Annotated in this window: 101 protein-coding genes and 6 pseudogenes; 58 read left to right on the top strand and 49 right to left on the bottom strand. The window is 71.5% G+C overall.

Features of this window, described 5'->3' with window-relative positions:
- Nucleotides 1-48: 48 nt before the first annotated feature.
- On the bottom strand, nt 49-639 hold the full coding sequence (locus ACWD5D_RS32675; RefSeq protein ID WP_451376402.1) for a TetR/AcrR family transcriptional regulator: 591 nt from the start codon (nt 637-639) through the stop codon (nt 49-51).
- Between the two features lie 90 nt (nt 640-729).
- Here ACWD5D_RS32675 and ACWD5D_RS32670 point away from each other — a divergent pair, with 90 nt between their 5' ends.
- Nucleotides 730-1,575 carry an SDR family oxidoreductase gene (locus ACWD5D_RS32670; RefSeq protein ID WP_451376395.1) on the top strand — a complete coding sequence of 282 codons (846 nt, stop codon included), beginning with the start codon at nt 730-732 and terminating at the stop codon, nt 1,573-1,575.
- 255 nt (nt 1,576-1,830) lie between these two features.
- A complete protein-coding gene (locus tag ACWD5D_RS32665) occupies nt 1,831-2,721 on the top strand; it encodes a 3-hydroxyacyl-CoA dehydrogenase NAD-binding domain-containing protein (RefSeq protein WP_451376394.1) in 891 nt (296 codons plus the stop codon).
- A 33-nt stretch (nt 2,722-2,754) separates the two neighbouring features.
- Here the strand turns inward: ACWD5D_RS32665 and ACWD5D_RS32660 are convergent, their stop codons facing one another.
- The 3 genes and pseudogenes from ACWD5D_RS32660 to ACWD5D_RS32650 all read right to left on the bottom strand — a co-directional run.
- A complete protein-coding gene (locus ACWD5D_RS32660; RefSeq protein WP_451376393.1) occupies nt 2,755-3,198 on the bottom strand; it encodes a VOC family protein in 444 nt (147 codons plus the stop codon).
- 289 nt (nt 3,199-3,487) lie between these two features.
- Nucleotides 3,488-3,706, bottom strand: coding sequence for a hypothetical protein (locus ACWD5D_RS32655; RefSeq protein WP_451376392.1), 219 nt, complete (start codon nt 3,704-3,706; stop codon nt 3,488-3,490).
- Nucleotides 3,707-3,849: 143 nt separating this feature from the next.
- Nucleotides 3,850-4,005: pseudogene (locus ACWD5D_RS32650) on the bottom strand (M55 family metallopeptidase); the annotation flags it as partial.
- A 230-nt stretch (nt 4,006-4,235) separates the two neighbouring features.
- Here ACWD5D_RS32650 and ACWD5D_RS32645 point away from each other — a divergent pair.
- Complete coding sequence (locus ACWD5D_RS32645; protein ID WP_451376401.1) at nt 4,236-4,658, top strand: ester cyclase; 423 nt, start codon at nt 4,236-4,238, stop codon at nt 4,656-4,658.
- A 23-nt stretch (nt 4,659-4,681) separates the two neighbouring features.
- Here ACWD5D_RS32645 and ACWD5D_RS32640 read toward each other — a convergent pair whose 3' ends face one another.
- Both ACWD5D_RS32640 and ACWD5D_RS32635 read right to left on the bottom strand, forming a co-directional pair.
- Nucleotides 4,682-5,899: an MFS transporter gene (locus ACWD5D_RS32640; RefSeq protein WP_451376391.1), complete on the bottom strand. Its 1,218-nt coding sequence runs from the start codon at nt 5,897-5,899 to the stop codon at nt 4,682-4,684.
- Nucleotides 5,896-6,486: a helix-turn-helix domain-containing protein gene (locus tag ACWD5D_RS32635; RefSeq protein ID WP_451376390.1), complete on the bottom strand. Its 591-nt coding sequence runs from the start codon at nt 6,484-6,486 to the stop codon at nt 5,896-5,898. The genes ACWD5D_RS32640 and ACWD5D_RS32635 overlap by 4 nt, the downstream gene beginning before the upstream one ends.
- On the opposite strand from ACWD5D_RS32635, the gene ACWD5D_RS32630 reads away from it, so the two are divergent.
- Entirely contained in the window at nt 6,485-7,006 is a 522-nt protein-coding gene (locus ACWD5D_RS32630; RefSeq protein ID WP_451376389.1) for an N-acetyltransferase family protein, read from the top strand. The genes ACWD5D_RS32635 and ACWD5D_RS32630 overlap by 2 nt on opposite strands.
- 179 nt (nt 7,007-7,185) lie before the next feature.
- On the opposite strand, the pseudogene ACWD5D_RS32625 reads toward ACWD5D_RS32630, so the two are convergent.
- Nucleotides 7,186-7,395: pseudogene (locus ACWD5D_RS32625) on the bottom strand (IS607 family transposase); the annotation flags it as partial.
- A gap of 205 nt (nt 7,396-7,600) precedes the next feature.
- Between ACWD5D_RS32625 and ACWD5D_RS32620 the strand changes: the two are divergent.
- From ACWD5D_RS32620 to ACWD5D_RS32610, 3 genes are all read left to right on the top strand, one after another.
- Nucleotides 7,601-8,572: an RNA polymerase sigma factor gene (locus ACWD5D_RS32620; protein ID WP_451376388.1), complete on the top strand. Its 972-nt coding sequence runs from the start codon at nt 7,601-7,603 to the stop codon at nt 8,570-8,572.
- A gap of 141 nt (nt 8,573-8,713) precedes the next feature.
- Entirely contained in the window at nt 8,714-9,610 is an 897-nt protein-coding gene (locus ACWD5D_RS32615; protein WP_451376387.1) for an alpha/beta fold hydrolase, read from the top strand.
- A 392-nt stretch (nt 9,611-10,002) separates the two neighbouring features.
- A complete protein-coding gene (locus ACWD5D_RS32610; RefSeq protein WP_451376386.1) occupies nt 10,003-10,710 on the top strand; it encodes an alpha/beta fold hydrolase in 708 nt (235 codons plus the stop codon).
- On the opposite strand, the gene ACWD5D_RS32605 is transcribed toward ACWD5D_RS32610, so the two are convergent.
- The 6 genes from ACWD5D_RS32605 to ACWD5D_RS32580 all read right to left on the bottom strand — a co-directional run bounded on the left by ACWD5D_RS32605 (nt 10,705) and on the right by ACWD5D_RS32580 (nt 16,672).
- Nucleotides 10,705-11,076 carry a hypothetical protein gene (locus ACWD5D_RS32605; protein WP_451376385.1) on the bottom strand — a complete coding sequence of 124 codons (372 nt, stop codon included), beginning with the start codon at nt 11,074-11,076 and terminating at the stop codon, nt 10,705-10,707. The genes ACWD5D_RS32610 and ACWD5D_RS32605 overlap by 6 nt on opposite strands.
- A 315-nt stretch (nt 11,077-11,391) precedes the next feature.
- A complete protein-coding gene (locus ACWD5D_RS32600; RefSeq protein WP_451376384.1) occupies nt 11,392-12,876 on the bottom strand; it encodes a dihydrolipoyl dehydrogenase family protein in 1,485 nt (494 codons plus the stop codon).
- Nucleotides 12,873-13,328, bottom strand: a complete 456-nt coding sequence (locus ACWD5D_RS32595; RefSeq protein WP_451376383.1) for a hypothetical protein — start codon at nt 13,326-13,328, stop codon at nt 12,873-12,875. The genes ACWD5D_RS32600 and ACWD5D_RS32595 overlap by 4 nt, the downstream gene beginning before the upstream one ends.
- Nucleotides 13,329-13,412: 84 nt before the next feature.
- Nucleotides 13,413-14,165, bottom strand: a complete 753-nt coding sequence (locus ACWD5D_RS32590; RefSeq protein ID WP_451376382.1) for an SDR family NAD(P)-dependent oxidoreductase — start codon at nt 14,163-14,165, stop codon at nt 13,413-13,415.
- Between the two features lie 128 nt (nt 14,166-14,293).
- The gene (locus tag ACWD5D_RS32585) at nt 14,294-15,577 is read right to left on the bottom strand and encodes an MFS transporter (protein WP_451376381.1); all 1,284 of its coding nucleotides are present in this window, start codon (nt 15,575-15,577) and stop codon (nt 14,294-14,296) included.
- A gap of 417 nt (nt 15,578-15,994) precedes the next feature.
- Nucleotides 15,995-16,672, bottom strand: a complete 678-nt coding sequence (locus ACWD5D_RS32580; protein WP_451376380.1) for an ArsR/SmtB family transcription factor — start codon at nt 16,670-16,672, stop codon at nt 15,995-15,997.
- Between the two features lie 109 nt (nt 16,673-16,781).
- On the opposite strand from ACWD5D_RS32580, the gene ACWD5D_RS32575 reads away from it, so the two are divergent.
- Entirely contained in the window at nt 16,782-18,152 is a 1,371-nt protein-coding gene (locus ACWD5D_RS32575; RefSeq protein WP_451376379.1) for an MBL fold metallo-hydrolase, read from the top strand.
- Nucleotides 18,149-19,435, top strand: a complete 1,287-nt coding sequence (locus ACWD5D_RS32570; protein ID WP_451376378.1) for an MFS transporter — start codon at nt 18,149-18,151, stop codon at nt 19,433-19,435. The genes ACWD5D_RS32575 and ACWD5D_RS32570 overlap by 4 nt, the downstream gene beginning before the upstream one ends.
- Nucleotides 19,436-19,457: 22 nt before the next feature.
- Here ACWD5D_RS32570 and ACWD5D_RS32565 read toward each other — a convergent pair whose 3' ends face one another.
- Entirely contained in the window at nt 19,458-19,706 is a 249-nt protein-coding gene (locus tag ACWD5D_RS32565; RefSeq protein WP_451376377.1) for a hypothetical protein, read from the bottom strand.
- 215 nt (nt 19,707-19,921) lie between these two features.
- On the opposite strand from ACWD5D_RS32565, the gene ACWD5D_RS32560 reads away from it, so the two are divergent.
- Nucleotides 19,922-20,749 carry a ZIP family metal transporter gene (locus ACWD5D_RS32560; protein WP_451376376.1) on the top strand — a complete coding sequence of 276 codons (828 nt, stop codon included), beginning with the start codon at nt 19,922-19,924 and terminating at the stop codon, nt 20,747-20,749.
- Between the two features lie 84 nt (nt 20,750-20,833).
- On the opposite strand, the gene ACWD5D_RS32555 is transcribed toward ACWD5D_RS32560, so the two are convergent.
- The 5 genes from ACWD5D_RS32555 to ACWD5D_RS32535 form a co-directional block, all read right to left on the bottom strand.
- Nucleotides 20,834-21,703, bottom strand: coding sequence for a LysR family transcriptional regulator (locus tag ACWD5D_RS32555; protein ID WP_451376375.1), 870 nt, complete (start codon nt 21,701-21,703; stop codon nt 20,834-20,836).
- Between the two features lie 147 nt (nt 21,704-21,850).
- The gene (locus tag ACWD5D_RS32550; protein ID WP_451376374.1) at nt 21,851-22,429 is read right to left on the bottom strand and encodes a Dps family protein; all 579 of its coding nucleotides are present in this window, start codon (nt 22,427-22,429) and stop codon (nt 21,851-21,853) included.
- A gap of 171 nt (nt 22,430-22,600) precedes the next feature.
- A complete protein-coding gene (locus ACWD5D_RS32545) occupies nt 22,601-22,987 on the bottom strand; it encodes an SsgA family sporulation/cell division regulator (RefSeq protein WP_451376373.1) in 387 nt (128 codons plus the stop codon).
- A gap of 303 nt (nt 22,988-23,290) precedes the next feature.
- A complete protein-coding gene (locus ACWD5D_RS32540) occupies nt 23,291-24,553 on the bottom strand; it encodes an MFS transporter (protein WP_451376372.1) in 1,263 nt (420 codons plus the stop codon).
- 204 nt (nt 24,554-24,757) lie between these two features.
- Entirely contained in the window at nt 24,758-25,237 is a 480-nt protein-coding gene (locus ACWD5D_RS32535) for a carboxymuconolactone decarboxylase family protein (RefSeq protein ID WP_451376371.1), read from the bottom strand.
- 125 nt (nt 25,238-25,362) lie between these two features.
- On the opposite strand from ACWD5D_RS32535, the gene ACWD5D_RS32530 reads away from it, so the two are divergent.
- A complete protein-coding gene (locus tag ACWD5D_RS32530) occupies nt 25,363-26,352 on the top strand; it encodes a pirin family protein (RefSeq protein WP_451376370.1) in 990 nt (329 codons plus the stop codon).
- Nucleotides 26,353-26,394: 42 nt separating this feature from the next.
- The gene (locus tag ACWD5D_RS32525; RefSeq protein WP_451376369.1) at nt 26,395-26,733 is read left to right on the top strand and encodes a GNAT family N-acetyltransferase; all 339 of its coding nucleotides are present in this window, start codon (nt 26,395-26,397) and stop codon (nt 26,731-26,733) included.
- 118 nt (nt 26,734-26,851) lie between these two features.
- Here the strand turns inward: ACWD5D_RS32525 and ACWD5D_RS32520 are convergent, their stop codons facing one another.
- A complete protein-coding gene (locus ACWD5D_RS32520) occupies nt 26,852-29,620 on the bottom strand; it encodes a helix-turn-helix transcriptional regulator (RefSeq protein WP_451376368.1) in 2,769 nt (922 codons plus the stop codon).
- A 239-nt stretch (nt 29,621-29,859) separates the two neighbouring features.
- Between ACWD5D_RS32520 and ACWD5D_RS32515 the strand changes: the two genes are divergently transcribed.
- From ACWD5D_RS32515 to ACWD5D_RS32490, 6 genes are all read left to right on the top strand, one after another.
- Nucleotides 29,860-32,697 (top strand): LuxR C-terminal-related transcriptional regulator, encoded by a 2,838-nt coding sequence (locus tag ACWD5D_RS32515; RefSeq protein WP_451376367.1) that lies wholly within the window; start codon nt 29,860-29,862, stop codon nt 32,695-32,697.
- Nucleotides 32,698-32,766: 69 nt separating this feature from the next.
- Entirely contained in the window at nt 32,767-33,753 is a 987-nt protein-coding gene (locus ACWD5D_RS32510; RefSeq protein WP_451376366.1) for an alpha/beta hydrolase, read from the top strand.
- Nucleotides 33,754-33,826: 73 nt separating this feature from the next.
- A complete protein-coding gene (locus ACWD5D_RS32505) occupies nt 33,827-34,894 on the top strand; it encodes an AraC-like ligand-binding domain-containing protein (protein ID WP_451376365.1) in 1,068 nt (355 codons plus the stop codon).
- On the top strand, nt 34,876-35,976 hold the full coding sequence (locus ACWD5D_RS32500) for a helix-turn-helix domain-containing protein (RefSeq protein ID WP_451376364.1): 1,101 nt from the start codon (nt 34,876-34,878) through the stop codon (nt 35,974-35,976). Before ACWD5D_RS32505 ends, ACWD5D_RS32500 begins: the two co-directional genes overlap by 19 nt.
- A 310-nt stretch (nt 35,977-36,286) precedes the next feature.
- Nucleotides 36,287-36,736 (top strand): DUF5709 domain-containing protein, encoded by a 450-nt coding sequence (locus ACWD5D_RS32495; RefSeq protein WP_451376400.1) that lies wholly within the window; start codon nt 36,287-36,289, stop codon nt 36,734-36,736.
- Nucleotides 36,737-36,899: 163 nt separating this feature from the next.
- The gene (locus ACWD5D_RS32490; protein WP_451376363.1) at nt 36,900-37,154 is read left to right on the top strand and encodes a hypothetical protein; all 255 of its coding nucleotides are present in this window, start codon (nt 36,900-36,902) and stop codon (nt 37,152-37,154) included.
- A gap of 88 nt (nt 37,155-37,242) precedes the next feature.
- Here ACWD5D_RS32490 and ACWD5D_RS32485 read toward each other — a convergent pair whose 3' ends face one another.
- A complete protein-coding gene (locus tag ACWD5D_RS32485; protein WP_451376362.1) occupies nt 37,243-38,121 on the bottom strand; it encodes an alpha/beta fold hydrolase in 879 nt (292 codons plus the stop codon).
- Nucleotides 38,122-38,336: 215 nt separating this feature from the next.
- On the opposite strand from ACWD5D_RS32485, the gene ACWD5D_RS32480 reads away from it, so the two are divergent.
- From ACWD5D_RS32480 to ACWD5D_RS32455, 6 genes are all read left to right on the top strand, one after another.
- Nucleotides 38,337-41,273: an FAD-binding and (Fe-S)-binding domain-containing protein gene (locus tag ACWD5D_RS32480; protein ID WP_451376361.1), complete on the top strand. Its 2,937-nt coding sequence runs from the start codon at nt 38,337-38,339 to the stop codon at nt 41,271-41,273.
- Nucleotides 41,274-41,322: 49 nt separating this feature from the next.
- Complete coding sequence (locus ACWD5D_RS32475) at nt 41,323-42,165, top strand: fumarylacetoacetate hydrolase family protein (RefSeq protein WP_451376360.1); 843 nt, start codon at nt 41,323-41,325, stop codon at nt 42,163-42,165.
- Between the two features lie 106 nt (nt 42,166-42,271).
- Nucleotides 42,272-43,267, top strand: coding sequence for a hypothetical protein (locus tag ACWD5D_RS32470; RefSeq protein WP_451376359.1), 996 nt, complete (start codon nt 42,272-42,274; stop codon nt 43,265-43,267).
- A complete protein-coding gene (locus tag ACWD5D_RS32465) occupies nt 43,267-43,761 on the top strand; it encodes a MaoC family dehydratase (protein ID WP_451376358.1) in 495 nt (164 codons plus the stop codon). The genes ACWD5D_RS32470 and ACWD5D_RS32465 overlap by 1 nt, the downstream gene beginning before the upstream one ends.
- 189 nt (nt 43,762-43,950) lie before the next feature.
- Nucleotides 43,951-44,673 carry an alpha/beta fold hydrolase gene (locus tag ACWD5D_RS32460; protein ID WP_451376357.1) on the top strand — a complete coding sequence of 241 codons (723 nt, stop codon included), beginning with the start codon at nt 43,951-43,953 and terminating at the stop codon, nt 44,671-44,673.
- A gap of 49 nt (nt 44,674-44,722) precedes the next feature.
- Nucleotides 44,723-45,607, top strand: a complete 885-nt coding sequence (locus ACWD5D_RS32455) for an alpha/beta fold hydrolase (RefSeq protein ID WP_451376356.1) — start codon at nt 44,723-44,725, stop codon at nt 45,605-45,607.
- 25 nt (nt 45,608-45,632) lie between these two features.
- Here ACWD5D_RS32455 and ACWD5D_RS32450 read toward each other — a convergent pair whose 3' ends face one another.
- Nucleotides 45,633-46,484 (bottom strand): NmrA/HSCARG family protein, encoded by an 852-nt coding sequence (locus tag ACWD5D_RS32450; protein ID WP_451376355.1) that lies wholly within the window; start codon nt 46,482-46,484, stop codon nt 45,633-45,635.
- Between the two features lie 223 nt (nt 46,485-46,707).
- On the opposite strand from ACWD5D_RS32450, the gene ACWD5D_RS32445 reads away from it, so the two are divergent.
- Both ACWD5D_RS32445 and ACWD5D_RS32440 read left to right on the top strand, forming a co-directional pair.
- Entirely contained in the window at nt 46,708-47,805 is a 1,098-nt protein-coding gene (locus tag ACWD5D_RS32445) for an LLM class flavin-dependent oxidoreductase (protein WP_451376354.1), read from the top strand.
- Nucleotides 47,802-48,416: an FMN reductase gene (locus ACWD5D_RS32440; RefSeq protein WP_451376353.1), complete on the top strand. Its 615-nt coding sequence runs from the start codon at nt 47,802-47,804 to the stop codon at nt 48,414-48,416. Before ACWD5D_RS32445 ends, ACWD5D_RS32440 begins: the two co-directional genes overlap by 4 nt.
- A gap of 39 nt (nt 48,417-48,455) precedes the next feature.
- Here the strand turns inward: ACWD5D_RS32440 and ACWD5D_RS32435 are convergent, their stop codons facing one another.
- Genes ACWD5D_RS32435 through ACWD5D_RS32420 form a run of 4 tightly spaced genes read right to left on the bottom strand, consistent with a single transcriptional unit; the run spans nt 48,456 to nt 54,478 of the window.
- The gene (locus ACWD5D_RS32435) at nt 48,456-50,123 is read right to left on the bottom strand and encodes an ATP-binding cassette domain-containing protein (RefSeq protein ID WP_451376352.1); all 1,668 of its coding nucleotides are present in this window, start codon (nt 50,121-50,123) and stop codon (nt 48,456-48,458) included.
- Nucleotides 50,120-51,859 carry an ABC transporter ATP-binding protein/permease gene (locus ACWD5D_RS32430; RefSeq protein ID WP_451376351.1) on the bottom strand — a complete coding sequence of 580 codons (1,740 nt, stop codon included), beginning with the start codon at nt 51,857-51,859 and terminating at the stop codon, nt 50,120-50,122. The genes ACWD5D_RS32435 and ACWD5D_RS32430 overlap by 4 nt, the downstream gene beginning before the upstream one ends.
- Nucleotides 51,856-53,118 carry a cytochrome d ubiquinol oxidase subunit II gene (locus ACWD5D_RS32425; protein WP_451376350.1) on the bottom strand — a complete coding sequence of 421 codons (1,263 nt, stop codon included), beginning with the start codon at nt 53,116-53,118 and terminating at the stop codon, nt 51,856-51,858. Before ACWD5D_RS32425 ends, ACWD5D_RS32430 begins: the two co-directional genes overlap by 4 nt.
- On the bottom strand, nt 53,111-54,478 hold the full coding sequence (locus ACWD5D_RS32420; RefSeq protein WP_451376349.1) for a cytochrome ubiquinol oxidase subunit I: 1,368 nt from the start codon (nt 54,476-54,478) through the stop codon (nt 53,111-53,113). The genes ACWD5D_RS32425 and ACWD5D_RS32420 overlap by 8 nt, the downstream gene beginning before the upstream one ends.
- Nucleotides 54,479-54,744: 266 nt before the next feature.
- Here ACWD5D_RS32420 and ACWD5D_RS32415 point away from each other — a divergent pair.
- The 10 genes and pseudogenes from ACWD5D_RS32415 (at nt 54,745) to ACWD5D_RS32370 (ending at nt 67,217) form a co-directional block, all read left to right on the top strand.
- Nucleotides 54,745-57,105: pseudogene (locus tag ACWD5D_RS32415) on the top strand (xanthine dehydrogenase family protein molybdopterin-binding subunit).
- Nucleotides 57,102-58,034, top strand: coding sequence for an FAD binding domain-containing protein (locus ACWD5D_RS32410; RefSeq protein ID WP_451376348.1), 933 nt, complete (start codon nt 57,102-57,104; stop codon nt 58,032-58,034). The pseudogene ACWD5D_RS32415 and the gene ACWD5D_RS32410 overlap by 4 nt, the downstream one beginning before the upstream one ends.
- Entirely contained in the window at nt 58,031-58,513 is a 483-nt protein-coding gene (locus tag ACWD5D_RS32405) for a (2Fe-2S)-binding protein (protein WP_451376347.1), read from the top strand. The genes ACWD5D_RS32410 and ACWD5D_RS32405 overlap by 4 nt, the downstream gene beginning before the upstream one ends.
- Before the next feature lie 52 nt (nt 58,514-58,565).
- Complete coding sequence (locus ACWD5D_RS32400) at nt 58,566-59,558, top strand: amidohydrolase family protein (RefSeq protein WP_451376346.1); 993 nt, start codon at nt 58,566-58,568, stop codon at nt 59,556-59,558.
- Between the two features lie 177 nt (nt 59,559-59,735).
- Complete coding sequence (locus ACWD5D_RS32395; protein ID WP_451376345.1) at nt 59,736-61,478, top strand: pyruvate dehydrogenase; 1,743 nt, start codon at nt 59,736-59,738, stop codon at nt 61,476-61,478.
- A gap of 200 nt (nt 61,479-61,678) precedes the next feature.
- Nucleotides 61,679-62,878, top strand: a complete 1,200-nt coding sequence (locus ACWD5D_RS32390) for an exo-beta-N-acetylmuramidase NamZ family protein (protein ID WP_451376344.1) — start codon at nt 61,679-61,681, stop codon at nt 62,876-62,878.
- A 148-nt stretch (nt 62,879-63,026) separates the two neighbouring features.
- Nucleotides 63,027-64,007: a GNAT family N-acetyltransferase gene (locus ACWD5D_RS32385; RefSeq protein ID WP_451376343.1), complete on the top strand. Its 981-nt coding sequence runs from the start codon at nt 63,027-63,029 to the stop codon at nt 64,005-64,007.
- The gene (locus tag ACWD5D_RS32380; RefSeq protein WP_451376342.1) at nt 64,004-65,389 is read left to right on the top strand and encodes an ABC transporter substrate-binding protein; all 1,386 of its coding nucleotides are present in this window, start codon (nt 64,004-64,006) and stop codon (nt 65,387-65,389) included. Before ACWD5D_RS32385 ends, ACWD5D_RS32380 begins: the two co-directional genes overlap by 4 nt.
- The gene (locus ACWD5D_RS32375) at nt 65,383-66,351 is read left to right on the top strand and encodes a carbohydrate ABC transporter permease (protein WP_451376341.1); all 969 of its coding nucleotides are present in this window, start codon (nt 65,383-65,385) and stop codon (nt 66,349-66,351) included. Before ACWD5D_RS32380 ends, ACWD5D_RS32375 begins: the two co-directional genes overlap by 7 nt.
- Nucleotides 66,348-67,217, top strand: a complete 870-nt coding sequence (locus tag ACWD5D_RS32370; RefSeq protein WP_451376340.1) for a carbohydrate ABC transporter permease — start codon at nt 66,348-66,350, stop codon at nt 67,215-67,217. The genes ACWD5D_RS32375 and ACWD5D_RS32370 overlap by 4 nt, the downstream gene beginning before the upstream one ends.
- On the opposite strand, the gene ACWD5D_RS32365 is transcribed toward ACWD5D_RS32370, so the two are convergent.
- The 5 genes from ACWD5D_RS32365 to ACWD5D_RS32345 form a co-directional block, all read right to left on the bottom strand.
- On the bottom strand, nt 67,210-68,880 hold the full coding sequence (locus ACWD5D_RS32365; RefSeq protein WP_451376339.1) for an MFS transporter: 1,671 nt from the start codon (nt 68,878-68,880) through the stop codon (nt 67,210-67,212). The two genes, ACWD5D_RS32370 and ACWD5D_RS32365, sit on opposite strands and share 8 nt — an antisense overlap.
- Before the next feature lie 234 nt (nt 68,881-69,114).
- Nucleotides 69,115-69,852 (bottom strand): YoaK family protein, encoded by a 738-nt coding sequence (locus ACWD5D_RS32360; RefSeq protein WP_451376338.1) that lies wholly within the window; start codon nt 69,850-69,852, stop codon nt 69,115-69,117.
- Complete coding sequence (locus tag ACWD5D_RS32355) at nt 69,833-70,357, bottom strand: DoxX family protein (protein WP_451376337.1); 525 nt, start codon at nt 70,355-70,357, stop codon at nt 69,833-69,835. The genes ACWD5D_RS32360 and ACWD5D_RS32355 overlap by 20 nt, the downstream gene beginning before the upstream one ends.
- 53 nt (nt 70,358-70,410) lie before the next feature.
- Entirely contained in the window at nt 70,411-71,073 is a 663-nt protein-coding gene (locus ACWD5D_RS32350; RefSeq protein WP_451376399.1) for a hydrolase, read from the bottom strand.
- A 126-nt stretch (nt 71,074-71,199) separates the two neighbouring features.
- Nucleotides 71,200-73,083 (bottom strand): amidohydrolase, encoded by a 1,884-nt coding sequence (locus ACWD5D_RS32345; protein ID WP_451376336.1) that lies wholly within the window; start codon nt 73,081-73,083, stop codon nt 71,200-71,202.
- Nucleotides 73,084-73,515: 432 nt separating this feature from the next.
- On the opposite strand from ACWD5D_RS32345, the gene ACWD5D_RS32340 reads away from it, so the two are divergent.
- The 5 genes and pseudogenes from ACWD5D_RS32340 to ACWD5D_RS32320 all read left to right on the top strand — a co-directional run bounded on the left by ACWD5D_RS32340 (nt 73,516) and on the right by ACWD5D_RS32320 (nt 77,095).
- The gene (locus ACWD5D_RS32340) at nt 73,516-74,487 is read left to right on the top strand and encodes an alpha/beta hydrolase (RefSeq protein WP_451376335.1); all 972 of its coding nucleotides are present in this window, start codon (nt 73,516-73,518) and stop codon (nt 74,485-74,487) included.
- A gap of 126 nt (nt 74,488-74,613) precedes the next feature.
- Nucleotides 74,614-75,357 carry an MBL fold metallo-hydrolase gene (locus tag ACWD5D_RS32335; RefSeq protein WP_451376334.1) on the top strand — a complete coding sequence of 248 codons (744 nt, stop codon included), beginning with the start codon at nt 74,614-74,616 and terminating at the stop codon, nt 75,355-75,357.
- A gap of 61 nt (nt 75,358-75,418) precedes the next feature.
- Nucleotides 75,419-75,781, top strand: a pseudogene (locus tag ACWD5D_RS32330) (hypothetical protein); the annotation flags it as partial.
- Between the two features lie 53 nt (nt 75,782-75,834).
- Complete coding sequence (locus ACWD5D_RS32325) at nt 75,835-76,608, top strand: class I SAM-dependent methyltransferase (RefSeq protein ID WP_451376333.1); 774 nt, start codon at nt 75,835-75,837, stop codon at nt 76,606-76,608.
- Between the two features lie 10 nt (nt 76,609-76,618).
- Nucleotides 76,619-77,095 carry an N-acetyltransferase family protein gene (locus ACWD5D_RS32320; protein WP_451376332.1) on the top strand — a complete coding sequence of 159 codons (477 nt, stop codon included), beginning with the start codon at nt 76,619-76,621 and terminating at the stop codon, nt 77,093-77,095.
- 82 nt (nt 77,096-77,177) lie between these two features.
- Here the strand turns inward: ACWD5D_RS32320 and ACWD5D_RS32315 are convergent, their stop codons facing one another.
- The gene (locus ACWD5D_RS32315; protein WP_451376331.1) at nt 77,178-77,678 is read right to left on the bottom strand and encodes a GNAT family N-acetyltransferase; all 501 of its coding nucleotides are present in this window, start codon (nt 77,676-77,678) and stop codon (nt 77,178-77,180) included.
- Between the two features lie 289 nt (nt 77,679-77,967).
- Here ACWD5D_RS32315 and ACWD5D_RS32310 point away from each other — a divergent pair, with 289 nt between their 5' ends.
- Together ACWD5D_RS32310 and ACWD5D_RS32305 are read left to right on the top strand one after the other, a co-directional pair.
- The gene (locus ACWD5D_RS32310) at nt 77,968-78,150 is read left to right on the top strand and encodes a hypothetical protein (RefSeq protein WP_451376330.1); all 183 of its coding nucleotides are present in this window, start codon (nt 77,968-77,970) and stop codon (nt 78,148-78,150) included.
- Between the two features lie 279 nt (nt 78,151-78,429).
- A complete protein-coding gene (locus ACWD5D_RS32305; protein WP_451376329.1) occupies nt 78,430-78,957 on the top strand; it encodes a hypothetical protein in 528 nt (175 codons plus the stop codon).
- An 87-nt stretch (nt 78,958-79,044) separates the two neighbouring features.
- Here the strand turns inward: ACWD5D_RS32305 and ACWD5D_RS32300 are convergent, their stop codons facing one another.
- The 3 genes from ACWD5D_RS32300 to ACWD5D_RS32290 are packed head-to-tail and all read right to left on the bottom strand — an operon-like array spanning nt 79,045 to nt 80,613.
- Entirely contained in the window at nt 79,045-79,467 is a 423-nt protein-coding gene (locus ACWD5D_RS32300; RefSeq protein WP_451376328.1) for an arsenate reductase ArsC, read from the bottom strand.
- Between the two features lie 31 nt (nt 79,468-79,498).
- Nucleotides 79,499-80,242, bottom strand: coding sequence for an MIP/aquaporin family protein (locus tag ACWD5D_RS32295; RefSeq protein ID WP_451376327.1), 744 nt, complete (start codon nt 80,240-80,242; stop codon nt 79,499-79,501).
- Nucleotides 80,239-80,613, bottom strand: coding sequence for an ArsR/SmtB family transcription factor (locus ACWD5D_RS32290; RefSeq protein ID WP_451376326.1), 375 nt, complete (start codon nt 80,611-80,613; stop codon nt 80,239-80,241). The genes ACWD5D_RS32295 and ACWD5D_RS32290 overlap by 4 nt, the downstream gene beginning before the upstream one ends.
- 164 nt (nt 80,614-80,777) lie before the next feature.
- Between ACWD5D_RS32290 and arsM the strand changes: the two genes are divergently transcribed.
- The gene (gene arsM / locus ACWD5D_RS32285) at nt 80,778-81,602 is read left to right on the top strand and encodes an arsenite methyltransferase (protein WP_451376325.1); all 825 of its coding nucleotides are present in this window, start codon (nt 80,778-80,780) and stop codon (nt 81,600-81,602) included.
- Between the two features lie 99 nt (nt 81,603-81,701).
- Here the strand turns inward: arsM and ACWD5D_RS32280 are convergent, their stop codons facing one another.
- The gene (locus tag ACWD5D_RS32280) at nt 81,702-82,568 is read right to left on the bottom strand and encodes an LLM class flavin-dependent oxidoreductase (RefSeq protein WP_451376324.1); all 867 of its coding nucleotides are present in this window, start codon (nt 82,566-82,568) and stop codon (nt 81,702-81,704) included.
- Between the two features lie 201 nt (nt 82,569-82,769).
- Here ACWD5D_RS32280 and ACWD5D_RS32275 point away from each other — a divergent pair, with 201 nt between their 5' ends.
- Nucleotides 82,770-83,288 (top strand): hypothetical protein, encoded by a 519-nt coding sequence (locus tag ACWD5D_RS32275; protein ID WP_451376323.1) that lies wholly within the window; start codon nt 82,770-82,772, stop codon nt 83,286-83,288.
- A gap of 189 nt (nt 83,289-83,477) precedes the next feature.
- On the opposite strand, the gene cpt is transcribed toward ACWD5D_RS32275, so the two are convergent.
- On the bottom strand, nt 83,478-84,008 hold the full coding sequence (gene cpt, locus ACWD5D_RS32270) for a chloramphenicol phosphotransferase CPT (protein WP_451376398.1): 531 nt from the start codon (nt 84,006-84,008) through the stop codon (nt 83,478-83,480).
- A gap of 154 nt (nt 84,009-84,162) precedes the next feature.
- Here cpt and ACWD5D_RS32265 point away from each other — a divergent pair, with 154 nt between their 5' ends.
- Nucleotides 84,163-84,324, top strand: coding sequence for a hypothetical protein (locus ACWD5D_RS32265; protein WP_451376322.1), 162 nt, complete (start codon nt 84,163-84,165; stop codon nt 84,322-84,324).
- A gap of 46 nt (nt 84,325-84,370) precedes the next feature.
- Here ACWD5D_RS32265 and ACWD5D_RS32260 read toward each other — a convergent pair whose 3' ends face one another.
- Together ACWD5D_RS32260 and ACWD5D_RS32255 are read right to left on the bottom strand one after the other, a co-directional pair.
- The gene (locus ACWD5D_RS32260) at nt 84,371-85,138 is read right to left on the bottom strand and encodes an NPP1 family protein (RefSeq protein WP_451376321.1); all 768 of its coding nucleotides are present in this window, start codon (nt 85,136-85,138) and stop codon (nt 84,371-84,373) included.
- A 26-nt stretch (nt 85,139-85,164) separates the two neighbouring features.
- Nucleotides 85,165-85,325, bottom strand: a pseudogene (locus ACWD5D_RS32255) (glycoside hydrolase family 19 protein); the annotation flags it as partial.
- Between the two features lie 326 nt (nt 85,326-85,651).
- On the opposite strand from ACWD5D_RS32255, the gene ACWD5D_RS32250 reads away from it, so the two are divergent.
- A complete protein-coding gene (locus ACWD5D_RS32250; protein ID WP_451376397.1) occupies nt 85,652-86,680 on the top strand; it encodes a phosphotransferase family protein in 1,029 nt (342 codons plus the stop codon).
- Nucleotides 86,681-86,827: 147 nt separating this feature from the next.
- The gene (locus tag ACWD5D_RS32245; protein ID WP_451376396.1) at nt 86,828-87,265 is read left to right on the top strand and encodes a glutaredoxin domain-containing protein; all 438 of its coding nucleotides are present in this window, start codon (nt 86,828-86,830) and stop codon (nt 87,263-87,265) included.
- A 72-nt stretch (nt 87,266-87,337) separates the two neighbouring features.
- Here the strand turns inward: ACWD5D_RS32245 and ACWD5D_RS32240 are convergent, their stop codons facing one another.
- Nucleotides 87,338-88,303, bottom strand: a complete 966-nt coding sequence (locus ACWD5D_RS32240) for an Lrp/AsnC family transcriptional regulator (protein ID WP_451376320.1) — start codon at nt 88,301-88,303, stop codon at nt 87,338-87,340.
- A gap of 169 nt (nt 88,304-88,472) precedes the next feature.
- On the opposite strand from ACWD5D_RS32240, the gene ACWD5D_RS32235 reads away from it, so the two are divergent.
- A complete protein-coding gene (locus tag ACWD5D_RS32235) occupies nt 88,473-90,122 on the top strand; it encodes an amidohydrolase (RefSeq protein ID WP_451376319.1) in 1,650 nt (549 codons plus the stop codon).
- 413 nt (nt 90,123-90,535) lie between these two features.
- On the opposite strand, the gene ACWD5D_RS32230 is transcribed toward ACWD5D_RS32235, so the two are convergent.
- Nucleotides 90,536-90,763 (bottom strand): hypothetical protein, encoded by a 228-nt coding sequence (locus tag ACWD5D_RS32230; RefSeq protein ID WP_451376318.1) that lies wholly within the window; start codon nt 90,761-90,763, stop codon nt 90,536-90,538.
- On the opposite strand from ACWD5D_RS32230, the gene ACWD5D_RS32225 reads away from it, so the two are divergent.
- Complete coding sequence (locus tag ACWD5D_RS32225; RefSeq protein WP_451376317.1) at nt 90,756-90,899, top strand: hypothetical protein; 144 nt, start codon at nt 90,756-90,758, stop codon at nt 90,897-90,899. The two genes, ACWD5D_RS32230 and ACWD5D_RS32225, sit on opposite strands and share 8 nt — an antisense overlap.
- A 103-nt stretch (nt 90,900-91,002) precedes the next feature.
- Here the strand turns inward: ACWD5D_RS32225 and ACWD5D_RS32220 are convergent, their stop codons facing one another.
- The 6 genes from ACWD5D_RS32220 to ACWD5D_RS32195 all read right to left on the bottom strand — a co-directional run bounded on the left by ACWD5D_RS32220 (nt 91,003) and on the right by ACWD5D_RS32195 (nt 97,013).
- A complete protein-coding gene (locus ACWD5D_RS32220; protein ID WP_451376316.1) occupies nt 91,003-91,800 on the bottom strand; it encodes a bestrophin-like domain in 798 nt (265 codons plus the stop codon).
- Nucleotides 91,801-92,225: 425 nt separating this feature from the next.
- The gene (locus ACWD5D_RS32215) at nt 92,226-92,894 is read right to left on the bottom strand and encodes an adenylate kinase (RefSeq protein WP_451376315.1); all 669 of its coding nucleotides are present in this window, start codon (nt 92,892-92,894) and stop codon (nt 92,226-92,228) included.
- A 238-nt stretch (nt 92,895-93,132) separates the two neighbouring features.
- Nucleotides 93,133-94,809, bottom strand: a complete 1,677-nt coding sequence (locus tag ACWD5D_RS32210; protein ID WP_451376314.1) for a sodium/solute symporter — start codon at nt 94,807-94,809, stop codon at nt 93,133-93,135.
- Complete coding sequence (locus tag ACWD5D_RS32205) at nt 94,806-95,153, bottom strand: hypothetical protein (protein ID WP_451376313.1); 348 nt, start codon at nt 95,151-95,153, stop codon at nt 94,806-94,808. Before ACWD5D_RS32205 ends, ACWD5D_RS32210 begins: the two co-directional genes overlap by 4 nt.
- Nucleotides 95,150-95,926: a LytR/AlgR family response regulator transcription factor gene (locus ACWD5D_RS32200; protein WP_451376312.1), complete on the bottom strand. Its 777-nt coding sequence runs from the start codon at nt 95,924-95,926 to the stop codon at nt 95,150-95,152. The genes ACWD5D_RS32205 and ACWD5D_RS32200 overlap by 4 nt, the downstream gene beginning before the upstream one ends.
- 13 nt (nt 95,927-95,939) lie before the next feature.
- Nucleotides 95,940-97,013 carry a sensor histidine kinase gene (locus tag ACWD5D_RS32195; RefSeq protein WP_451376311.1) on the bottom strand — a complete coding sequence of 358 codons (1,074 nt, stop codon included), beginning with the start codon at nt 97,011-97,013 and terminating at the stop codon, nt 95,940-95,942.
- Between the two features lie 213 nt (nt 97,014-97,226).
- Between ACWD5D_RS32195 and acs the strand changes: the two genes are divergently transcribed.
- From acs to ACWD5D_RS32160, 7 genes are all read left to right on the top strand, one after another.
- Nucleotides 97,227-99,203 carry an acetate--CoA ligase gene (gene acs / locus ACWD5D_RS32190; RefSeq protein WP_451376310.1) on the top strand — a complete coding sequence of 659 codons (1,977 nt, stop codon included), beginning with the start codon at nt 97,227-97,229 and terminating at the stop codon, nt 99,201-99,203.
- Between the two features lie 27 nt (nt 99,204-99,230).
- Nucleotides 99,231-100,433, top strand: coding sequence for a beta-ketothiolase BktB (bktB, locus tag ACWD5D_RS32185; protein WP_451376309.1), 1,203 nt, complete (start codon nt 99,231-99,233; stop codon nt 100,431-100,433).
- Nucleotides 100,433-100,780 carry a hypothetical protein gene (locus tag ACWD5D_RS32180; protein ID WP_451376308.1) on the top strand — a complete coding sequence of 116 codons (348 nt, stop codon included), beginning with the start codon at nt 100,433-100,435 and terminating at the stop codon, nt 100,778-100,780. Before bktB ends, ACWD5D_RS32180 begins: the two co-directional genes overlap by 1 nt.
- The gene (locus ACWD5D_RS32175) at nt 100,777-101,841 is read left to right on the top strand and encodes an alpha/beta fold hydrolase (protein ID WP_451376307.1); all 1,065 of its coding nucleotides are present in this window, start codon (nt 100,777-100,779) and stop codon (nt 101,839-101,841) included. Before ACWD5D_RS32180 ends, ACWD5D_RS32175 begins: the two co-directional genes overlap by 4 nt.
- Complete coding sequence (gene fabG, locus ACWD5D_RS32170) at nt 101,838-102,686, top strand: 3-oxoacyl-ACP reductase FabG (protein ID WP_451376306.1); 849 nt, start codon at nt 101,838-101,840, stop codon at nt 102,684-102,686. Before ACWD5D_RS32175 ends, fabG begins: the two co-directional genes overlap by 4 nt.
- A 71-nt stretch (nt 102,687-102,757) precedes the next feature.
- Complete coding sequence (locus tag ACWD5D_RS32165) at nt 102,758-103,033, top strand: hypothetical protein (RefSeq protein ID WP_451376305.1); 276 nt, start codon at nt 102,758-102,760, stop codon at nt 103,031-103,033.
- A gap of 155 nt (nt 103,034-103,188) precedes the next feature.
- The gene (locus ACWD5D_RS32160; protein ID WP_451376304.1) at nt 103,189-103,761 is read left to right on the top strand and encodes a dihydrofolate reductase family protein; all 573 of its coding nucleotides are present in this window, start codon (nt 103,189-103,191) and stop codon (nt 103,759-103,761) included.
- Nucleotides 103,762-103,808: 47 nt separating this feature from the next.
- Here ACWD5D_RS32160 and ACWD5D_RS32155 read toward each other — a convergent pair whose 3' ends face one another.
- On the bottom strand, nt 103,809-104,285 hold the full coding sequence (locus ACWD5D_RS32155) for a hypothetical protein (RefSeq protein ID WP_451376303.1): 477 nt from the start codon (nt 104,283-104,285) through the stop codon (nt 103,809-103,811).
- Between the two features lie 97 nt (nt 104,286-104,382).
- On the opposite strand from ACWD5D_RS32155, the gene ACWD5D_RS32150 reads away from it, so the two are divergent.
- Nucleotides 104,383-104,919 carry a GlxA family transcriptional regulator gene (locus tag ACWD5D_RS32150; protein ID WP_451376302.1) on the top strand — a complete coding sequence of 179 codons (537 nt, stop codon included), beginning with the start codon at nt 104,383-104,385 and terminating at the stop codon, nt 104,917-104,919.
- Nucleotides 104,920-104,988: 69 nt separating this feature from the next.
- Here the strand turns inward: ACWD5D_RS32150 and ACWD5D_RS32145 are convergent.
- Nucleotides 104,989-105,083 (bottom strand): annotated as a pseudogene (locus tag ACWD5D_RS32145) (transglycosylase SLT domain-containing protein); the annotation flags it as partial.

Genomic DNA, 105,083 nt, shown 5'->3' with positions numbered 1-105,083 from the left:
GCGCCGCTCCCCCCCCCCCCACGGCGGGTGTCCGGTTGGCCGCTGGGGTCACCCGAGCCTGTCGGGAACCGGAAGGGAGTCGAGCCAGCGCAGCAGGCGGGCCCCTTCCCGGCGCATGATGTCCGGGTCGCGCAGGGCGTTGGCCATGAGCGACATGCCCTGGTAGCCGGAGACCAGGGTGAGGGCCAGGTCGTCCGGGTCGGGCAGGCCCAGCTCGCGGAACTGGCCACCGGCCCAGTCCAGCAGCCGCCGTATCACCGCGCCGGCCTCCGCGTCGAGGTTTCCGTCGGCGCGCTTGTCGAGTTCGACGGCGAGGGTGCCGGTGGGGCAGCCGTGCCGCGCGGCGACGTCGCGCTGGTCGACCCACCCCTCGATCAGCGCCCTGAGACGGTCGCGCGGGTCGGTCAATTCGGCCAGTCGGCCGGTGAGTTCGTCCAGGTTCGCGCTGTGCTCGGACAGTGCGGCCCGGACCAGCTCGTCCTTGGTCTTGAAGTAGTAGTAGACGTTCCCGACGGGGACGTCCGCCTCGCGCGCGATGTCTGCGAGGGTGGTGCGCTCGACTCCCTGCTCGTGCAGGACCCGGGCCGCCGCCGCGGTGAGCTTCTGACGCTTCAGCGATGCCCGCGCCCGCCGATTCACTGAGTTGGTCACCCAACTGACTATAGACAGCCCTCGGTGTCCTCATGCTAGATTCTGAGTTAGTCAACTAACTTACTTCAGGGGGATCACGTGATCGTGGTGACGGGTGCGACCGGCAACATCGGGCGGACGTTGGTGGAACTGCTCGCCGAGGCGGGGGAGGAGGTCGTGGCCGTCTCGCGGCGACCCCGGCCCGCACACCCCGCGGCCGGGGTCCGGTGGGCCCAGGCCGATGTGGGTGACGCCAGGAGCCTGCGCCCGGCTCTCGAAGGCGCCCGCGCCTTGTTCCTGCTGCTGGGCGGCGAACTGGGCAGCCGGGGCGAGAGCCCGGAGGTTCTGCTGGACGAGGCGGCAGGGGCCGGGATCGACCGGGTCGTACTGCTCTCCTCCCAAGTCGGCGCCACCCGGCCGGAGGCGCCCTCGCATGCCCGGCTGCGGGAGTTCGAGGCGGCGGTGCGTGCGTCCGGGCCGGACTTCACCATCCTGAGGCCCGGTGGATTCGCCTCCAACGCCTTCGCCTGGGCCGAGACGGTCCGCACCGAGCGCGCGGTCTTCGCGCCGTTCGGTGACGTGGCGCTGCCCGTCGTCGACCCCGCGGACATCGCCGCGGTCGCCGCGAGCGTGCTGCGCGAGGACGGACATGCGGGCCGCGCGTACGAGCTGACCGGCCCCGAACCGATCAGTCCACGGCGCCAGGCCGCGGCCATCTCCGAGGCACTGGGTGAGGAGGTGGCCTTCGTGGAGCTGTCGCGTGAGGATGCGCACGCCCACATGGCGCAGTTCATGCCGGAGGACGTCATCGACGGCACTCTGGACGTCCTCGGCGTCCCGCTGCCGGCCGAGCAGAGAGTCAGCCCCGACGTGGAGACCGTCCTGCACCGCCCGGCAGCCCCCTTCGGCGCATGGGTCGCGCGCAACCTGCCGGCATTCCGGTAGCGCGGTCCTTAATGCCCTCGCGGCGCGCGTCATCGCGGCGCCGTCCGTTCGGGGCCGCGCTCGGCCGGCCGTTGCGCCGACCGAGGGAGCGGCTATGCGGCCCCGCAGAAGCGGAACCGACAGGGGTATAAGGGGCATATCGGTGAGCCTGTCGACTCACCGGCAGGCTCGGCCCCGAGTGTCATGGAATGCGGACCGGAGGCCGAATCCCGCGTACGGCGGGCTCCCGTCCGTGTTCCGTTGGAGGGTTTCCTGGTGGCCGTAGTGACGATCGTCGGTGCCGGAGTGATCGGAGTCTCCTGGGCGCGCCTGTTCGGCGCGGCCGGCTGGGAGGTGCGCGTCAGCGATCCGCGTCCGGACCTGCGGGACATCGTGGACCAGCAGCTCGCCGGCCTCTCCGTGACCTCGACGAGCGACCTGGCCGCTGCCGCCTCCGGCACGGACTTCGTGCAGGAGGCCGGTCCGGAACGCGTGTCCGTCAAGGAGGAGATGTTCGCCGTGCTCGCCGCGCACACACGCGACGACGTGGTGCTCGCGTCCTCCTCGTCCTCCTTGCTGCCGTCCGTCATCGCCAAGGGCAACCCGGCGGCCGACCGGATCGTCATCGGCCACCCGTTCAACCCGCCGGAGTTGATGCCGCTGGTGGAGGTGGTACCCGGGCCGGAGACGTCCGCCCGGACGGTCGACCGGGCGACCGAGGTCTACCGCGAGCTGGGCAAGATGCCGATCCGGCTCAAGAAGGAGATCCCGGGCTTCGTCGGCAACCGGCTCCAGAAGGTCTTCGACGACCAGGCCACCTACCTCGTGCAGCAGGGCGTCATCGACGTGAAGGATCTCGACGACCTGGTGCGGGCGTCGCTCGGCCTGCGATGGGCCACGATCGGGCCGTTCGAGAGCGGCGTCCTCGGCGGCGGCCCAGAGGGCATGCGCCACCTCGTCGAGCATGTCGCCTCACAGATGACCTTCGAGATCGGCACGCCGGATCCGGCCGGCAGGAACGAGGTCCTCGACAAGGTCGAGCAGGCGTACGGCACCGGCGAGGACGCCTACGAGCGTCTGGCCGGCCTCCGGGACGGGCGGACCCGGGCCGTGCTCAAGCCGCTGGGCTGGCCCGAGCCGCCGCAGGTGGGCGGCCGCCGCGACTGAGCGGCGGCATACCGTCCCGTCAACTTCCGCAGGTCACCGACCGGGAAGCCGCTCGGTGACCTCCTGGACCACCCAGCCGTTGCCGTCCGGGTCGCTGAACGAGACGTACGACGCGTAACTGCCCCGCTCGGGATCCGGACCGGACACGCGGGCGTCGGTGCCCGCGTGGTGGAACACTCCGCCCGCGTCGTGGAAGACCTCGCTCACCTCGGCCCCGTTGCGGGCCAGTTCCGCCCGCGCCGCCTCGATGTCCGTCACCACGAGGTGCAGGCCCTCGGCGGAGCCCGGCGCGGCCGCGGAGACACTGTCGCCGAAGATGACCGAGCAGGCGGAACCCGGCGGCGTCAGCTGCACCACGCGAAGGCCGTCGGTACCGCTGAAGTCGGCGTCCAGCCGCCATCCCAGCGCCTTGTAGAAGTCCTTCGACCGGTCCACGTCCGCGACCGGGATCACTACGACTTCGAGTCTCATGTCCACGGTGGAGCCCTCCTGGTGAGGAGTGTGCGCGTACCGCAACGGCGTTGTCGCGCGAACCCCGCCAGGGGGTGGACACAAGGCCACGCGTGTTCGACCAGGTCCCGGACGGCCGTCGCCCGGCAACCGCACGTCGCACAGGAGACGGCTTTCGCGCCGGTGCGGCGGAGACGGCGCGCCGAACGGACCACTCCACGATACGGCGTCGCCGCGTCGGCGCCACTCCGGCCGCCGACGTTCACGAGGACGGGGGGGCGAGGCCCGGCGGGGCGGGCGTACCCCCGTGGTGCTGCTAGGCGCCGATTTCGCGCTCGAGGACGCGGCGGGCCGCTTCCGCCTCCGCTGCCGGCGGGGACAGCTCGTCGAGGGTGTCGAGTTCGTCGTCCGATTCGAGTTCGCGTTCCCAGGCCGCCGCGAGCATCGCCTGCTCCTCACGCGGCTTGGCACCGACGGTCTTCCGGTGCTCCGGGTCCAGGGCTGCCAGGAATCGTGCGACCGCGTCCGTGGACATGCTGTGCTCCTTGTCGCCGGGAGGGATTGCCGCTCATGCCGGGAAGGAGATCATTCTGCACCACAATGGCCAACCAGTCTCGTCCCGGCCGCCGGACACGGCCCGGGGCCACCCTGACGGCCAGGCCACGCCGGTCATGACCCCGTGCCGGCTGCCCTGAGCGCGCCGCGGACGGCCGCGTTGACGTCCTCCGCCATCATCAGCCGTCCACGCTCGTAGTCCCGGCCGGAGGGCTGGACATCGGTGGCGTCGACGAGTCCGGTGATGCCTTCCATGTCCACGCTGACGTAGATCCGCACTTCGCAAAATCCTCGGGGAAACGCCGTGGGCCTGATCGTTCGGCAGACGCCCGCCACGTCTGCCTCGGTTCCGTCTCCGGCCCGGCATCGCCGAGTTCCGGACTCGACCGGCCGCCGGTGAGACCCCGGAATCGGCCATCTGACGTCCACCGATGTCACGGCTCGGTGTGCTGTCTCGTCATCGGTGTGGAATCACCGGCGAGAACAGAGGAGTTGACCACGTGTCGACCATGCGGGAGTCAAGCAACACGGCGACGCTGAGCCGCCTTCACGACGCCGTGAACAGCGGCGACGCGGCGGTCATCGCCAAGACCATCGACGAGATCATGGCACCCGACGTGCTCTTCCACGCGCCGGTTCCGATGGACGCCACGGGGACACAGGCGCTCAAGCAGGTGTGGGATTTGCTCCTGCGCGCGTTCCCCGACGTGCACGTGGCGGTCGAGGACACGATCGCCGAGGGAGACAAGGTCGTCTCCAGGAACACGGTCACGGGTACTCATCTGGGCGAGTACCGGGGCATGGCGCCCACCGGCAGGTCGGTCACCTACAGCGAGATGTTCGTCATGCGCTTCGCGGACGGCCGGGTCGTCGAGATCTGGGGGGTCGTGGACGTCTTCTCGCAGATGCGGCAGCTCGGCATGCTTCCCTGACACCTTTTCGGGCCGGGCGTCGTTCACCTGCGCGGGCCGGGAACGGCGTCGTGGTCGGGGCCGTGGGCCTGCTCGCCGTGCGGCTGCCGGTCGCCGGTGCGCCCGAGGGCGGCGGCGAGGAGCAGTGCGGTGGCGGCGGTGAGGGCGGTGCCCGGCCAGCCGAGGGCGCTCAGCACAGGTGCGGCCAGGGCGGTTCCGGCGGCACCGACCGTGAAGTAGAGCACGAGGTAGACGCTGGTCAGGCTGCCGGAGCGGTGCGGGTCGAGGGCGATGACGCGGCTCGTGTTGGCGGCTTGGGCGGCGAAGCAGCCGGCGTCGAAGAGAGCGAGACCGAGAGCGGTCGTCGGCGGGGTGTTCAGGCCGGTGGCCAGCAGCCCGGTGCCGGCCGCGGCGGCCAGCATGCTGATGGTGATCACGGTTGACGGGGAGTGCCGGTCGGCCAGGCGCCCGGTGAGCGGGAGGACGGCCATACCGAGGAGCCCGGCCAGGCTGTACAGGCCGATGGCGGTCGGACCGAGGGAGAGGGGAGGTTCGGCCAGGGCGAGCGCGAGGGCGACCCACGTGACGTTGAAGGCGAAGTACCACAGCCCACCGGCGGCCACCGCGCGCCGCAGTTGCGGGAACTCGCGCAGTAGCGGGGGGAGGGCGGTGAGGGCGGCACGGTAGCCGCGGTCGGAGTGCGGGCGCTGCCGGGGCAGGAGCGTGACCGCGGCGAGAGCGCCGAGCAGAGCGAGAGCGGCGAAGACGAGGAGCATGCGGCGCCAGCCGAGGAGGTCGGCGAGGGCTCCGCCCGCCAGGCGACTGAGCAGGATGCCTGCCGACATCCCCGCGGCCACGGTGGCGACGCCGGTTCCCCGCCGGCCGGGCGCGGCGTATCGGCCCGCGATGCTGCCGGCCTGGGCGGCGACACTGGCGCCCGCGCCGACGCACAGGTAGGCGGCCAGGAGCACGCCCGCGCCGGGTGCGAGGGCGGCAAGGGTGAGGGCCGCGGTCAGGGCGGCGAGCTGTGCGGCCACCAGACGGTTGGGGGCGAGACGGTCGGCGAGGGGGAGCAGCAGGGCGAAGCCGGTCATGCAGCCGATGAGCGCGGCGCTCGGCACGAGCCCGATCACGGAGAGGGGGACGCCCAGTTCGGCGGCGACCTCGGTGAGCGCGGGTTGGATGGCGTAGTTGTTCGCGATCGCCGTTCCGGCCGTGCAGGCCAGGAGGAACGTGCCACCGCGAGGGAGGTCACGGGTCATGGCTGTGTGCCGCGGCTGAGGACGACGGCGTAACGGCACTCGGTGTCCGTGGTGTTGGCGAAGACGCGCTCGGCGGGCTCGCCGAGCTCGATGGTGTCGCCCGCGTCGAGTTCGTGGACCGTGTCGCCGTCGTGGAAGGTCAGGTGGCCGTCGAGGACCCAGACGATCTGTCGTACGAAGGCGAACGCGGCGGCCGGATAGGGCACGCGGGCGCCTGCGGGCAGGTGGATCTCGGCGACCTCCGCGGGGAAGCGCGGGCCGGTGATCTGGCGGCGCCGGTAGCCGGTGCCGGGGTCCCGCCACTCGGCCGTGTCGGTCCGGCGGCGCACGCCCGCCCGTCCCTCCGGCTCGTCCCGCGTGCCTTCGGCCAGGGCGAGCAAGGAGGCGACGCTGAGCTGGAACGCGGCGGACAGCTTGCCGAGGACGACGGCCGTCGGGCTGCTCTCACCACGCTCGATCCTGCTGATCATGGCCTGCGACACCCCGGAGGCGTCCGCGAGCTGGGCCAGGGTCCACCGGCGGCGTTCCCGTTCGGTGCGGACTCGGGCGGCGATCTGCCCCACCAGAGGATCTACTATGTTGGACATGAATCCAATATACGAGAGAAGGTCCGTGGTCGTGACCGTACGTCGCGCACGGCCGGGCGACACGGAGGCCGTCCGCGCGATCCGCAACCACGCCATCGAGCACTCGACGGCCCTGTGGACGCACACCCCGCAGTCCGCCGCCGAGGGTGCCGCCTGGCTGGCCGCACACCTGGAGCGCGGCTCGGCGTTCGTGGCCGAGGTGGAGGGCGAGGTGGCCGGGTTCGCGGTCTACGGACCGTGGCGGCAGCTGGACGGCTACCGTCACACGGTGGAGAACTCGGTCTACGTCCGCAGCGACCGGCACGGCCTCGGCATCGGCTCCGTACTCCTCGAGGCCCTCATCGCCTCCGCGCGCGAAGCCGGCCACCACGTCATGATCGCCGGCATCGAGGCCGAGAACACCGCGTCGATCCGGCTGCACGAACGGTTCGGGTTCCACGTCGTCGGAACGATCCCCGAGGTCGGCACCAAGTTCGGCCGCTGGCTCGACCTCGCGCTCATGCGACTGCAGCTCGGCTGAGCTGCCGCCGCGGCTGGCGGTCAGGGCTCGGCGGACGGGCGGTCCGCGGATTCGGACGGAGCGAGCACCCCGCCTCGGGCGCGGGGATCACGCGCGGCCTCGGGCAAGGCGATCACGCGACCCCGGCGCCGGACGGCTGAGGGCGCTCACGCATCCGGAGTGATGACCGCGCGGCCCTTGCTCCTGCCCTCGTGCAGGAGCCGGTAGGAAACCCGGGCGTACAGCCCCACGCCCCCGGTGAGTCGCGCAGCCGCGTTCGCCTCCACGTTCACCAGGATCGTGCGCGGGCCCACACGCCGCGCGGGCATGGGCAGGGTCCCCTCACGGAACCACCGCCGCGCCGTCTGCGGATGCACACCCTGGGCCCTGGCCCACTCGGTCAGATTCACGCCCACGACCGTACGAAGGGCTCACTCATGAATGCTGACGATCGCTCATGTATCACTAGAAAGAGTGCAGTCCGCACCCCGTCGGTGCCGTCAACCTCTGTCCGTCGACCCTGTCCTGGCTCGTGATCCGCAGGAACGGAAGAGTGCGGACGCTCCGGGTGGTCTATCCTCAGCCGGCGCGGTGAGCGAGGGCTGCGGGAGGACTGTGACAGTGCATGGGGGAGCGGGCGCGGACACCGAGGACGTCGCGCTCATCGCAGGGGCGCAGGCCGGTGACGTGACCGCTCTGGCGCTCCTGCTCGAGCGGCATCGGGCGGGCATGCGGGCCGTGGCCCTGAGCATGCTGGGCCCCGGCCCGGACGTGGACGACGTCCTGCAGGACGCCTCGCTCGTCGCCCTGACCCGTGTCGGGGACGTGCGGGATCCGGGAGCGGTCGGGCCGTGGCTGCGGATGATCGTGCGCAACAAGTGCCGGACGCTGCTGCGTGACTCCCGGCCCGCCGAGCCCCTGGGCACGCTGTCCCTGCCGGACCCGGACGCCGGCCCGGACGAGGTGCTGGAGCGGCACGCCATGCGGGACTGGGTGTGGGAGGCGGTCGAGTCGCTGTCGCCCACCTTGCGGATGCCGCTCGTGCTCCGCCACTTCACCGAGGGCGTCACCTCGTACGAGCGGATCGCCGAGGTGTGCGGTGTGCCGGTGGGGACGGTCCGCAGCCGGCTGAGCCAGGCGCGGGCCAAGCTCGCCGGCGCCCTGGCCGCCACGGCGGAGCACGCGCACAGCGACGCCCGGGTTCGCACCGCGGCCGGCTGGGACGACGTGCGTGACACGCTCGCCGCCGCCGAGGCGGGGCACTTCGCCAAGGTTCTCGCCGAGCGCTGGTCGCCCGAGGTCGCCCTGATGAGCGGGGCCACGCGGATGGGAGGCAGGGATCTGCTGGCCCGTGCCATGGACGGCGACCTGGCCGCCGGGGTGCGTCAGCGGCCGGTCGAGGTGACCGCCGGGCGGTCGCTGGCCGTGTGGGAGACGGACATCATCAACCCCCCGGACGACCCCAGGCACTGCCCTCCCGCCGTGGCGTGGATCATGAACCTCAGCGGTGGCCGGGTGACGCAGCTGCGTCTCTTCCATCCGGTTCCGCTGAGGGACTCCGTCCTGACGGAGCGTGGGGTCTCCTGACAGGGAGGCCATCTGTGAACATGACGTGACGAGCATGACGTGACGAACATGGTGTGACCCACGTCACGCTGTCGGGGTCGAACTTTCGCTGGGCTCACGCATCTTGCCGGTGTTCGACCACCTTCAAGATCGGGAGCTCCGATGACCCCATCTGTCACCAGCCCGTCGGCCGAGGGCGTCCACACCCTCGAAGTGGACGGCCTCACCATGCGCTACCACGTGCACGGCACCGGACCGGTGTGCGTGGCACATCCCGGCGGGCCCGGGATCGCCTGGGAGTACCTGCGCGCACCGCTGCTCGAGCAGCACCTCACCATGGTCTACCTCGAGCCGGCCGGCACCGGTGGCTCCGACCGGCTGCCCAGCCATCCCCACGGCTACACCAGAGCCCTCTACAGCCGCCACCTGGCCGCGCTGATCGACCACCTCGCCGTACCCCGGGTGCACCTGCTGGGCCACTCGCACGGCGGCTTCGTCGCCCAGTACCACGCACTGCACCGGCCCGGCCGGCTCGCGGGGATCGTGCTCTACGACAGCGCGCCGGTCACCGGGGCCGAACACGGGGCTGAAGCGATGCGCTCGGTGCAGGAGTTCGTAGCACGGCACGCAGACCACCCGGAACTGCCGGCCGTGCTGGCGGCGTTCGCCTCGATCCCGGCCATCGCCGACGACGACGCCATGCTGGCGGCGGCAAGGGGGGTGCTGCCGGCCTACATCGCCGGCTACTGGAGTGAACCGCAGCGGTGGGCACCCCTGCGGGAATCCCTGCGAGCCGCCCACATCTCGGGGTTGGACGAGCACGGCGAACCCGACCTGATCGACGACCGCGAGGCGCTCGGCACGCTGACCGTGCCCGCGCTCGTCGTGGCCGGGCGATACGACGTCGTATGCGGGGTGCGCTGGGCCGAAGAGCTGCACAAGCTGATCCCCGCCTCACGGCTCGTGGTGCTGGAGCACAGCGGACACTTCGGCCACCTCGAAGAGCCCGAACGGTTCGCCGACGAGGTCACCGCGTTCGTGGCCGCGGGGCAGGAGTGAACGCCGGGAGACGGCGGTAATCGCAAAGGCGAGGAATCCGGCGCCTGGGCGTCTTCCCGGGGAACGTGGCCCGGTCCGGCGGTCCACCGTTGCCGCCGGAGGCGCCCGGCGCCGGCAAGACGGCGCTGCCGGCCGCCACCGTGCCCCGGGGCGGCGGACCGCGGCATGCGCGTCGTCGTGACCGCCGGCGTGGAGTTACAGGGCACGGCCGAGTCACAGCGGTCTCGGGCAGTCGCTGGACGCGGCCGTGCGGACCGGCCGCCGGGGTGTCCGGCCCGGGACACGGCTTTCGGCCGCAACTACGTCACATGACGGAAGAAGCCGAATCGACCGCATTCCTAGTCTTCTCGATCGGGGCCGCACACGCGGGCCCGAGGAACAGGGGAGGAATCATGAACGACAGCGCACCGCGGGGGAACGTCGTGCTCGTCCACGGCGGTTTCGTGGACGGCTCCGGCTGGCAGGGCGTCTACGACGCCCTCAGGGCTGACGGCTATGACGTGGCCATTGTGCAGAACTCCACGGTCTCCCTGGAGGACGACGTCGCCACCACCCGGCAGGTGATCGACGGGATGACGGGTCCGGTGACCCTGGTCGGCCACTCCTACGGCGGAGCCGTGATCAGCGAGGCGGGCAACCACGAGAAGGTGACGTCGCTGGTCTACGTCACCGCGTTCGCCCCCGACAAGGGTGAGTCGGTGAACACCCTGATCGCCGACCCGCCGCCGGGAGCCCCGGTACCGCCGATCCTGCCGCCGAACCAGGGCTTCCTGTTTCTGGACCGCGACAAGTTCGCCGACTCCTTCGCCGGCGATCTGCCCCGCGCCCAGGCCGAGTTCATGGCCGACTCCCAGGTGCCCTGGGGCGTGGCCGCCCTCGGCGGGGCGGTCTCGCAGCCTGCCTGGCGCACCAAGCCGGCCTGGTACCTGGTGGCGAGCGACGACCGCATGATCCCGCCGCCCGCCCAGCGCGCCATGGCCGAGCGGATCGGAGCCCAAACCGTCGAAGTGCCCGGCAGCCACGCCATCTACGTGTCGCAGCCCGACACCGTCGCCGACCTCGTCAAGCAGGCTGCCCGCGGAACAGCAGCATCGTCATGACGTCCTCTCGCAGACGCCGGAACCACACCGTCGGTGCCGTCGCGGCGGTGGCCCTGGCCGGCGCCGCCGCCCTCGCCACGCTGACTCCCGCGGCATCGGCGACCGAACGCGGCAGCCGTCGGCGGGGCACACGTCCCGCAGCCGGTCGGGCTTGATGTACAGGTCCGTTCCGGTGGTGCCGTCGGGGTTGGTGAACGGCACCTGGTCCAGGGCGGCCTGGATCTCGCTGCCGGGGTAGCGCTGGACGAGGTCGCCCAGCTTCTCGCCGGTGTCGGGGACGGACGCGGCGACGTGGACGAGGGCCTTGACGTTCGGGTTGCCCGCCGCCGCGTGGGTGATGACCGCTCCTTCACCGATGTGACCCACGGCGCCGCATGGCACACCATCCCCTGGGCCCACGCGCGCGTCGTCGAGGTGCCGGGCGCGTCCCACGTGGTCATGATCAGCCACCCGGACGTCGTCACCGACATGATCGAGGAGGCCGCGGGCGCGACGGACCGACCCGGGACCGGGGTTGCGCGTACGCCCCGCACCGCGCACCCCACCCGGCCGGCCGGGAACGGGCACCCCGTTCCCGGCCGGACCGGATCAACGCCCCGAAGCACCCGCACGGATCGCCGGGGACGCCCCCGCCACGGGCTCCGACTGCCGTGCCTCGTACGGGAGTCCGGGGCCGGGACGTCACGCGGAGGCGGCCCGCGACGTCTCCCGTTCGCGCCGGTAGGCGGAGAGCAGGAACAGCCAGATCTCGCTGACGGTGGGGAAGCAGGCGACCGCGTGCCGCAGCCGCTTGAGCGGGACCTCGCCCGCGACCGCGACGGTGGCCGAGTGCAGCAACTCGCTGACGCCGGGGCCGACGAAGGTCACGCCGAGCAGGACCTCACGGTCGAGGTCGACGACGAGGCGGGCGTGGCCCCGGTAGCCGTCGGCGTACAGGTTGGCGCCCTGGGCGGCGTTGAAGTCCAGGTCGACGGTCGTGACGCGGTGGCCGGCGCCGACCGCCTGCCCGGCGGTCAGGCCCACGGCCGCCGCCTCCGGGTCGGTGAAGAAGACCTGCGGGACGGCGTGCTGGTCGGCGGTGGTGGCATGGTCGCCCCACGGGGCGTCGTCCACCGGCAGGCCGGCGGCGCGTGCGCCGATGGCGTCGCCCGCTGTCCGCGCCTGGTACTTGCCCTGGTGGGTGAGCAGCGCACGGTGGTTCACGTCACCGAGGGCGTACAGCCAGTCGCCGTCCGCGCCCTCGACCAGGCAGGTGGTGTCCACGTCCAGCCAGGAGCCGGGGGTGAGACCGACCGTGTCCAGGCCGATGTCACCGGTGGCGGGCGTACGGCCGGTCGCGAACAGTACCTCGTCGGCCTCCAGTTCACCGCCGTCGTCGAGGGTGAGGGTGACCGGACCCTCGGGATCCGGACGGCGCAGGGCGGTCACCCGCACGCCGATCCGGACGTCCACGCCCGCCTCGGCAAGTCCCTGCGCGACCAGCTCTCCCGCGAAGTCCTCCATACGGGGAAGCAGCCGGCGCCGGGCGAGCAGGGTGACCTGGGCGCCGAGTCCCTGCCAGAGGGTGGCCATCTCGACGCCGACCCCGCCGCCACCGATCACCGCGAGCCGGGCGGGCACGGCGCTGGAGTCGGTGCCGTGCCGGTTCGTCCAGGGACGCGCCTCCTCGACGCCCGGGATGTCGGGCAGCACCGGCAGACTGCCCGTGGCCACGGCCACCGCATGGCGGGCCGTGAGCGTGCGGCGGGAACCGTCCTCGCCGGTGACCGTCACGCGCCGCGGGCCGTCCAGACGGCCGTGACCGCGGAAGAGGTCCGCGCCGATGGACTTCACCCACCGGGCCTGCCCGCTGTCGTCCCAGTCGGCGACGTAGCGGTTGCGCCGGGCGAAGACATCGTCGGTGTCGAGCCGGCCGGTGACGGCCTGCCGGGCACCGTCCACGCGCCGCGCGTCGGCGACCGCGATGACCGGCCGCAGCAACGCCTTGCTGGGCACACAGGCCCAGTAGGAGCATTCGCCGCCGACGAGTTCCCGTTCCACGACGGCGACGGACAGCCCGGCCGCCCGGGCGCGCTCGGCGACGTTCTGGCCCACCGGACCGGCACCCAGCACGATCACGTCGTAGCCGGTGGTTTCCTGGGTTTCGCGCGGTTCGCTCTCGCTCATGTGATTCCTCGCATCACGATCGGTGCTGATCCCGAGCCGTTCTGGGCTGTGCGACGACGGCCGGCGGTCAGCCGTGGTCGCGCGGGGACGATCGGCCATTCGGTGTCGGAGTCGGTGTCGGTGTCGGCGAGGATGCTGAAGTAATCGGTGAGGACGTTCGGCGCCGGATTGCCGACGACCTGGGCGGTCTCGGCGTCGGTGACGCCCGCGGCCCGAGCCGCCTTCAGCCGCGTGTCGTCGATGCTGCCGCGCCCGCTCGCGACGGCGCCGGACAGGGCCGGCGGTGCGGCGGTGTGCGGGTCGGCGGACTCCCCGTCGCGGGCACGCTCCAGTTCCTCGGCGTCGGCCTTGCCGACGTGTGCCCCTATGAAGGTGTGAGCGGACAGGCAGTACTCGCAATTGTTGTACTCGGCGGTGGCGCTCGCCAGTCGTTCCCGGACGGGACGTGACACGACGAGCCTGGCTCGGCAGGCGGGCCGTCCGTGTACGACCGGGCAGCGGGTCAGCCGTCTCACCAGGTCAGCCGTCTCGCCAGGTCAGACGGCGGTACGGCCGCCGTCCACGGGCAGGACGGCACCCTGCACGAAGCTCGCCTCGTCGTCGGCCAGGTACACGATCGCCGCCGCGATCTCCGCGGCGGACGCCGGCCGCCCCGCGGGCGCCCGAGCGGCCAGATTCCGCAGGTCCTCCTCGCTCTGAGCCGTGGTCTCGGTGCGCGTGGGACCGACCTGTACGGCATTGACCCGTACCCCCTGAGGGCCGTACTCGGCCGCCCACGCCTTCGTCAGGAGGTTCAGCGCCGCCTTGCTCGAGCCGTACAGCGCCATGCCCGAGATCCCGAGCGCGGCCGCGATGGTCGTCACGTTGACGATCGCTCCCGCGCCCCGGTCGGCCATGCCCGGAGCCAGCGCGGCCACCAGGTAGAACGGTGCTTTGACGTTGAGCGCGTACACGGTGTCGAAAAGGCCCTCCTCCGTTTCCCGTGTCGGCCCGAAGGGATAGACGCCCGCGTTGTTGACCAGGACGTCGACCCGGCCGCCGCCCAGTTCCAGCGCGTCGTGCGCAAGACGTCGTACCGCTTGGGCGTCGCGCAGGTCGGCGCTCACGAAGTCCGCCTGTCCGCCGCGCTCCCGGATCGCCCCCACGACGGATTCGCCTCGAGCGGCGTCACGGCCGGCCACCAGCACGTGCGCCCCGCGCTCGGCCAGCGCCTGCGCCGTGGCAGCGCCGATGCCACTGGTCGCCCCGGTCACGAGCGCGACCTTTCCCCGCATGGACGCAGACGTCATGGCCGGATCCTTCCGGGAAAAGGGCAAGAGGTACGGCCCGAAGAACCCGACAGGTACGGCCGCCGCCACCTCCACAGCATCATCGGAAGTGGGGCGCCGCAACCGCTCCGGAGGGGGAGGGAGCCGCTTCAGCGGCTGCTCGCGGTCGCGGCGATGGCGGGGAGGATGGCGAGCGCGACGATGCCGCCGGACAGCGCGAGGACGGGGAAACCGGCGGCGGCGACGACGATGCCCGAGGACAGACCGCCCGCGGCGCCGGCGATCGCGATGGCGACGTCGACCATGCCCTGGGTCTTGGCTCGGGTGGCGAGCGGCACGGTGTCGGTGATGATCGCCGTACCGGAGACGAGGCCGAGGTTCCAGCCGAGCCCCAGCAGGGCCAGGGCGAGCGCGAGCAGGGCGACGGAGTCGCCGGGCGCGGTGGCCGCGACGATGCCGGCCACCAGCAGGGTGAGTCCGGACGCGGTGGCGATCTTCATGCGGCCGTAGCGGTCGACGAGCCAACCCGTCAGAGGCGAGGGCAGATACATCGCGCCGATGTGGATGGCGATGACGAGGCCCGAGGCCGCCGTGCCGTGACCGTGGTCGTGCATGTGGACCGGGGTCATCGTCATGACCGCGACCATGACGAGCTGGGTGAGGATCATGACGAGCGCCCCGAGGACCACGCTGCCCCGGCGCCCCTGAGCGGAGCTGCTCGGGGCCGTGTCGGCGACGGTGCCGCTGCCGCCATGCTCGGCGGCGGCGACGCTGCGGGCGACGACCAGCGGGTCGGGCCGCAGCCAGACGGCGAGAACGAGGGCGGCCAGTGCGTAGGCGGCACCTGAGAGCAGGAAGGGCCCGGCCAGTTCGGGGATGCCGAAGGTCTTGGCGATGTCGCCGGTCGGTGCGGCCAGGTTGGGGCCCGCGACGCCGCCCAGGGTGGTGGCGACCAGCACGGTGGACACCGCGCGGGCACGGTGCGCCGGGTGCGCGAGATCGGCTCCGGCGTAGCGGGCCTGCAGGTTGGTGGCGGTACCGGCGCCGTAGACGAACAGCGAGAGGAACAGCAGCGCGGGGCTGTCCAGTACCGCGGCGATGATGACACCGGCGCTGCCGACGACCCCGGCGAGGTAGCCGCCCGCCAGGCCGGGGCGGCGGCCGCGGGCCTGGGAGACCCGGCCGACGACGACGGCGGTGAGTGCCGATCCGCCGGTGAGCAGGGCGCTGGGCAGCCCGGCGAGGCTGGTGGTGCCGAGCATGTCCTGCGCGAGCAGGGCACCCACGGTGACGCCCGCGGCGAGTCCGGCCCCGCTGAGGACCTGGGAGGCGACCAGGACCCGCAGAATGCGGCGTTGTGCGTGGACGGCGTCGGGCACGCCGGGTATCGAGCCCGTCGAGCCCGTCGTGCCGGTTGGTGCGCTGCTGGTCATGTTTCCTCCGGGTAGGGCCTCCCGCCGGTTCCGGGCGTGATGGAAGTGTCCGCGGGCACGGGTTTGATGTCGCGGGCACGGGAGGGGTGGGCGGAACGAAGCGGGATGTCTGGCGGGGTCGGGACGCGGGACGTCAGGGGGCGTGGGGACGCGCGATGCCGGGCGGTGCGGGACGTGGGATGTCAGGCGGCGTTGAGGACCTGGCTGAGCTCAGCCAGGAGCCCAGCCGGCTCGGCGACGGATCGTCGGCGTCTTCCGAGCTGCCCGGGCCGTCCGAGCTGCCCGGTCCGTCCGGGCCGGAGCACCGCGGTCCGGGGCGCCGTCGGTCGGAGCACCGAGGTCCCGGGCGCCGACGGCAGGACCGTCGCCCGGCCGCATTCCTCGGCAGCCTCGGACGCGCGGACGCGACGCTGCCGGTCACGCCGGCTCCCCGGCGTCGACGGGCAGTTCGGCCAGGCGCCATTCGAGCATGCCGTCGTTGAGGCGGACGGCCCGTCGTCCGCGGTCGGTGAGCAGCCGTACCGCGTCGTAGGCGAGCACGCAGTACTCACCCCGGCAGTAGACGACGATCTCCGTCTCCTCGGGCAACTCCTCGATCCGGTGCGCCAGTTCCTCGACCGGGATGGACACCGCACCCGGGATGTGCCCGGCCCGGTACTCCTCCACCGGCCGTACGTCCAGTACGACGACCTCCCCGGCCGCCGCACGAGCGCACAGCTCCTCGTGGGTGACCTCCGCCGCGTCGTCCACGCCGAGGTAGGCGTCCCGCGCGGCCGGTACGGCGACCTGGTGGGCCTCGGCGACCTTGCGCAGCAGGGCGAACAGCCGGGCCACGTCGTCGCCGGCGAGCCGGTAGTGGATGCGTACGCCCTCGCGCCGGGTGGCGACGAACCCGGCCTGCTTGAGGGTCTGCAGATGCGCGGAGGCCGTCGTCAGGTTCAGTCCCGCGGCCTTGGCCAGGGCGTCCACGGTGCGCTCGCCCTGCGCGAGCAGATCGAGCAGCTCCAGGCGCTTTCCGCTGGCCAGCGCCTTGCCGCTGGTCGCGAACGCGTCGTACAGCTGCGCCTTCGCGCCGACCTGGGTGCTTCCTGCCATGACATCCTCCACAAATCCATGGAATAGTGTAGGTGACGGCGGGCGCGGTGACCACACCACCGGCCACACCGACCTCACGCCGCCTCCCGTCCGGATCTTGGAGGACCCGATGGGCTTTGCCGACGACCACGTGACACCCCTGGTCGACGCCGGCCTCGGCAACAGCGCCTACCTCGTCGACCTCGGTGACGGCCGCGCCCTGGCCGTGGACGCCAGCCGTGATCTGCGCGCCCTACGGACGGCTGCCGCCCGGCGCGGACTGACCGTGGCGTACGCCGCGGACACGCACCTGCACGCGGACTTCCTCTCCGGCGCCGTCCAGCTCGGCCACGACGACGGGGCCACCGTGCTCGCCTCCACCGCGGGCCGCCGTACGTTCGAGCACCAGGGTCTGGCCGACGGCGACGAAGTGGACCTGGGCGGCCTGACCCTGCGCGCCCTCGCCACCCCCGGACACACCGACGAGCACCTGTCCTTCCTGCTCCTGGACGGCTCCCGCGCGCTCGGCGTCTTCACCGGCGGCTCGCTGATCGTGAACTCCGCCGCCCGCACCGACCTCCTCGGCGCCGACCGCACCGAGGAACTCACCCGCGCCCAGTACCACTCGCTCCGCCGCCTCGCCGAGCTGGCGGACGAGACCCAGGTCTGGCCCACCCATGGCGCCGGATCCTTCTGCTCGGCCCCGCCCGGCAGCGAACGCACCTCGACGATCGGCGCGCAGAAGCGGACGAACCCGCTGCTGACCGCCCCGGACGAGGACACCTTCGTACGACTGCTGCTGTCCGGGCTCGGCACTTACCCGGACTACTTCACCCGGCTCGCCGAGGCCAACCGGCGCGGGCCCGCCGTCCTCGCCTCCACCCCGCCCCTGCCCGCCCTGGACGCCGGGGAACTCGGGGCGCTGCTCGTGAACGGCGGCCAGGTGGTCGACGTGCGCCCGGCGGCCGAGTACGCGGCCGGCCACATCCCCGGCTCTCTCTCCATCCCGCTGCGCGGCCAGTTCGCGACCTGGCTCGGCTGGCTGCTGCCCGACACGGTCCCGCTCGCCTTCGTCACCGGCGACGACCAGGACCTGAGCGAGCTCGTCCGGCAGGCGTACAAGATCGGCTACGAACGTCTCGCCGGACGACTGACCGGCGGGATGGCCGCCTGGCGGGCCGCCGGCAACCCACAGGCCACCACAGCCTTCGTCACCGCCGACCGCACCGGGAACCGCCCCTACCTCGACGTACGGCAGGAAGCGGAGTTCGCCGCCGGACACGTGCCCGGAGCCGTGCACATCGAACTCGGCTCCCTCGCCGCCCACATCGTCGACGCCCCCGAGGGGCCGGTCGTGGCCTGCGGCCACGGCGAGCGGGCCATGACCGCGGCCAGCCTCCTCGAACGCGCGGGCCACACCGACATCGCCGTCCTCGACGGCGGACCGGACGACTACGCGGCGGCCCACGGCCGAACGCTCACCCAGGACACCACCTCGTGAAGACCACCCGCGCGACCTCCACCGCGACCGACTCCGACGGACGGCCCATACGCCTGGGCCTGCGCGAGAACTGGGTCCAGTTCACCCTGCTGGTCGTCGTCAACGTCTGCGTCGGCGGCCTGGTCGGCCTCGAACGCACCACCGTCCCGCTGATCGGCGCGCACCTCTTCGGTCTGACCAGCGACCTCGCGGTCTTCTCCTTCATCATCGCCTTCGGTACCACAAAGGCCCTGACCAACCTCGCCGCCGGCGCCCTGACCGCCCGCTTCCGCCGCAAGCAACTCCTGGTCACCGGCTGGCTGATCGGCATCCCCGTCCCCTTCGCCCTCGCCTGGGCGCCGTCCTGGGGCTGGATCGTCGCCGCGAACGTCCTGCTCGGCCTCAACCAGGGACTGACCTGGTCGATGACCGTCAACATGAAGATCGACCTCGTCGGCCCCGCCCGCCGGGGCCTCGCCACCGGGCTCAACGAGGCCGCCGGTTACACCGCCGTCGGCGCCACCGCCCTCCTCACCGGCTATCTCGCCACCACCCACGGCCTGCGCCCCGCCCCCGAACTCATCGGCGTCGTCTTCGTTGTCGCCGGACTCGCCCTGTCTCTCGCCGTCCGCGACACCGCCGGCCACGTCGCCCTCGAACTCGCCCACCACACCAAGCCCCTTCCCGACGGCGAGGACAGCGGCCTGGCCGCCACCTTCGCCCGCACCTCCTGGCACGACCGCTCCCTGCGCGGGGCCAGCCAGGCCGGCCTGGTCAACAACCTCAACGACGGCCTCACCTGGGGCGTTTTTCCCCTGCTCTTCACCGACCACGGCCTGGGCCTCGCCGCCGTCGGCCTGATCAAGGGGCTCTACCCCATCCTGTGGGGCCTCGGGCAGATTCCCACCGGCCACCTCGCCGACCGCATCGGCCGCAAACCGCTGATCGTCTGCGGCATGCTCGTCCAGGCCGCCGGCTTCGTCCTCGCCCTGGCCCTCCTCGACACTCCGCTGCTCGCGGGCATCACGTCCGCCGTGGCCCTCGGCATCGGCACAGCCATGGTCTACCCCGCGCTGATCGCCTCCGTCTCCGACCACGCCCACCCCACCTGGCGGGCCAACGCACTGGGCACCTACCGCTTCTGGCGCGACATCGGCTACGCCGTGGGCGCCCTGGTCGCGGGCATCCTCGCCGACGCCCTCGGCCTGAACGCCACCGTCGTCGCGGCGGCCGTCCTCACCGCCGCCTCGGGTCTGCTCGCCGCGCGCTGGATCACGGAACACCGCCCGGCTCACCGAGCGTGAAGAAGCGGGCCGAACCGACCGCTCAGCGCTGGCTGTTGCGGAAGCCGATGACCATGGCCCCCCACCAGCAGATCTGGGAGAGCAGAGCCGTCGAAGCTCCCCAGAGCATCAGGCGTCTCGCGGGCGGGGCCGTGTCCTGCTGCGTCAGGCGTCTGTTCAGGAGACCGGCTTGCAGGCCGTTCACGGTAAGGACGAGAACCTCGTACAGCCCCGGCCGCCGGACGGGCACCGAGTGGGTGGAGGCGGGCGACTCCGAAGGCAAGGTGGACACAGACGACTCCCAGAACATTCACAGCAAGATTTAGGTAAGGCTCACCTAAGTTACGTTGATGGTCAAGTTCAGGGGGGTGGATGCGTCCGCGCTGCGGACGGGAACGCGTAATGACTTCCCCAAGCTTCTCCGAGGCCGGGCTCCACGGCTTGTAAGGCAAGCCTTGCCTGCCTTACGTTCTGTGCGCTTCTTGTGCACATCAGACCGGAGTTCCCATGTCCAGCAGCAGCATCGCCCTGCTCGGAGCCATCGCAGGCTTCACCATCTACCTCGGCCTCCCCTTCGGCCGCCTCCGCACTGCCACACCCAGGCTCAAGGCCGGCCTGAACGCTGTTGCCATCGGTATTCTGATCTTCCTCGTCTGGGACGTGCTGACCCACGCCTGGGAGCCCATCGACGAGGCGCTCGGCAAGCACACCTGGGGAACGGTGGCGTCCGGGGGCTTCACCCTGGTCGCCGGCCTGACCATCGGGCTCGCCGGACTTGTCCACTACGACGGCTGGATCTCCCGCCGTCGTGAAGCCGCCGCTCGGACCACGGGCCCCGGCGCCGCCGCCACCGCCGAACTGGCGCCGAAGACCCGCAGCCAGGCGGGCTCGCTCGCGCTGATGATCGCCACCGGCATCGGCCTGCACAATTTCGCCGAGGGCCTGGCCATCGGCAATTCCGCCGCCCAGGGCGAACTCTCCCTGGCCCTCCTGCTGATCATCGGCTTCGGCCTGCACAACGCCACCGAGGGCTTCGGCATCGTCGCCCCGCTGGCCGCCGAGGGCGAACGCCCGTCCTGGCTCACCCTGCTCCGGCTCGGCCTGATCGGCGGCGGCCCCACCTTTCTCGGCACCCTCATCGGCCAGCACGTGGTCGACGACACCCTGTCGACAGCCTTCCTCGGTCTTGCCGCCGGCTCGATCCTCTACGTCGTCATCGAGCTGCTGGCCGTCGCCCGCAGGACCGGCCGCAAGACCCTCACGACCTGGTGCGTCCTGCTCGGTCTCCTGCTCGGCTTCGCCACCGACGCCATCGTCACGGCCGCGGGCGCCTGAGCCCGCGTCGTACAACGCGAGATCCTGACGGGATCGTACGCGCCGTGGTCCGGGACACGCGGGGCCCCAGTCGGCCGGCCGCAGTCAGGTGATGTGTCGTAGCAACGCCGTGGCCGCCGGGGACAGTTGGCCCGGGGGATGGACCACCATCACCTTCCAGTTCGGTGCGTGCCGGGCGAACCGGTATGTCGCCAGGCCGGGGAAGCGGTCGGCGATGGACGGGGGCATGACGCAGACGCCCAGGTCGTTACGGACCAGCTCGGACGCGGCCATGATGTCGTTCACCTCGAAGGTGGTGCTGCGGTCGACGCCGGCGCTGCGGAAGGCTCGGTCGACGGCGTGGCGGATCGCCCAGCCGGGGGTGAAGTCGATCAGGGGGAGACGGGCGACCGCGTCCGGCTCGACGGTGCCCTCAGGGCTGGTCGCGGAGAGGTCCCGGTGGGGGGAGGCGACCAGGACCATCTCCTCGCGGGCGAGCAGTCGGCTCACGAGTCCCCGTTGCTGCTGGCGGTCCAGTGCCACCACCGCCAGGTCCACCGTGCCCTCGCGCAGGGCCTGCCGGATGTCGGTCACGGCCGCTTGCCGCAGCTGGACCACCACGGCCGGGTGCTCCGACCGCAGGGCGGCCAGCGCGTGGTGCAGGCCCGCCCAGACTCCCTGCATGATGCCGACGGTGACCCGCCCGCGCAGCTCCCCCTTGGCCGCGTCGACCGCCTCGCGCGCCAGTTCGGCGGCGCGCAGGGCCGCTCGTGCCGCGGGGACGAACGCCTCACCGGCGGGCGTGAGCGCCACCCGGTGCGTGGTCCGGGTGAACAGCGGCGTGCCCAGCTCGCGTTCGAGGGCGCGGACCGTGCCGGAGACGGCGGACTGAACCACGTGCAGCCGCCTCGCCGCCGCTGTGAACCCGCCCGCGTCCGCCACCGCGACGACGACTTCCATCTGCCGCAGATCCATCAGCCGCTCCCCGTGACGCAGCGCCCCTGCGCGGGGCAACGAACTTCGCTGCATGGTATGCGGACGGGCGGGGGACGCCCGGGGACGACGGCGGCTGTCGCTCCGGTGGCCCCGCCCGTCCCGCCGCCTCGGCGTTCCCGCCTTGTCTCAGGAGCGGACCAGCGGAGTGTCGACGAGGTGCTCCGCCAGGAACCACGCCTGGAGTTCGCCGGTGCGGATGATCTGGGAGACGAACAGGTCGTTGGTGCCGTCGTCGCCCAGTTCGGCGGTGCGCTTGGCCGCGTCGTGGGCCTCGGTCAGGATGGTCTCGTGGGCTTCGAGCAGCCGCGACAGCATGGCCGGGACCTCCTCGACGCCGTCCGGCGGGCGCGGGATCGAGGTGATCTCGGCGACGTGGCGGGGGTCGCCGACCGCGACGCCGCCCAGGGTCTGCACGCGCTCGGCGAGGGTGTCCACGAGCTCCAGCTGTTCGCCGGCGTGCTTGTCCAGCAGCAGGTGCAGCTGGTAGAAGGTGGCGCCGCGCAGGAGCCAGTGGTGCTTCTTGTAGAGGCCGTAGAGGATCTGGGTGTCCGCCAGGACCTGGTTCAGGCGCTGGCAGGAGTACATGCGCGCCTCGAAGGACAGGCCGAGCGGGAACTGCTTGACGGTCCCGAACTCCTGGATGACCTCGCCCTTCTGATGCAGCCACGGCTGGCTGTGGCTCAAGGGCTTGGAGCTGCTGGTCATGACGGTCCTCCTGGGATGCCGTGCGTTGCGTACGCGGGTGACGCTAGGCGGGCAGGCCCGGGACGCGTTGTCCAGGAGCGCATGCGCTGGTGTCCGTGAGCGCACCGGTGATGTCGTCGCATTTGCGGGACATCGGGTCCGCGATCCGCCGTCCGCGATCCGCCCGGTGAGTCACTCGCTGCCGGCCGTCAGCCGTTCCACGATGTCGTCCAGGTCGATGTGGTGGTGTTCGGTGCCCGGCGGCACCAGCGCGTCGGTGCGGTGCAGAAAGACGGCGACGACGGCCGCGTCGACCTCGAGGACGGCCGCCCCGTGACGTGTCCTGAGGAGGATGCGGAGCGAGTCCGGATGACACCCGTGCCGCGGGAAGACCACCACGTTCCCCGTTCCCGTGGGCCGGCGGCATCCGTCGGAGAGGAGCGATCGGGCGAAGACCCAGTCGACGGAGGGGGCCGAGGGAGCGCCCAGGGACAGACACACGGCGTAGGGATCGGTCGCCGCGTAGCGGAGTTCGGCGGGGAGCCGTACCGGCACTTCGCCGTCCACGGTCACGCGCATCTCCGTCCGGAAGACGATCGAGCCGCGATGCGCCGCACCTGGTGGAGGAAGAGGGTGTCGCATGCTGTCCTCTGTCTGCGACCGTCGCGTGCGGTTTCGGTGCCTGTCGCGTACGGTCTCGTTCGTCCGTCCGGGCTCTGACGGCCCGTGTCGCCGACGACCGTACGGCGGTCCCGGGGCCGCGGGTTGTCGACGCGTGCAGTACTTGTTGTCCGCGAGGGCACGCGGCCACCGCCGTACGGCCACGCCGTGCGACAGTGGCCGGGGCGGTTGCGCTCGTACGCGGCCTCACGGGTCGTGCTTTTACGCGGCGTCACGGGTCGAGCCCTGGTTCGCCTTCCGGTGCTCGGTGAGCCAGTACAGGAGGGCGAGGAGGGGCAGGGCCGCACCCAGGATCGTCACCGCGCTCCAGCCGCCGGAGTGGTAGGTGAATGAGCCGAGTTGGGAGCCGAGGGCGCCGCCGAGGAAGAAGGTGGCGATGAAGGCGCTGTTGAGGCGGGCGCGGGCGTGGGGGTCGAGCTGGTAGATGGTGTGCTGGCCGAGGATGAGGGTGGCCTGGACGGCCACGTCGATCAGGATGGCGGCGAGGGCGATCAGGACGATGTGGTGCCGGCCGAGACCGGCGAGGGCGAAGGCCGCCACGGCGAGGGCGAACGAGGCGCCGGTCATGGGCCGGGTCAGCCTGCGGTCGGCCCAGCGTCCGGCCAGCGGGGCCACGGCCGCGCCGGCGGCTCCGACGAGGGCGAAGATGCCGACGCCGATGGGGGAGTAGTGGAAGCCGGGGCCGGTGAGAACGTAGGAGATGGTGGTCCAGAAGGCACTGAAGGCGCCGAACATCGCCGCCTGGTAGATGCCGCGGCGCCGCAGCGCGGGGTGGGTGCGGACCAGCTGGAGGGTGGAGTGCAGGACCCGTGCGTACGGGATCGTCGTGGTCGGCGCGTGCTGGGGGAGAGCCGCGCGCAGGGCCACGGCGAGGACGGCCATCAGGACGGCGGAGCCGAGGTAGACCACGCGCCAGCCGGCGACGTCGGAGACCAGGCTGCTGACGGTGCGGGAGAGCAGGATCCCGGTGAGCAGTCCGCTCATCACCCGGCCCACGATCCGGCCGCGGGCGTGGTCGGGGGCGAGGCCCGCGGCGAACGGGACCAGGATCTGGGCGACGACCGAGGTGGCGCCGCTGACCAGAGAAGCGATCAGCAGCATGGGGAAGTTGGTGGCCAGCCCGGCCGCCAGCAGGGCGACGGTGGTGACCGTGAGCAGGGCGGTGACCAGGCCGCGCTTCTCCAGCCGGTCGCCGAGCGGGACCAGGAAGAGCATGCCGATCACGTAGCCGACCTGGGTGAGCGTGATCAGCCAGCCGGCGGCCGCCGTGCTCGTGTGGAAGACCTCGCGCAGCGAGGACAGCAGCGGCTGGGCGTAGTACAGGTTGGCGACCGTCATGCCGGAGGCGACGGCCAGCAGCGCGATCAGCCGGCCCGGCACACCGTGCGCGGGCTCGGTGCCGGTCACGCGCTGTGTGCCGGTCGCGCGCTGGGGCGAGGTCCGGAGTACGGATGTCCGGGACACGGGGACCTTCTTCGGGGCGGGAGCCGGTCGGACCGGCTCGGCAGAGTGCCTGGCGGTGAGCGAGCGGTTTTCTCGCCGCGCTCACCGGTGACAAGCACTCGCCGCCGCGCTCTGCTTCCCCATCCGCCGCGATGGTCGGGGATGTCAGTCATCTCTGTGGGAGATGGGTCGGTCATCTCTGTGGGAGATGGCGGCGAACAGCGTCTACTGCGGCCGTACCGGGTGCTTGCTCATGATCGAGATCCGGTTGAACGCGTTGATGGTGATCGCCACCCAGATCACGGCGGATATCTGGTCGTCGGTGAGCACCTCGGCGGCCGTGTCGTAGGCGGTCTCCTGCAGTGCCGCGTCGGCGGGGTTCGTGGTCGCCTCCGCGAGCGCGAGGGCGGCGCGCTCGTCGGGGGTGAACACCTCGGTGTCCCGCCAGGCCGCCAGCACGCCGAGCCGCTGCGTGGTCTCGCCCGCGCGCACGGCGGCCCTGGTGTGGACGTGGAGGCAGTAGGCGCAGCCGTTGATCTGCGACACGCGCAGGTTGACCAGTTCCACGAGCCTGCGGTCGAGTCCCGCCTCGGTGGTCACCGTGCGGACCGCTTCCGAGGTCTGTACCAGTGCCTGGTACGCGGCGGGGCTCTGCTTGTCGATGAAGATCCGCCGCGCCGCGGACCCGGTCGTGTGGGTGCTCAACCTGGGACTCCTTCGGGGGCCTGTGCGGCTCCCTTGTCGTGTTGTGTGAACCTGACGATGTCGCGGACCTATTATCGCGACGCGATGGTTGAATATGGAACAATGTTTTTCGGAGGTGGTCCACGATGAGCAACGTCGAGACGAAGCCCACGGAGATGCGCTGCGGCACACCGGCGGACGGGGAGCGCTCGACCGGGGCCGCCCGGGTCGACGTACTGACCGCGCGTGACGTCCCTCTCGGCGGTCCCCGGGCCATGACCGTGCGGCGCACGCTGCCGCAGCGTTCCCGCACCCTGATCGGTGCCTGGTGCTTCGCCGACCACTACGGCCCCGACGACGTGTCGGTCTCCGGAGGCATGGACGTCGCCCCGCACCCGCACACCGGGCTGCAGACGGTGAGCTGGCTGTTCAGCGGGGAGATCGAGCACCGGGACAGCCTGGGCAGCCACGCCTATGTACGGCCCGGCGAGCTGAACCTCATGACGGGCGGGTACGGCATCTGTCATTCGGAGGTCTCCACCGCGCGGACCACCATTCTGCACGGCGTCCAGCTGTGGGTGGCGCTGCCGGACGAGCACCGCGATGCCGAGCGGGACTTCCAGCACTACGCACCCGAGGCCGCGCGGATCGACGGTGCCGACGTCAGGGTCTTCCTGGGCTCCCTCGTGGGCCAGGCCTCCCCGGTGCAGACCTTCACCCCTCTGCTCGGCGCCGAGATCATCCTCCAGCCGCGCGCGACTCTCACACTCGCCGTGGACCCCGCCTTCGAGCACGGCCTCCTGGTCGACCAGGGCGAGGTGCGCCTGGCCGACACCCTGGTGGGCCACGCGGAGCTGGGCTACGCCCACCCGGGCGTCGACACCCTGACCCTGACGAACGAGTCCGACGACATCGCGCGCACGGTCCTGCTCGGCGGAACCCCGTTCGAGGAAGAGATCGTCATGTGGTGGAACTTCATCGGGCGCAGCCACGAGGACATCGCCACGGCCCGCGAAGAGTGGCAGAACGCCTCTGATCGCTTCGGGGCCGTCGAGGGATATCCGGGCGACCGCCTTCCCGCCCCCGCCCTGCCCAACGCCGTCATCACGCCGCGCAGGAATCCCCCGCGCTCCTGACCCTTGTGACACGTAACCCACCTCCTTTTGAAAGGCACCCCCATGAGCCAGCCCTCCGTCGCTCCCACGGTCGAGCGAGTCGACGCCAAGAACCACTACGAGATCCTGGTCGACGGCGAGCGCGCCGGGCTGACCGCCTACCGCGACCGCGGTGACCAGCGCGTTTTCTACCACACCGAGGTCGACGAAGCCTTCGCCGGTCAGGGCCTCGCCGCCATCCTGGTCCAGGAGGCGCTCACCGACGTACGCGCCGCCGGCAAGCGGATCGTGCCCGTCTGCCCCTACGTGGCCAAGTTCCTGAAGAAGCACGACGAGTTCGCCGACATCACCGACTCGGTGACCCCCGACGTCCTGCGGTGGCTGCAGGCCGAACTGGGCTGATCGGCCGTTCCCTTCGCACCGGCCGTTCCCTTCGCACCGGCCGCTCCTTCCGAACCGGCGGCACCATTCGAGCCGGCCGCCCTACTCGGCGGTCGGCCGTTCGGGCCCTGGCGCAGGGTCACTGCTCCGGATCCTGCGAGAGAGCGTCGCGGAGTTGGGCCCTGGTGCGGATGCCGAGCTTCGGGAAGACCTTGTGCAGGTGGTAGCCGACGGTCCGGGGTGAGAGGTAGAGGCGGGCCCCGATGTCGCGGTTGGTCAGGCCCGTCGCGGCCAGTTCGGCGATCTGCCGTTCCTGCGGGGTGAGTTCGCTCGCCGGGCTCGCGGCCGTCGTCGCCGCCGGGGCTCCCGCCGCCCGGCGCTCCGCGGCGGTGCGTTCGGTCCACGGGCGGGCGTCCAGCCGCTCGAAGCATTCCAGTGCCGCGCTGAGGTGGGGGCGGGCCTCGGCGCTGCGGCGCCGGCGGCGCAGCCATTCGCCGAAGTCGAGCTGCGTGAGCGCGCGCTCGAAGGGCCAGCAGTCGGTGGTGGAGTCGGCGAGGGCGTCGCGGAAGCGGTCCTCGGCCTCGTCGGTGTCGGTCAGCAGGGCGGTGGCCCGGTGGAGCACGGCGGCCAGCCGGGGGGACCTGTCGGGCTCCAGGCTGTTCTCGACCGCGTCCACCACCGTGCGCGCGTCGTCCGCCCGCCCGGCACGGACCGCCGCGGCGGCAAGGTCGCCCACGTAGTAGAGCGAGGCATGGTAGTGGACGGGAGCGGGGCGGAAGTCGCGGGTGAAGGTCGCGCGCAACTGCTCGTAGGCGTCGGCGTGGTCTCCGGCGACGAACGCGGCCATGCCCAGGGCATGGCGGTGGCGGACCTGAAGGCTCAGGGAATGGCGCAGGTCCACCCCGCGTACGGCGTCGATCGCCTGGGTCCGCGCGGCCGCGTGGTCGCCCTGCAGTGCGCGCAGCGTGGCCCGCAGGACGCGGGCGCCCACGGTCACGTTGTCGGCTCCGGCTTCGGTGGCCATCCAGAACGCCTCGTCCGCCGCGGCCTGGGCCGCCGTCCACGAGCCGGTCTCGAACTGGGCGAGGGCGAGCGCCTGCGCCACGGTCGCGTTCGTGCCCGCGCCCCCGGCACGCCGCAGGACGTCCAGGGTCCGCCCGAGGATGCGAACGGCCTGCTCGGACTCGTCCAGGATCCAGGTCGTGCCGCCGAGCGCCGTGAGGTCTCCGAGCGACTCCTGGGACATGGCGGCCAGTCCGTTCTTCAAGAGCGGTATGAGCCGTTCCCGTTGGCGATGGGGATCGATCACCGACTCGGCCCAGGCGCGGGCGGCGGGGTTGTCGTCCTCGTCGATCAGATCACTGATCCGCCGCAGTTCCGCCCTGTGGTACGGCGCCCCGGAGTTGTAGACGGACGTCGCGGCGGTGCTCAGGGCGCTCAGGGCCAGGGCCGGGGCCGAGGCGGCTGTGAGCTCGGCGACTCCCAGCAGCAGGGTCAGCGCGTCGTCGTGGCGGAGTGTGACCCCGAGGGCCCACCCGCCCAGGAGCGAGGCTTCGGCACGCAGCCGGGGATCGTCGGTGAGTTCGCCGACGCGCCCGCTCATCTCACCGACCCACTGCGGGTGGCCGGCGAACATGGCCGACTGCGCGGCCGTCAGCAGGCGGCGGGCACGCAGCTCGGGTTCCGGAGTCAGTTCCGCGGCGCGTTCCAGCGCCGTCGCCGCCGCCGCGTATCCGCCCCGGCCGCGGGCGCGCTCCGCGCTCTCCGCCAGGGCGTCGGCGACCTCGGCGTCCTCACCGGTCGCCGCGGCGGCCAGATGCCAGGCGCGGCGGTCCGGTTCGCCGGTGAGCGCGGAGGCCAGGGCGAGGTGGGCCTGCTGGCGCTCGTGGAAGGAGGCCGCTTGGTAGATGGCGGAACGGACCAGTGGGTGACGCAACAGCACGTGGCCGTTCTCGACCCGCACCAGGCCGGCGCGTTCCGCGGGGTCCAGCGCCTGGACGATGTCCGACGAGGGGGCGGCGCGCAGGAGATCGGCCAGTTGTGCCGTTCCCGCGGCGGCGGCCAGGAGCAGGGCCTCGCGTGTGGGCGCGGGCAGGCCGGGAAGGTCGGCGGCGAACAGATTCTCCAGGCGCGCGGTGAGCGGGAGGGTCGTACCACCGGACTGACCCGCGCCCGACCGGCCCCGGGCGAGGGCCCGGGGCAGTTCGATCAGGGCCAGCGGGTTGCCGGCGGCCTGCTGGAGGATCTCGGCGCGGGCCCGGCCTCGGGGCGGGTCCGGCTGGGCGTCCAGGAGATGTCCCGCCGCCGTCCGGCTCAGCGGGCCGACGGTCACCTGCGGGAAGTCCCGGTCGAAGCGGGCCGGCACCGACTCCTCGCGGGCGGCGAGCAGCATCACCACCGGTGTGCCCTCCAGGCGCCGGGCGAGGAAGGCCAGCACGTCCACCGAGCCGAGGTCCAGCCACTGGGCGTCGTCCACCAGCAGGAGCAGCGGCCGACGCGCGGCGGCCTCGCCGAGGAGTGCGAGCACGCTGACGCACAGGGACATCTGGTCGAGTCGCACGTCGTCCGGCGTCGCCGCCGGATCGAAGGCGCGGTCGAGGACCTCCCGTTGCCGGACGGGCAGGCGCTCCCCCGGAAGCAGCGGATGCAGGAGCTGGTGGATGCCCGAGAGACCCAGTCCGGCCTCGCCCTCGCTGCCGCGCACACGCAGCACCCGCATCCCGCGGGCCCGGCCCTGCTCGGCCGCCCGTTCCACGAGGGTGCTCTTGCCCGAGCCCGGCTCCCCGGCCAGCACCAGCACCTGCGGGCCGGTGCCGTCCACCGCCCCGAGCAGGCGGTCCAGACGGGCCAGCTCGGCGGCTCTGCCGAGGATGCCCGGAGCGGAGGGTGGCTGGGCGCCAGAGTGCATGAACGGCTCTTCTCCTCAGGTTTTCGATCGTGACGGTGGGAATCCTGCCAGTCGCCGTATCTCGGACGCGCGGAGCCTGCGGTAGATTCGGCCGCTCAAGGTCCGATGCCGGATGACAGCAGAATCGGCGCGCGACTGGTCATGTGACAGAAGCGTGCCGACCTCATGTCCTCGATTATTGCCCTGGCCAGGGAGAATGCCCACAGTGACGGGCACCGAGCAAGTTCCGGAGTGCGCGGATGACGGACCACTCACCTCAGCCGGCGGTCGGCAGGGAAGCCACCCACCGGCCCGATCAGCCGGCCGAGCCGCGGCCCCTGGGCCGGGACAGCGAGATCGAGCGGATCCGGCTGTGTGTGACGCGTGAGCCCGACACCCCCCAGTCACTGCTGCTCCTCGGGGAGAAGGGGATCGGGCGTACGACGCTGCTCCGCCACGTCCGGGAAGTGGCCACCGGTGACGGCGTGCTGGTGCTCTCGGCGCAGGGCTGGGCCGCGGACCGCCGGCACGCCCACGCCTGCCTTCAGCAGCTTCTCTCTCCGCCCGCACTGGACGAGTTGCCCGACCTGCCCGCCGTACACAGCCAGGTACTGAATTCCGTCCTGCGCTCGGCCCCGGGACAGGTGGCACTGGACGAGGCACAGGTGCAGGTGGCCCTGGCGGCAGCGCTGTACCGGCTCGCCGCCTCCCGCCCGGTGCTGGTGTGCGTGGACGACGCCGACCTGTGCGACCACGCCTTCCTGGAGGCGCTCAGCGCGGCGACCCGGCTGCTGGCCGGCCGCGCGGTGACGGTTCTGCTCGCCGCGCGCTGCGACGCGTCTCTGCCCAGCCTGCCCCCTGGCACGGAAAGGCTGGAGCTGGGCCCGCTGAGCGTCGCGTCGGCCGCGGCGCTGCTGGATCGCCGGCCGACCGTGTCCACAGGCAGGCACAGGCTGGAGATCCTGGAGGAGGCCGAGGGCAATCCCCTGGCCCTGGTGGAACTGAGCCGCCGTGCGCCCAGGTCCGCGGGACCGAGGCTCCCCGGCATCGAACCCGCGCGGCGCTCGTCCATGGAGCATGGTTTCGAGGGACGAATCGACGCCCTGCCCGCCGCCACGCGACGCGCCCTGCTGTACGCGGCGGTGGCGGGGCCCGGCGAGAGCGTCGCCGTCCTCATGGCCGCCCTGGACACCGACGACCTGGCGGTGTGGGCCGAGGCGGAGGCGAGCGGCCTGGTCGCGTTGGCCGAGGACCGGCTCGTGTTCCGGCATCCGCTGGCGCGGTCGGCCGCGCTCGAGCGACATCCGGCGGGCGAGCGGTACCAGGCGCATCTGGACCTCGCGGCGGCCGCAACACAGCCGGAGGTCAGGGCCCGTCACCTGGCCGCCGCCACCTGGGGGACCAGCGAGTCCGTGGCCGTCGAGCTCGAGGCGTCCGCCTGGCGGCGCGGGGACGCGGTGGAGGCCGCGCGCGCACTGGAGCAGGCGGCCCGGCTCAGCCCGCATCGGGAGGAGCGCGCCCGCCGCCTGACCGGGGCCCTGGTGGCCGCGCAGATCGTGGGAGAGCCCGGCTGGGTGCGGGACCTGTACGGCCGGTTCGTCCGGGACTCCACGGAGCCGGGCCTCGCCTGTGTCGCAGCCGGTGCCCTGGCATCGGCCCTGTCCCAGGAGTCCTCCCAGCAGGAGGCTTTCGAGATCGTCGCGAACGTCTCGGAGCGCTTTCCCGCGGTCGGCCGATCGGTCGCGCTCGCGCTGGCGGGCCTGGCCGCGGGCATCGCCTTCCGGTCCGGTCTGCCGGAGCACAGGACAGCCCTGCCGGCGCTGCTCGACCGGGCCCGGGACGCCGACGGGGCCGACGGGCGCCAGGCCCCGATGAACGGTCCGCTCGGCCACCTGGACACGCGGGACGCAGAGCAGGCGCTGGAGGCGTACGTCACCGCGGTGGCCCGGCCGCAGTCCGCCGCCCACCTGCTGCCGGGCCTCGCCCGCCCGCACAGTGCGCTGCTGGACGCCCCGGACGTCCTGGCCCGCCGGATGTCGGTCGCCGCGGTGGCCTACCACGCCGACGAGCCGGACGTGTGCCTGAGTCAGTTCCGCACGGCTGACGCGTACCTGCGCGCGGCACGCTCTTTCGGCACCCGTGCCTGGTCGGTCATCTCCCTCGTGGACACCCTCGTGAACACCGGGCGGTTCGCCGAGGCCGAACCCCTGATCCAGGAGGCCTCGGCCGAGGCCGCGGCGCTGCGCCTGCCGGCCCTCCGGGCGGATCTGGAAGCGCAGGCCCTCACCGTGCGGGTGTTGCGCGGAACCGTACCGGCGGAGCCCTGGTTCACCCCCTCGGTCTGGAGCGCCGTCAGCCTGGACGAGAACCGGGCCACGCACGCACGCCTGCTGCGGGCCCGAGGCCTCGCCTCCCTGGTGCTGGGGGACCCGGACGGTGGCTGGCGGCACATGCGCGAGCTGTTCACCGCCGACGGATCGCCGCTGCACCCCTTCCTGTCGCCCCGGTGCATCGCGGAACTCGCCCTCATGGCCCACCGGACCGGCCGGTCCGACGAGGCCGTGCCGATCGTGGCGCGTGTCCGTCAGGAACAGGGGGAGCGCCCGAGCACGAGGATGACGCTGCTGCTGCACCATGCCACCGCCCTGGTCGACCCGGACGACGACGCCGAGGAGCAGTTCCACCTCGCACTGGTCAATCACGAGGCGGACCGGTGGCCGTGGGAGCGTGCCCACGCCCGGCTCAACTACGGCATCTGGCTGCGCCGCAACCGCCGGACACTCGAGGCGCGCCAGCAGCTGACCACGGTGCTGGAAACCGCCGAACGCCTCGGCGCGGGCTCTCTCGCCGCAGCCGCCGCCCGCGAACTGCGCGCCAGCGGAGCGGCACCCACCCCCGACACCTCGGGCCTGCTGGAGCAGCTGACGGCACAGCAGCAACAGATCGTCCAGATGGCGGCACGCGGCCTGTCGAATCGTGAGATCGGTGAACAGCTTTTCCTCTCGCCCCGTACCGTGGGTTCGCACCTGTACAACGTCTACCCCAAACTGGGGATCAGCCGCCGCCAGCAACTGCGTGACCTCGTCCCGGACAGCTGAGGCAGGGGGCGGTCGGCTCAGTACGGACCTCCCGTCGAGCGGCGTGGCCCAGCCAGAGGAGAGTGTGTGATGCCGGGAGCCTCCGGTGCCCGAGCGGGCGGTGACTCCCACGCGGCGGTCGTTCTCGACCCCATGGTGCGGCGGCTCGTCGCCGCTGCCGCAGCTCCACCGTCCCTGGACGACCTCGCCCCCGACGCGGGCCGGCAGGCGTTGCGGGAAACGCAGGTGGACCGCTTCGAGGACTTCGACGTGGACGCGGTCTACCGCGTGGCATCCGTCGGCCCTTCCGGGCTGCTCGGGTTCTGGACAATCCGTCCGGCCGGTACGACGGGCCCGCTTCCCACGCTCCTGTACCTCCACGGCGGCCGGTGGACACTCGGGGACGCGCAGACCCACGCCGGCCTCATCAGCGCACTCGTCACCAACACGGGCGTGTGCGCGATCGTCCCCGAGTACAGCCGCACCCCAGAGGCCCGCTACCCGGTGGCGCTGGAGGAGTGCTACGCCCTGCTGACCTGGGCGGTCTCCCGGGCCGATGAACTCGGTCTGGACGCAAGTCGGCTGGCGGTGGCGGGCGACTGCGCGGGGGCCACCCTGGCCGCCGCCGTGACCATGCTGGCGAAGTCCCGGGGCGGGCCGCGGATCAGCGCACAACTGCTCTACTACCCGCTCACCGACTCCCGCTGCGACAGCCCCTCGCAACGCCAGTTCGCCACGGGGTACCTGCTCACCCGTCGGGCGCTGCGCGCGCACTGGGCGCGGTACGTCCCCGACCCGGCCCTGCGAGCCGACCCCACCGTGTCACCGCTGCGTGCGCGGACGGAGGACCTGGCAGGGCTGCCGCCGGCGCTGATCGTCACCGCCGAGGCCGATGTCGCCAGGGACGAGGCGGAGCAGTATGCGCGCAACCTGTGTGCGGCCGGTGTGGAGGCCTTCGCGGCGCGGTTCCTCGGCACCGTCCACGACTTCGTGGCGTTGCACGCGCTGTTCGACAGCGCGCCCACTCGGGCAGCTCTCATGACCGGATGCCACTTCCTGCGTGCCCGTTTGGCGTGAGAGGCGTGTCCCGGTCCGGTGACCAGTCGACCGACTGATGCGCGAGCCTGCGCCTTCACAGGACGCTCACTCCATGACAACCGTCATTGGATCCGCCGGCATCGGATCCTCCGAACTGACACGCTGGTGTCCGACGGCCTCCGCGGGGCCGCGAACCAAAGTACTGACCACCCGCTCGGTACCGGCGCGCGAGAGCCTCGACTACTGGCACGACGCCGTGCTCGCGACCCTCGTGGGAATGGACATCGCGACCGAGAGCGGCACCTACGACGCGACCATGCGCACCGACCACCTCGGAGACCTCCAGATCACCACGGTGGAGTGCGACCCGGGCCGGGTCCACCGGGCGCCGCGCTTCATCGCCCGCGGTGACGGCCGGCACGTCTTCGTGGCCCTGCAGAGCACCGGCCGGGCCCTGGTCGAACAGGACGGCCGCACCACCGAGTTGCGCGCAGGGGACATCGGGTTCTTCGAGACGGTACGACCCTTCCGCACCACCTTCCCGGAACGCTTCCGCCTGAGGATCTTCGCGGTCCCACGGCATCTGCTCCATCGTCCGGAGTCCGACCTGGAGCAACTCACCGCGCGGGCACTGCGCCCGGACGACGGTCTGTGCGCCCTGCTCGCGCCGATGATGGAGCGGCTCGCGGACACCTCCGAGATGTACACGACACCGGTCGCCGAACGACTGGCCGAGGGCGTCATCGACCTGATGGCGGCCGCCGCGGCGAGCCGGCTGGGCGAGGATTGCGCCCAACTGCCCGGTCGCGACCGTGTTCTGCTGCAGCAGATCAGGACCTTCGTCCGCTGGCACCTGTCGGACCCCGGCCTCACCCCCCAGGTCATCGCCGATCACCACGGCATCTCCGTCCGCTATCTGCACCGGCTGTTCGAGACCGAGGACACCACCTTGTCCCAGTGGATCCGCGAGCTGCGCCTGCACGAGTGCCGCAAGGAACTCGCCGTACAGGCGCCGGGATCCGTCAGCCTCGGCCAGGTCGCGCGACGCTGGGGTTTCACCAGCCCGTCCCAGTTCAGCAAGGCCTTCCGCGGCTCCGTCGGTCTGTCGCCCACGGACTGGCTCCAGGAAGAGCGTGCGAGCCGCGTGGCGGGAGAGGCACCGTGTTCACAGGCGCGCTGACCACGCCGGGTCAGGGCTTCACCTTCTCCACCCGGAACATCGCTCCCGGCGAGCGCCTCACCGCCTGGCAGCGCGCGCTCTCGCAGGTCTTCGTGGACCTTGAGGCCACCGCGGAGCGCGGCCGCCCGTGGGCGGGCGAACTCACCGCGGAACGTCTGGGCGTTCTGCAGATCGCCACCGAGGAATCCGGCCCGGGAACCATCCTGCGCAGTGCCCGCTCGGTGGTGGCGGACTCCCGCACCCACATTCTGGTGCGGCAGCAACTGGACGGGACCGCACTGCTGTTGCAGGACGGCCGCACGGCCGAACTCGCCCCAGGGCGCCTCGCGTTCCACGACGCGGGGCGCCCTTTCAGGATCGTGCTGCCACAGCCGCAGCGGGCCCGGATCCTCATGCTGCCCCGGGCACGGCTGCGCCTGACGGAGGGACAACTGGCCGCCCTCACGGCCACGGTGATGGACGAGGTCGAAGGGGGCGCGGCGGCCCTGCTCCTGCCGCTGCTGCGCGGGATCGTCGAAGAGGTCACCAGGTCCACCGTGGCCCGACGCGAACAACTCGCCCGCGTCGCCGTGGAGATCCTGGCCACCGTCGCCCTGGAACAGGTCGGCAGGCGGCCGACGCCCGCGCTGTGGGAGCGGATCACGGCATCCGTCCAGGCCCGGCTCTCGGAACCCGGACTCGCCCCGCAGGACATCGCCGACCAGCACGGCATCTCCCTGCGCTACCTGCACCGCCTCTTCCAGCTGCACGGCACCACCGTCAACGCCTGGGTGCGCGCCCGACGCCTCGAGGCGGCACGCCATGAACTCGCCCGCCCCGGCGCGGCCCATCGGTCGGTCGCCGCCGTGGCCGTCCACTGGGGCTTCACCAGCCCCTCCCACTTCAGCCGGACCTTCCGCGAGACGTACGGCATGTCGCCGGTGCAGTGGCGCAGCGCCGCCACACAGGCCGACACGACCGGAGCAACCCCCTTCGTGGACGAGCCGCAGCCGGCGTACGGGCGGACCGGACGCGCCGCATCCGCAGAGGGCGGGGAGGCATTGCCGAGCCTGAGGCGGACAATCGGCGCCCCGGGCCGCTGAGCCCCGCCTCCCCACAGCCGGAGCCGTTCCCCTGCAGCCCGTGCCCGGAGCAATGCCGGCGTGCGGGCATGCGGCGTGCGGCGCCCCGGGTGCGTGCACGGCCGGCCGGATGCCCGCTCACGCCCGTTCTCTTGTCCAGGAGCGCACAGTCCCACCTCGGAAGGTGGTCGACGGGGGTGCCGGCGCGGATACTGGTGAAGCATCACCGTGTGCCGAGAGGGCACCGGTGTGGTGCGAGGAACTGGTGAGGGGTGGCAGCCCGCTCCCGCCGGTCAGGGACGACGAGGGAGCGCAGTTGACCGACGACGCGATGGGTGACGACGTCTACCAGCCGGACGGGTCGGAGGTGCAGGACGACGCCGGCCTGCTCGACGCGTCGGACACGCTGGACTACCGGGGCGGCGACGAGGCCCTGGACGAGGGGTACTCGCCCCCGGAGAGGCCCTGGGCAGTGGAGCACACCGGCGTCACTGCGTCGGAGCGGTGGCGGGGGGAGAGCCTGGACGAGCGCCTTTCCGAGGAGGTCCCGGACATCGGTGACCTGCGGGGCGACGGTATCGGCGATACTTGGGACACCGACGGTGAGCTCATCGACGACGAGGTCGGCGGCGAGCGCGCCGGACGGCTCGTCGGGCTCGACGAGGGCAGCCATGAGATCACCGAGTCCGACCTGTTCGCCTCCGACAGGGGGCTGGACGGGGCCGGGGCATCGGCGGAGGAGGCGGCGATGCATGTGATCCCGGACTCCGAGACCTACTGACGTTCTGGACCGGAACCGCTCTGCCCGCACCGCGGGGCGGACCGGTACGCCCAAGGGCAAGGGCGCGTGCGCTGCCGGCACACGCGCGGCGGTGACGCCCGCATACGCTGATGCGGCACCAGGCCGCTGGTCACGCCTGCTGCCCGATACGGAGGATCGCCGCGTGAACGCTGTTGAACCGGGTTCGGACGACAGTCATTCCCATACGTCCGACAAGAATCACCCTCATATCCGGCACATCGTGGAACGGATGGCCGAGCATCACCGGCGTGTCCGGGCCGAACACGAGGAGGCCGCCCTGGAGGAGGCGATAGAAGGGGCGGCATTCGACATGGGGGCCGATATCGGACACCCCACGCCCGGCCAGGGGGAAACCGGGTACGACGTCGATACCGATCTCGGCATCGAACCGAAATAGATCCTCGGCGGCGACTGAAAAGCACGTCCCGATCACTTTTTTTACGAGAGTCGTGAGGCCCGCCCGATATTCGGGCGGGCCTCACGACTCAGCCGTTCCAGTCGGTGAGGAAGTCGAGGAGCTCCGCGTTCACGACGTCCGGGCGTTCCTCCTGGCAGAGGTGCCCGCACTGGGGGACGGGCACGCCACGGACGTTGCGCGCCAGCCCCTTCCACACGTCCAGGACGTCGTAGGCCTGTCCCACCGCGCTGAAGTCCTCTCCCCAGATGGTCAGCACCGGACAGTCGATGAGCTGGTCGGCGTCCTCGGTGTCCTGGGCGACGTCCTGGGACGCCGCGCGGTAGTCCATGCAGGAACCCCGCACCGCCCCCGGCTGCTGATAGGCCCGCACGTAGACCGCGATCTCCTCGGAGGTCAGCATGTCCGGGTTGTACGACCAGCTCCGGTAGAAGTGGGTCAGCCAGATCTCCTCACGGCCGGCGATCAGCGCCTCGGGCAGGTCGGGAACGCCGAGGAAGGTGAAGAACCAGTACCCCTGCCGGGCGAGGCCCACGTCGTAGGTCTCGGCGATGATCCGGGTGGGAATGTTGTCCATGGCCACGAAGCGGTCGATCCGGTCACGGTGGTCCTTGGCGAACCGGGTGCCGACGCGTGCGCCGCGGTCGTGGCCGATCAGGGCGATGCGCTGATGGCCCAGGTGGTCCATCAGCGCGATGACGTCGTTCGCCATGGTCCGCTTGTCGTAGCCGGAGGCCGGCTTCTCCGTGTCGCCGTAGCCGCGAAGATCCGGGGCGATCACGGTGAACCGCTCGGCGAGCGCCGGGATCTGCTTCCGCCAGCCGTACCAGGTCTCCGGGAAGCCGTGCAGGAGATAGACCGGCGGACCCTCTCCCGCGCTGACCCAGTGCTGTCTGATCCCGTTGAGTTCGGCGGTGTGGTGGGTGATGCCGGTCGGTTCTGCGCTCATGGGCTCTCAACCTGTGGATTTGGAATTCCCTTTACATGGCCGTTCAGTGCGCCGCGCAGAACGTTATGGATTCCCTTCCGGGACACTTTACCGAGGGCGCACCACGTGTACGCCTCCAGTGCACAACGATCCGCCGGGTACTTCCCGTCTGCATAAACTCCGTTGCCGAGTCGGAGCGCGGCCGGCCGCCATCCCGAATTGCTACGGAGATTCCTATGGCACTGCTCGATCCGGAACCTGGAAAGCTGCGACCGCCGACCACCGGCGGTCCGGCCGCCGACCGGGTGGCGGAGGACCGGGCGTCAGGAACGCCGGAGGCCCTGCGGACGGATCTGGTCCGTCTGCTGGGCGAGCACAAGGTGCTGCACTCGCTCTCCGACCTGGTGAAGTACGCCTCGGATGCCAGCCCGTACCGCTTCGTGCCCATGGTGGTGGTGATCGCCGAGACCGTCGAGGATGTGGCGGCCGTGTTGCGGTACGCCCATGAGCACCGGCGGGAGATCGTCTTCCGGGCGGCGGGGACCTCGTTGAACGGGCAGGCCCAGGGCAAGGACATCCTGGTCGACGTGCGCCGCCACTGGACCGGCGTCGAGGTGCTCGGCGACGGCACCGAGGCGAGGATCGGGCCCGGCACGACCGTGGGACGTGTCAACGTCGCGCTCGCCCGGCACGGCCGGCTGATGGGGCCCGACCCGGCGAGTTCCAGTGCGTGCACCGTCGGAGGCGTCGTCGCCAACAACGCCTCGGGAATGACCGCCGGAGTCACCCGCAACTCCTACCGGCTGCTGTCCTCTCTCACGCTCGTCCTCCCCTCGGGGACGGTGGTGGACACCGCGGCACCGGACGCCGACGAGGCACTCCGGAAGGCGGAGCCGGACCTTTATGCGGGGCTGCTGGCTCTGAAGACCGAGATCGAGGGCGACGGCGAACTCACGGCCCGTATCCGCGCGAAGTACGAGTTGAAGAACACCAACGGCTACCGTCTCGACGCCTTTCTGGACGGCTCGACCCCCGTGGAGATCCTGCGCGGGCTGATGGTCGGTTCCCAGGGCACCCTGGGATTCATCGCCGAAACGGTCTTCCGGACGGTTTCCCTGGACCGTCGCACCCACACCGCGCTGCTGTGCTTCCCCCGTCTCACGGACGCCGCGGCAGCGGTACCGCTCTTCAACGCCGCCGGGGCGCGGGCGGTCGAGCTGATGGACGGAAACACCCTCCGCGCCTGCGCGAGCGTCGACGGGGTTCCCGCCGACTGGGCCGAGATCCCCCCGGAGACCGCCGCCCTGCTGGTGGAGTTCCGGGCCCCGGACGAGTCGGCGCACCAGGCCAACCGGCAAGCCGCCGCCGAAGTCCTGGCGAAACTGACGCTGGTGGACCCGGTGGCGTCCATCACCAACCGTTTCGTCGAGGACCCGGCCACGGTCAGAACGTACTGGCACGCCCGCGAGGCCTTCATGACAGCGGTCGGCAAGGCCCGGCCGACCGGATCGTCGCTGATCACCGAGGACTTCGCGGTCCCGCCTTCGCGCCTCGCGGAGGCCTGCGAAGCGCTGTCCGAACTGCAGCGCGGCCACGGCTACGAGGTCGCTGTCGCAGGGCACGCGGCCCACGGCAACCTGCACTTCCTGCTGGCTCTCGACGCCTCCCGCCCGGAGGACGTCCGGCGCTACGCGGCCTTCATGGACGAGTTCTGCGCCATGGTGGTGGACCGCTTCGACGGATCGCTCAAGGCGGAGCATGCCACCGGCCGGAACATGACACCGTTCCTCGAGGCCGAGTGGGGGCCCCGCGCCACCGAGTTGATGTGGCGGGTCAAGGAGATGTTCGACCCGGCCGGCGTACTCGCACCGGGGGTCGTGCTCAACCGCGATCCAAAAGCGCATCTGCAGGGCCTGAAGGCCATACCGACGATCGAGGCCGTCGCGGACCCCTGCATCGAGTGCGGTTTCTGCGAGCCCGTGTGCCCGAGCCGGGACCTCACCACCACACCACGCCAGCGGATCGTGCTGCGGCGCGAGATGATGCGTCAGCCCGTCGGATCACCTGTCATGGACAGCTTGCTGGAGTCCTACGGCTATGACGCGGTCGACACCTGTGCCGGTGACTCGAGCTGCAAAACAGCCTGCCCGGTGGGCATCGACACCGGTGCCATGATGAAGAGGTTCCGCCACCAGCGGCACTCGGACCGGGAGGAGCGGAACGCGGCCCGTGTCGCGCAGCGGTTCTCCCTGGTGGAATCGTCGGTGCGCACCGCGCTCGGCGTCGCGGACCACGTCAGCGACAAGGTCCTGGGGAGCGTCACCTCGGCGGTGCGCAAGGCCGTCTCGCCGGACCTGGTGCCCGAATGGCTGCCCGGCATGCCGTCCCCCGCGAGTACGCGGCTGCCCGACACGGACCGGCAGAGCGCCGTCGCCGTCTACTACGTGGCCTGCGTCAACCGGATCTTCGCGGGACCGCACGGCAGCGACGGGCCGTCCCTGCCCGAGGCGATCGTCGAGGTCTCCTGCCGTGCCGGACGGCCGGTCTGGATCCCGTCGGACATGGCGGGTTCCTGCTGCGCGACCATCTGGCACTCCAAGGGGTACGACGTCGGCAACACCCTCATGGCGAACCGAATCGTCGAGCGGGCCTGGGAGTGGACCGACGGCGGACGGCTGCCGCTCATCGTGGACGCGTCGTCCTGCACCCTCGGTATCGGGCACGAGGTCGAACCGTATCTGACGCCCGAAAACCTCCGAAAGCATCAGGCACTCACCGTCGTGGACTCGGTGGTCTGGGCCGCCACCGAGTTGCTGCCTCACCTGAAGGTCACCGACCGGATCGACAGCGCGGTGATCCACCCCACCTGTTCGATGCGACATCTCGGCGACGTCGAAGAACTGCGCGCGGTCGCGCAGTTCGTCGCGCAGGATGTCAGCGTGCCCGTCTACGCGGAGTGCTGCGGCTTCGCCGGCGACCGTGGACTGCTGCACAAGGAGCTGACCGAAGCGGCCACCGTACACGAGGCGGCGGAGGTCACCGCGCGTGACTTCGACGCGCATCTGTCGGCCAACCGCACCTGTGAGATCGGCATGGAGCACGTCACCGGCCGCCCGTACCACTCGGCGTTGCTGGCACTGGAACGCGCCACCCGCCCGCCCCGTACGCGCTGAACCGACAACGTCGGCCCCTCTACACCGACCATCGCACCAGGAGTGTGCCGTGCGCATCGCCAATCTCGCCAGCCGACTGGTCCTGATCACCGCCGACGGGGCGGTCGACGTCCAGAAGGCCAGCGGCGATCTGTTCTCCTTCGACCCGCAGGAGGTGTACTCCCGCTGGACGGAGTTCCGTGACTGGGCCGCCCAGGCCGACCTCGGCGGCGCCGTGCCCTTCGACCCGGCGGCCCTCGGCGCACCGACGCCCACTCCCCGCCAGGTGTTCGCCGCCGGCCTGAACTACCGCGAGCACGTCACGGAGGCGGGTTTCACCGCCCCCGAGGGCATGCCGCCGGTCTTCACCAAGTTCCCGACGAGCATCACCGGACCGGTGACCGAGGTGAAGCTGCCTGAGGGCGGCCACACCGACTGGGAGGTGGAACTCGTCGTCGTCGTCGGCCGCAGGGCGTACCAGGTGTCCGAAGCCGATGCCTGGAGTCATGTCGCCGGTCTGACGGTGGGACAGGACATCTCGGAACGCGTTCTCCAAATGGCCGGCCCGGCCGCCCAGTTCTCCCTCGGCAAGTCCTTTCCCGGCTTCACTCCCATGGGCCCCTGGCTCGTGACGCCGGACGAGTTCGACAACCCCGACGACCTGGAACTGACCTGCGCCATCAACGGCGAGGAGGTCCAGCGCGGCCGTACCAGGCAGCTGATCTTCTCCGTGCCCGCGCTCATCGCGAAGTTGTCCGGGGTGCTCACGCTGCTGCCGGGCGACGTCATCTTCACCGGTACCCCGGCCGGCGTCGGCCTCGGCCGATCGCCCCAGCGCTGGCTCGCGCCCGGCGACGAACTGGTCAGCTCCATCGAGGGCATCGGTGAACTGCGCCAGCGGTTCGTCGGCTGAGCGTTCGCCGCACGGCTGAACGTTCACCGCACCGCTCTCCGGGGCAGCGCCGAGTCCTGTTCCGGGAACACACCCATATCCGTATACCAAGAGAGGGGACATCACCATGTCCAGGAACAAGGAAAGAATACGTACCGGCCTGCTGGCCACCGCCATGGCGGCCACGATCACCGTCACCGTCACGAGTGTGGCGACAGCCGCTTCCGGCCCGGTGTCGGACGTGCGTTTCGTGGCACATCTCAACAAGGACGACGGGCAGCGACCGGAGAACATCACCCTGGAGCCCGACGGCGGAGCGGACGTCACCTTCGCCTTCTCCCGCCAGGTCGCCCGCATCACCCCCGACGGCCGGGCACACGTCCTCGCGACCCTGCCGGCGCCCCCGGCCGGGTCCAGCACCCCGGCCCTGGGTTCACCGTTCCTCGGGGGTGTCGTCCGCGCCTCGGACGGGAGCCTGTACTTCCTGTACGCCACCGGGACCAGCGACCTCACCGGTCTGTGGCGTCTGCGTCCGGGCGGCACCGCGCAGCGCATCGCCGCGCTCCCGGCCGACAGTCTGCCCAACGGCCTGGCCCTCGACCGGCGGAGCGGCCGGCTGTACATAGCCGACTCCGTCCTGGGCACGGTCTGGCGCGTGCCGGTCACCGGAGGCACACCCATCAAGTGGGCCACCGGTCCCGAGCTGGAGCCCGCCGGCTTCCTGGGAGCCAACGGCATCAAGATCCACAACGGCGCGGCCTGGGTGTCCAACCTGGACAAGGGCACCGTGCTGCGCATCCCCCTCACCTGCCACGGCAACGCCGGGCGTATCGAGACCCGGGCCACCGGGCTGGTCAACATCGACGACATCGCCTTCACCGGTGCCGGTGACACCCTCCTCGCGGCGATCAACAAGAGCAACGAGATCGCCCTGGTCAGGCCCGACGGCAGCCACACCACGGTGCTGACCGCCGCCGACGGGCTGCAGAACCCGACCTCGCTCGCCGTACGGGGCGGCACGGCCTACATCGCCAACGGTGCCTACTTCACCGACATCGACCCGAACCTCCTCGCCGCCCACCTCGACCAGGGCAAGCAGCGACCCAGCGGAAGGACCACCTGATGGACCAGCAGGACACAGCACAGTCGACCGACTTCGACCCCGACGCGCACCTCGTCGTCCCTGCCAGGACCTTCGAGGACCTGCGCATCGGCGAAGTCTTCCGGGCGCCCAGCCGGACCCTGACGGATGCCCATGCGGCAGCGTTCCAGACGGTCTCCGCCGACAACCATCCCGTGCACTACGACGCCGAGTGGGCGCGCAAGCACGGACACTCCGCGCCGGTGGTCCACGGCCTTCAGGTACTGGCCTTCACGGCGCCCGGGGCCACCCTGTTCCCGCACGTCATCGGCGAGGTCTTCATCAGTTTCGTCGAACTGTCCTGCACCTTCCTCGGGGAGGTGCACTCCGGGGACACCCTGTACCCCGCCCTCACCGTCACCGGACTGGAGCCCGAGGGTGACACCGGCATCGTTGTCACGCGCGCCACCATCCACAACCAGCGCGGCGAACTCGTGCTGTCGGGCCAGCACAAGTACAAGCTCCGGCGCAACTAGGCCGTGCGCTAGAAGCCGAGACCGCGTGCATCCGCAGACAACCGGCCGATCCCGGCCTGAGTAGCTTCAGCCACAGAGGCGCCTGAACCGCCGGCGACCTCCTCGCCCCATTCCTGAAATCCCCGAAATCCCCGAAATCCCCGAAATCCCTGAAATCCCCGATCCGCGTTTCCTTCCGAAGGAACTCCCATGACCGATTCCGCACCCACCGTCGTCCTCGTCCACGGTGCCTTCGCCGACGCGTCCAGCTTCGCGCGCGTCATCCCCGAGCTGCTGGCCGACGGACTGAAGGTGCTCGCCCCGGCCGTACCCAACCGCAGCCTGACCGGCGACGCCGCCTACATCGCCTCGATCGTCCGGCAGATCGACGGTCCCGTCATCCTGGTGGGGCACTCCTACGGCGGTGCCGTCATCACCGTCGCGGGCGCCGAGGACAACGTCAAGGGCCTCGTCTACCTCGCCGGGTACGCCCTGGAAGAGGGCGAGAGCCTGGGCGAGCTGCAGGGCCGGTTCCCCGACTCCGATCTGGCCGCGGCGCTGGTCTTCTCGCCGTACCCGGTCGAGGGTTCGACCGAGCCCGGCACCGACGTGACCGTCGAGCCCGACAAGTTCCCCGCGATCTTCGCCGCCGACGTGGACCCGGACCTCGCCAAGGTGCTCGCCGTCTCGCAGCGCCCCCTGGCCGGTGCGGCCTTCGCCGAGGCGGCCCCGGTCGCCGCGTGGAAGAACAAGCCGTCCTGGGGTCTGGTGTCGTCCGCGGACCACACCATCAACCCGGACGTCGAGCGCTTCGGCTACGAGCGCGCCGGCATGACCACCGTCGAGGTCGACTCCTCCCACCTGGTCATGCTCGCGCGCCCCAAGGAAGTCGCGGACCTGATCCGCGAAGCCGTCCGGAGCACCAGCGCCTGACCCCGCCGGCACGCGTCACGACCACTCCTTCACGCCAAAGGAAGCGCACATGAGAGCCATTCCCCGGCCGCGCACGCGAAGAGGGCGCGCGCTCGCCGCGTCCTGCGTGCTGGCGGCCGCCGTCGCCGTGTTCGCCTCGACCTCGCAGGTGACCGCGGCACCGTCGAACGCGGCGGCCGCCGAGACGGCCAGCGGCGCCAAGCCGACGATCGTGCTGGTGCACGGTGCGTGGGCCGACGCCTCCAGCTGGAACGCCGTCATGGTCCGCCTCCAGCAGGCCGGTTACACCGTCTACGCCCCGCCGAACCCGCTGCGCGGTGTCTCCCACGACGCCGAGACGCTGGCCTCGTTCGTGTCGACCATCCCCGGCCCGGTCGTCCTGGTCGGCCACTCCTACGGCGGCATGGTCATCACCAACGCGGCGGCGAAGAGCCCCAACGTGAAGGCGCTCGTGTACGACGACGCGTACATCCCCGCCGAGGGGGAGACCGTGTTCCAGATCAACGGGGCCGAGCCCGGCTCGTGCGTCACCGCCGAACCGACGACCTTCCTGAACCTGGTGCCCTACCCGGGAGGACCGGCCGGCGACGTCGACGCCTACCTCAAGTGGGCGCCGAACGGCGCGTACCAGGGCTTCCAGGACTGCTTCGCCAACGGTGTGCCCACCGGACAGGCGCGGCTCCTCGCCGCGGGACAGCGGCCCTTCGCCGTCAGCGCGGGCTCGGAGCCCTCCGGCGCTCCCGCCTGGAAGTCCCTCCCGTCCTGGGCCGTCGTCGGCACCGACGACCACGTCATCGTCCCGGCGGAGCAGCGGGCCATGGCCAAGCGTGCGAACGCCCACGTCACCGAGGTGGCGGCGGGCCACCTGTCGCTGGTCACGCGCCCCGACGTGGTCACCCGCGTCATCACCGCCGCGGCCCGGTCCGTCGGCTGACGCCGACCGGAGAGGGCGGCCGCCCTCAGCGCAGGGGCGCCCAGGTGTCGCGAGCCCAGTCGGCGAAGCGGGTCCAGGGCACCTGCGGGTGGGCGGCGCGCAGGGCCGGGATGTCGACGCGGTATCCGGGGCCGTTGAGGAACGACCACATCGCGTGCATGTCCGGATTGCGGATCACCGAAAGCGGCACGTACTCGTAGCGGACGGTCCGGCCCAGACCCGCGCCGAGTGCGGCCGCCATCTCCGTGGGGGTGGGTGCGTCACCCGCCAGCTCGATCCGCTGCCCGACGTAGGGACGCGGATCGAGCAGCACTTCCGCCGCGAACGCGCCGAGGTCGGGGCGGGCAAGCTGCTGCAGCGGCCGATCGGCCGGCAGCGGCATATCGAGAATGCCGTCGACAATGCGCTCCGCACCGCCGAGCGCATTGTCGAAGAAGTACGTCGGCCCCAGGATCGTGTACGGCACATCGCCGGAGACGAGTTCCGCCTCGATGCGCGCCTTGCTCTCGAAGTGCGGCACCCCGGTCTGCTGGTCGGCCCCGGCCACGGAGCTGAACACGAGATGCGGAACGCGCGTCTCCGCCGCGGCGGAGAGAATCGCCCGCCCCTGAGCGACCTCCGCTTCGATGCCGGCCTCGAAGGGCGTGGTGTACGCGAAGACAGCCGTCACGCCGCTCATCGCGGCGGCGAGCGACCCACGGTCGCTCAGGGAGCCCGCCACCACGTCGACGCCCAGGTCGGCCAGTTCGCGTGCGGCCGACCGGGCGGGATCACGTACCAGTGCGCGGACCCGGGCTCCGTGGCCCAGCAGCGCATCGGTCACCGCCCCGCCCTGTCCGCCGGTCGCCGCAAGCACCAAGATCGTCTCATCGGCCATCGATGAACTTCCTTCCTCACAGACGGGCGGCGATGGATCATCACCAGCCGCCCACGGTAGCCGTCCGCCCCGGACGACACGCTCAGCATCGCAGCGAGCCGTCCGGCCGGCGGAGAAGTGGGCGCTGGAGAGCCTGTCCCGGTGCACGCACAGTCATGAGCACCGTGTGACCGGCGCCTAGCGTTCGACACCTCATACGAATTGCCGAAAGAACGAGGAAACCATGCAGTTCGGCATCTTCTCGGTCGGGGATGTGACGTCCGATCCGACGAACGCCCGCACTCCGTCGGAGCACGAACGCATCAAGGCGATGGTCGCCATCGCCCTCAAGGCGGAGGAGGTGGGCCTGGACGTCTTCGCGACCGGTGAGCACCACAACCCGCCGTTCGTGCCGTCGTCCCCGACCACGATGCTCGGCTACATAGCCGCCCGCACCGAGAAGCTGATCCTGTCCACCGCCACGACGCTGATCACCACCAACGACCCGGTGAAGATCGCGGAGGACTACGCGATGCTCCAGCACCTGGCCGACGGCCGGGTGGACCTGATGATGGGCCGCGGCAACACCGGTCCCGTCTACCCGTGGTTCGGCCAGGACATCCGGGAGGGCATCAACCTCGCCCGGGAGAACTACGCCCTGCTGCGACGGCTGTGGCGCGAGGACGTCGTCGACTGGGAAGGGAAGTTCCGCACACCCCTGCAGGCCTTCACCGCCACGCCCCGCCCGCTGGACGGCGTACCGCCGTTCGTCTGGCACGGCTCCATCCGCTCCCCGGAGATCGCCGAGCAGGCCGCCTACTACGGCGACGGCTTCTTCCACAACAACATCTTCTGGCCCACCGAACACACCAAGCGGATGGTCCAGCTGTACCGGCGGCGATACGCGTTCCACGGGCACGGCCGCCCCGAGGAGGCCATCGTCGGTCTCGGCGGGCAGGTGTTCATGCGGAAGAACTCGCAGGACGCCGTGAAGGAGTTCCGGCCGTACTTCGACAACGCGCCGGTCTACGGGCACGGTCCCTCGCTGGAGGACTTCACCAAGGAGACCCCGCTGACCGTGGGCTCGCCGCAGGAGGTCATCGAGCGCACGCTGTCGTTCCGGGAGTCCGTCGGTGACTACCAGCGCCAGCTGTTCCTGATGGACCACGCGGGACTGCCGCTGAAGACCGTCCTGGAGCAGCTCGACATCCTCGGCGAAGAGGTGGTGCCGGTCCTGCGCAAGGAGTTCGCGATCGGGCGCCCCGCCGACGTACCGGACGCGCCGACGCACGCGGCGCAGGTGGCCGCCGCGGCGAACTCGAAGGGAGAGAGCGCCGCATGAAACTCGTCGCCGTGTCCGCGGGGTTGAGCACCCCGTCCTCCACCCGACTGCTCGCGGACCGTCTCGCCGAGTCGGTCGGAAGCGAACTCGCCGGTCAGGGCCACGACGTGGAGACCGAGGTCATCGAACTTCGCGAACTGGCCGTCGGCATCGCCAACAACTTCGTGACCGGATTCCCGCCGGCTCCCGTGGCCACCGCGATCGACACCGTGACGCGGGCCGGCGGTCTGATCGTGGTCTCACCCGTGTTCACCGCCTCCTACAGCGGACTGTTCAAGTCCTTCTTCGACCTGATCGACCCGAACGCCCTCACCGGCAAACCGGTTCTGATCGCCGCGACGGGAGGCACGGCCCGCCACTCCCTGGTCCTGGAGCACGCGCTGCGCCCGCTGTTCTCCTACCTCCGCGCGACCGTCGTCCCCACCGGGGTCTACGCCGCCTCCGAGGACTGGGGATCCGGCGGCGACGCGTACGCGGAGGGACTGCCCGAGCGCATCCGGCGCGCGGGCGGCGAACTGGCCGCCCTCATGGCTGAACTCCCGGCCGGGACCGCACCCGAGGACGAGGTCGACGAGCTCGAACGCCAGCTGTCCGACCTGCGCTTCGACTGAGACCCACCCACGCAGGAGCCCCCGTAGCAGTGCGTGCCCTCATGATGCCCGCACCGCGCTGCGGGGGCCCTTCGTATGAGCGACGGTCACGTGACCGAGGCGGACGACCATGGTGGGCGTCCGCCTCAGCAGTTCGAGGTCCTGCTCCTGCATGGCGATCACCACAGAGGTCTCGGGCAGCGCCCGGGGGAGCGCGGCCAGGAGCGCCTCGGCCGTGGGGCGGTCCAGACCCGCGGTGGGTTCGTCGAGCAGCAGGACCGGAGGGCGTCTCAGCACGGCCCGCGCGATGGCGAGGCGCCTGCGCTGCCCCTGGGACAGCCGACGCCCCCCGGGACCCACCGACGCGTCGAGCGGCAGGGCCGACAGGCCGACCACCTCCAGCGCGGCCAGCAGATCGGCGGTGTCGGCCGATGGCGCGGCCTGACGAAGATTGGCCTCCACCGTGTCGTCGGCCAGCCAGTCGTCGGCCTCGACCAGGGTGACCGTCTCGGCGACGGCCCCGGCCGGCAACTCGTGCACGGGTGTGCCGTCGAGGAGGACCGTGCCGGCGGGGGCCGGCAGACGGCCGGCGAGTTGACCGAGCAGGGTCGACTTCCCGCTGCCGTTGGGGCCCGTGATCAGCACGAGGGCAGGGCCGGACAGGGTGGCCGTGAGGGTCCCGGACGAGCCGAGGAGCGGGAGACCGGTCGTCGTGACGCGGCGGGCCGCCGGGAGCGGCCGGGCCGCCAGGGGTTCCTCGCCGGCCAGGGGCGCGAGGCGTTCGGCCGCCTCCCCGGCCTGGGCCAGGTGCTGCAGCAGCCGGGGAAGCCGCTCCAGCAGCTCCCACCCGGCGGCCATCAGCAACACCTCGCCCACCACGACGGCGACCGGCTGGGCCGGGACCACGCTCAGGGCGATCACCAGCACCGACGCCTGGCCCAGCCCGGCGAGGAGGCGCAGTGCCAGCCGGCCGAGCCGCTCGGCGCGAGCGGCCGCCCACTCGGAGGTCTCCACGGCCGCCATGGCGTCCGTCGCCGTGCGCCGCGCCTGCGGTACGGCGTCCAGGCAACGAAGTTCGTTGAAGGCGGCCCGGCTGCCGAGCAGCACGGTACGCAGCGCGGCCCTGGCCTCCGCCGCGGCGGCGAGATGGGTCCGCGCCCGGCGGTGGGCCCGCAGAGCACAGCCGAATCCGGCTGCCAGTACGGCCAGTTCGGCGGCCCCCAGCAGCGGCATCGCCGACATCAGCAGGATCTCGACCAGACACGCGGTGGTGATCGCGGCCGCCAGGGGCGCGAGGACGTTCGCCAGCAGGCCCGCCACGGTCTCCACGTCGGTAGTGAGCCGGGTGAGCAGCGTCCCGTCGCGCTGCCCGCGCAACTCACGGGGGGTGAGCCGGGCAGCGCCCCGGGCCATCCGCGTGCGCAGAGCCACCGAGGCGGTCAGCAGGGTCCGGTGGTTCACGAGGCGTTCGAGGTAGCGCAGCCCGGTGCGGGCCAGGGCCAGCGCTCGTACGGCGCCCGAGGGGTACATCCACGACCAGGTGGTGTTCGCCTGGAGGGTGACCACGGCGCAGGTCGTCAGGAACCACCCGGACACGCCCAGCAGCGCGGCGCCGCTGAGTTCGCCCGCGACGGCCAGGAGCACGCCGGTCAGCAGGGCGCGGCGCGGAGCCGCGGAGCGCAGCAGGCGCCAGACCCCGACCCGGTTCTTCAGGTGCTCCCGCTTCATCGGGCTCTCCCGTGCTCGAGCGTGATCACCTGATCCGCCAGCGGCAGCAGCGCACGACTGTGCGTGGTGAGCAGGACCGTACGGTTGCGGGCCAGGGTCCGCAGCGCCGCAACGACGCGCTGCTCCGCCCGCGGGTCGAGGTGCGCGGTGGGTTCGTCCAGGCACAGCAGGGGCGCGTCGCGCAGCAACGCCCGGACGAGAGCCAGTTGTTGGGACTGGCCGGAGGACAGGCCCGTGCCGCGTTCGCCCAGCGGCGTGTCCAGTCCCTGGGGCAGCGCGGTCAGCAGGTCGTCGAAGCCCAGCGAGGCGACGGCGTCCAGCAGGTCGTGGTCGGTCGCGGTGGGCCGGGCGAGGAGGAGGTTCTCGCGCAGGGTGCCGGGCAGCAGGTGCGCCGGCTGGCCCACCCAGGCGACCCGGCCGGGATCGGCGGGTACGGCCATGCCGTCCAGCAGGTGGAGGGCGCGCCCGCCGTGCGGGGCGGACAGACCGGCCGCCACGGCCAGCAGGCTGGACTTGCCCGCTCCACTCGGTCCGGTGACGACGAGGCACTCGGCCGGTGCGAGCCGCACGTCGACGTGGTCCAGGGCCGGTGCCTCCTGTCCCGGGTGACGCACGGTGACGCTGTCCAGCAGCACCCCGGGGGGCATGGTGGACCGCCGCGCGGTCCGGACCGGTCCGGTGGGGGGCAGGGGGCTCTCGTCGGGTGCGTCCAGGAACGGGGCCAGCAGTTCGGCCGCGGCGGTCGCCTGGGCGCGGGCGTGGTAGCCGGCGGCCAGATCCCGGGCCGGGGCGAAGTAGGCGGGGACCAGGACGAGCACGAACAGCGCGGCGGACAGGCTCATGTGGTCCGGGACGAGGGGGAGGCGCAGGTAGTCCAGCAGGACCAGGCCGCAGTAGGTCGCCACCACGGCGAGGGTCCCGGTGATGAGCAGTTCGACCCACGCGGTCGACAGGAAGGCGATCCGCAGCACCTTCTCCGTCCGCCGGGCGACTTCGCGGTCGTCCCGCTCCAGGACACGGGCCGCCTCGTCGTGAGCGCCGAGTCCGACCAGGGTGGGCAGCCCGCGCAGATGGTCCAGCAGCCGTGACTGATGCTCGCGGATCGCGGAGAGCTGGGTGCGAACGGCGGTCTGCGTGCCCAGGCCGATGACCTTCAGGTTGGCCGGCAGCAGCGGGGTGGCCGCCAGGACGAGCAGGGCGGTGAACCAGCTGCGGCAGGCGATCGCCGCCAGGGCGATGCCGCTGCCGAGCAGCATGGTCGTCCGTGCGGGGACGTAACCGGTGAGCCAGTCGGTCAGTTGGTCGACCTCGCCGTCGACGGCCCGCGCCGACGCCGTGTCGTCCAGGTCGCCGCGGACCGGGCCACGGGCGGGCAGGGCCGCCTCGATGATCCGGCGGCGCAGGGTCTCGCGCACGGTGCGCGCGCCGCGGGCGGCTGCCGCGTCGCCCGCGGCCAGCAGCGCGGCGCGCAGGGCCACTCCGGCCGCCGTCAGGAGAGCGGGCAGCAGTACGGCGGCCGCGGGCAGCTCGCCGCGCAACGCCGACAGGCCTCGTTGCGCACCCCAGGAGAGCCCGCCCGCCCACAGCACCGTGCCCAGTTGGGCGGCGCCGCGCAGGATTCCCGCGCGGCGCAGTTCGGTCCCGCCGGTCTCCGCCCAGGCCTTCAACCGGGCGGAGACCGGGGCCTCGTCGCGCTCCGTGGCCAGCTCGTCCAGAAGGACGGTGGTGGAGCTCACGTGCGTGTCTCCGCCCCCGGGGCCGCGTCGAAGTGGCCCTCGCGGCTGTCTCGGCGGTCCCCCACGATCCAGGCGGCCAGCGCCGTGCAGCACAGCACGGTGATACCGAGCGGGCCGATCAGATCGGAGACACCGCCGAACACGTCCTGGGAGAGCCCGGTGGCCAGGACGCCGAGCAGCACCAGCAGGACCCGGCGTACGACGGTCCGCAACGCACCGGTGGGCGCGGGCGCGGACGCGAGCGGACGGACCCGGGTGGGCAACGGCGGGACGGGGGCTTCCACCGGGTCGGTGAACTTGCCGCGGAAACTGCGCCACGCGTAGATGTTGTAGGCCAGCACGAACGGCATGCACAGACCGACGCCGAGGACCAGGAACACCTGGGAGGAGTGCGGGCTCGCGGCCTGATGGACGGTCAGCCCGGCTGGTACGACGACCGGCGCGGTCAGGGCGACCAGCCCCAGCAGCCCACTGGCCGTCATGGTGGCCACGGCCGCGAACGGCCGCCAGTCGGGGCCGCGGCCGAAGCCGTACCAGGCGACGACGCCGGCGACGGCGGCGACGGCGACGGCGAGCGCGCACAGCACGGCCCGCACCGGCTCGTCCAGGTCGAACGACTGCGGGTCGGCGCTCTGCAGCGTCAGACCGAGGACGAGCGCCATGACCACGGTGGCGAGCAGCAGCGACCGCCCGGTACGGCGGGTCCTGGACCGCGACCACCCCTCGGTCTTGTCCTGCAGCCAGGCCGCCCCCGACAGCAGGTACAGGGCGACGACACCGAGGGCGCACAGCACGCCGTAGAGGCTGAACCAGTCGAAGGCCCCGCCACGGAAGATTCCGTCGCGCTGGTGCGGGCCGGAGAGCACGGCGCCGAGGACGAGGCCCTGACACACCGCGGCGGCGAGCGACGCCCAGCCGAACAGGAGCGCCCAGCCGCGCCGGTAGCCGCCGGCCGCGCTCTGCATCTCCAGGCCCAGTCCGCGCAGGATGATGGACACCAGCATGACGATCAGCGGCAGGTAGACGCCGGGAAGCACGACGGCGTAGGCGCCGGGCAGGCCGGCCCACAGGACGACGCCGACCAGGATGATCCAGCTCTCGTTGGCGTCCCACGCGGTGGCGACGATCTCGCCGTACTCGCGTCGGCGCTCCGGTTTCGCCGCCAGGCTGAGCATGCCCACCCCGAGGTCGTAACCGTCGAGGACGACGTACATGCCGAGCGAGAAGAGGACCAGGGCGTAAGCGGTGTACTCAAGCAACGAGGGCCTCCGATGCGTCGGGCGAGGCGGGCCCGGTGGGCAGTGCCTCGGGTCCGGCCTTGACCGTACGGACGATGTAGCGGACCCAGATGGCCAGCAGGGCGACGTAGAGCAGGACGAAGCAGACGAGACTGGAGGCGACTTCGAGCGTGCTGAGGTGGGAGACCGCGTCCGAGGTGCGCAGCTGCCCGTACACCACCCAGGGCTGGCGGCCCGTCTCGGCGACGATCCACCCGCCGGTGATGGCGATGATCCCGGCCGGGGTCATCCACACCATCCACTTGAGGAATCGCCGCGAGTCGAACAGGCGGCGTCGCAGTCGCAGGGCCACACCCGCGAAGGCCGTGGCGAACATGAGCACCGCCGTGAAGTACATCGCGCGGAAGCCGTAGAACGTGGTCCACATGTTGGGGCGCTCGTCGGGCGGCGTTCCGAGCAGTCCCGGCGTGTTCGTCTTGCCGCTGAGGTCCTGGGCGATGACCGAGCCGAGGTAGGGGATCTCCACGTGGAGCCGGTTCTCGCCCTTGTCGGTGTCGGGGACGACGAGCAGGTTGTAGCCGTTGTTGTCGCTCTTCCAGTTGCCCTCGAACGCCTCGAGCTTGGGCAGCTGGTGCTGTGCCATGAAGACCGCCGTGCCGTCGCCCACGTACAGCTGGATCGGCATCAGCACACCGAGGACGCCGAGGGCGATGGACAGGCAGCGGCGTGCCATGGGCTGGGCGCCGACCCTGTTCTTGACCAGGTACCAGGCCGATATGCCGCCGACGAACCAGGCGGCGCTGATCAGCACGGCCAGCAGCATGTGCGGGAAGCGGTGGGCGAAGGCGGGGTTGAACAGGATCTCGACCCAGTCCTTGGCGTGGAACTGGCCGGCGGCCTTCTCGTAGCCGACCGGGTCCTGCATCCAGCTGTTGGCCGACAGGATCCATGTGGTGGACAGCAGGGTGCCGAAGGCAACCATCCAGCTGGCCAAAGCCATCGTGCGCGGGCGAATGCGTCCGTCCCCGTAGAGCATCAGTCCGATGAAGCCCGCCTCCAGGAAGAAGGCAGTGATCACTTCCATGCCGATGGTGACCCCGATGACCGGCCCGACCGCGTGGGCGTACACGCCCCAGTTGAGGCCGAACTCGAAGGTCATCACCGTGCCCGCGACGACGCCCAGCCCGAAGCCGACGGCGAAGATCTTCTTCCAGAACCGGAAGATCTGCAGGTACAGCGGATTTCCCGTGCGTACGTACACCGTGTAGACGACGGCGAGGAGCACGGAAAGCCCCACGGTGAGCGCGGGGAAGGTCATATGGAAGATCGCGGTGATCGCGAACTGCCAGCGGGACAGTTCGATCACGGTGGGCGAAGCCATGGGGTTACTCCAGGGAAGCAGCGGTAAACATGCCGAGCTGCGAATACGTGCCCGACGCTAAGGGCTGAGCCGGGTGAGCATTGCCCGGGAGCGCACACGTAAGTGCCCGTCAGCGAACCGGGCGGAGGGCTTGACCGCCAGCGCACCACCTCTGCGCCCAACGCGCACAGTGTCGCCTGTCCCGCGTTCCACCGCCTTCGGCGAGGTACGTGTCCGCGTAGTCGAATGTCACCGAAGCGGCGTTGCGTGCCCGGCGCCGTGCGGCGATGACCCGAAGATGCCGCATATCGGTCGGTGATCGGCGTGGCTGTGACCCGGTCGGTTCCGCGAAGGCAGAAATGGGGATAGCTGTGGAGCAATGGACGAGGCGGGAGGACGAACGGCTGCTCACCGGGAAAGGCCGGTTCGTCGCAGACATGCACGTGCCGGGTTGCCTGGACGCCGCGTTCGTGAGAAGCAAGGTCGCCCACGGCGTCCTGCGAGCGGTGAACTGCGCTGCGGCGCGCGACGTGCCCGGCGTCGCGGGAGCCTGGTCGGCGGCGGACCTGCCGGACCTTCCTCCGGTTCCTTACACCCTGCTCGCCCGGCTGTCGACGGAGGATGCCGTCGCGGGCCGGGAGTGGCCGGCGCTCGTGAAGGACCGGGTGCGCTACCCGGGTGAGGCGCTGGCGGTCGTCCTCGGGGAGGACCGGTACCAGGCGGAGGACGGGGTCGCCGAGGTCACCGCCACGATCGACCCCCTCCCCGCCGTGGTGACCCCGTCCGCGGCGCTGGAAGACTCGGTGCGGCTGTTCGACGGGATGAGCAACATCGTCCTGAGGGGCGAGGCGGGACAGCCCATCGACCCCTCGGTCTGGGAAGACGCCGCGGCCGTGGTCGAGGCCACGTACCGGCAGCAGTTACTGATGCCCAGCCCCATGGAATGCCGCACCATCCTCGCCGTACCCGAGGGCGACCGGCTGACCGTCTGGTCGGGGCACCAGATGCCGCACCGGCTGCGCCGGGAACTCGCCGCGCTGCTCGGCTGGTCCCCCGAGCGGATCCGGGTCGTCGTGCCGGACACGGGAGGCGCCTTCGGGTCGAAGAGCGCCGCGTTCCCCGAGTTCGTGGTCGTCGCCTACCTGGCCGTGAAGCTCGGGCGGCCGGTCCGCTGGATCGAGGACCGCATGGAGTCGATGTTCGTCGCCACCCGGGGCCGCGGGCAGGACCAGAGTGTCCGCCTCGCCGCCGACGCCGACGGACGCCTCCTCGCCTACGAGCTGTCGATCAACGCCGACGTCGGCGCCTACCCGCACCTCGGCGCGGGTCTGCCCATGCAGACGGTGTGGATGGCGGCCGGCGCCTACACCACCCCGCGCGTCCACGCGACGCTGCGGTCGGTGCTCACCAACACCATGGTCACCTACCCCTACCGGGGCGCCGGACGTCCCGAGGCGGCCATCGCCATCGAGCGGAGCATGGACCTGCTCGCCCGGAAGCTCGGCATGGACCCGGTCGAGCTGCGGCGGCGCAACTTCATTCCGCCGGACGCCTTCCCGTACGAGACACCCGTGGGCCGTACCTACGACAGCGGCAACTACGCCGCCGCCCTGGACCTGGCCCTCGAAACCCTCGACCACGACAAGTGGCGCGCGGAGCAGGCCCGCCGCCGCCAGGACCCGGACGCCTTCCCGCTGGGGATCGGCATCTCCTGCTACGTGGAGCGCTCCGGCGGCGAGAAGGGCGGTCTGCACGAGTTCGGCAGCCTCGAGGTCACCGAGGACGGCGGTGTCATCGCCCGCAGCGGTATGGCCCCCAGCGGCCAGGGGCACGAGACGGTCTTCCCCGCACTGGTCGCCAAGTTCCTCGGGGTACCCGAGGCATAGGTCCGCCTCATCGAGGGCGACACCGACGAACAGCCCGAAGGACTGGGCTCGTTCGCCAGCCGCTCGGCGCAGGTCGACGGCGCCCTGTTCCAGCACCTGTCGAACCTCCTGATCGAGGAGGCCCGCACCCGGGCCGCGGGGCTGTGGGATCTGCCGGTCGACCAGATCGAGTGGACGGACGGCTCCGTGCACACCACCCACAACGGCGCGGCGCTGATGAACCTGAGCGAGCTCGTGAAGGCCACCGGGCCGTTCCGCATCGAGGACCAGTTCGAGACCGGCCAGGCGTTCCCGTTCGGCGCACACGTGGCGGTGACCGAGATCGACCCCGACCTGGGCTCCGTGAACATCCTGCACGTCGTGACCGTGGACGACTGCGGCGTGATCCTCAACGACACGGTGGTGCACGGGCAGGCGTACGGATCGGCCCTCCAGGGCATCGGCCAGGCCCTCTACGAGGGCATGCAGTTCGGCGACGACGGCGTACCGCTCGTGGCCAACGGGCTTCTGGACTACCTGCTCCCGACGTTCACCGAACTCCCGCCCATCGACGTCAAGGACACCCACACCCCCAGCCCCAACTCGCCGTTGGGCGCAAAGGGTGCGGGGGAGTCGGGCTGCATCGGCACGCCGGCCGCCGTCGCCAACGCCGTGGCCGACGCGCTGCCGCACGTCGATCCCGACCTGCTGCAGATGCCGATCACCCCCGACAGCATCCTGCGCGCGCTGCGCGCTTCGAAGAACGAGGAAGGCGCCCGGTGAAACCCGCAACCTTCGACTACGTCGTCCCCCGCACGGTGGCCGAGGCCGTCGAGGCACTCGGCGACACCGAGCGGGGGGCCCAGGTCATCGCCGGGGGCCAGAGCCTGATGCTGGAGATGCACCTGGAGCGCCTCCGGGCGGACCTCCTCGTCGACATCAACCGGATCCCGGAACTGGAGGGCATGCGCGTCGAGGACGGCGAGCTGCGCGTGGGCGCGCTGGTCCGCCACGCGGCCTTCGAGCCGGCCGACGCGGTGCCGGGCCCGCTGGGCACGCTGCTGGCCCAGGCCGTGGTCAACATCGCCCACCCGCCCATCCGTTCCCGCGGAACCATGGCCGGCAGCATCGCCTACGCCCATCCCGCCTCGGAGTGGTGCGCCATCAGCATGGCCCAGGACGCCACGATCGAGCTGACCGGACCCGACGGCGCCCGGTCCGTCCAGGCCGGCGACTACTTCCTCGGGACGTTCAGGACCGCGCGCCGGCCGCAGGAGCTGATCACCGCCGTACGTCTGCCGATCCTCGGCGACAACACCGGCGCCAGCTTCATCGAGCACCGCCGCACCCACTTCTGCTTCGCCCAGGCCGCCGTCGGCACGACCCTCACCGTCGACGACGGCGTGATCAGCGACGTACGGATCGGGCTGGTCAACTCCGCGGACCGCCCGGTGCGGGCCCACGCCGCGGAGGACGCGTTGCGCGGAACCGAACTCGGCGACCTCCCGGCCGGGCCCCGGGTCCACGACGGCCATCCGTTCGCCCGCGCCGGCCGGATCGCCGCGGAGCAGGACGCGGCGCCCCTGCCCGAGCAGTTCGCCGACGTCGACTACAAGCGGCACATCATCGGCGTCCTGGTCGCCAGAACGCTCCTTGAGGCAGCGAAGGACCAGCGCGCCCGCCTCGCCGCACGACAGGGAGAGTCCCGATGAAGATCACGCTCAACGTGAACGGCACCGACCACTCCCTCGACGTGGAGCCCCGCCGACTGCTCGGCGACGTCCTGCGCGACGACCTCGGCCTCACCGGTACGCACCTGGGATGCGAGCACGGCATCTGCGGAGCCTGCTCGATTCTCATGGACGGCGATCCGATCCGTTCGTGCCTGGTGCTGGCCGTGCAGGCCGACGGCCGCTCCCTGCGCACGGTGGAGGGCCTCGCCGGCCCCGACGGCGAACCCCACCCGTTGCAGCGGGCGTTCTCGGCCGAACACGCGCTCCAGTGCGGTTTCTGCACGCCCGGCTTCCTCATGGTGGCCGCCGGAGCACTCGACGCCGATCCCGACCTCGCCGACAACCCTGAGGCCATGGACCACGTGGTCGGCTCCAACATCTGCCGCTGCACCGGCTACGGACCCATCCGGCGCGCCATCGAGCGCGCGGCCCGGGAACAGCGCGAAGCCACGGCCTGACCCACGCGGGCCCCGGGGAGCGGCGCTCCCCGGGGCCATTGAGGAGAACACCATGAACGGTGCCCTGCGCGCCGGAGTCATCGACGTCCACGCACACTGGCTGCCGCGCGACCTGCTCGCGCTCCCGCCCGGAAACACGCTCGGGGGCATGCACGACCGCGGCGGCGAACTCTTCCTGGGCGACCACCGGTTGGCGTTCCCGACCGCGGCCATGACCGACATCGACGTCATCATCGCGGACACCCAGAAGGCCGGGCTCGGAGCGCGCGTCATCTCCGCACCGCCCTTCGCCTTCCCCGTGCACGCCCCCGCCAAGGCGGACGAGTACGTCACCGCCTACAACGAACAGCTCGCCGCCGCCGTGTCCGGCTCGGACGGAGTGCTCGCCGGGCTCGGACTGGTCCGGCTGGACGATGCGGACGCCGCGCGACGGGAGCTGACCCGGCTCGCCGCCGCGGATGGCGTCGCGGGCGTCGCCGTACCCCCCGTGGTCGACGGCCGGTCCTTCGACCGGGGCGCCCCGCGGGAGATCCTCGGCATCGCCGCCGAACTGGGCCTGTCCGTCCTGGTCCACCCGATGCAGCTGCCGCGCCCCGAATGGGACCACCACTACCTGGTCAACCTGATCGGCAATCCCGTGGAGTCGACGACCGCCGTGGCCTCGCTCCTGCTGAGCGGGGTCCTGGAGGAACTCCCCGACCTGCGCGTCTGCTTCGTCCACGGCGGGGGCTGTGCGCCCTCCCTGATCGGGCGGTGGGGGCACGGCTGGCGCTCCCGCCCCGACGTGCACCGGGGAAGCACCCGTCCTCCCGCGGAGTCCTTCGACCTCCTCTACTTCGACACGGTCACCCACGACCCGGAGGTGCTGAGGCTGCTGCGGTCCCACGCCTCGGCCGAGCGGATCGTCTGCGGCAGCGACTACCCCTTCGAAATGGCGCAGCCCGACCCGGTCGGTTTCCCGGTGGAGAACGGGATCGACGCCGCCACACTCGAGGCGAACGGCCGCAGGTTCCTCGGGCTCCGCCCGGCCGGCACGTCGCGCTGACACACCGGCCCGTTGCCGCGGCACGGTGAGGGGCCGGTGCACTGCCGGAATCGACCTGGTGCGCCGGCAGTCAAGCGCGCCCCTCCCGCCTTACTAGCGTGATCGAGGTTCGACGCGGGCCAGCGGTGCGCCTACGCTCGCAGCAGCCCGTCGTGATGCCGGAATCCGAGGAGTGCCGTGGCCAAGCAGACCATCGCCGAGCAGTACGTCGACCTCATGGCGCGGGCCGGTGTGCGCCGCATGTACGGCGTGGTCGGAGACAGCCTGAATCCCGTCGTCGACGCGGTCAGACGGCACGGCGGCGTCGAGTGGATCCAGGTCCGCCACGAGGAGGTCGCGGCGTTCGCCGCAGGAGCCGAGGCCCAGCTCACCGGGCGACTGGCCGCGTGCGCGGGCTCCTGCGGACCGGGCAACCTCCACCTGATCAACGGCCTGTACGACGCCCATCGCTCCATGGCGCCCGTGCTCGCGCTCGCCGCCCAGATACCCAGCGGCGAGATCGGCACCGGCTACTTCCAGGAGACCCACCCCGACCGGCTGTTCGCCGAGTGCAGCCACTACTCGGAGCTGATCTCCTCGCCCCGCCAGATGCCGCGCGTGGTGCAGACGGCGATCCAGCACGCCGTGGGCCGGCGCGGTGTCTCGGTCGTGGCCCTGTCGGGCGACACCGCCGCCGAGAACTCCCCGGACGCGGCCCCCGAACTCGCCATGCCGCTCGACCTGCCCGCCATCCGCCCGAGCGACCAGGAGATCACCCGGCTCAGGGAACTCGTGGACTCCGCCGAGCGCGTCATGGTCTTCTGCGGCCGGGGTGTCGCCGGAGCCCATGCCGAGGTGATGGCCTTCGCCGAGAAGGTCAAGGCTCCGGTGGGACACGCCCTGCGCGGCAAGGAGCACATCCAGTACGACAACCCGTACGACGTCGGCATGTCCGGTCTGCTCGGCTACGGAGCCGCGTACGAGGCCATGCACGAGTGCGATCTGCTGCTGCTCCTCGGCACGGACTTCCCGTACACCGACTTTCTGCCCCGGCATGTGCGGACCGTGCAGGTCGACGTGCAGCCCGAGCGGCTCGGGCGGCGCACCCAACTCGACCTCGCCGTCTGGGGAGACGTACGCGAGACCCTGCGGTGCCTCGTTCCCGCGGTGCGGGAGAAGCAGTCGCGCCGGTTCCTCGACCGCATGCTGGAGCGGCACGCGCACCTGCTCGAGGGCGCCGTGCAGGCCTACACCCGCAACGTCGCCGAGCACACCCCGATCCACCCCGAGTACGTGGCCGCGGTGCTCGACGAGGAGGCCGCCGACGACGCCGTGTTCACGGTGGACACCGGCATGTGCTGTGTGTGGGCGGCGCGCTATCTGACGCCGAACGGCCGCCGCCGCATCCTCGGCTCGTTCGTGCACGGTTCGATGGCCAACGCGCTGCCCCAGGCCATCGGCGCCCAGTTCCTCGACCGCGGGCGGCAGGTCGTCTCCCTCTCCGGCGACGGCGGGTTCTCCATGCTCATGGGCGATTTCCTGACGCTCGTCCAGTACGGCCTGCCGGTGAAGGTGGTCGTCTTCAACAACTCCTCCCTCGGAATGGTCGACCTGGAGATGATGGTCGACGGCCTGCCCCCGTACGGCACGTCCTACCCGCACACGAACTTCGCCGCCATCGCCACGGCCGCCGGGGCTCGCGGCATCAGGGTGGAGCGGCCCACAGAGGTGCGCGAGGCGCTGCGCGAGGCGTTCGCCCACGACGGACCCGCGCTGGTCGACGTCGTCACCGACCCCGCCGCGCTGGCCGTGCCCCCGAAGATCACCGCCGAGCAGATCAGCGGCTTCGCGCTGTCCGCGAGCCGGACGGTGCTGACCGGAGGCGTCGGCCGCATGGTCCACCTCGCCCGGGCCAACCTGCGCAACGTCCCCCGCCCCTGAGCACGGGACGGCCGCAAGGCCGTGACGTGCCCTGCGCCGTCGTCGACATGGCGGTGTCCTCGGGCCGCCACCCGAGCACCGTCCTCGGCTCCCGCACCGCCGCACGCATGAACTATTGGTGAATCGGCGAAGGATTGTCGGGCATTCCGGTAAATTTCCGACAATTGCTTCGAGGTGTCACCGGCGGACGGGGCCAGAGGATGAGCACGGACGACCGCGTCGCGGTGACGACCGGGATCGCACGACTGCACGCGTCGCCCGCACTCGCCGGGCCCGGCCGGCTCGGGCTGGTGACCAACCACACCGGTGTCCTCCCGGGCCTCCGCCCGGCCGCGCCCGCCCTGCTCGACGCCGGGGCACGCCTGGTCGCCCTGTTCGGTCCCGAGCACGGCCTGCACGGGACCGGCCAGGCCGGCGAGAGCGAAGCGGTTCAGACCGACCCGGACACCGGCCTGCCGGTGTACGACACGTACCGGTGCAGCGGTGACCGCCTCGACAAACTGCTGGTCGACAGCGGCGTCGACACCCTGGTGTACGACCTCCAGGACATCGGCGCCAGGTTCTACACCTACGTGTGGACCATGTTCGACCTGATGGCCTCGGCGGCCCGCACGGGTGTGCGGTTCGTGGTCGCCGACCGGCCGAACCCCCTCGGCGGACTCGTCAGCGAGGGCCCACTCCTCGACCCGGCCTGGGCCAGCTTCGTCGGGCGCGCCCCGATACCTGTCCGGCACGGCCTCACCTGCGGCGAACTCGCCCGGCACCTCAACACGGCGGCGGTGCCCCAGGCGGCATGCGCTGCCGTGGACCTGACGGTGATCGAGGCCGACGGCTGGCGGCGCGCCATGGACGCGGAAGCCACCGGCCTGCCGTGGGTCGCGCCCTCGCCGAACATCCCGACACCCGCCACCGCCGTCGTCTACCCCGGCACCTGCCTGTTCGAAGGCACGAACCTCTCGGAGGGCCGCGGGACCACGCAGCCCTTCGAGATCGTCGGTGCCCCCTACATCGACGCGCGGTTCGCTCCCTCGCTCGCCGAACTCGCCCTGCCCGGAGTGCACTTCCGTGATCTGCGGTACGTACCCACCTTCCACAAACACGCCGGACGGCCGCTGCGCGGAGTCCAGCTCCACATCACCGACCGCGAGACGTTCGCCCCCGTACGTACCGCCATCGCGATGCTCGCCACCCTGCGCCGGCTGTACCCGGACGACTTCGCCTGGCGGGCATCGGACAGCGGCGAAGAGGGGACGACCGGCCACCGTCACTTCATCGACCTGCTGTGGGGGTCGGACCGGCTGCGGCGCACCGTCGACGCGGGCGACGACCCGTTGCCGCTGTGCGAACCGCCGGCGCCGCCCGGCCGGTGGGCCGGTGACGACGTGCTGCTGTACGCCTGAGATCGCGCACACCGGCGTCGCGGGCCGCACGGACGCCGCGACCCACGCCGAGCGTGTGAGCTGGACCGCCGCGAGCCGCCGCGAGCCGCCGCGCCGCCGACTCCGCGGACGCCGTCCGCGACCCGTGCACGGAAGGACAACCCCGTCGATGACCGACCCCACGGCGACATCCCGGGCCCGGATCCGTGGCTTTCGCGCGGGAGACGGCCCGGATGTGGTGCGGGCATGGCGCCGGAGCGCGCCGGCCGACCCCATCACCCCGGACCGCTTCCGCTCCCTGGTGCTGCTCGACGCCAACTTCGACCCGGAGGGGCTTCGGGTCGCCGTCGACGGCGACCGTGTCGTCGGCGCCGCCTACGCGGTCCGCCGCCTGACGCCGATGACCGGAACCGACCTGGAGCCGGAGCAGGGATGGATCCCGTTCTTCTTCGTCGACCCGGCCGCCCGTGGACGCGGCCTCGGGCGCAGGCTGCTGACCGACGCGCTCGACTGGCTGCACGGACAGGGCCGTACCCGGGTGGACTTCTCCTCGTACACCCCGAACTACATCCTCCCCGGACTCGACGCCGAGGCGTATCCGGAAGCGGCCGGGCTCCTCGAGTCCCTGGGCTTTCGCACGCTGTACGAGGCGGCGGCGATGGACCGCGGCCTGGTCGGCCACCGCCTCCCGGACGACGTCGCCCGCCGGATGGAGGAACTGACGGCACAGGGCCACCGGTTCGCCACCCCGGCCGACGACGACCTGGTGGAACTGATCGCGCTCGCCGGGAACCACTTCAACCCCGACTGGGCGCGCGCGATCCGGGAGTGCCTGGCCGCGGGCACGCCGCTCGACCGGATCGTCGTCGCCCGGGATCCCTCGGGCCGACTGGTCGGCTGGGCGATGCACGGCGCGTACGCATCGGTGGACGAGCGGTTCGGCCCGTTCGGGGTGCTGGAGGAGATGCGCGGCACCGGACTCGGCAAGGTCCTCCTCCACCTGGTCCTGGAACGGATGCGGGCGCGCGGCGCGCACTGCGCGTGGTTCCTGTGGACCGGCGAGCGGTCCCCGGCCGGTCACCTGTACCGCAAGGCCGGGTTCAGCACGACCCGGGTGTTCCGCGTGATGCGCAGGGAGTCCGCCCGATGACACCGTCACACCGGTCAGGAGAAGCGCGCGGCCTGAGCCGCCGTCACTTCGCGCTCGCGCTCCCGTCGGCCCTCCTCACCGCCGGATGCGCAGCCCCGTACCAGGGCACCGGGAGGCCCGGAGATCCCATCGTCCTCACCCTGCTGACGCACTACGCGAGCGGGGAGCTCAAGGAGGCCCTGCAGGGCCCGGTCGACGAGTGGAACGCCACGCACGAGCGGGTCAAGGTGCGCACGAAGGCGGTCGAGTTCACGGATCTGCTGACCACGTTCATGGTCCGGCAGGCCGCGGGGCAGGGCGCCGACATCATCCACCCGTACTGTCTGTGGAACGGGCAGCTCGTCCGGGCCGGCGTCCTTGGGCCCGCTCCGTCCGGCCACGCCGAGGAGATCAGGCGCGACTACAGCGAGGCCACGGTCGGCGCCGCCTCGGTGGAGGGCAAGGTCTACGGCTATCCCACCGAGGTGCAGACGTACGCCCTCTACTACAACAAGCGACTGCTGCGCGAGGCGGGCATCGACGGACCCCCGCGCACCTGGCGGGAGTTGGAGGACGCCGCCTACCGCACGGCCGAGCGGGACGGCTACGGCAACACGCTGGTCCAGGGATTCGGCCTCTCGACCTACGACGACTCCACCACCGTCGGGCAGACGCTCGCCCTGCTCAACGCCGCCGGCGGACGGTTCGTCTCCGCGGACGGCCGGAGCACCGCCATCGACTCGCCGGCCGGCCGCGCCGTGTTCGACCTTGAGCACCGCCTCGTCGTCAAAGGCGCGAGCGCCCCCGGTGTCAACGTCTACAAGGCGTTCGCGTCCGGGCAGGTGGCCATGGTGGTCAGCGCCGGCTGGTGGACCGCGAACCTGAAGGCCCTGATGGGCAAGGACTACCGCGATGTCGGCGTCGCACCCGTGCCGGTCCCCGAAGCGGGCGACAAGCGCGCCACGCTCTCCACCGGCTTCATGCTCGGAGTCAACACGGCCAGTGCACACCCCGGCGAGGCCTGGCAGTTCCTGCGCTGGCTCAACGCCGAGAAGGTGAGCGTCAAGGGCGCCGGGAAGGACGCGGGGAAGCGCGCCGGGAAGGCCGCGGGGAAAGTCGCGACGGCGACCCGGATGAGCTCCCTCCAGGTGTCGGTCGGCTCCCTGACCGGCCGCGCCGACGACATGCGGACGCTCCTCGGCGCGGGCACCGATCCGAACCTGCACCCGTTCCTGGACGCGCTGGCGTACGCGGTGCCGGAGCCGAACGTGCCGGGCGCACAGCAGGCCAAGTCACTGCTGCGCAAGAACATCGAGGCGCTGTGGACCGGTCAGCGGTCGGTCGACGAGGCACTGCGCACCACCCGCCGTCAGGTCGACCAGGAGGTGGCGCGGTCATGGTGAACACACTGGCACCGGAGACGGCCGGGAGAGCGGCCCCCGGCCCACGGCCCGCGCGGGCCGCCACCGGCCTCCGCGGCCGGAATCGGCGCCGGCGCCGCCAGGCCGTCGTCGCCTATCTCTTCCTGGCACCGACGCTGCTGTTCTTCGCCGTCTTCCTGATGCTGCCGCTCGGCTTCGCGGCCATGCTGTCGATGTCCCGCTGGGCCGGATTCGACCTCGGCGACATCGATCCGGTCGGCCTGGACAACTTCACCGCTCTCTTCGCGGACGGATCGACGTTCCTGACGCCGATCCTCACCAACACACTGCTGTTCGCGCTGGGCACCGTGGCCCTCGCGCTGGCCGGCTCCGTGCTCGTCGCCACCTGCATCGACAAGCTGCGGTTCCAGGGGCTGTGGCGCACCCTGTACTTCCTGCCGATCGTCACGACCGTCGTCGCCGTCGGCAACGTGTGGAAGTACATGTACGAGCCCGGGGGCCTCGTCAACGGCGTCCTCAACGCCCTGGGGCTGGGCTCGGTGGCGTTCCTCCAGGACCCGGACACCGCGCTGCCCGCGGTCGTGGTCGTACAGGCCTGGGCGTCGGTCGGCTCGGCGATCCTCGTCCTGACCGCCGGGCTGAAGGCCGTTCCGGAGTCGTACTACGAGGCCGCTGCGCTCGACGGCGCCGGGCCCGTCACCGTCTTCCGGAAGATCACCCTGCCGCTGCTGCGGCCGTCCCTGCTGTTCGTGTGCGTCACCCAGTTCCTCACCGGCCTGCAGTCGTTCGCGCTGATCATCGTGATGACCAAGGGCGGGCCGGGCGACGCGACCAACGTCGCGGCACTGGAGATGTACCGGCAGGCCTTCTCGTACGGCGACTGGGGCACCGCGAGCGCCGCCGCCTTCGTGCTGTTCCTGGTGGTCCTCGTGGTCACCCTGGCGCAGTTGTGGATCTTCCGGCGCAAGGGGGAGGACGCATGAGCCGTCGCCGCTTTCCGTGGTTCTCGTATCTGCTGGTCGTGACCGGCGCCGTGCTCACGGTGGTGCCGTTCCTCGACATGGTGATGACGTCCTTCAAAGGGCCCGGCGAGGCCGGCACACTGCCGTACCGGTTCCTGCCCAGGGCGTTCGACCTGTCCAACTACAGGGCGGCGATCGACCAGCTCGATCTGCCGGTGCTCTTCCGCAACAGCGTCGTCGCCACCGCCGTGATCACCGGATCGGTGCTGCTCACGTCGTCCCTCGCGGGCTACGCGCTCGCCAAACTGCGCTTCCCCGGACGGAACTTCATCTTCCGGCTCGTGCTGTCGACGATGATGTTCCCCCCGTTCCTCTTCTTCGTCCCGCACTTCCTGATCCTGGTGCACTGGCCGCTCGCGGGCAGCAACGACGTGTTCGGCCGGGGCGGCGCGGGCCTGACCGTCAGCATCGTGGCGCTCGCCATGCCGTTCCTCGTCAGCAGCTTCGGGATCTTCCTGATGCGCCAGTTCATGGTCTCCATCCCGGACGAGGTGCTGGAGGCCGCGCGCATCGACGGGGCCGGCGAGTTCGCCGTGTGGTGGCGGATCGTGGTGCCGCAGACCAAGCCGGTCCTGGTGACGCTCGGCCTGCTGACCTTCGTCGACGCCTGGAACGAGTACATCTGGGCCCTGCTCGTCTCCACCGCCGACCCCGACCTGATGACCCTGCCCGTCGGCATCCAGTTCCTGCAGAGCTACGTCGACCCGACGCGCACGATGCCCATCGTCATGGCCGGCCTCGTCCTGAGCGTCCTGCCGGTCCTGACCCTCTTCCTGCTGCTGCAGAAGTACTACATCCGCGGGGTGATGCTCAGCGGCCTCAAGTGATGAGATCGCGCGTGCCCGCCGCGTCCGGCCTGTCCGCCGCGTCCGGCACAGCCGGGCCCGACGAGGTGTCGAACGCATGGATCACCTCGGGCAGGGTGCCCGGGACGAGCAGCGAACGGGCCCGCTCCTCGTGCTGGCGGTCGGTGGCGGTCAGCCGGGAGTGGTGCTGCGCGCGGTGTTCCGCCCAGGAGGCGACCAGGTAGTTCTCGACGAAGCGCTCCGGGTCGTTGCCGTCCTGGTAGAGACCCCAGGTGAGCGCCCCCGTACGCCGTCTCGAGCGCGCGACATGGTTCATGCAGTCCGTGAACTCGGCGCGGCTGTCCGGGGGAACGCGGTAGACGACGGAGACCAGGACCGGGCCGTCGGACTCGCCCGGCTCGAACACCAGGGGAGGAGCGGGCCAGTGGTCGGACGGCGAGGGGTCGATGCCCGCGCCGTCGTGCAGCGGCCACCGGCGCACGCTGGCCGCGCTCAGCAGCATCACCACGCCGGCGATCAGGAGGCAGGTGCTGAGCCCGAACCAGTCGGCGACCGCACCCCACAAGGGCGCCGCCAGCGCCTGGCCGCCCTGGAAGACCAGGAGATAGACGGCGAGCCCACGAGCCCTGACCCAGCCCGGAAGCCGTGTCTGCACGGCCGCGTTGAGCGTCGACAGCACGGCGATCCAGGCGAGACCCGCGGGCAGCAGAGCGACCGTCACGAGCCATGGCACCCGGACCGTGGCCAGTACCGCCAATACCCCGGCGAACATCACCGCGCCGGCGGCGAGCGTGCCGTTGGCACCGAGCACGCGGCGGATCCGGGGCAGTGCGAAGGCCCCGGCCACCGCCCCCACGCCGACCGCCGCCAGCAGAAGTCCGTAACCGCCCGAGCCGAGCCCGAGCGAGCGGCTCGCGCTCAGCGGCAGCAGTGCCCACAGGGCCGCGCCGCCGGGGATGAACAGAAGCGTGCGCAGGAGGACTCGGCGCACGCCCGGCGCGTTCCACACATAGCGGCGGCCGGCCTGCAGGGCGGCCAGCAGCCGTTCGTTCCCCGCGCCGGGGGAGACCGTCTCAGGGCGCCGCCACAGCACCAGGACAGCCGCGATACCCAGATACGAAGCCGCGTTGAAGGCGAAGACCCATCCCGCGCCCGCCGCCGCGACCACCGCTCCGCCCAGCGCCGGGCCGACGGCGCGCGCCAGATTCATGTTCACCGCGCCCAGCGCGGCCGCCTGCCCGAGCCGGCGGCGCTCCACCAACTCCGGCTGGATCGCCTGCCAGGCGGGCCCCATCAGTGCCGTACCGCATCCCAGCAGGAAGGTGAGGACGAGCAGCACGACGGGCGTGAGCACATCCATGAACGCCAGTACGGCCAGCACACTCGACACCGCGAGCATCGCGAACTGCGCGGTCAGCAGCACCGAACGCCTGTCGAAGCGATCGGCGACGACCCCCGAGGGCAGCGCCAGCAGCACCACGGGAAGACTGGAAGCGGTCTGGACGAGCGTCACCAGAGCGGCGCTGTCCCCGACGAGCAGCCACTGGGCGCCCACCGTCTGCATCCAGCTGCCGATGTTGGAGACCAACTGGGCGATCCACAGCGCCCGGAAGACCCGCGCCGCGAGCGGCGCCCACGGCGACTCGGATGCTGCGGAGGCTGGTGATGGCGGTGCGGTGCTCATGTCCGTCCAGACCGGTGGGGGAGAGGCGACGGCGTGGCGCAGCCGCCTGCCTGCGGGTGTGGTCGCCGGTGACACTAGGGGCCGCCGGCGGCGGGTTGTTGACCGAGAGCGCACCGATGGTAGCCGTACAGCGCAGCACCCGGTCGGGAAATGCCGAAGTCCCCCGGGGCGAGGGGGACTTCGGGGCTTCGAGACGAAGGGGGAGTGAGGTGGCTCGGCCGACTCCTCCGTGGCTCAGGACGGCGACCGGGTCCAGGCGGGCTGTGAGGCGGAGAGGCGGTGCGTGATCACGGAGGTGAGTGCCAGGAGCAGCAGGCACAGGGCCAGCGTGAGCACCAGATGACCGTGCAGGACGAGCACGGCTCCGGCGACGGCGCCGAGGAACATGATCAGCACCGACAGGATCCGGCGACCGGGCCTCGGCGCCTCGCCGCCCGCCGAGTGGGAGTCGGCGGCCAGCCCCGTGAGGGTCAGGGTCAGCACGGTCGTGGTGAGGTCCGGGACCCCGAGGCGGCGGGCGACCGCGTTCTGCAGGCCCATGGCGAGCCCGAGACAGACGATCAGCGTGTACCGGACACCGGTGGTGACCTCGCCGTCGGCGGCCGCGGCGACGACGACGGTCACGGCGACGAGCACCGTCTGCACGGCGGTCGCCGTCTTCAGAAGGTGTCCGCGGTCGGCGGCGAACCGGGTGCCGAGCCCACCGCCGGCCAGCGCGCCGAGGAGGAACGTCACCAGCGCGACGACGGACGCGAGCGCGGACAGCCCCGGGGCGCCCGTCAGCGCGAATCCGAGGAACACCACGTTGCCGGTCATGTTGGCGACGAAGACGTGCCCGAGTCCCAGATAGCTGACCGCGTCGACGAGACCGGTGACCAGGGTCAGCGTCAGCAGCAGGGGAGGCAGCGGGCCGTGGCGGTCACCCTTGGGCGGTGCCAGGGTGTGAACCGCGTCAGTCAGCAGCCGGTGCATGGGACTTCCTCTCCGAAACGGTGGGCGCGCGGTGCAGCACCACGCGCGTCAGCAGCCCGCTGGCGGGGCCGATCACGATCGCGGCGAGCACGATCCACGACGGCCAGGGGGTGAGGCCCAGCGCATGGTCGAGGGACCACTCGCCGGGGCCGGTGAGGGACAGCGCCGCCGAAATGACGACGAGCACCAACGGGTACTCGTAGCCGTCGTTCTGCACCCACAGCCCCTTGGGCCACTTGACGGTGCCCGCGACCGTCATCACGCCCATGGCGGCCATCGCCGCCAGGGGCGTGAGCAGTCCGGCGGTCAGGAACAGGCCGGCTCCGATCTGACTGGCTCCCGCGACGACGGCGGTCAGCCGTCCGCCCACGAATCCGTCATGACGGAACTCCTCGGTCCCGCCCTCCAAGCCGTGGCCCCCGAGCCGGTAGCTCACCTTCTGCACTCCGTGGCCGGCGATGAGGAGTCCCGCCATCAGCCGGAGGACCAGCAGTCCAGCGTCCATCTCTTCCTGCCTGTTCCTGACTCAGTCCGTCACTCTCTTTGTCGTGCCGTGGCTCAGCCGGCGGCGTGGGCGCCTATGACGGCCTGCGCGTAGACGATCCCGAGGCCGTAAGCACCGGCGTGCTCCTTGACCACCTCGGTGACCGGGACATAGGTCTCCCCGCGGGCCCAGTCACGCTGGAGCTCCAGCAGCACCTGCACCCAGGTGACCGGGATGGCGCCGGCCTGGATCATGCGCTGGATGGCGTGCTCGTGGGCCTGCGGGCTGACGCCGCCGGACGCGTCGGTGACCACGTAGACCTCGTAACCCTGGGCAATGGCCGAGAGCGTGGGCAGAACGACGCAGACCTCGGTCCACAGACCGGCAAGGACGAGCTTCTTGCGGCCGGTCGCCTTGACGGCCTCGACGAACGCCTCGTCCTCCCAGGCGTTCATCGTGGTGCGGTCGATGATCTTGTGGTCGGGGAAGACCGCGGGCAGCTGCGGCATGATCGGCCCGGAGAAGGACTCGGCGGCCACGGTGCTGAGCACGACGGGAACGTCGAAGACCTTGGCGGCCTTGGCCAGGCCCACCGTGGAGTTGATGATCGCGGTCCGGTCGCCGCTGCCCGTGCCGAAGAACATCTGCGGCTGGTGGTCCACGAACAGGACCGCACAGTTGTCCGGGGTGAGCAGGTCGGGGCTGGGGGCCGCGGTGACCTCGGCGATGTCGACCATGAGGGTGCCTTTCATGAGTAGCGGCGCGGACGGGCGTCCGCGTCGGGTAACAACCGTCCGGAGGACGGGCTTTTGGGGATGGGAGCCCGGGAGGGGCGACTCAGGGCCTGGCCCCTCCCGGGAGCTCTAGAGGGAGAAGCAGGGATCGAAGGGCGTGCCGGCGCCGTCCGGGAACTGGCCGCGCCGTACGCGCCACTCGCGGTGCTGCGCCGACTCGGCGACCGCCTCGCCGAGCGACTCGGCCTGGTACACGCCCGCGGAGTAGCGCTGGGACGCCTGGTAGCCGCCGAAGTGCGCCACGGGGCTCCAGGCGGGGCTGATGGGCGGCAGCTCCTCGTCGAGACCCTCGTACTCGGCGGCGGCGTAGACGATCCGGCCACCGGTGACCGTGAGCAGCGACTCGATGTGCGCGATCTCCGGCTCGGGCACGGTGAAGTAGTCGTCGGACAGGACCGCGAGGTCCCCGTAGCATCCCGGGCGCAGGACGCCCTTGACGTCCTCCTCGCCGGTCAGCTCGGCGCCGGCGCGGGTGAACATCGTCAGCGCGGTCTGCCGGTCGACACGGTTGGTCGGCGGGCGGAGCATCAGGTCACCGACGTTTCGGCCACTGACCAGCCAGTGCAGGGCCACCCACGGGTTGTACGTGGAGACGCGGGTCGCGTCCGTGCCGGCGGCCACCGTCAGCCCGCGGTCGAGCATGGCCCGGATCGGCGGGGCGTCCGCGGCGGCGCCGGGACCGTAGCGGAGCAGGAACGCCTCACCCTGGAAGGACAATCGATTCTGCACGGACATGGCACCGCCGAGCGCGGCGACGCGGTCGAGACTGTCCGCGGACGCGGTCTCCGCGTGGTCGAACAGCCACCGGTTGCCGGCCGGGAACAACCCCTCCGCGGCCAGCTTCTCGAAGACGGCGAGGTCCCGGCGGATCGTGTGGTCGTACGTGGCGTGCAGCCTGAAGCCCCAGCCGTTCTCCATGAGAAGACGTACCGCCTTCTCGAATTCCGGCTCATAGTCCGCGAGTTCCGGACGGGGCTGCTTGAAGTTCTCGAAGTCCGCCGCCGCCCACGTGAGGTTCTCTCCCGCGCCGTTGAGACGCAGCCATTCGTCCCCGTCCTCGGGGCTCGCCATCTCGATCCAGCGGGTGAGGTCGGCTATCTCCTGCCCGGCCGTCTGCGGGAAGAGGTGATAGGCGATGCGCATCGACAACTGCCCGGCTTTCGCCAGTTCGATGACGGTGCTGTAGTTGTCGGGGAAGTTCTGGAATCCGCCGGCGGCGTCGATCGCCGAGGTCAGTCCGAACCTGTTCAGCTCGCGCAGGAAATGACGGGTCGACGTCTTCCTGTCCTCGCCCTCCAGCACCGGCGCCTTGGCCAGGGTCGAGTAGAGGATGAGGGCGCTGGGCGCGGCCAGCAGCATGCCCGTCGGTTCCCCGTCACGGCCGCGCACGATCTGCCCGCCCTTGGGGTCGGGCGTGTCCTTGTCGAATCCGGCGGCCTTGAGCGCCGCGCGGTTGAGCACGGCCGCCTGGTACAGGTGCAGCACGAAGACGGGGGTGTCCGGGGCGGCGGCGTTCAGTTCCGCGACGGTCGGCAGTCGCCGTTCGGCGAACTGCTCGGACGACCAGCCGCCCACCACCCGTATCCACTGGCCCTTCGGGGTACGCGCGGCCTGTTCCCGCAGCATCGCGAGACCCTGACGCAGCGTCGGAACCCCGTCCCAGCGCAACTCCAGCACGTAGTTGAGCCCGCCGCGGATCACGTGCAGGTGGGCGTCGTTGAGACCCGGGATCACCCGGCGGCCGAGCGCGTCCACCACCTTCGTGGCCGGACCGACGTACGGGGCCACGTCCTTGTCGTCGCCCACGATCGTGACGACGCCGTCCCGGACGGCGACCGCCTCGGCGTGCGGGAGCCTCGGGTCTCCCGTATGGACCTTCGCGTTGCGGACGATGAGGTCTGCGGCGTTGTCGACGTCCTGGGGAACCAGTCCGCCGACCGGCATTGGTGACATGTGTGTACGACCCTCTCCGGGATGAACGACTTTCGATGTCCGCTTAGGTCCATGTCGGCGGACGGAGAATGCGGGAACACGCGGGTGCTCGCTGCCGGTGGCTGGTTGTGAACGCCGTCGACGAGGCGTCATGGTAGGTCGGTCGAACGCGAGTGTGTGTCCCGTCAGTGCACTCGAATGTTCCTCTCAGCGCACGTGGTTGTCCGTGCCGGTGACCGTCCGGACATTCGGTCGTCGCACCATCAACGTCCATGCGCGGGGGCCGGGTGGGCTTCCGTGCGCTGTGCGGACATTTGTCGTGCGCTCGCGGGCAATGACCCCCCGCACAGCCGATTTACCGTGCAGATCAACGGCACCGGAGCACTCGCTACGACGAATCCGGGTCGTACGCCGGAACGACCGGCTCCCCGACGAAATTCCAGGAGATTCAGAATGTCCGATGCCCTCGAGCCCGTCCAGCCGGTCCTGGAACCGGCGGCAGCCGCGTTCACGGAAGCCACCGCCAACCCGCCGTACCTCTTCGATCTGGCCCCGGCGGACGGGCGCAAGGCCGTCGACGAGGTGCAGTCCGGCGAGATCGAGAAGCCGGCGGTCGACGAGGAGTGGATCACCGTTTCGGGCGGTCCGACGGGCAGCGTCCGCGCGCGCATCGTCAAGCCCGCCGGCGCGACGGCCACCCTTCCGGTGATCGTCTACATCCACGGCGCGGGCTGGGTGTTCGGCAACGCCCACACCCACGACCGGCTGGTGCGCGAACTCGCCGTCGGCGCCAACGCGGCCGTCGTGTTCCCCGAGTACGACCTGTCGCCCGAGGTGCGCTACCCGGTCGCCATCGAGCAGAACTTCGCCGTGGCCAAGTGGGTCGTGGAGGAGGGCGCCTCCAAGGGCCTCGACGGCTCCCGGATGGCCGTCGCCGGCGACTCCGTCGGCGGCAACATGACCGCCGCCCTGACCCTGATGGCCAAGGAGCGCGGCGGCATCCCGCTGCTCCAGCAGGTGCTGTTCTACCCGGTCACGGACGCGAACTTCGACACCGGCTCGTACCACCAGTTCGCCACCGGCTACTTCCTGCGCCGGGACGGCATGCAGTGGTTCTGGGACCAGTACACGACCGACGAGAACGAGCGTGCCCAGATCACCGCGTCCCCGCTGCGCGCCACCGTCGAGCAGCTCAAGGACCTGCCCCCGGCCCTCGTCATCACCGGCGAGGCCGACGTGCTGCGCGACGAGGGTGAGGCGTACGCCAACAAGCTCCGCGAGGCGGGGGTTCCGGTCACCGCCGTGCGCTTCCAGGGCATCATCCACGACTTCGTGATGCTCAACGCCCTGCGCGGCACGCACGCCGCCGAAGCCGCCATCGCCATGGCGGTGCGCACGCTGCACGCGGCCCTGCACACCGCCTGAGGCCTACGAGGCACCGACGAGCGGAACAGACAGCCGCGCGGACAACTCCCCGCATCGCGTCCGCGCGGCCCGCTCTTCCACGACGTTGCGGCGGACTTTCGGCCTGCGGCCTGAGATCATGGGCTCGTGCGCAGCCTGACAGTACTGGGGACGTGCGGGGCCTGGCCCGAGGCCGGTCGGAGCGCCAGCGGATTCCTGCTGGAGTACGACGGGTTCCGGCTGGTCCTGGACCTGGGGTACGCGACCTTCCCGCGACTGTTGGAACACTGCGCAGACGGCCGGGTCGACGCCGTGGTGGTGACCCACGAACACCCCGACCACTGCGCCGACCTCAGCGCCCTGTGCCGCGCCCGTTACTTCGCCGAGGAACGGGGCCCCCGAGTGCCGTTGTACTGTCCGCCCGGCGTGACAGCACGAGTCCAGGCGATGGAACCGACCGAGGACCTGCGCGAAGATTTCGACTTCCACCCGCTTCCTGCGAGCCACCAGGTGGGACCGTTCCGACTCGATTCCGCGCTGCTGCCCCATCACGTTCCGCACGCCGGCGTACGGCTGGCCGCGACGGGCCTGACTCTCGCGTACAGCGGCGATGCCGGACCGGACATCGCTCTTGCCCGACTGGCAGCAGATGCCGACTTGTTCGTCGCCGGAGTCACCCTTCAAGGCATACCCGCCGACAGCGGCGACCAACACCTGATGAGCGCCGTGGATGCCGGGGCGTGGGCCACCCGTGCCGGAGCCGAACGCCTGCTGCTCACCCACTTCTGGCCCGGCAGCGACCGCACCCGTTCGATCGCCGAGGCGCGCAGCACCTTTTCGGGCGACGTGATCGCCGCCGAGGAGGACATGGTGCTCTCCATGGCTCGGTGATTGACCACAGTTCATCCGCGACGATGAATGGCCACGACCAGCCGATACCTTGTGGCCATGTCTGCGTCAGACCATCACCCTGACCTATCGGATGGCGGCGCACCTGGGCAATGACCCTCATCCGCACCCCCTGTCGCCGGAGGAGGCCGCTCCTCAACTGGCCGATGCATCCGATGCCCGGGATTCCGCCGGCGAGGCCCTGCTGATGCTCGGCGGCCCCGAAGTGGTGGAGAAGGCGCGCGAATGGGTCGTCACGGTGATGGACATGGAACGGTCCCTGCGAGACCGGAGCCACACCCCCGAGACCTGGTCGGCGATGCTTGCGCAGCAGCGCGCCGCGCGACACGCGTATTACGCCGCTGTCCGCCGCGACCTCGCACTCCCGTCCGGCCATGCGGGAGAGTGGAGCGTGCCGACGCCCTAGGTGTGCCGGTCGAACAGCACACCTGAGCACAGTCGAAGAACTAGGCTACGCCGATGGAACGCGTAACCGACGGGCCCGAGAGCCACGCCCTGCCCGCGGATCCGGCCCGGGCGAACGACTACGACAGCTTCGCCGAGGCGTACTCGGCGGAGAACGAGAACAGCCTCGTGAACGCGTACTACGAGCGGCCCGCGATGCTGGCCCTCGCCGGAGACGTGGCCGGCCGTCGGATCCTGGACGCAGGCTGCGGCTCGGGCCCCCTGTTCGCCGCACTGCGCGACCGCGGGGCCCTCGTCACCGGCATCGATGCCAGCGCCGGGATGCTGGCGCTGGCCAGGCGGCGGCTCGGTGACGACGCGGACCTGCACGTAGCCGACCTGCGTGACCGTCTGCCGTTCGCCGACGGTGCGTTCGACGACGTGACCGCGTCGCTGGTGCTGCACTACCTGGAGGACTGGGGGCCGACGCTGGCCGAGCTGCGACGGGTGCTCAGGCCCGGCGGCCGGCTGATCGCGTCGGTGGAACACCCCTTCGTGGCCTACACGTTCAAGGAACCGCGGCCCGACTATTTCGCGACCACCAGCTATGGCTTCGAGTGGACGTTCAACGGGCAGGCCTTCCCCCTGAGGTTCTGGCGCAAGCCGTTGCACGCGATGACCGATGCCTTCACCACCGCCGGCTTCCGTCTTTCCCGCATCAGTGAGCCGCAGCCCGACCCGGCCGGCCGTGAACTGTACCCAGACGCCTTCCACGACCTTTCGACCAAGACTTGCTTCCTGTTCTTCGTCCTCGAGGCACCGCGATCGGCTGCGGGCTCGGGCGATTAGGGTCTGTGTCATGTCTGCTGTCACTGAGCCCGAGTCTGTTCATACCTCGCGCGCCGCGACCCGTGCCGACCTGCCTGCGATACTGGCCCTGCTCGCTGACGAGGACCAAGTGGTGGACCCGGCAACGGTGGTGGTGACAGAGGCGTACGAGCGCGCCTTCGCTGCCATCGACACGGACCCGCGCAACGAAATGCTGGTCCTGGTGGACGACGGCGGCACGGTGCTGGGCTGCCTGCAAGCGACGTACATCCCGGGACTTGGCAAGGGCGGCGCGGAGCGCACCCTGGTCGAGGCGGTCCGGATCCGGGCGGACCGGCGTGGGGACGGGCTCGGCCGGAGCCTGATGGCGCACGCGATCAGGAGGGCACGCTCGCGTGGCTGCGCGCTGGTTCAGCTGACCAGCAACAAGCAGCGTGACGAGGCGCACCGTTTCTATGCCGCACTGGGCTTCGAACGCAGCCACGAAGGGTTCAAGCTCGCGCTTTAGGAGCGGTGGCCTGTCAGCACGCGGAGTGGCTCTCCTCAGGGGTGAGATGCATGCGCTGGTGCGGCGCCCGCAAGATCATGCTCTACCGCGGGAGTACCAGGTCGCGCCGATACCAGGTGCCCGGTTTGCCACCGAGGTCGGCCGGGTCCGCCGGACCGTCCGGGAGGAACCCGGCCTTGGTCAGGACCTTCTGGGACGCGGGGTTGGCATGGGCCGCGGCCGCCCTGAGCGTGCGCAGCCCGTGCCGCTCCGCCGCCGTCCGGCACAGCTCCCGGACGGTTGCCGTCGCCACGCCGTGGCCGGCGACGTGCTGTGCGACCCGGTAGCCGAGTTCCGCGGTACCGTCCTCGATGTCGACCAGGTTGAACCTGCCGAGTACCGAGCCGTCGTCGGCGACGAGCACGTGGAAGGCGCAGATGCCCGCTTCCTGCTCGGCGAGCAGGGCGTTGTACCGGTCGCTGAACCGGTCGAAGAAGTCGTCACCGCGGTCGGAGACCGAGGCGGCGAAGTAGGCGCGGTTCGCCAGCTCGAACGCCAGCACCGCTGGGGCATGGTCGGCACGCAGCCGCTTCAGCTCGGGCACCGCCCCACCGTACCCGGCCGGTGAGCCGAGCCCACCTGAGTTTTTGCCGGCGCTGACAGCCCTGAGCCGGGGCGGCGTCGATCCACGGCTGGACTACCAGCCCCGCCTTTGACGAGCGGCGCGTCTCGTGTGACCTTCCGGAATCCTCGTCGAGCCACATGATCGTCGACGCGGCCATCGTCCCGTCCGGCGCCTCCACCAGGACGTGCAGATCGCCGCGGTACGGCGGTGTCCGCCGTACGCCCTCGCAGGCCTCGGCCGTACAGGGCGACGGAGCCCAGGCGTCCACGTGAGCCTGGACAGCGGCCTGCGGTCCGGCCTCGTCGGCGGTGCGGAACCGGAATCCGTCCGGCAGCACCGGCCGTTCCAGGTCATCGAGGTCCCTCTCACGGTGCGCTCGATGCCGACCGTCACCCCGTCGTACCAGGCGATCACCTCGTCGACCAGCTCGCTGTGGCCGGGATGGACCTGATACCCCAGATAGGCGCTGGTGACGTCCTTCACCGAACCGTCGCTCCGCCTCACCCGGTGCGGCAGAAAGGCCCAGCCCCAGGCGGCCAACTCGCCTCCGGAGAACCACAGCCGACGCTTCCAGCTCTCGCCGTGGCGTGCGTGCCCCCTGCCCCAGTTCCAGGCCAGCTCTCCGTACGACGCGTCGCTGTTCACCAGGTCCGGACGAACGGCGGTGACCCGCTGCGCCAGGCCCTGCATGAGCCGTACGTCCGCCGCGGTCACGAGCTCGGAGTCAGCCATGGTGCGCCACGGTTCGTGCAGTCAGCGGCTGGCGGTGCTGGAAGCGGTGGCGCGGGCGTCGGGGGTGGCCACCCGGGTGCGTGGCCTGCTGGTGGACGGGACGTTCTGGTACCCGCGCTTCCCTCGGTTCCAGTGGGCCGTCCCGCACCAAGTCGTGCTCGCATGGCCGGAGTTCCGCATGGACGGGCCCTCGACGGACGACCGTGCCACCGCGCCCTGGCTGACGGTCTCGGAGCTCTTCGGCGGCCTCGACGAGCTGAGCCGAGGCGCCGACGGCGGCTTCACCAACGCCGGCCCGGAGACGCTGTTCGAGGCGTTGTCCAGGACGGCGATCGACTGGGACGGTGCGACGGTCTGCCCGGCCGACGGCCCCGCGTGCGATCTCTCGGCCCACGTTCTCGCGGACCTCGGCCACTTCGACTCGCGTGACGAACTGTTCGCCGAGCACGGCCAGACCCTCTGCGGGACGGCGAGACTGCTGGCCGAGCCTGTTCTGAGCCGCCGTTCGGCGGGTGCCAGGGCGTAGTCCGTTCGACGGCGCTTGGTGAAGTGCCGTACGCCCGTCCTTCCGTACGCGCGGCGCCCAGTCGATCGGCCCCGTCCGCCCCCGCGGTCACGCGGAGGCCGGAATGCCGAGTTCGGCGAGCAGTCCGCGCACCCGCTGTTCGACCGCGTCCCGGATCGGCCGGACGGCCTCGACACCCTGACCCGCGGGGTCGTCCAACTGCCAGTCCAGGTACCGCTTGCCGGGGAAGACCGGGCAGGCGTCCCCGCAGCCCATGGTGATCACCACGTCCGACGACCGCACCGCCTCCGAGGTGAGGATCTTCGGGGTCTGGGCGGAGATGTCGATGCCGACCTCCTTCATCGCCTCCACGACCGACGGGTTCACGGAGTCGGCGGGCGCGGAGCCCGCGGAACGGACCTCGACCCGGTCTCCGGCGAGGTGGGAGAGGAAGGCGGCGCCCATCTGGGAGCGGCCGGCGTTGTGGACGCAGACGAACAGCACCGACGTGCGCGGGGCGGAAGCGGTCATCGCGGTGGTCTCTCTCGAAGGGGGCGTGCGGTCAGGAGGAAGCGGGTTCGGGCCGGGGTTCGCCATGCGGTACGTCGGACCGGCGCCCTGTCAGGGCTCCGCTCGGACCGTGGACGGCGGCCACGACGCCCAGGCCGAGCACGGCGCCCAGCAACTGGGCGGCGACGAACGGGGCGACGGAGGCGGGCGCGATCCCGGCGAAGGTGTCGGTGAAGGTCCGGCCGATGGTCACCGCCGGGTTCGCGAACGAGGTGGAGGACGTGAACCAGTACGCCGCGCCGATGTAGCAGGCCACCGCGATCGGACCGAGGCCGGCCCGGCGGACGCGCTCCAGTCCGAAGACGAGGGCGACGAGCCCGGCGGTCGCCACGACCTCCCCGAGCCACAGATGGCCGGCCGACCGGTCGTGGGTGGAGAACTTCACGAGCGGCCTGGCGAACATCGCGTCGGCCAGGACGGCCCCGCCGATGGCACCGACGATCTGTGCGGTCACGTACGCGGCGACATCGCGGACCGGGAGGCCCTCCGGGTCACGACGGCCGACGAACCAGGCCGCGAGAGTGACGGCGGGATTGAAGTGCGCACCGGAGACCGGCCCGAGCAGGGTGATCAGCACGCCCAGTCCGAAGACCGTGGCCAGCGAGTTGGCGAGCAGCTGCACGCCGACGTCCTGCGACAACTCGGTGGCCTGGATTCCGGAGCCGACGACCACCGCCACCAGCAACCCGGTTCCGATCGCCTCGGCCGCGGCGCGGCGGCCGAGCGGCGCGCTCACGCGTCGGATCCGGCGGGCTGCGGGCTGGTCAGGAAGGCGGCGAGCCCGTCCAGGACGCCGGGCAGCACCCAGTAGTACACCCAGGTTCCGCGCCGCTGGCAGTCGATGAGCCCCGCCTGCCGCAGCAGCTTGAGGTGGTGGGAGATCGTCGGCTGGGCCAGGTCGAAGGCGGGCGTCAGCTCGCACACACAGATCTCGCCGCCCTCGCCACGCGAGGCGATCATCGACATCAGGCGCAGCCGGACCGGGTCACCCAGCGCCTTGAAGACCCTCGCCAGCTTGGCCGCCTGCTCCTCGCCCAACGGCGTGGCGGCCAGGCTGGGGCAGCAGGCGGCGTCCTGACCGATCACCTCAAGCTCTTGTTTCGACATGCCTCTATGTTGACGTTCTTCGAATCAAGCTGCAAGGTGACATCAGGGTCGGATAGACAATCATCAATTCAGGCCGTTCCCATGTCATGCCAGGTCACCAGGTCATGTCACGTCATGCCGGATCATGGCGGGTCATGGCGTGGCCCGTCACCAGGGAGTCAGTCATGAGCGAGCAGTACGCCGACCTGCGGGAAACCGTCCGCCGGCGGTACGCGGCGGCGGCCGTGCGGGTCACCGAAGGAGGCGCCTGTTGCGGCCCGCAGTCCGTCGAGGTCGACGACAACTTCGGCTCCACCCTGTACGACGCCGACGACCGAGGCGTCCTTCCCGCGGAGGCCGTCGCCGCCTCGCTCGGCTGCGGCAACCCCACCGCCGTGGCCGAACTGCGCGCCGGCGAGCGCGTCCTCGACCTCGGCTCCGGCGGAGGCATCGACGTACTGCTGTCCGCCCGACGCGTCGGCCCGACGGGGAAGGCGTACGGGCTGGACATGACCGAGGAGATGCTCCAACTCGCGCTGGCCAACGCGGAGAAGGCGGGCGCGACGAACGTCGAGTTCCTCAAGGGCACCATCGAGGCCGTCCCGCTGCCCGCGAACACGATCGACGTCGTCATCTCCAACTGCGTGATCAACCTGTCCACGGACAAGCCGGCCGTGTTCGCCGAGGCCTTCCGCGTCCTTGCGCCCGGCGGCCGGATCGGCGTCTTCGACGTCGTCGCCGACGACGCGCTCACCCCCGAACAGCGCGCCGAACGCGGCGACCACGTCGGCTGCATCGCCGGCGCCCTCTCCTTCTCCGAATACCGCGCGGGCCTGGAAGCCGCCGGATTCACCCACATCGAGATCACCCCGACCCACCCGGTCGCCGACGGCATGCACTCCGCGATCGTGCGCGCCATAAAGCCCGCGAACGCCGAACGCACCGACAGCCCAGTGCTGTTGCCTGTGGCCGAGGTCGACACCACGTCCGGCTGCGGCTGCCGGACCTGACGAGGCCCCGTCCGCAAGCCCCTCCACCTGGCGCCCCGTGGCCGAACAGCTGACGGCGGCGGGACACCGGGTGCGGGTGCCGTCCCTGCTGCACGCGTCCTAATGGACCCGCGGCGGCCCCGCCTCGACACGGCGCAGCACCGGAGCCAGGCGATCCAGGTCGGGGCCCGTCTGGACCTGCCGTTCGTCCCACCAGGTGGCGCCGGCGTCGCGCAGGGGACCGATCACGTCCCTGGCCTTGGCGGCGTCCTGAGGAGTGGCGCCGCCGAGCACGAACTCGAAGGGTTGGTCGCCGTCGGCCGTACGGTGCGTGCGCACGTAGCCGACCAACTCCCGCACCTCCTCCGCATCCGGCACATGCCCATGCCGAGCCGACTCGAAGAGCGGTACCGCGCCGTCCCACCGTGCTGCCCGCCGCATGGGCGGACGGCGCGGCCAGAAACCGCCGATCCACACGGGAGGGCGGGGCCGCTGCACGGTGGCGGGCAGCAACGTCACGTCCCGGACCTCGTAGTGCGGGCCGTGGTGATTCACCGGCTCGCCGGACCAGAAGCGGGCCAGCAGCTCCAGCCCCTCGTCCAGCCGCTCGCCCAGTCGGCGTGGCTCGGCGATGTCGCCGAAGCTGCGGTACTCGTCCTCGACCGGGCCGCCCAGGCCCGCGGCGAAGATCACCCGGCCGCCGCTGAGGTGGTCCAACGTGGCGACCTGGCGAGCGAGTTGCTGCGGGCGGTAACGGGGCACCGGCGTCAGCAGGGTGCCCAGCCTGATGCCGGAGGTCGCCAGCGCTGCCGCGGTCAGCAGCATCCAGGGGTCTCCGAAGGGGCGCCCCTGGTGCTGTCGGTGCAGTACGTGGTCCCAGACGAAGAGCCCGTCCCAGCCGGCCTGTTCGGCGGCGACCGCCACGGTCGCGACGTTGCGCGGGTCGGCGAAGTCGCCGAAGTTCGGGATGTTGATGGAGAAGCGCATTCCGGCATGATGCGGAGCCGGCCGCGCGGGGGCAATCGGTTTCGGGGCCGGGGTGCATGCCCCGACCCGCCACAACGACGCTTGCACTAAGTTCAGGAATTCACTTGCACTAAGTGCAAGCATCGGTCTACCTTGTTCTTGTACTTAGTTCAAGCGCTCCGGTGGCAGACCGGGCGGCGCACACCTGAAGGGGAATCGACCATGAACGCATTCATCGCCGCCATGCAGCTGTCCGTCGCCGGCGCCTTCCTGAGCATCCCGGTCGTCAGGGCCCGCTTCGGCGCCACCGCGACCGCCGCCGCCCACGCCGAACTACGGCGTCAGGGCGTGCGGACCACCGTCCTGGAGGAGAACGGCATGCGGTTCGACGCGGGGGGCCACGAGACCTGGGCGCCGGTGTCCATCGCCACCGTCCTGACCGCGACCGCCGCCCTCAACCTCGTCGGCAGTTCCTGGACCGGGGTCCTGAACTGGATCGTCCTCGGTCTCGTCCTGGCCATCAACTGCGTGATCCTGTGGAGCAACCTCACAGCCGCACGTTCCGTTCAGGCCGCCTTCGCCCGCAAGGGCGACCCGGAGCTGGCCCGTATCGACGTCAGGGCTCTGCTCAAGGCCGCCGAATCCGGCTTCCCGCGCTGGGTCTGGATCCTGCAGAACGCCCGCCACGTCATCGTCTTCGGCGCCGCCGGCCTCGCGCTCACTGCAGCCGCCCTCGCCTGAACGGCCCAGGCACCGGCCCAGGTACAGGCACCGGCCCAACCCGACCGCGACACCCCCCCCGACACGCGCACGCCCCACCTCGGAAGCAATTCGGTGGGGCGCGCGCCCTTTCATCGCCGCCGCCCGACCTGTCCCGGCGCCGCGCTCACGGCGCCGGGTGCTCACAGCGGCAGACGGCCAGGCCGTCGATCACTTCACGCGCGCGGCGATGGCCCGTGCGCACTCCATCGACTCCGCGTGCGTGGTGTCCACCTCCAGGTCGTACGTCACGCCCTGGTGGACCACTTCCGCCTGGGACGCGGCCATGCCGACGGTCCGATCGCCTCGTGCGACCTCCCGGCCTGCGGCCACCGCGGCGTCACACCGGACGCCGACCCACAGCACCCGCAGTTCACCCAAGGCCTTCTGCCATCGCTGCTGCGAGTACGCCCCGCCGAGAAAGACCTCGTCGACGATGACCCGGGCGCCCGCACGGGCCATCGCGGCGATCCCCTCGATCCATGCCGCTTCCAGTGTGCGGAACTCCGGACCGACGGCCACCGCTCCGTCCGGGGCGAACTCGATCCCGCCGTCCGACGCGCGCATGGACGCCGGCATCGCCTCGACCAGCGTGTCCGTCCCGAGGGCGAGCCACGGATCCGGCAGGACCGCCTGCAGACACCGAACGATCCCGGACTTCCCCGAGCTGGAGCCACCGTTGAGCACGATCACCTGAGTCATCACCGCGCCACGGTAGAGGGGCCAGGGCAACTCTCGAAACCGATTTCCGCGAAGCGTGCACCGCCCGCCGCAACCCCGTGAACCCTCCGGGCCGGGGCACTACGCGGGCGGGGCGAGCAGCCCCTCGTCCTGGCCGGCCCGCCGGAGAGCCTCCGTGACGAAACCGTTCACCTTCAGCTCCTCCAGCGTCGCCCGCAGGAACGCGACCGTCTCCGGGGCGCGGGTGACGGTCGTGCCGACGGCCTGGCGGCGAGGCTGCTGGTCATGGCCGGGAGTCCAGGGAGCGAGCGACGCCCGCGGGGCGTACGGCGGTTGACGGCGCGCACCGGGGCGGGCGGGCGCCCCGGCGCACTGGCTGACGGTCAGGCGTTGGGGTCGAAGGGGATGCCCGCGGGCATGGAGTGCGCCAGGCCGTAGGAGAAGTCGGCGTCCTTGATCTTGATGGTGGCCGCGCCGAAGTCGGCGCTCATCAGCTTGTCGCGGAAGCCCGGAGGGTAGCCGTCCCAGCCCACGAGGCGGGGGAAGAACCAGCCGCCGGTCACGTTCTCCGGGGGTTCGTCGTTGGTGTTGGCGAAGCGGAAGTCGTGGGTGGAGATGCCGTCCTTGTGGTAGACGATCTTGGGGTGGGTGCCGTCGAAGCGGACCGCGGAGCGGGGGGCCACCTGGTAGCCGGAGTGCTGGGACACCGAGACGTACTGGACTTCGTTGTTGTTGATCCAGACCACGACGTGCTCCCAGTCGTGGGTGTGGCCGATGGCCGCGGGGCCGAGGGTGGCCTGGTCCTTCTCGAAGTAGCTGGCGTACATCACCGCGCACCAGCCGTTGTTGCACTTCTCGCGTGAGTAGGTGTTGGCGTTGGCGAGTTGGGCGTAGTCGTGGCAGTGGCCGTTGACGTCGCCGCCGAGCTTCAGGCCGGGGTTGATGGTGCCGTCGGCGCCGATCGCCGCGGTGGCGTAGCAGCCGTCGCCGTCGTAGTCGTAGGCGGGGGAGAAGGTCTGCTCCAGACCGTCGGCGTTCTGGGGCAGCAGGGTGAGGACGTTGGCGTGGGCACTCGCCGGGACCGCCACGACGAGCGCCATCGCGCCGAGTGCACCGAGGAGGACCTTGGCCAGGGACTTGGACTTGCGCATTGCGTCTCCTTGTCGGGCGGCTCGCGTCAGCAGGACAGGGCGTCGCCCGGCGCGACGCCGGGGATCCGCGTGAACCGCCGGTAGGCGTCGATGCGGCTCTGCGTCCGGGCGGGTTCTTGCCGTCGCATTCGAGGGAGCCGTTGATGCTGCGGATGGTCTGGCCGAACCCGGCACTGCCGACCAGCGCTCCCCAGCAGGCACGCGGAGAGGCCCGGTGCGGCGGTGACGACGGCCGCGGGCAGGGGTTCGGCCATGTGGGGGGTGGCCTTTCGGTGGGGGTGGGCGTCGTGCGGCGTTCACTTCGGGGAGGCAAGGTCAGGGTGAGCGGGGCGCACGATGCGTTGTCCGAGCCGTGAAACTAGAGGTACAGACCAATTCCGTCAAGTGGTGAAGTAAGCCATGAGGGAAGCGGATTGGGGGGTCGCCCTGTGCTCCCGGCAGGGTGCTGTCCTGCCGTAGGGTGCGCAGGTTGTCGTGGCGGGAGAGGCGGTTCGGAACGTGGCACCGAGAACAGTGACGCGGGAGCAATGGGCAGGCGCGGCGCGGGCCGCGCTGGGCGGCGGGCGCCGGCTGGAGACCGTCGAGCGGGTGGCGGGCGGCAGCAAGAAGGGTGTGTACCGCCTGGTCATGGACGACGCGACGACGGCCGTCGCCTACCTGTGGGACGACACCGAGAACTACTGGCCGGCGGCCGACGGTGACGACGACCTCACCGACCCGTTCTCGCCCGGTCTCGGCCTCCACCTGTTCGAGGCCGCGCACGAGCGTCTGCGCGCGCTCGGCGTCCGCGTCCCGGACATCCGCCTCGCCGACCGCGACGGCACCCACTGCCCGGCCGACCTTGCCATCGTCGAGGACCTCCCCGGCGAGAACCTGGAGAAACTGATCGGCCGGGACCCGAACGCCGCAGCCCCGGTTCTGGCCAGGCTCGGGGAGGCGCTGGACGCGATGCGGAGTCATCGGGCGCCGACGTACGGCAAAGTGGCCGTCGTCGAGGGAGGAGGAACCTCGCGCGGGACGTCGTGCGAGGGAGTCGTCCTCGACCGTGCCCTGCGGGACCTCGCCGAGGCGGCGTCGCGTGACCCGCGGATCGCGGCGGCCCGTGACCGACTGGAGGAGCGGCTGCTGGAACTGGCGGCGGCGGTGCGGCCACGTGCGCGGTACGCGGTCGTGCACGGCGAACTGGGCCCCGACCACGTGCTCGTGGACGTGGACGGGAACCCCGTGGTGATCGACATCGAGGGCTCGATGTACTTCGACGTCGAGTGGGAACACGTCTTCCTCCGTATCCGCCTCGACGCCGCCTACCGGGCGCTGGAGACGGACGGACTGGACGACGACCGGCTCGCGCTGTACACGCTGGCACAGCGGCTCTCCCTGACGGCGGGTCCACTGCGGCTGCTCGACGGGGACTTCCCCGACCGGGCGTTCATGGCGGGCATCGCCGAGCACAACCTGAAACAGGCCCTGGAAGTCGTCCGCGCCCGAACGCCCGCTGGGCCATACACGACCTCCGACGATGCTCCGACCGGGTGCGCCTGATCGGCACGAGGGTCGTTCGGCGGTGGCACCGAGCCCTCACGCGATGTCGTCTCGGCAGTACAGCCGCGGGAAGGTCCTGGCGCCATCGTGGACGCCCGGGGCAGCACCTTGTGGCTGCACTTCGGCTCGTCGATAACCTTGGGCACCATGATGCGTGCGTGGTTCCTGCCGATGGTGTTGGTGCTCTGTGGCGCAGTTGCGGCGACTGGGCCGATCCTCGGGGGAAACCCCAGCGGAGCCGCGGTATTCCTGCTGGTGTTCGTGCTGCTCGCGGGCGTGAACTCGCCGCTGGTCTTTCCGAGTTCGATCGGCGCGCAGGAGGCGCAGCGACGCAGCACGGTCGACGGCCGGCCGATCGTCTTCTGGCGGCCGGGCTGCACGTACTGCCTGCGACTGCGCCTGCGGTTGGGAAGCCGCGCCGGCCAGGCGTACTGGGTCGACATCCGGCGTGACCCCGAGGGAGCGGCGGTGGTGAGAGCGGTCAACGACGGCGACGAGACCGTGCCGACGGTCTTCGTGGGCGGTGAGCCGCATGTCAACCCCGATCCGGCATGGGTGCGCAGGCAGTTGTCGCCTTCGACGTGATCGGGAGTGGCGCCCTGGCGCCCTGAACCCACCTGTGGTTCCGGCCGTTCGACGCGGGGTGGCGGCGTCCGGCTAGGACGAGTGGCGGATCAGGCCGGTGCGTTTGACGGTCGCCAGGAGCGGGGTGGTGTCGATGGCGGTGATGCCGTCCAGGGGGCCGACGGAGTCGGTGAGAAAGGTGTACAGGGCGTCGAGGTCCGCCGCGGCGACGGCGACGACGAGGTTGGCGGGACCGGTGGTCGCGGCGCAGAAGCGGACGTGCGGGTGGACGCTGAGGGTCTGCGCCGTCCGGTGCAGTGCGCCGGGCCGCACCGCGATCCACAGCAGGGCCTCGGCGTGCGCGCCGAGCAGCGCGAGGTCGACCTCGGTCGCCAGGCGCAGGACCTGGCCGCGCAGGAGCGCGTCGAGCCGTCGGCGGGCGGTGAGCGCGGTGGTGTCGGCGCGGCGGGCGAGTTCCGTGTAGGTGGCCCGGCCGTCCTCGGTCAGCGCCGCGATCAGCGCGGTGTCGATACCGAGGGGCGGGGGAGGGGCTGTCGGTGGCTCCGGGGCGGGCGTGAGCTGGGCCAGCTCGTGCGGCGAGAGGAGACCGGCGGTCCAGCGGAACGCCGTCGGGAAGACACGCAGCAGGGTGTGGGAGGTCCACGAGCCGACGGCCTCGGTGGCGGGCAGGTCGCGCAGCAGAAGCGCGTTGCGGGCGTCGGGGCCGTCGAGGAAGAAGATCGTGGAGATCTCGTCGCCGCCGCCGAGGACGTCGACCCAGACGGTGTCGGTACGACGGGCCAGGGCGTGAGCGACGTGGCGGATCCTGTTGGGGCGGCAGCGGATGCGCAGGGCCATGGGGATCAGGTGCGGGAAACGCGCCGGGTTGCGGACGATCGTCGCACGCAGGGTGCCGTCGGCGTACAGCGGCGCGACGCGGCGCACGACGGTGCGCTCGGACATACCCAGGCAGCCGGCCAGCTCGCGCCAGGAGGCGCGCGGAGAGGCGAGGAGGGCGGCCGCGATACGACGGTCCGTCTCGTCGAGCGAGTGGCGCATGATCTGCATCATAGGCGGCGGTCGTGGCGTGCTTCCTGGGTCGAGGGTCGCTGAATGCACGTGAATCGACGACGCCTCGTACAACTGTCCCGTCAGCGGACGCGGTGGACGACCGGCCGCACCCTGACGACCTCCGAACGGCAACTTCGAGAAGACGGTGGAGGAGACGGTGGAGAAGACGACGACAGTTCACGGAGCCGACCACGGAGCCGACCACGGTGCCGATCTGCTGATCCGGGCCGCCGCGGTGCACACGCTGGTACCCGGTCAGGCCCCGCAGCGGGCGCTGGCCGTGCGCGGCGATCGCATCGCGGCCCTCTCGCCGGACCCGAACGGCCTCGACCACCTGGTGAGCGGGCGCACCACGGTCCATGACCTGCCCGGCGCCACGGTCCTGCCCGCGTTCGACGACACCCACACCCACCTGATCTTCGCCGTGCTCGGCGCGCACGACGTCCCCGTCCATCAAGCCCGCACCATCCCCGAGTTCCTGGACCTGATCCGGCAGCGGGCCAAGACCACCCCGGAGGGCGAGTGGATCCGCACCACCACCAACTGGCAGGAACTCAACCTGGCCGAGCGCCGCATGCCCACCGCGGCCGAACTCGACCTGGCCACCGACCGTCATCCGGTCCTGGTCAAGCGCGGCGGCCACAACGACGTCGTCAACACGTACGCGCTGCGTCTGGCGGGCATCACCGAGGAGACCCCCGTACCGCCGGGCGGCGTCATCGGCCGCGACGCTGACGGCAGGCTCGACGGCCGGCTGATCGACAGCGCCCTGGGGCTGGTGGAGCGCCTGGTCCCGGCCCCCGACCGGGCCCGGCGCGTCGACGGACTCCGCCTGGCCAGCGCCCAGTACGCCGCCACCGGCATCGGAACCGTACGCGACTGCGCGGTCACCCCCGAGGACTACGCGGTGCTCCTCGCCGCCCGGGAGGCGGGAGCGCTGAACACCCGGGTGCGAGTCCTGATCTCGGCACTCGGCCTGGCCGGCGCGGCGCAGGTGGAGGACCTGCTCGACGTCATGGAGGACTGGCGCGACACCTCGGACCCGGGGCTGTGGGTGTGGGGCGTGAAGTTCGGCCTCGACGGCGGTCTGGAGGCCGGGGCCACCGAACAGCCGTACGCCTGCGACCACTCCTTCTCCGGCACGCTGATCTGGGACCCCGACGCGCTGGTCGAGGCCGTCGAGGCCGTGGTCCGCCGCGGCTGGCGGGTCGGCACGCACGCCTACGGCGACCGCGCGGTCCGCATCCTCCTCGACGTCTACGAACGCGTCCTCGCCCGTAACCCCGGCCTGCCCGCCGGCATGCTCGTGATGGAGCACGGCGGTCTGGCCGGCCCCGAACAGCGCGCCCGCGCCGCCGCCCTGGGCATCCCCGTCACCATCCAGCAGCCGCTGCTCCACGACACCGCCGAGGTGGAAGAGGGCTTCTGGGGCCCCGAACGCGTCGCCGCGCTCTTCCCCGCCCGCGGCTGGCTCGACCAGGGTGCCCAGGTCAGCGCCGGATCCGACTTCCCCGTCGGCCAGTTCGGCGCCATGCGCTCCGTCTGGGGCATGACCACCCGGCAGACCGTCATCGGCGTCAAGGGCCCCGAGCACGCCATCACCTACGACGAGGCCCTCACCCTGCACACCACCAACGCCGCCCACCTGCTCGGCGAGGAGAACCTGCGCGGCACCCTCACCCCCGGCCGCTTCGCCGACCTCACCATCTGGGACCAGGACCCCGCCCACTGCCCCGCCGACACCCTGCGCGACCTCAACCCCACCCACACCTTCGTCGGCGGGATCCAAGTCACGCCCGCCCCCTGACGAGCGGCATGCCCGCGCCTCCCGGATGACCGGAAGGAACGCGGGCTCTGCCGGCCTCCTGCCCTGGAGGATGCCGGCCTCCTGCCCCTGGAGGAACGCGGCACGCCAGGGCCGGATGGCGGCCCCCGGCTTCGAACGACTGAATCCCCTCAGGGCTTGACGGCGTGCAGGATCCGCATATCCCTGGAGTCGACGGTGTCGCGGCGGACGTCCAGCCCCCCCGACCGGAGTTGTCCGGCCGGCCAGGCGGCGCCGATCCGCGGTCTTCGGCGCAGGTGTCGGCCAGGTTCGGTGGAACTCCCGGGCCGTTGCGGTGCGTTGGCTCCGGCGAGGTCTACGTCGTGGGGGAGGCGGCCTGGACGGCCGCTGCGCGCAGTCGGCGCCGGGCCAGCTCGCTCGCCGCCTGCGCCGGCTCAGGGGGTGGACAGGCCGCCCGGGCGCAGTCCGCCGGCCACCGGTGCGAGGCGTCCCCGGTCACCGCGGCCCGCAGCGTCCGTCGGCGGACCCTCGCAGTCCACGGCGGCATTCGCTTCGGCCAGTGCGCGCCGCAGCTCGGCGACGCTCGGCGCCCCTTTGGCGCGACCGTCCGACCCGCGGTAGAGGCGGCGCGCGGAGCTGGTCGAGCAGCATCTCGTGGACATCGAGCGCCGGATGGCCGAACTGCGTGCCACCCGATCCGCCCTGCGCACGCTGACGGAGCGGGCGGCCGCCACCGACCCGAGCACCTGCGCGGAAGAGGACATCTGCCGCATCATCCCCACGCCCACGACTGGTTGACCGGTAATTGTCCCGCCGCCCGCCGCCCGCCGCCCGCCGCCCGCCGCCCGCCGCCCGCCGCCCGCCGCCCGGCAGGCTTCCTCCACAGGTCAGTGCCCGCCGCCTAGGACCCGCCGTTGAAGAAGCCGGACTTCAGGTCCTTGATGATGACGTCGAGTGGATGCCCACTCACGGTGAACGGTCCGCTCCAGGGCGCGGTGAGTGCGAAGAACAACGCCAGGCTCAGCCCGACCACACTCGCAACACCCAGAATGAGCAGAGACGTCCGCAGACTGCTGCGGAAGACGAGTGCGCCGGCGTTCACGATCAAGGCCAGTCCGCCGGCCACAAGCGTGACGACGTAGAGCACGGGCACTTCGCGCGAGGCGGCCGCGATGCGTGCGCGACGACTACTGGTGACGCTGTCCAGGGAAACCAGCAGCTCCGTGCTTGCCGGGGAGCCCAGCTCGGGCCGGGCCGCCTCGGCCCGCACGCCCCGCTCCAGCCGTGCGATCGCGCGAGCGGTGGCCGGGTCGTCACCGGAGGCCGCCGCCGCACCCTCCCATTCCCTGGCACGCGTGAGCTGGAGGTAGTCCAGCAGTTCCTTGTGGATCGTCTCCGACTGGACGCGCGGACTGGTCGCCGACCACGCCAGGCGGGAGGCCGCGGCCGCCTCGTCGCTCACCAACCCCTCTGCTGCGCGCAGGTAGCTGGCCTCGCTGGCCAGTGAGAGTGCCGCAAAGATCGCGAAGGCAGCGCCGAGTGTAGGCATCAGGGGCATGGCGATCTGGCTCACCCGGTCCTGTTCCTCGACCGGTACGAGCGTCCGGACGCCGACGCGCGCCACGACCGCGATCAGCAGGGCGAGGAAGAGCCAGCCCGCGACCAGTACCAGCGTCGGCAGCGAGGCCAACCAGTTCACCGCATCACCTACAGCGCGTTACCACGAGCATCACACGGCGGCGAGACATCGCCCCGACGGCCTGGAGCTCCTCGGCGATCACCTTCTACGAACGCTTCATGATCACAGGTCGAAGACCTCCGATGCTCGCGACGCCCGGCACGGCACCTCGCTTCGTGGGTCAATCGGCCGAATACGGCTCAGTAGGATCCCGGGGCGCAGGCGGCTCTGCTCCGAGGAAGTCGGACACGTCGGAGCGCTCCTGCCCGTGCTTGACGGCGTTCTCGGGGCTCTCCGCGGCCGACATCGCGGCGGCCTACGGTGCCGGGTCCGCCTTGGTGAGGGCGCAGACGCCGTCCACGCAGGCGCGCTCGGCCCCCGCTCGGTCGGTGCCGCCTGCACCACCCGGTGACCCTCCGGACCGTCCGGCACGTGGCCACCGGGGCTCAACGGGCCGAGGAGCCCGGAGCCTGCGTCGTGAGAACGTCGAGGAGGCGCCGGGTGACGTCGCCGACGTCCCCGCGGCCGTCGATCTCGTGGAGAACGCCGGTCGACCGGTACCGCGTGAGCAGGGGCCGCGTCTGCCGCGTGTGGACCGTCAGGCGCGTGCGCGCGGTCTCCACGGTGTCGTCGGGGCGCTGGACGAGGAGGTGCCCGCAGCTGTCGCACCGGCCCTCGGCGCGCGGCGGCCGGGCGTCCAGGTGGTAGCTCTCCCCGCAGTCGCCGCAGGTGCGACGTCCGGTCAGGCGTCGCAGCAGCATGTCGTCGGGGGCGGTCAAGTGCAGGACGGCCGCGAGCCGTCGGCCCTGGCCGGCCAGCGCGGTGTCGAGGGCGTCGGCCTGCGCGAGGGTGCGGGGGAAGCCGTCCAGTACGACGCCCGTCGCGCAGGACGGACTGGTGATCCGGTCCAGGGCCATCACGGTCACCAACGCGTCCGGGACGAGCTCCCCGCGCCGCATGTGTGCGGCAGCGGCGGAGCCGAGCCGGGTCCCTTCCGCGACATGGCGGCGCAGCAGATCCCCGGTGGACAGGTGGGGGAGGCCCAGGGTGTGCCGCAGCCGGGTCGCCTGCGTGCCCTTTCCCACGCCGGGCGGGCCGATGAGGAGGAGGTCCATGTGGTGCCTTCCGTCGTACGTGCCAGTACGGCCACCGTGCGCGGCGGCGTGGCACCCGGACAAGGACACCGCGGTCGGCGGTGTCCCGGACGCGTCGAAAGGTCGCCCGACCACGTCGAACGGTCGGCCGCTGACAGAAGGTCGAGCCACTGACGGACGTCGATGTCCCACCCTGTCGTGGCGGACAGCCGGCGTCGTGGCGGCCCGTCGGCCGGACCGGCTCGTCGGGCGCCCGACGTCAGCGCGGGACCGGCCCGGAAGGCTCCGGCACGTGCATGGCCAGCATGAGGTCCTCTGCGCCGCGGGGCGGGTGGCCCAGCAGGGAGACGACGACCATGACCGCGAAGGACAGGGGCACCGACCAGGCGGCGGGCTGCATGAGGAGGGTTCCGGGCCAGCCCCCGTGCGCCGCGCCCAGCGCGGAGGCCACGGCGGCGCCCGCTGCCGCGACCGCGCCGGTCACGAGTCCGGCGCCGGCGCCGGTCGCCGTGAGGCGGCGCCACCAGATGCCGAGCACCAGCAACGGGCAGAGTGTGGACGCGGCGATCGCGAAGGCCCAGCCGACCAGGACGTTGATCTGCAGCGAGCGTGCCGGGAGCGCCAGCAGCACCCCCACGACGGCCCCCAACGCGACGGTCGTCCGCAGGGCACGCAGCGAGCCGGTGCGCAGGTCGTGGCCGATGCCGCCGGCCACGACCAGCAGCAGCCCCGAAGAGGTGGCGAGGAACGCCGCGTAGGCGCCGGCGGCGACGACCGCGGAGAGCGCGGCGCCCCACGGCGGGCCCAGTGCCGCCTCGGACAGGATCAGAACAACCGTGTCGCCGGTTCCGGTGAGATACAGCTCGGGGGCCGCCGTCCGGCCCAGCAGCCCGTACACGGCCGGAGCCAGGTAGAAGAGGCCCAGCAGGGCCAGCGTGACCACCACCGCGCGACGCGCTGCCCTGCCGTTCGGGCTGGTGTGCAGCCGTACCAGGATGTGCGGCAGACCGGCCGTACCCAGCACGGTGGCCAGAAGGAGCGACCACGTCTGGAACAGGGGATGTGTGCCGCCGGGCAGACGGAGCAGGGGCGTGCGCCACGCCGGACCGCCCAGTTCGGCGGGGCCGCGCAGCTCGGGGACCGCCGTTCCCCGGGGGAAGCGCACCCGTGAGCCGTCCGCGACGGCGTGGTGTCCCGCGGCCCAGGTGGTCGGTCTGTCGTCGACGGTGACCGTGACCGGGGTGCGCACCCGCAGGACGGCCGGCGCGTGGAACTCGACGGTGGTCGCCTGCCGGAACTGGGTGCCCCGCTCCGGATGGACGGCCGCGGACCTCCCCGCCGGCCCGACCGCGATGACCAGCGCGAGTGCGGGCACCGCCAGGAAGAACAGCTTCACGGCGTACTGGAAGGCCTGGACGTAGGTCGCCGAGCGCATGCCGCCCAGGGCCACGGTCACGGCCACGACGGTCCCGGCGAGCGCCACACCCAGCGGGTACGGGACGCCGCCGAAGCGGGCCAGGATGCGGCCGGCGCCCTGGAACTGGGGCACGAGATAGGTCCAGCCGATGAGGAGCACCGCCAGGCCGGCCAGCCGCCGCACGGGCGGCGAGCGGAGCCGGTTCTCCACGAAGTCGGGCACGGTGTAGGCGCCGGACCGGCGCAGCGGCGCGGCCACCGCGACCAGCAGGACCAGGTACCCGGCGGTGAATCCCACCGGATACCAGAGCGCACCGACGCCGCTCTGCAGCACCAGGCCGGCGACGCCCAGGAACGAGGCCAGCGAAAGGTACTCGCCCGCGATCGACGCACCGTTGAGCGCCGGGGACACACTGCGGGCGGCGACCAGGAAGTCGGCTGTGCTGCGCACCACCCGGACACTGAACATCCCGATCGCCAGGGTGGCCAGCGCCACCAGGGAGATCAGGGCAATGGTCATCGCGAGCGCTCCGCCCGCTCGGCACGGCGCAGCAGGGCCACGGCGGCGAGCAGCAGCAGTGGGTAGGCCAGCACGCCGACCAGGAGCCAGGACAGCGGGACGCCGGCCCACCGGACCGTGCCCAGCTGCGGCACCGTGGCGATCAGGAGCGGCAGGGCCAGCAGCAGCGCGGCCAGCACCAGCACGGTGACAGCGGCGAGCCGGCGCTGGCGCAGATAGGCGCGGCGGGCGGCGGTCGCGTCGAAGTCCGGCGGCAGGACCAGGTGCCGGCCGGACGCCGAGCGTCTGGCCAGCGCCAGCCGGGTCTGTGGGCTGACCACCGCCACGCGGCGTGGCCGGCTCATCGCCGTACCCCGCCGAGGCGGCCGTCCCGTGCGGCGGCGAACAGCTGTTCCTTCAGCCGGCGGGCGTGACGGCGGCTGACCGGGACGTCGCCACCCGCGGTGTGGGCGACCAGTTGACCCACGGCGTCGGTGCGCAGGTCCTCCACGGCTCGCAGGGCGAGCAGGTAGCCGCGGTGCACCCGCAGGAAACCCGCCTCGGACCAGCCGCGTTCGAGGGTGGACAGCGGCATGCGGACCAGGAAGCGCCCGTCCCGGGTGTCCAGTCGCACATGGTCGCCGTGCGCCTCCACGAAACGCACCTGCTCCCGCCGCACGTACCGGGTCCGGCCCTCGGACTCGACCTTGAGCACGGCCAGGTCACCGGCCGGTTCGGGCGGCGCGGCGGCGCGGGGGACCGGGGCCGCGCGGGCCCGGCGGACCCGATCCAGAGCCTGGCGCACCCGACCGGCGGAGGCGGGCTTGAGGAGGTAGTCCGCGGCTCCGACACCGAAGGCGTCCACCGCGTGCTGCTGCGAGGCGGTGACGAAGACGACGGCGGGCGGCCGGGCCAGCCGGGAGAGCACCGCGGCCAGCTCCATGCCGTCCAGTCCGGGCATGCCGATGTCGAGGAAGGCGACGTCGAACTCGCGGTGGCGCAGCAGCTTCAGCGCGGACATCGCATCGGGGGCCGAGACCACCTCTCCCACCCCGGGGACGCCGCGCAGCAGGTGGACCAGTTCGTCGAGGCCCAGCGGCTCGTCCTCGACGACCAGCACCGACAGTTCTTCGCTCATGGCGACACCCCGGTCATCTCGTCGCCATCCCCGGTGCGGACAGCGGCACTCGGAAGGTGATGCGGGTGCCCGCGCCGGGCGCGGTCTCCACCACGAGCCCGTATTCCGGGCCGTACAGGGTGCGCAGCCGCTGGTCCACGTTGGCCAGGCCGATCCCGGAACGCTCCCCCCGCCCGGCAAGCACCGCCTCCGCCAGCTCCGGCTCCATGCCCGTGCCGTCGTCCTCGACCGTGATGGTGCAGTCGGGGCCCACCGCCGCGCCCGTCACGGTGACCGTCCCGCCGCCCGGGCGCGGTTCGATGCCGTGCCGGATCGCGTTCTCCACCAGCGGCTGCAGCGTGAGGAACGGCAACGCCACCGGGAGGACCTCCGGGGCGACCCGTACCGAGGTCGACAGCCGGGAGCCGAAGCGGGCCCGTTCGAGCTGCAGATACACCTCGATGGCCCGGAACTCCTCGGCGACGGTGGTGAACTGTCCCCGCCCGGAGAACGAGTAGCGGGCCAGCTCGGAGAACTGCACCAGCAGGTCCCGGGCCCGCTCCGGGTCGGACCGCACCAGGGAGGCGATGGCGGACAGTCCGTTGTAGAGGAAGTGCGGCGAGATCTGGGCACGCAGGCGGCTCAGCTCGGCCAGTGCGAGCTCCTCCCTGGCAAGACCGAGCACGGCACGTTCCAGGGCCTCGCCGAGCCAGTCCGCCAGGGCCTCCACCTGCTCGGCCGTGACCTGGGCACCGGCCACCACCAGCGCCCCGATGGGTTCCGCGCCGGTGAGCAGCGGGGCGGCGAGGGCGTCGCCGCCGCGCACGGTGCGGCCGTCGGTGAGGGCACGCTCCGCCAGGTCGCGCACGTCCTCGCGCACCTTCCCGGCGGTGCCGAGCGGGCCCGCCAGGTCGCACAGGACGACCCCGTCGGCGTCCAGCAGCGTCCGGGCCCGGCGCGCCACCCGCTCGGCGGCCTGCGGCGTGAGGCCGTCGGCCAGCTCGTCGGCCATGCCGCGGGCGGTCCGCAGCACAGCGGCCACGTCGGCGCCTCCGGCTCCGAGCGGGGTGCGCCGATGCCTGATCCCGGGCGGGCGGACACCGATCACCTACTCACCGTACGACCGCACGGCCCGGTGCGCCGGTCACCGGCCGGCCCACCGTTCGTCGCGCCGCGCGGACCGTTCGTCGCGCCCGGCATGCGGGCCGTCGCGCTGCCCTTTCCTGCCGGGCGACGACGGTCGCACCTTTGTGACCAGGCATTCCGCCGAGGACCGAACCGGCGGGGCCGCGACACCCAGGACGGCAAGAGGAGCACCACCGTGACGGACCGCACCCCGCGACCGCAGTTCGACCGGCCGACGACGACCGACCCCTTCCCCGCACCGCCCGCCTTCGTCCGACGGTCCGAGACGGACCCCGAGACCCTCTACGCCCAGGCCGCGGCCGACCGGCTCGGCTTCTGGGCGGAGCAGGCCCGCCGGCTGACCTGGGACACGCCGTTCACCACCGTGCTGGACGACACCGAGGCACCCTTCCACCGCTGGTTCACCGACGGCACGCTCAACGCCTCGGCCAACTGTCTCGACCGCCATGTGGCCGCCGGGCGCGGCGACCGCGTCGCCTACCACTGGCATGGCGAGGAGGGCGAGACCCGCACGCTGACGTACGCGGGGCTGCTCGACGAGGTCCAGCGGTTCGCGAACGCGCTCAAGGGCCTCGGTGTCACCGCGGGCGACGTCGTCGGCCTCCACCTGCCCATGATCCCCGAGGCCATCGTGGCGATGCTGGCCTGCGCCCGGATCGGCGCCGTCCACAACGTCGTCTTCGGCGGCTTCGCCCCGCAGGCGGTCGGCGAACGGATGGCGGCCTGCGGCGCCAGGGTGCTGGTCACCGTCGACGGCGCCCGCCGCAAGGGCCGCGTCACCGGGGTCAAGCAGGTCCTGGAGGAGACGCTGGACACCCTGCCCGGCCTGGAGCACGTCGTGGTCGTCGCCGCCGCCGAGGCGCCGTGCCCCATGCGTCCTGGCCGCGACAGCTGGTACGCCGACCTGTGCGCCGCGGCCGACCCGGTCTGCCCCGCCGTGCCGCTGCCGGCCGAACACCCCCTGTTCCTCCTCTACTCGTCCGGGTCCACCGCCGCGCCCAAGGGCATCGTCCACACCACCGGCGGCTACCTGACCGGCGTCGCCTACACCCACCAGGTCGTCTTCGACCTGGACCCGGAGCACGACGTCTGGTTCTGCACCGCCGACATCGGCTGGATCACGGGACACAGCTACCTGGTCTACGGGCCGCTGCTCAACGGCGTCACCTCGGTGGTCTTCGAGGGCGCGCCGGACCATCCCCACAAGGGCATCTGGTGGGAGCTGGTGGAGCGTTACGGCGTCACTCAGCTGTACACCGCGCCCACCGCCATCCGGGCCGCCATGAGCTGGGGCGAGGAGCTGCCGGGCCGCTACGACCTGTCCTCGCTGCGGCTGCTGGGCAGCTGCGGCGAGCCCATCAACCCCACGGCCTGGCACTGGTACCACCGGGTGATCGGAGGCGGCCGCTGCCCGATCGCGGACACCTGGTGGCAGACCGAGACCGGCAGCATCATGATCGCTCCGCTGCCCGGGACCGGCCCCGCCAAGCCGGGATCGGCCACACGCCCGCTGCCCGGCGTGTCCGCCGAACTCCTCGACGCCGAGGGCACCCCGGTCACCGACGGGACCGGACTCCTCTCCCTCACCGCGCCGTGGCCCAGCATGCTCCGCACCCTGTACCGGGACGACGAGCGCTATGTGAAGACCTACTACTCCCGCTTCGGCAAGGACACCTACCTGGTGGGCGACGCCGCCCGACGGGACGAGGACGGCTGCCTGTGGATCCTCGGACGCACCGACGACGTCATCAACGTGTCCGGCCACCGGCTCTCCACCGCCGAGGTGGAGTCGGTCATCGCCGCCTACCCAGCCGTCGCCGAGGCTGCCGTGGTCGCGGTCCCGGACGAACTCACCGGCCAGGCCGTGGTGGCCTTCGTGACCCCGAACGGCGACCGCCCCGGCGACGCGGCACTGGAGACCGAACTGCGCGACTACATCGCCGTCCGCATCGGCAAGCTGGCCCGGCCCAAGAAGTTCGTCTGGACCGCGGACCTGCCCAAGACGCGCTCCGGGAAGATCATGCGCCGCCTGCTGCGCGATCTGCTCTCCGGCCAGGAGACCGGCGACGTCAGCACGCTCGGCGAACCGGACGTGATGGCCGTCCTCGGCGCCGCCGTCACCCCCGCCGCCGCGACCCCCACCGCCCACTGAACCCCACGAGACGAGAACGGCATCCCCATGAAGCAGCACACCAACCGCGGCATCGTCGTCCTGAGCGCTGTCCGCACCCCCATCGGCAAGTTCGGCGGCGCGCTCGCCGACGTCCTCCCTACCGACCTGGCGACCCTGGTCACCCGCGAAGCGCTGGAGCGCAGCGGCGTAGCCCCCGAAGAGACGGGGCAGGTGGTCTTCGGCCACGTCATTCCCACCGAGCAGCGCGACCTCTACCTGGCCAGGGTGGCCACCGTCCAGGCCGGACTGCCGGTGACGGTCCCGGCGATGAACGTCAACCGGCTGTGCGGCAGCGGCCTGCAGGCCGTCGTCTCGGCCGCCCAGAGCATCGCGCTCGGCGACTGCCAGGTGGCCGTGGGCGGAGGCGCCGAGGCGATGAGCCGCGGCCCGTACTGGCTTCCGCAGGCCCGCTGGGGTGCCCGGATGGGCGACGGTCAGATGCTCGACGCCATGGTCGCGGCGCTCACCGACCCCTTCGACGGTGTCCACATGGGCATCACCGCCGAGAACGTCGCCGAGCGCTGGGAGGTCTCCCGCGAGGACCAGGACCAGCTGGCGCTCACCAGCCACCACCGGGCCGCCGCCGCGACGGCCGAAGGCCGCTTCACGGGCCAGATCGTCCCCGTGGATGTCCCCACCCGTAAGGGCACGGTCCAGGTCACCACCGACGAGCACACGCGGCCCGGCATCACCGAGGCCGACCTCGCCAAGCTCCGCCCGGCCTTCAAGCCCGGCGGCACCGTCACCGCGGGCAACTCCTCCGGCATCAACGACGCCGCCGCGGCCGTCGTCCTGGCCGACGCGGACGTGGCCGGGGAACGCGGCCTGGAACCGCTGGCCCGCCTGGTCTCCTACCGTCACGTCGGAGTCGAGCCGGCCTACATGGGCATCGGCCCCTCCCCGGCGATCAGCCGCCTGCTGGACGACACCGGCCTGAAGGTGGACGACATCGACGTCTACGAGGTCAACGAGGCGTTCGCCGCCCAGGCCCTGGCCGTGATCAGGGAGCTCGGGCTGCCGCCGGAGCGCGTCAACCCCAACGGCAGCGGCATCGGGCTCGGCCATCCGGTCGGCGCCACCGGCGCCCTGCTCACCGTGAAGGCGCTGCACGAACTGCGCCGCGTCGACGGCCGGTACGCCGTGGTGTCCATGTGCATCGGCGGCGGCCAGGGCATCGCCGCACTGTTCGAGCGCGAGGGAGGCCGGTGATGGGCACCGAGAACCCCATCCTCGGCTGGGCCCAGAAGCCGTTCCGCGACTGGTACGAGTCGATGGAGCAGCAGGCCGCCGAGGCCACCGAGCACCTGGTCACCGGCAGCAACTTCGCCGAACTGCTGGGCCTGAGCGCCGGCAACTTCGCCGCGCTGACCCGCATCAGCACAGAGACCTGCGATCTGGTGCTGCGCAACATGCGGCTCGCGGGCCGCGCCGACATGACCCGGCTGGGTCGCCAACTCGCCCGTACCGAAGACAAGTTGGAGCGCGTACTTCAAGAGGTCGAGGACCTGCGTGACGAGCTGGGGGGCCGGCCGGCGGACGAGGAGGCCGGGCCGTGACCATCCCCCACCCACTGAGCCCCGCACGGGTGACGGCCGAGGCCGCCAACCTGATCCTCACCGCCGACGAGGCGAACATCGCGGCCACCCCCCGCGACGTCGTCTGGACCCACCGCACGACCACGCTCTACCGCTACCGCAGCGACCGGCGCCGCCACCCCGTCCCGGTACTGCTCGTGTTCGCGCTGATCAACCGGCCGGACGTCTTCGACCTGCGGCCCGGGAACTCCTTCGTGGAGTTCCTGCTCGGCGAGGGCTTCGACGTCTACCTGCTCGACTGGGGCGTACCCGACGAGGAGGACGCCGACCGCGGCCTGGAGACTTACGTCTGCGACCAACTGCACTGGGCCGTACGCCGGGTGCTGCGCAGCTCGGGCAGCGACCGGGTGTCCCTGGCCGGCTGGTGCATGGGCGCGGCGTTCACCGCGATGTACGCGGCCCTGCACCCGGGAGGCCCGGTGGCGAACACGGTCCTGCTCACCATGCCCTTCGACACCGAGGGCTCGGTGTACCGGCGGTGGGTCACGGCCGACACGTACGACGTCGACGCCCTCGCGGATCTGCGGGTCGTCCCCGGGCACGCCATCGACTGGGCGAACAAGATGCTCAAGCCGGTGGGCAACTACGTGACCACGTACCGCAGGCTGTGGGACCAGGTGGAGCAGGGCACCGTCGACCGCGAGGCCTTCCAGTCGATGGCGCGCTGGGTCGCCGACAATCCGCCCTTCCCGGCCCGCGCCTACCGCGAGTGGATCAGCTGGCTGTACCAGGACAACCGCTTCGCGTCCGGCACCCTGCGGCTGCGCGGGCGGCGCGTGGATCCCGCCCGGATCGACGCCGCCGTCCTCGTGGTGACCGCCGCGGGCGACCACATCGCCCCCCGCGAGGGCACCCTGCCCTTCCTCGACCGCGTCGGCAGTGCCGACGTCACCCATTTCGACCGCCCGGGCGGGCACATCGGTCTCATGGCCGGTTCCAAGGCCCGGGACCGCATCTGGCCCGACATCGCCGGCTGGCTCGCCGCCCGCTCGGCCCCTTCCCCCACAAGGAGCACCCCGTGACCGTCACCGCCCCCTTCTCCACCCCCGCCCCCACCTCCTCCACCTCCGCCGGCCAGAGCCTGCGCGGCCGGGTCGCCCTCGTCACCGGCGGCACCCGCGGCATCGGCGCCGCCATCAGCCGCAGCCTGGCCGGCGCGGGAGCCACGGTCGCCGTCGCGTACGCGGGAAACACCGGGCGTGCGCGGGAGTTCATCGACCAGTGCCGCACCGAGTTCGGACCGCACGGCGAGCGGGTCAGCGCCCACCAGGGGGACGTCAGCTCCGCCGAGGACTGCCGGCGCCTGGTCGCCGACGTGGTCGAACGGCACGGCCGCATCGACGTGCTGGTCAACAACGCGGGCATCACGATCGACCGCACGGTGGCCAGAATGTGCGACGACGACTGGCAGCGGGTGCTGGACGTCAACCTCTCCGGTCCCTTCTACCTCGCCCAGGCGGCGCTCGGCCGCATGGTCGAGCAGGGGTCCGGCCGGATCGTGATGATCTCCTCGGTGATCGGCGAGACGGGCAACATCGGCCAGGCCAACTACGCCGCCACCAAGTCGGGCCTCTTCGGCCTCACCAAGACCCTCGCCCGGGAAGCCGCCTTCCACCTGGCCAAGACCGGGCACCAGGACCCGTACGGACCCGGCATCACGGTCAACGCCGTCACCCCCGGCTTCATCGCCACCGAGATGCTGGAGCACATCCCGGCCAAGGTGCTCGACCGCATCGTCGCCCAGGTCCCGCTGGGCCGGCTCGGCCGCCCCGAGGAGGTGGCCCGGCTGGTGCGCTTCCTGGCCGACGACGCCTCCGCCTACATCACCGGACAGGTCTGGGGCGTCAACGGCGGCCTCGACATGTGAACCGTCAACTCCCTTCCCCGCACCCCGCGAGGGAAGGGCCGTCCAGAAACCCCACCCCACAGGAGGAATCCATGCAGGGCATGAAAGCCGAAGAGTACGGCGCCACGTTCGACGCGGCGATACGCGAGCTGGCGGACATCCAGGACAAGTACCGGCACGCCGTCAGGCAGAGCGGCCTCGCCGTCGTCGATGCCTGCGACAAGTCGGTGATCGCGGCGGTGCGCGTCCAGGAGCAGACCTCGCAGGCCGGTGCCGACTGGACCGCGGACGTCGTGCGCACCCAGACCGGTCTGACGAAGGAACTCAACGCCGTCTCCGTGGGCGTGCTCCGTCAGCTGCTGGGCTGACCTGAGGCACCTGCCGGTGGCCGCCGCCGTGCCGGCCGCCGGCAGATTGCCGTCGCACCGACAGCTCACCGACAGCTTTGATTTTCTTGACAAATTATTTTGTCGGATGGATCCTGGCAGTCGGAAGCCGCACCCGAGACCCCGAGGAAACCTCCATGCGCACCCTGATCAGCACCGCCTTCATCTCGCTCGACGGCGTCATGGAGGCCCCGGGCGGTGAACCGGGCTACCGGAACGCCGGATGGACCTTCAAGGAGGTCGAGTTCGTGCCCGAGGCCTTCGAGATCAAGGGGCGGGAGCAGCAGGAGGCCACCGCGATCCTGATGGGCCGGGCCAGCTACGAGGCCTTCAGTCCGGTCTGGCCGGACATGGAGGACTTCGCCCACTACAAGACGATGCCGAAGTACGTCGTCTCCACCAGCCTCACCGAGGACAAGCTGGTCACCAACTGGGGCGAGACCACGATCCTGCGCTCACTCGACGAGGTCGCCGCCCTGAAGAAGACCGAGGGAGGCCCGATCATCGTCCACGGCAGCGTCTCCCTGAACCACAGCCTCTCGGACGCCGGCCTGATCGACCGCTACCACCTGCTCGTCTTCCCGCTGCTGCTCGGCGCCGGCAAGCGACTGTTCAGCGCCACGGACAAGGACACCCAGAAGCTGAAGCTGGTCGAGCACGACGTCTACAGCAACGGCCTGCAGAAGCAGGTCTTCGACGTCGTCCACTGACAGGGCGCCTGCGTCCCGCTGTCCGTCACGCCGGGACGCCCTGCGGCTCAGTCGCCCGAGAACCCGAATATTCCCAGGTGAGTGGGCTCGTCGTCGGTGTACAGAACGACGTAGACACCGGTCCACCGCATACGGCACTCGGCAAGGAGCGTCTCGGCGCGGTCGGACGGAAACCTGTTGGCCGAAGCGGCCCGGGTGAGCAACTCCTCGAACCGGCCGGGCGCAGGGCGATCGGTGCCGAAATGGTGCCTCACGCGCTCGGGTGCCAGCGGGCGCAGCGTCCCGTAGTCCTTGATGTCGCGGTCCGACGGGGCGGCGGTCGTGTGGACGACACGATCGATGTCCAGGATCGAGTGGGTCCCCTCCTCGCCCATGAACTCCGCGTCCCGCCACAGCTCCTCGATGCTCCGGTACGTCTCGTCGTCGCCGTAGAGTTCCTGGAAGACCCGCGCGTGCAGAGCCTCCAGGGACTTCTCCACGCTGCCGTGGAACGCGGTGACGTACGTCCAGCCACTGGCACCCATCGTGACGCCCCCTCCGATGCGACATCCACAAGATCACTGCCACGTTAGCGAGGCCCACTGACAACGGGGGCCGGCCCTCGAGGCGGACCACCTGTTCGTGCGTGACGGCCACATCATCACCTCGGCCGGTGTCACGGCCGGTATCGACCTCGCTCTGGCCCTGGTCGAAGACGATCACGGTGCCGACGTCGCCCGCGCCGTCGCACGCAAACTGGTCGTCTTCATGGCCCGGCCCGGCGGACAGTCCCAGTTCAGTACGCGACTCGCCCAGACCCGGCCCGTCGACCCGGCACTTCGTGCCGCAATGGACGCGGTGGCCGCCGATCCGTCGGCCGACCACAGCCTTCCCGCGCTCGCCAGGAGCGTCGGGCTGAGCATTCGTCACATCAGCCGTCTGTTCCGCGAGAAGGCCGGCATGACTCCCGGCCAGTACGCGGAGGCCGTGCGTGTGGAGGCGGCTCAGGCCCTGCTGGAGGCGGGTGATGACACCGTGGAACAGGTCGCCCGGCAGGTCGGCTTCGGCTCCTCGGAATCCCTGCGCCGCGCATTCCAGGCCGGGTTGGGCGTGCCCCCCACCGTGTACCGGGCCCGTTTCCGCACGACGCGCCGAGACGATCTCACATCGGCCGACTGACGGGTCGCCCCCGGACGACGTGGCGGCCGAAGGGCCGCGTCCGCGTCGTCCCGCTGTCCGTGCGCCGGATCAGTAGGCGGAGTTGACGTTGTCGATGGAGCCGTAGCGGTGGGCGGCGTAGTTGGCGGCGGCGGTGATGTTGGCGACGGGGTCGGTGATGCTGT

It is taken from the genome of Streptomyces sp. NPDC002520 (assembly GCF_053595235.1).
Note: the sequence above shows the minus strand (reverse complement) of the source record. Positions and strands in the feature narration are given on the sequence as shown.

Bases quoted from the DNA above. Each gene is read 5' to 3' on its own strand.
- ACWD5D_RS32655 (WP_451376392.1), bottom strand. From the start codon at position 3,706: ATGTCCACGGACGCGGTCGCACGATTCCTGGCAGCCCTGGACCCGGAG.
- ACWD5D_RS32645 (WP_451376401.1), top strand. From the start codon at position 4,236: ATGCGGGAGTCAAGCAACACGGCGACGCTGAGCCGCCTTCACGACGCC.
- ACWD5D_RS32640 (WP_451376391.1), bottom strand. From the start codon at position 5,899: ATGACCCGTGACCTCCCTCGCGGTGGCACGTTCCTCCTGGCCTGCACG.
- ACWD5D_RS32630 (WP_451376389.1), top strand. From the start codon at position 6,485: ATGAATCCAATATACGAGAGAAGGTCCGTGGTCGTGACCGTACGTCGC.
- ACWD5D_RS32635 (WP_451376390.1), bottom strand. From the start codon at position 6,486: ATGTCCAACATAGTAGATCCTCTGGTGGGGCAGATCGCCGCCCGAGTC.
- ACWD5D_RS32615 (WP_451376387.1), top strand. From the start codon at position 8,714: ATGACCCCATCTGTCACCAGCCCGTCGGCCGAGGGCGTCCACACCCTC.
- ACWD5D_RS32610 (WP_451376386.1), top strand. From the start codon at position 10,003: ATGAACGACAGCGCACCGCGGGGGAACGTCGTGCTCGTCCACGGCGGT.
- ACWD5D_RS32600 (WP_451376384.1), bottom strand. From the start codon at position 12,876: ATGAGCGAGAGCGAACCGCGCGAAACCCAGGAAACCACCGGCTACGAC.
- ACWD5D_RS32590 (WP_451376382.1), bottom strand. From the start codon at position 14,165: ATGACGTCTGCGTCCATGCGGGGAAAGGTCGCGCTCGTGACCGGGGCG.
- ACWD5D_RS32585 (WP_451376381.1), bottom strand. From the start codon at position 15,577: ATGACCAGCAGCGCACCAACCGGCACGACGGGCTCGACGGGCTCGATA.
- ACWD5D_RS32580 (WP_451376380.1), bottom strand. From the start codon at position 16,672: ATGGCAGGAAGCACCCAGGTCGGCGCGAAGGCGCAGCTGTACGACGCG.
- ACWD5D_RS32575 (WP_451376379.1), top strand. From the start codon at position 16,782: ATGGGCTTTGCCGACGACCACGTGACACCCCTGGTCGACGCCGGCCTC.
- ACWD5D_RS32560 (WP_451376376.1), top strand. From the start codon at position 19,922: ATGTCCAGCAGCAGCATCGCCCTGCTCGGAGCCATCGCAGGCTTCACC.
- ACWD5D_RS32555 (WP_451376375.1), bottom strand. From the start codon at position 21,703: ATGGATCTGCGGCAGATGGAAGTCGTCGTCGCGGTGGCGGACGCGGGC.
- ACWD5D_RS32550 (WP_451376374.1), bottom strand. From the start codon at position 22,429: ATGACCAGCAGCTCCAAGCCCTTGAGCCACAGCCAGCCGTGGCTGCAT.
- ACWD5D_RS32545 (WP_451376373.1), bottom strand. From the start codon at position 22,987: ATGCGCGTGACCGTGGACGGCGAAGTGCCGGTACGGCTCCCCGCCGAA.
- ACWD5D_RS32530 (WP_451376370.1), top strand. From the start codon at position 25,363: ATGAGCAACGTCGAGACGAAGCCCACGGAGATGCGCTGCGGCACACCG.
- ACWD5D_RS32525 (WP_451376369.1), top strand. From the start codon at position 26,395: ATGAGCCAGCCCTCCGTCGCTCCCACGGTCGAGCGAGTCGACGCCAAG.
- ACWD5D_RS32520 (WP_451376368.1), bottom strand. From the start codon at position 29,620: ATGCACTCTGGCGCCCAGCCACCCTCCGCTCCGGGCATCCTCGGCAGA.
- ACWD5D_RS32515 (WP_451376367.1), top strand. From the start codon at position 29,860: ATGACGGACCACTCACCTCAGCCGGCGGTCGGCAGGGAAGCCACCCAC.
- ACWD5D_RS32510 (WP_451376366.1), top strand. From the start codon at position 32,767: ATGCCGGGAGCCTCCGGTGCCCGAGCGGGCGGTGACTCCCACGCGGCG.
- ACWD5D_RS32505 (WP_451376365.1), top strand. From the start codon at position 33,827: ATGACAACCGTCATTGGATCCGCCGGCATCGGATCCTCCGAACTGACA.
- ACWD5D_RS32495 (WP_451376400.1), top strand. From the start codon at position 36,287: ATGGGTGACGACGTCTACCAGCCGGACGGGTCGGAGGTGCAGGACGAC.
- ACWD5D_RS32485 (WP_451376362.1), bottom strand. From the start codon at position 38,121: ATGAGCGCAGAACCGACCGGCATCACCCACCACACCGCCGAACTCAAC.
- ACWD5D_RS32480 (WP_451376361.1), top strand. From the start codon at position 38,337: ATGGCACTGCTCGATCCGGAACCTGGAAAGCTGCGACCGCCGACCACC.
- ACWD5D_RS32470 (WP_451376359.1), top strand. From the start codon at position 42,272: ATGTCCAGGAACAAGGAAAGAATACGTACCGGCCTGCTGGCCACCGCC.
- ACWD5D_RS32465 (WP_451376358.1), top strand. From the start codon at position 43,267: ATGGACCAGCAGGACACAGCACAGTCGACCGACTTCGACCCCGACGCG.
- ACWD5D_RS32460 (WP_451376357.1), top strand. From the start codon at position 43,951: ATGACCGATTCCGCACCCACCGTCGTCCTCGTCCACGGTGCCTTCGCC.
- ACWD5D_RS32455 (WP_451376356.1), top strand. From the start codon at position 44,723: ATGAGAGCCATTCCCCGGCCGCGCACGCGAAGAGGGCGCGCGCTCGCC.
- ACWD5D_RS32450 (WP_451376355.1), bottom strand. From the start codon at position 46,484: ATGGCCGATGAGACGATCTTGGTGCTTGCGGCGACCGGCGGACAGGGC.
- ACWD5D_RS32445 (WP_451376354.1), top strand. From the start codon at position 46,708: ATGCAGTTCGGCATCTTCTCGGTCGGGGATGTGACGTCCGATCCGACG.
- ACWD5D_RS32440 (WP_451376353.1), top strand. From the start codon at position 47,802: ATGAAACTCGTCGCCGTGTCCGCGGGGTTGAGCACCCCGTCCTCCACC.
- ACWD5D_RS32435 (WP_451376352.1), bottom strand. From the start codon at position 50,123: ATGAAGCGGGAGCACCTGAAGAACCGGGTCGGGGTCTGGCGCCTGCTG.
- ACWD5D_RS32420 (WP_451376349.1), bottom strand. From the start codon at position 54,478: ATGGCTTCGCCCACCGTGATCGAACTGTCCCGCTGGCAGTTCGCGATC.
- ACWD5D_RS32405 (WP_451376347.1), top strand. From the start codon at position 58,031: ATGAAGATCACGCTCAACGTGAACGGCACCGACCACTCCCTCGACGTG.
- ACWD5D_RS32400 (WP_451376346.1), top strand. From the start codon at position 58,566: ATGAACGGTGCCCTGCGCGCCGGAGTCATCGACGTCCACGCACACTGG.
- ACWD5D_RS32390 (WP_451376344.1), top strand. From the start codon at position 61,679: ATGAGCACGGACGACCGCGTCGCGGTGACGACCGGGATCGCACGACTG.
- ACWD5D_RS32385 (WP_451376343.1), top strand. From the start codon at position 63,027: ATGACCGACCCCACGGCGACATCCCGGGCCCGGATCCGTGGCTTTCGC.
- ACWD5D_RS32380 (WP_451376342.1), top strand. From the start codon at position 64,004: ATGACACCGTCACACCGGTCAGGAGAAGCGCGCGGCCTGAGCCGCCGT.
- ACWD5D_RS32375 (WP_451376341.1), top strand. From the start codon at position 65,383: ATGGTGAACACACTGGCACCGGAGACGGCCGGGAGAGCGGCCCCCGGC.
- ACWD5D_RS32370 (WP_451376340.1), top strand. From the start codon at position 66,348: ATGAGCCGTCGCCGCTTTCCGTGGTTCTCGTATCTGCTGGTCGTGACC.
- ACWD5D_RS32365 (WP_451376339.1), bottom strand. From the start codon at position 68,880: ATGAGCACCGCACCGCCATCACCAGCCTCCGCAGCATCCGAGTCGCCG.
- ACWD5D_RS32360 (WP_451376338.1), bottom strand. From the start codon at position 69,852: ATGCACCGGCTGCTGACTGACGCGGTTCACACCCTGGCACCGCCCAAG.
- ACWD5D_RS32355 (WP_451376337.1), bottom strand. From the start codon at position 70,357: ATGGACGCTGGACTGCTGGTCCTCCGGCTGATGGCGGGACTCCTCATC.
- ACWD5D_RS32350 (WP_451376399.1), bottom strand. From the start codon at position 71,073: ATGGTCGACATCGCCGAGGTCACCGCGGCCCCCAGCCCCGACCTGCTC.
- ACWD5D_RS32345 (WP_451376336.1), bottom strand. From the start codon at position 73,083: ATGTCACCAATGCCGGTCGGCGGACTGGTTCCCCAGGACGTCGACAAC.
- ACWD5D_RS32340 (WP_451376335.1), top strand. From the start codon at position 73,516: ATGTCCGATGCCCTCGAGCCCGTCCAGCCGGTCCTGGAACCGGCGGCA.
- ACWD5D_RS32325 (WP_451376333.1), top strand. From the start codon at position 75,835: ATGGAACGCGTAACCGACGGGCCCGAGAGCCACGCCCTGCCCGCGGAT.
- ACWD5D_RS32320 (WP_451376332.1), top strand. From the start codon at position 76,619: ATGTCTGCTGTCACTGAGCCCGAGTCTGTTCATACCTCGCGCGCCGCG.
- ACWD5D_RS32305 (WP_451376329.1), top strand. From the start codon at position 78,430: ATGGTGCGCCACGGTTCGTGCAGTCAGCGGCTGGCGGTGCTGGAAGCG.
- ACWD5D_RS32300 (WP_451376328.1), bottom strand. From the start codon at position 79,467: ATGACCGCTTCCGCCCCGCGCACGTCGGTGCTGTTCGTCTGCGTCCAC.
- ACWD5D_RS32290 (WP_451376326.1), bottom strand. From the start codon at position 80,613: ATGTCGAAACAAGAGCTTGAGGTGATCGGTCAGGACGCCGCCTGCTGC.
- arsM (WP_451376325.1), top strand. From the start codon at position 80,778: ATGAGCGAGCAGTACGCCGACCTGCGGGAAACCGTCCGCCGGCGGTAC.
- ACWD5D_RS32280 (WP_451376324.1), bottom strand. From the start codon at position 82,568: ATGCGCTTCTCCATCAACATCCCGAACTTCGGCGACTTCGCCGACCCG.
- ACWD5D_RS32275 (WP_451376323.1), top strand. From the start codon at position 82,770: ATGAACGCATTCATCGCCGCCATGCAGCTGTCCGTCGCCGGCGCCTTC.
- cpt (WP_451376398.1), bottom strand. From the start codon at position 84,008: ATGACTCAGGTGATCGTGCTCAACGGTGGCTCCAGCTCGGGGAAGTCC.
- ACWD5D_RS32260 (WP_451376321.1), bottom strand. From the start codon at position 85,138: ATGCGCAAGTCCAAGTCCCTGGCCAAGGTCCTCCTCGGTGCACTCGGC.
- ACWD5D_RS32245 (WP_451376396.1), top strand. From the start codon at position 86,828: ATGATGCGTGCGTGGTTCCTGCCGATGGTGTTGGTGCTCTGTGGCGCA.
- ACWD5D_RS32240 (WP_451376320.1), bottom strand. From the start codon at position 88,303: ATGCGCCACTCGCTCGACGAGACGGACCGTCGTATCGCGGCCGCCCTC.
- ACWD5D_RS32230 (WP_451376318.1), bottom strand. From the start codon at position 90,763: ATGTCCACGAGATGCTGCTCGACCAGCTCCGCGCGCCGCCTCTACCGC.
- ACWD5D_RS32215 (WP_451376315.1), bottom strand. From the start codon at position 92,894: ATGGACCTCCTCCTCATCGGCCCGCCCGGCGTGGGAAAGGGCACGCAG.
- ACWD5D_RS32210 (WP_451376314.1), bottom strand. From the start codon at position 94,809: ATGACCATTGCCCTGATCTCCCTGGTGGCGCTGGCCACCCTGGCGATC.
- ACWD5D_RS32205 (WP_451376313.1), bottom strand. From the start codon at position 95,153: ATGAGCCGGCCACGCCGCGTGGCGGTGGTCAGCCCACAGACCCGGCTG.
- ACWD5D_RS32200 (WP_451376312.1), bottom strand. From the start codon at position 95,926: ATGAGCGAAGAACTGTCGGTGCTGGTCGTCGAGGACGAGCCGCTGGGC.
- bktB (WP_451376309.1), top strand. From the start codon at position 99,231: ATGAAGCAGCACACCAACCGCGGCATCGTCGTCCTGAGCGCTGTCCGC.
- ACWD5D_RS32180 (WP_451376308.1), top strand. From the start codon at position 100,433: ATGGGCACCGAGAACCCCATCCTCGGCTGGGCCCAGAAGCCGTTCCGC.
- ACWD5D_RS32165 (WP_451376305.1), top strand. From the start codon at position 102,758: ATGCAGGGCATGAAAGCCGAAGAGTACGGCGCCACGTTCGACGCGGCG.
- ACWD5D_RS32160 (WP_451376304.1), top strand. From the start codon at position 103,189: ATGCGCACCCTGATCAGCACCGCCTTCATCTCGCTCGACGGCGTCATG.
- ACWD5D_RS32155 (WP_451376303.1), bottom strand. From the start codon at position 104,285: ATGGGTGCCAGTGGCTGGACGTACGTCACCGCGTTCCACGGCAGCGTG.